This is a genomic window from Amycolatopsis sp. NPDC031561 (genome assembly GCF_055580625.1).
The window spans coordinates 1-111,578 of sequence record NZ_JBVILA010000013.1 but is presented as its reverse complement, the minus strand read 5'-3'; the positions used below and the strand labels follow the sequence as shown (position 1 = coordinate 111,578).

The window sequence follows — 111,578 nt, the reverse complement described above, 5'->3', positions numbered from 1 at the left end:
CGCCGAGTGTCCGGTTGAGATCGGCCGCGGAGTCGAGTTCGTCGTCCTGCACCCGGCGGTACAGATGGCGCACGACGGAAGAGGCCTGCGCGGCCAGCAAGTACGGCGGTTCCGCCGAGACGGGGTCCATACCCGGTGAATACCCGGAACCGGTATCGGGAAAACAGGTTTACCGGGGACCGCCGGTGGCTATCCCGCGTTCGTGACCGGTGACGAACTCACTTTCGGTATCGAAGAGGAGTTCTTCGTCGTAGACCGCGAAGGACATCTCTCCCTCAGCGGCAACGTCGTCGTCGACTCCGCAGAAGAAGGCCAAGGAGAACTGCAGCACGAACTCACCCTTTCCCAGGTCGAATCCGCGACCGGTATCTGCCGGACGCGCGACGAGGGGTTACACCAGCTGAAAGCCCTCCGTGCCGAACTCTCCGAAGCGGCGGCTCAGCGGGGCTCTCGCCTCCTCGCCTGCGGAAGCCCGCCGATGGCCGAAGCCGAGCTGCCGTCGATCACCCCGAACCCCCGCTACGAGCAGATGGCCAGGCATTTCGGCGCCACCGCACGCGCCACGTCGACCTGCGGCTGCCACGTCCACATCGCGATCCCGGACCGGGAAACGGGTGTCCGGTTGATCAGGCGGATCCGGCCCTGGCTGCCCGCGCTGCTCACGCTCACCGCGAATTCCGCGATCTCGGACGGCATCGACACCGGCTACAGCAGTTGGCGGTATCAGCAATGGTCCAGATGGCCGTCCGCGGGCCCGCCGCCGGAGTTCGCCTCACTCGACCACTACGAGAGCATCGTGGACGCCTGGCTGCGCGCGGGCGCGATCCTCGACCGCGCGATGGTTTATTGGGACGTAAGGCTTTCCGAGGGGCAACCGACGGTCGAGTTCCGGTTCTCCGATGTGGCGTCGACACCGGACGAGGCGGTCCTGCTCGGCATCCTGATCCGGGGGCTGGTCACCACGGTCCTCGACGAGGGCGAGCCTGCCTCCCGGCTGTCCAACGAGGTGCTGCGCGCGCATCTTTGGCGTGCCTCCCGCGAAGGGCTTTCCGGTCAGTGCCCGCATCCGGTCACGGGGGACCTCGCCCCGGCACCGAAGGTCGTCGACGACGTCGTGGCCTTCGCGGCGTCCGCGCTGGAATCGACCGGCGACCTGGACTTCGTCCGCGACGGTTGCGCGCGGCTGTTCGAAAGCGGGAACGGCGCGGACCGGCAACGGAGGCGGTTCGAAGAGCGGAAGAGCCCTGAGGACGTGGTGGACCTGTTCGTCGTCTGACCCGGTTTGGTTGCGGTGACCGGCGCGTCGGCGTCCTTGCTCCGCCGAGGCTGCCCGCGCCGGTCCACCTCGCGGCCGGTGGTCGCACAACCACGCTTCACCGGCCGCTGCCCTCCGGTTACCCGCTCGTCCGGCGTTAAACCTGATCGCGGGGGATCGTTTGGTGCCAGTTCCGGGAGAACGTCCTTCGCTCGCCTTCATAGCCGTCGAGCTGGGCGTCGATCACGAACTCCGTGCGGGTGCAGGAGACCCGCGTGCGAGTCTCGGACCTGGCCTCCCAGTCGCCGCGCGCGAAGGTCATCGACCACGCCGTTTCCGCCACCGGGGAACAGAAGTCGTCGGCCACCCACGAGTACCGCTCGAACACGTTCCTGGTGACGTCGAGATCGATGTCGTCGAACCGGACCTTGCCTTCGTTCTTCACGATCTCGAGCGCGGACCGGTAGTGGATCAGGTCACGGGAGACCGTCCAGCGCTGGTCACCGGGTTCGATCTGGGTCGCGGGCACCGGTTCCGCTCCTTCGGGTTCGCCGAACGGCCGCGCCGGGACCTCGTCCGCCTCCGCCATCGGGCGCACCGGCAGCGTGAGCGTGCTCTGTCCGGTGTGGACGGTCACCATCGCCGGTTCCGGCGGCGGCCAAGCCAGAGGCCAGTACGACGACGAGATCGACAGCCGGATCCGGTGCCCGGCGGGGAAAGCCTGCGCGACGGCGTTGAGCTCGACGCGGACCCGGTACGGCTTGCCCGGTTCCAGCGGCTCGGGAGCGTCGTGCCCGTCCCGGTGGGTCAGGTTCAGCAGGCCGTAGGTCACTCGCGTGGCCCGGCCGTCCGGGGCGACGTCGGACAGCCGGACGGCGACCTGCGCCACCGGCTTGTCCGCGGAGACGTCCAGCTCCACCACCGGCGAGCCGAGGATCTCGCAGGGCTCGGTGAGCTCGTCGGTGTCGAAGACGAGGGAGCCGCCATCCTCTTCTCGCTGGTCGTAGGGCAGGTCGGGCGGCGCGCTGTAGGACGCCCACTTTCCGGCGAACTGGCCGACCGACAGCGGCGACTCGACCGGCAGCGCCTCCACCGGGACCTCCTCGCCGGGGCGGGCGATCCGGTGCCGGGCGAGCCGGTGGGCGGAGGGGTGCACATGCGGCGAAGGCCAGGACGGCTCCCCCACCCAGCGGCCGGGACGGTCCTCGTACGAGGTCGACGGCGGCACGCTGTCCTGCATCCACGTCCGCAGCATCGGCCCGTCCATGACGCCGTTCTCGACGTCCTTCAGCCAGTGGTCCCACCAGCGCACCAGCTCCTGCAGATACCCGATGGCCGGGCCGGGCCGCCCCAGATGCGGGTACTTGTGCGACCACGGCCCGATCAGCCCGCGCCGCGGTACGTCGAGATTGGCCAGCAGGCGGGAAACGGCGTTCGAGTAGCCGTCCGCCCAACCGCTGGACGCGAGCACGGGCACTTGGACGTCGCTGTAGTTCTCGCAGACCGACGCGTGCCGCCAGTAGTCGTCACGACGCTGGTGTCCCAGCCATTCACCGACCCAGAGGCCGCAGTTCTCCAGCCGTTCGTGCCACAGTTCGCGCCATCGCTCCCCCGCCAGCGCGGGATCGGGCGGCAACGTGGCGTAGGCGAACATCGTGGAGGCTTCGGCGACGTTGTCCGAAAGCAGGCAGCCGCCCATGTAGTGCATGTCGTCGGCGTACCGGTCGTCGGTGAACGACGAGATCGCGATCGCGGTCAGGCTCGGCGGTTTGCGCGCGGCCACCTGCAGGGCGGCGAACCCGCCCCACGAGATGCCCATCATCCCGGTCCGTCCCGAGCACCACGGCTGCCCGGCGATCCAGTCCAGGACGTCTTCGGCGTCGAGTTGCTCCCGTTCGAGGTACTCGTCGGCGAGCACGCCCTCCGATTCCCCCGTGCCCCGGATGTCCACCCGCACACAGGCGTAACCGTGCCCCGCGAGATAGGGATGATGCACGGAGTCCCGCACCGAGGTCAGGTCGCGGTGCCGGTACGGGATGTACTCGAGGATCGCCGGAACCGGTTCACCGTCCGAGGCGACCGGCCGCCAGATCCGGGCCGACAGCCGGACGCCGTCGGAGACCGGGATCCAGACGTGGTCTTCCCCGGTGATCTCGTACGGTAGCGAAGCCACCGTCCGCATGGGCTATCCCTCCTCGAAGTCGAACCGCAGCGCTTCGGTGCACCTGCGGTACTTGTTTTCCATCTCCCGCTGGGTCTGCGCCGCGACGAAGATGTGCGCGAGTTCGTAGCTGTAGCTGTCCTGCGCGGGCAGTTCCGAGAGCCGGACCCCCTTCTCCGGCACCACTTCGATCTTCACGCCAGGGATCTCCGCCTCCAGCTCGGCGATCTCGCCCCGGGTGGGCACGCGGGTGACCAGCCCGTCACGGAAACGGCGGTGGTACCACTTGCCCGCGATCCGGTAGTCACCCCGGTTCCGCCGCGCGCCGGGATCCTGCCCGAGCCCCAGCTGGACCATGATCTGGTGGTTCGCCACCCCGTCGACGTACTCGAACAGCTCGGCGTGGGACTGCGAATGCCGCGGATTGATCTCCAGCAGACAGGCCTGCCCGGATTCCGGGTGGCAGAAGAACTCGATGCTGAACGTGGCGTTGTCGAAGCCGATCTGCTCCATCACGCGGACGGAGATCTCCTTCATCCGCTCGACGGCGTCCTCGGGCAGCTGTGACGGGTACTGATGCCTCAGGAAGCAGGTGGAATCGGGATAGTTGACCGAATCGAGGGTCCCGTACACGGTGACATGTCCTTTGTAGACATAGCCTTCGGTCGCGGCCTGCAGCCCGCTGAGTTCTCCCTCCGCGAGACACGCCGCTCCCCCGACGCCCGCCACTTCGGAGGGGAGCTCGATCGTGCCGAGAACGCGGTCGAAGGGCTTGCCGACCCTGTCGACACCCGCCCGGATCTCGGCGACGGCTTTGTCGAACTCGTCCTCGTCGGCGACATGGAAGGCAAGCTCCGACGAGAACGACTTCACCGGCTTGAGCCACATGGGGTAACCGACACCGTCGGGCGGCCGGGGATCTTCGTGATCGAGATCGACGATGCCGAACGACGGCACCTCGTCGATCACCTTCGCCTGTTCGAGCCTGCTCCAGTACTTGTGCTCGCATTTCAGCACCGCCTCGAGCGAAACTCCCGGCAGGCCGTACTTCTCGCACAGCATCGCCACCATCGTCGAAGACGGGAAGTCCCAATAGCTGACTATTGCGTCGATCGGCCCAGTGAACGCGTCCAAATGCGACACGGCCTTTTCCATCAACTCGACGATCGGGATCTCACCGTGCTGGAGTTCTTCGGGTGACAGCAAGGGATGGAAGCGAAACCGCGCGGCACCGGGAATCCGTCTCAGCACGTCCTCGTTGGCGTCGTCGAGACCGATGACGAAAATGTTCTTTTCCTCTGGGGACATGGAGGATGTGGTCATGGGCGAGTGCTACCCGTTCGCGTGATCCGGAAAACCCGGACCGCGCTGGTTTGCCCGCGTTGTCCACCGGGAAACCGGCCATCATGACGGAGTTGCCCGGAACGCGTTCACTGTGGCTCGACACCGCTCCCGCTCCCGATCGCACCGGTACGCCGCTGCCCTCGGAGGTCGATGTCGCCGTCCTCGGCGCCGGTATCGCCGGTCTCACCACGGCGTACCGCCTGGCGAAGGCGGGCCGTTCGGTGCTGGTCCTGGAGGCGGATCGCGTCGCGGCAGGCGTTTCCGGGCACACCACGGCGAAGATCAGCGCCCAGCACGGGCTGAAGTACGCCCTGCTGGCCAAGAGCAAGGGCACCGAAGCCGCCGCGATGTACGCCTACACGCAGACAGCCGCGTTGGGCTGGATCGAGGCCACCACAGCCGAACTCGGCATCGACTGCGGCTTCACCCGAGCCGAAAGCTTCGTCTACACGACCAAGCCCGAAACCGTGGAAAGCCTTGAGCGCGAGGCGGAAGCGGCGGCCGAGGCGGGACTTCCCGCGACCTACGTCACCTCCGTCGACCTGGACGTCGGGGCGCTCGGCGCGGTGAAGTTCGCTTCACAGGCACATTTCCACCCGCGCCGCTGGCTGCTCGGACTGGCCGAGGCGATCGAACGGGCGGGCGGCACGATCGTCGAGGGTGTCCGCGCGGAAGGGGTCGACGAACTCGGTGGTACCAAGGTGCGCACCAGCTCCGGCGACGTGCGGGCGGACGAGGTCGTGGTGGCGACCCACTACCCGGTCTTCGACCGCGGCCTGTACTTCGCCCGGCTCGACCCGGTTCGCGATCTGGTGGTCGCCGGACCGGTCGACGGAAACCGCCTGCCGGAAGGGATGTACCTCGACGCCGACACGCACCACTCCGTGCGGAGTTACCTCAACGACGGCGTCCCCTACGCGGTCGCGGGCGGCGAGCACTACCGCGTCGGCGACTCCGTCGACGTCGAGAGCCGCTACGAACGCCTGGCGGGCTGGGCGGGCGAACACGCCGCCGTGTACCGCGTCACCCACCGGTGGTCCGCCCATGATCTGTCCACTGTGGACTCGGTGCCGTACGTCGGGCGTTATCACCCGGCGAGCCGCCACCTCTGGGTCGCCACCGGCTTCGGACAGTGGGGCATGACGGGCGGGACCGCGGCCGGGCTGTTGCTGGCGGACCTGCTCACCGGGCGCGACAACCCTTCGGCGGGCCTGTACGACCCGAACCGCTACGACCTCCGTTCCGCGATCTCGACCGTGGAAAACAACATCACGGTGGCGAGGTTCCTGGTGGGCGACCACCTCAGCGCGTTGCGCGAGCCCGCGTCCCTCGACGAACTCGCGCCCGGCGAGGCCAAGGTGACCAGGTCCGGCGGCGAACTCGTCGCCGCCTACCGCGATCCGGGCGGCGACCTGCACGCCGTCGGCGCCCATTGCACCCACCTCGGCTGTCTGGTCGCTTTCAACAACGCGGAGCGGACCTGGGACTGCCCCTGCCACGGTTCACGGTTCGGCCTGGACGGGTCGGTGATCCAGGGCCCGGCCGTGCGGGCCCTGCCGGAGAAGCGGGGGCGGCGATGACCGGCATCGGCGTCGAAGAGGAGTTCCTGCTGGTCGACCCGAGAACCGGGGTGAGCTGCCCGCGCGCCGAGGCGGTCCTCGCCCGGCACCGGGTCTGCTGTCCGCTGCCGGACGGCGCGTCGGTGCACCGAGAACTCCGGCCGACACAGATCGAGGCGGTCACCGGCATCTGCGCCACCGCCGACGAACTGTACGAGCACCTGACCGCGGGCCGCCGGACGCTGGCCGAAGCGGCGGCCGGTGAGGACTGCGCCATCATCGCTTCCGGCACTCCACTGCACCCGTCGCCCGAACGGGACCTCGGCCTCGACGACCGATACGGCAAGATCGACGCTCTGTACGCCGGTGTGGTCGAGGCGTACGAGGCCTGCGGCTGCCACGTGCACGTCGACGTGCCCGACCGGGAAACCGCGGTCGCCGTCGTGAACCATCTGGCCGAATGGCTGCCCACGTTGCTGGCCTTGTCGGCGAATTCGCCGTTCGGCGGCGGCCGTGACACCGGGTACGAGAGCTGGCGGATGGTGGAGCAGAGCCGGTTTCCTGGCTCGGGTATCGCGCCGTACTTCACCGACGCCGCCGGGTACGAGGAACAGGTCGGAAAGCTGGTGGACTGCGGGATCCTGGTGGACGAGAACCAGACCTTCTGGCTCGCCAGGCCGTCGTCCCGCTGGCCGACGGTCGAGATCCGGGCGGCCGACACCGCCTCCACTGTGGACGAAGCCGTCCTGCAGGCCTTGCTGACCCGAGGGCTGGTGCGCACCGCGCTCACCGATCTCGACCACGGGGTGGAGGCCGTACCGCTGGATCCGCAGATCGCCGCCGCCGCGGTGTGGTCCGCCGCCCGGCATGGTCTTTCCGGCCCCGCGATCGACCCGGTGACGGAGAAGCCGGTGCCGGCGGGTGACAGGGTCGCCGCGTTGCTCGCGCACGTCGAACCGGCGCTGGAGGACACCGGCGACCTGGCGCTGGTGCGCACGCTTCTCGACCGTCTGGAACGGGAGGGCACCGGTGCCGACCGGCAGCGCCGGGCCGCCGCGGACGGGGACTTGGCGGTGTTGCGGATGCTGACCGAAGAAGCGGTTCCGCTCGCGTAGAGCGGGTACTCCGGGGGCATGACGACGATCGACCGTGAGGTGGCCGCGAGGCTGCCCGAGATCCGCGGCCCGCTCTCCGCCGCCGTAATGGACACCCTGGCAGGCGGTCACCGGGACGACTTCGACCACGACGCGGCGATCGGAGCCGATCCCTTCGGCGAAGATCTGCAGCTCGCGCTGCACGTCTGCTACGAGCTCCACTACCAGGGTTTCGACGGCGTCGACGCCGGCTGGGAGTGGGACCCGCGCCTGCTCGGCTTCCGGTCCGGTTTGGAGCACGCGTTCCTGGACGGCATCCGCGCCGCGGTACCCGGTGGGGACGACGTCGAAGGACTGCTCGACGAGATGCTGGTCGAGCCCGTCGACGGTGAAGGTGTTTCGCACTTCCTGCGTGACAAGGGCGAATGGTGGCATGTCGAGGAGTACTTCGCGCATCGGTCGATCTACCACCTCAAAGAGGCCGATCCCCACGCCTGGGTGATCCCGCGGCTGCGGGGCCGGGCCAAGGCAGCGCTGGTCGCCGTGGAGTTCGATGAGTTCGGTGGCGGGCGGGCCGATCAAGCGCATTCCCGCCTTTTCGCGGATCTGCTGACCGCGGCCGGCCTGTCCGAGGGCTACCTCGCCTACCTCGACCACGTCCCGGCCTGCACGCTCGCGACGGTGAACATGATGTCGCTGTTCGGGTTGCACCGGCGCCTGCGCGGTGCGCTCGTCGGGCATTTCGCCAGTACCGAGATCAGCACCGGCCCTGCCGCCCGGCGGATGGACGAGGCGCTGGGGCGGCTCGGCGCGGCCGGGGAATGCCGGTACTTCTACACCGAGCACATCGAGGCCGACGCGGTGCACGAACAGGTCCTCCGGCATGACGTCGTCGGGGACCTGCTGGCGCGGGAACCGGAACTGGCGGCGGACATCGCGCTGGGTATCCAGGCCACCGAACTGCTGGAGAACCGGCTGACCGAGCACCTGTTGGGTGCCTGGTCGGCCGGGGAGACGTCACTGCTGAGGCCGTTGCTCCCCTTGCCGTGAGCGGCGGCGGTGGCTGGTGTCGCAGAAGGGAAAGCTCTTGCTGCGACGGCAGGCGCACAGCGCGACGAGGAACCGGTCTGAGGTCACCGTCTCGCCGTCGGGCGTGGCGATCTCGACCGGGCCCTCCACCAGTATCGGGCCGCCGGATTCGATCCGGACCCGTCTCCTAGACATGGTTCACCATCGCGGTCATGCTCCGGGCTACCCCGATCAAGGGGCGCCAAACGTCCACAAAGGCCTGCCGCCGGGGCATGGTGTTTCGCGATGTCACCACGGGGTATCCGCCGTCCAGGGGGAACGGAGGCATACCCGATGATCGTCGTGACCTGCCACACCCGCCGATGAAGATCGCGATGGTCTCCGCGCAGGCCAGTCCGCTCGCCGTCCTCGGCGACGGCCCGGTCGGACGACGGCACGTCCACATCGCCGAACTGTCCGCCGCCCTGACCCGTGAAGGGCACGACGTCACCGTGTACACCCGCCGCGAGAGCCGCCGGACCCCGGCGACGTCCGAGACCCCGGACGGCTATCGCGTGGTCCAGGTGCTCGCGGGCCCCGCGAAAAAGCTCCAGGAAGACGATCTCCTTCCGCTGCTGGGAGATTTCACCCGCGTCCTGCACTCCCGATGGGCGAAGGACCGGCCGGACGTGGTGCACGCGCACTTCTGGTCGTCCGGGCTCGCCTCGCTTCTGGCGGCTAAAGACCTCGGTATCCCTGTGGTCCAGACCTTCCACACCCTCGGGACCGGAGACGAAGACCGGACCCGGGTCGAGCGCATGATCGCCAAACAGGCGGGCCAGGTGGTGGCGACCTCGTCCGACGAAGTCCTCTCCCTCACCCGGCTGGGCATGCCCCGGGTGCGGGCCTCGGTCGTCTCCGGTGGCGTCGACCCGGCGAAGTTCACCGTGGACGGCGAAACCGCGCGCCGTACCGCGCGGCACCGGATCGTGAGCGTCGGCGGCCCGGGGGCCGACGTCGTGATCACCGCTCTGGCGGCGCTGCCGGAGACGGAACTCGTCCTCGCCGGAAGTCTCACGGCCGAGGACGCGCGCCGGCTGCGCGAGATCGCCGAGCGTGCCGGGGTGGCGGACCGGATGCGGGCGGTGGGCTGGGTTCCGCGCGCGGATCTGCCCGCTCTCCTGCGTTCCGCCGACATCGTGGTCTGCGCGCCCCGCTCCGATCCGTCCGGTCTCGTACCGCTCGAAGCGATGGCGTGTGGGGTGAGCGTGGTGGCGGCATCGGTCGGCGTGCTCGCCGAAACCGTGATCGACGGCGTCACCGGTTCGCTGGTTTCGCCGGGCAATCCCAAGGAACTCGTCGGCGCACTGCGGCGGCTGCTCTCGGACGCGTCGTCGCGCGAGACCCTCGGCGTCGCCGCACGCGACCGGGTCCAGGCACGGTACTCGTGGGACCGCGTGGCGGTGGATTGCGCGCGAGCCTACGCGTCGGCGGTGCAGGAAGCGCCGACGCGCGTGTGAACCCGCGCGTTACCGGACCGGACCGGTCTTGAACGCCTTCACCATGTCCTGCATCAGCGCGTTGTCGGTCGGCAACGCCCGCAGCGCGGCCACCGCGCGACCCTGCACCGAAGAACACCAGCGCCACCACGAATCGAGGTTCTCCGTCTCTCCCGCCTCGTCGGCGGGGACGAGCGCCGGCCAGCCGAGCGCGTCGGCCTGCGCCGTCAGGGCGCCGCCACCGACGACGGGATCCACCGCCAGCACGGGGACACCCGCTCGCAGGCCCAGCACCAGCCCGTCGAGCCGGGTCGTCACCACGACGTCCAGATGCGACAGGATCGACGCGAACTGGTCCGGCGTCGCACAGCGTTCCCAGTCCGAAAACGCCAGCCCCGGTTCGAGCGGCACCCTCCCGCAATCGATCCCGGAGACCCACTTCGTCACGAACGACCGGACGGCGGTGTGCTCCCGCGCGAGGATCAGGCCCGCCACCAGCACCTCGTCGGTCGGGGAATCGATCGAGAGGTCGGGGGTGGCTATCCCGTGATGGTCACGGGCCAGCACCTGATCGAACCCGGTGACCGCGTCATCGCCGGGATCGGCCACCGAAACCCCGACGGCGATCCGGTGACAGTGCGCGAACCGCCGGTGCACCTCGCACACCTGCCTTCCCCGCACAGCGCCGGAGACGAACACGACATGGCTGTACCTCGCCGGGTCCACCTCCTCGTAGTCCAATCCCTCCAGCCGGTGGGACGGCCCCCAAGCGAGATCATGGGGCACCTCGGCCAGCGAAAGCGCGGCGTCGACCCGCCGCATTCCGAGGACGTCGACCGGAGTCGCCTCGCCGTGACGCAAACTCGCCCATCCGATCACCAAAGCACGCATACCCGAGGCGTACCCGGCTCTGCCCGGTTCACACGGGTTTTCCCGAATCCCTGTCCGGGTAGCCGGTCGGCATGGACAGGAGGACACGATGCCCCAGCCGCTGAAGGCTCTCGCCCTGGTGTGCTCTCTCAAACCGTCGCCCGCCGCTTCGAGCAGCGCGTTGATCGCCCAGCAGGTACTCGACAAAATGGCGGAACGCGGTGTCACCGGTGAACTGGTGCGGGTCGTCGACCACGACGTCAAGCCCGGGGTGGAGGCCGACATGGGAGACGGCGACGCCTGGCCCGAAATCCGCCGCAAGATCAACGCCGCGGACATCCTGCTGATCTCGACGCCGACCTGGGTCGGCCACATGTCCAGTGTGGCCCAGCGTGTCCTGGAGCGGCTCGACGCCGAACTGTCCGAGACGGACGACGAGGGCAGGCCCGCGATGTTCGCCAAGGTCGGGGTCACCGCCGTCGTCGGCAACGAAGACGGCGCCCACAAGATCACCGCGGACCTGTTCCAGGCCCTCAACGACACCGGGTTCACGGTGCCCGCCCAGGGCGGGACCTACTGGAACGGCGAGGCCATGAAGGGCGGCGACTACAACGACCTCGACGAGACTCCGGAAGCGGTCGAATCGACCAACTCGACCCTGGCACGCAACGCCGTCCATCTGGCCAACCTGCTGCGGGAGAACCAGTACCCCGCTTCGTGATCGCTGCGGGACCCGCTTCCCGGATGCTATGAAAGGCCCGTTACTTGCAAAATTTGCAAGTAACGGGCCTTTCATAGCACTTCAGAGACCGTCGGAGTTGTCCCGCACCGAGGATTCGGGCAGCTGTCCCGTGAGCGCGAAATCCACCCGCCGGGCCACGGAGACGACCTGATCGGCGAAGCGCTCGTAGAACCGCGCCAGCAGCGCCACCGAGATCGCGGGTGCGACACCGTCCGTCCATTCCGGACCGGTGACCAGTGTCATCAGCTCCTCGTACAACGCGTCGACACGTTGATCGGTCCTCGCCAAGGAGTGGAACACCTCGGCCGTCGGTCCTTCGATCCCCGTGCCGAGGTCCTCCGCCATCGAGCAAACCAGCCCGGCCATCTCACGGAAGCGTCCGAGAAGGGCCCCTGGCACGGCGAATTCCGGTTCCCGTGCGGCCTGGTCGGCGATGTGCTGGGCGAGGTCGCCCATCCGCTCGAGCCGGTCGGCGCAGTACACCGCCGCGAGCACGGTCCGCAGATCCCCCGCGACCGGCGCCTGCAGGGCGAGCAGCTTCTGCGCGGTCTCCTCGCATTCGGTCCGGGCCGCGTTCAGCTTCGTCTCCACCCCCGCCAGCAGGATGACGGCGGCGCCGTCCCGGTCGAGAAAGACGCGGTTGGCCAGACGCAGTTCCTCGCACGCCATGCCGCACATGCTCGACAGGAGGTCGCCGAGGACGCTCAGCTCGCCTTGGAATCGTTCTCTCATGTCAGTGCCTTCGCGGGTTCGAGGACGTACGTCGCATACGCGGCGCGGATCACCGGCTGGGCGACATTGCGTACCGGTACCCCGCCCGGGCTGACGCCCTGCTCGCTGCCGTAGTGCGCGTGCCCGTGTACCGCGAGCGCCACCTGGGCGTCGTCGATCGGCTCGCACAGCAGGTACGAACCGAGGAACGGGTGGATCTCCGGCGGTTCACCGTGCAGTGTCCCCGGGATCGGAGAGTAGTGCGTCAGCGCGACGGTCACGTCGGGTCCCTCTTGTTCGAGCCCGTCCAGCGCGGTGCGCAGCCGTTTGGCCGCCGCCATGGTGTGCTCGACGAAGTCCTTCATCTCACGTTCGCCGAACCGGCTCGCGCATTTGCCCGCGAACCCGCCGCCGAAGCCCTTCACCCCGGCGACGCCGAGCGTCCCGCCGTCCAGTTTCACCGTGGTGGCCGAACCTTCCAGGACGGTGATCCCGCTTTCCTCCAGCAGTCCGCTGACCGCTTCGGCCTGGTCGGAGTGGTAATCGTGGTTGCCGAGCACCGACACCACGGGGACGTCGAGCCCGGCGAACTCATCGGCTACCACCCGGGCCTCTTCGACGGTGCCGTGCCGGGTGAGGTCACCCGCGAGCAGCAGTACGTCGGCGTGTTCACCGATGTCGTCCAGCACCGGCCGCAGCAGGCCTCGGTTGTCCTCTCCGAGGTGGACGTCTCCGACCGCGGCGACCCGGATCACCGGATCTCCTCGGCGCGCGACGGTGCGCGGACGTCGGCCAGCCGGACGTCGTTGTGCACCAGTTCGGCCGCGATGTGTTCGCAGACGACGGCCTCGAGGTCGGCCTTGCGGTTGGCGCAGGCGACCTCGCCGCTGAGCCGGACCTGGTCGCCGCGCACGGTGACGTGCACGCCGAGCTCGGCGGTCCTCGGGTCTTCCGCCAGCGCCTTGGTCAACCTGGCGACCAGGTATTGGGGTGCTTCCGCGGGCATCGGGAGCTCCTTCCCGTCGATGATGGACAGTGCCGCGAGCAGGTTCAGGAACGACCACGCGTAGGGCGAGTCGGAGGTCTCCTCGGCCACGCGGTGCCAGTCGACCTGCTCGCGGAGGTCACGGGCGATCCGCAGCAGCGGCCCGAAATCGCAACGATGGGGACTGAGCACGAGAACCTTGTCGACGAGCAGATCCGTCCCGTTGAGCACGGGCGCGGCGGTCGCGCCGATCCGCATCAGCGAAGCGCGGTCGAGCATCTCGTCGGTGACCGGGCGGTGGTTGGGCCGGAAGATCAGGTCGACGAGGCAGTCTCCGTCGTAGACCTTGGTGAGCCAGTCCTCCGGCGGGTGCACCCGTCTCAGTCCCGCGAGCTCCAGTGCTTCCGCCGCTTCGGGAATGTCCTCGTGTTTGAGGAAGAGGTCGACGTCGTGGTCGGACGGCGGGCCGCCTCGCGCGTACACGGCGAGGCCGCCCGCGACGGCGAACCGGACCGACGTACCGTCCAAAGTGGTCACCACTCGGGTCAGCGTGTCCAGCAGTTCCTTTTCGTTCACGGTCTCTCCCCCGCCCCCGGGCCCGGGCTCAGCGCGCGCACGGCTGCCGTCCCGACGTTGCCGGTGAGCACGATCCGCTTTCCGCTTCCGGTCATGGATACGGTTACCCCCGTCGCCCCGGCTTAATCCGCGCCGAGCCGCTGGACCAGGCGCCGGGCGGGCAGCGCCATCGCCCCGAGTCCGATCGACGTCGCGACCTCGTCCGTGGGGGTGACGAGCAGATGGTCGATCTCTTCTACCAGCGTGCGGCATCGATCGAGCTTGTCCGGGTCACCCGAACGGGCCACTTCGGCGAGCGCTTCGAGCAGGTCGCCGACCACACCGCGCGCATACTCGCCGGGATGCCGGAACGGCTGTTCGCTCCGGGCGGCTTCACTCACCGCGTCGATCAGCTGGGCGAGCGGTGGCCACAGGGAGATGAGATTCGCCAGCGGCTCTTCACCGGTCTCCCGCCGTCTGCGGAGATTCAGGTACCGGCCCTCCTGGGTCCAGCCGATCGCCTCCTCCGCCTCCGCGGCCAGGCTGCGGACATCGCGCATCCGGTCGTGCAGGACATCGGTCGCCTCGGGCGGCTCGCCGCCGCGGACGAGTGCCGCGGTCTCCTCGAGGACGTCCGCGATCGCCGAGGCCAGCCGTTCCGTCGCCGCACGCAGGCCCTCCCCGTGCAGCGGCGGCAGTATCACCGCGTTCAGCACCGCCCCGATCGCCGCGCCCAGCGCGGTTTCGAGCAGCCTGTCGGCCAGCAGGACGGGTTCGGTCGCGTTGCCGTAGGAGATCAGCAGCATGCCGGTGATCCCGACCCATACCCCCGAGTCACCGAAACCACGCCATGAGCCGATCAGCAACCCGGTGAAGATGACCAGGCCGAGTGCCACCGTCACCGACGGGATGAACTGGCCGGCGCCCGCCGCGAGCAGCACCCCGACGCTGACCGCGCCGACCTGCTGAGCCCACCCGCGCAGGGAGCGGTAAACCGTGGCCTGCACCAGGAAAACTGCCGCGTACGGTGCCAGAAAGGGCTGCGGCAGTTCGAGAACCGAGGTCGCGACGATCCACGCGATCACCGCGGCGGCCGCGGCTTTCGTGGTCTGAATCGGACTTCGTCGTTCCTCACCCGGGACGCGGACGGCACGGCCTGCCCAGGCGAACGGCGACATCAACCGTCGCCGTGCCTCCGTCACCGCCATCGCACCTCCTCGAGTTTCTCGGATCGGGCCAGGACGGCTGTCACAACAGCGCTCAGCCAGGTGTCGTCTCCCCGCCGAGTGCCGCGATGACCTCGCCGCTGTAGTACGACGAGAGCCGGTTGGACGCCAAGAAGACGTACGAAGGCGCGAGGTCGTCGGGGTGGGCGGCCCGCTCGAACGGGACCTGAAGGCCGAACTTCTCGACCTTCTCGGGCGGGAACGTCGAGGGGATCAGCGGTGTCCAGACCGGACCCGGCGCGACGCAGTTGATCCGGACGCCGCGATCGGCCAGTGCCTGGGCCATCGCGTAGGTCCAAGCGTGGACGGCGCCCTTGGTCGCGGAGTAGTCGATGAGTGACTTGTTGCCGCGAAGGCCGTTCACCGAGCCGGTGTTGATGATCGCCGCGCCCTTTTTCAGATGCGGCAAGGCAGCGTCGGTCACCCGGAAGAAGCTGTGGATGTTCACGTCGAAGGTGTGCGTCCACTGCTCGTCGGTGAGCTCCTCCGGGGAGTCGACCGGCCACTGCGTGGCGACGTTGTTGACCAGGATGTCCAGCCCACCGAGTTCGTCCACGGTCCGGACGACGATCTCGCGGCACTGGGCTGCCTCGGCCAAGTCGCCCGGCAGGAGGAGACACTCGCGGCCCTCAGCCCGGACGCGCTCCTCGGTGTACTTCGCGTCCTCGTGCTCATTGAGGTAAGCGATCGCGACGTCGGCGCCTTCCTTCGCGAAGGCGATGGCAACCGCCCTGCCGATCCCGGAGTCGCCACCGGTGATGAGCGCGCGCTTGCCGCGCAGCAGGTCGCGACCCTCGTAGCCCTCCATGGAGTCACGAGGCGGCGGGTCCATCTTCGACGTCACGCCCGGCGGCTCCTGCTGCTGCGGCGGTCGTAACTTGTCAGCCATCGGGGCTCCTTCCGGTCGATGCTTTCCGCACCGACTACCCGGATGAACCTGATCCTGAACATGATCATCACCATGGCGTCGGATTCGAGCCGCGCGGTCCGCTGCCCGAAGCACCGCGCGGCTCGAACGATCACCCTTCGGACGAGCCGCCCGGCAGGGTGCGCACGGCCTCGTGGCGCAGCGATTCGAAGGCGTTCTTCCGCGCCCGGCGGCCCGCCATCGGCACGGCGGCGGCGAGCGGATCCGGTTCCCGTTGCCGCTCCGCGGCGAACGCGCTGACCAAGCGGGACACCGCGTACCGGCCGGCGACGTTGGCACGCTGGAGAAGTCCGGCGTCCACGACGGACTCGAGGAGCTCGTCGGCGGTCTCGATCATGATGCCCATCGCCGCGGCGATGCCGATCGACGTCGTCCAGCCCGCCCCGCTCTGCCCGAAGTGGTGGATGGCCTCGCGTCCGGCGGGTGACAGGTGTTCGTACGCGGAACTGAACCGGTCCCGGACGTTGACGTCACCGACGCTGAGGCTGTCCATGAGCCGTTCGCGATCGGCGAGCTGCCCCGCCGTGTACGCGATCGCCCATTCGGGGCGCGCGGCGATCTTGCGGCCGACGATGTTGACCGCCAGCGGAAGATCCCCGCACAGTTCGGCGATCGTGTCGGTGGCGTCTTGCTCCGCGCGCACCCGGCCCGGTCCGGCGATCCGGCCGATCAGCGCCAGTGATTCCCTACGCGAGAACGTATCCAGCTCGACACGGTTCGTGTCCTCCAGGCCGAGCAGCCGGGCTCGGCTGGTCACCACGACCTGGCTGTGCGGGGCCTGACCCAGCAACGGGCGCACCTGACCCTCGTCGCTCACACCGGCCAGGAGAACGAACAACCTGCGTTCCGCCAGCAAGGACCGGTACAGCCCGATCCGCTGCATCGGGTCGTCGGGCACGAGATGCGCCGGTACGCCGAGCGCGCGCAGGAAGCCGCGCACGATCCCGTTCGCCGACCGGCCGCCGGTTCCGCTGTTGCTCAGATCGGCGTAGAGCTGCCCGTCCGGGAAGTCCGCGGCCACCTCTTCGGCCAGCCGCAAGGCGAAAGCCGTTTTACCCACCCCGATCGGGCCACTCACCAGGAGTGGCACCTTGACCGGGCCGGTCGCCCCGATCATCTCGGCGGCGCCGGCCAAATCCCCTTCTCTGCCGACGAAAGTCCTCGACCCCATGGGAAGCTGGGCCGGACGGGCGAGGTGGATGACCCCGGATGCCAGCACATGTGCGCCATCCGCCGGAATCTCGGCGGGCGCGGGCGCGGCCGGGCGCTCCTCGCGTACCTCGACACCACCACCTGTTTGCCCGGCGACACTCCTCCAGCGTCGTTCCCACGCCGCACGATCTCCGCCGCACGCGGAGACGAACGCCATTGTCACCGCCAGGGTGGGCAGCCGGTGGCCGCTGGCCGCGCTGGACAGTACGGAGGGCGCGAACAGCGCCGTTCTGGCGAGTTCCCGGTAGCTGGGGTTTCCCGCTCGGTTACGTAACACCCGCAGATCATGAGCGAATGCGGCGATCGGACCAGTGGAGCCGTCCAACGGTCGCTCGGGTCTGCCCATGCCTTACTCCTCCCCGGGATGGGGTAACACGATCGCGCTGCGTGACCGCCATCCTTGTGGCCTTCTTGGCCACAACCCTAAAGGACCAATGAACCGCGCAGCAGATACAAATAGGTGACTCAATGTACAAAGTCCAATAGTTGGACGCGGAAATTCACCCCCTTGGTGGCACCGGATAGGGTTCGCCCATGTCTGGCCCCCTGCCCCCTCTCTCAGAACTCCGGCGGGCCGCCGAAGTGTTCAACGGCTTCGCGAATGCCGACACCTCATGGCTCCGGCTCATCAAAGAAACGCGGTCCGCGATCGACCTGTCACAGGCCGCACATCGCGCAATTCTTCTTCGCTGGCTGAACTCGTGGGGATGCCGCATCCGGTACCCACGAGAAGGCGAACCCGCCCCCTTCGACGCCGGGGTCCAGGCCTGGTGGGACACCTGGGGCGCCGCCCTGCCGACCGTCGACCTCGTCCACCTGACGGACGCGGGGGTCGACACGGCCGCGAAGGCGTACGCGGACCTCTCGGGCGTCGTCGTCTCGGCAGGACGGGCGAGGCGCACACTCGGCCCGACCGCCGCGGCCAAGGCCCTGTATGCGTTGCGGCCCAACACGATCATGCCGTGGGACGCCGCGATCGCGGCCGCCCGCCACGGCGACCGCGACGGTGCCGCGTTCGGCAGGCACCTGCGGCTCGGCCGCGAGTGGGCCGCCGCGGTGATCGCGGAGGCGGGAGACGGGATTCCCGCCCTTGTGGGCAGACCTGTGTCCCTGGCGAAGATCCTCGACGAATACCTTTACGTCGCCTTCACCACGGGCGCCAAGGGTGACTGGGGAACAGACAGTGGGGAGTGGTGGAAAAATGGTAACCGGGGATGACGTCAGGAGGATCGCTTCGGAGCTGCCCCGTGCCTATGAGGCACTGGTCCGCGACCGGGTGAAGTTCCGCGTGGGGCGAATCGTGTTCCTTTCGCTGTCACCTGACGAAACCGTGCTGGGATTCGGCTATCCCAAAGAAGAGCGGGAAGCGCTGGTGACAGGTGAGCCGGACAAGTTCATGTTGCCGAATCCGTCCGATATGCGCTATCGGTGGGTTCACGTCCGGCTGTCCGCGATCGATTACGAGGAGTTACGAGAGCTGATCGTCGACGCGTGGCGAATGTGCGTGCCGAAGAAGGTCTGGGCGGAATACCGGGAAAAGAACCCGCACTGAATACCCCACTGGCTTGAGCCGTTCAGCCCCATCGGCTGCCCTTTTCGGTCGCGTGAATCGCCGGAGCGAGAAGCCATCAGAGGGCGCCCCGATAGGCGGCGGCGAGACGCTCCAGCACACCCGGCCCATCCCGCTCCGGCGCCGGAGCGCCGAGATGGACGACCCGCAGTTCGGTCATGAACTCCGCCCATAGTTCCGGCCCGCCCGCGGCGAGCAGTTCGGCCCGCACCCTCAGGCGCTTCGTGGTCGGCCGATGGCTGAGCCCCCACGAACCGAGCTGGGCGAACACGGGTACCAGCTGGATCGACGCCTCGGTCAGGCTGTACGCGGCCCGCTTGCCGGGACCGGCGTCCTCACGGGTCAGCAGGCCCGCCTTGACCAGCCGCTTCAGCCTGTCGGCCAGGATGTTGGAGGCGATCCCCTCTTCGGATCCGGCGAGCAGTTCCCGGAAATAGCGCCGCGTGCCGAACATGATGTCCCGCAGCACGAGCAGGCTCCAGCTGTCGCCGAACGCCTCGATCGCGGCGTTGATCGGACAGCCCGAACGGGCGGGTTCCGCCATTCCTTCACCTCCGGACGAAGTGGTTGCAATCTACCATCACTCCGCCTACGGTGAAGCAACCGATTGCAAAACGCAAGCAGTAGGAGGCGGAATGCTCGAACCACAGACCGCGGGCGGGAAAGTGCTCTGGCACTTCACGATGTCGCTCGACGGCTTCGTCGCGGGACCGGGCCACGGCATGGACTGGATGGCGGGCATCACGTCCCGGCCGACCCTGATCGACGAGTACGCCACGACCACCGGCGCCGTCCTCGGCGGCCGCGACGGCTGGGACGCCTACCCCGACCCGAGCGGTATCTACGGCGGCGCCTGGAAGGGACCACTCTTCGTCCTCACCCACCATCCCGAGGACGCGACTCCCACGGAGGGCGTCACGTTCCTGAACTGCGGCCCGGCCGAAGCGGTCCGGATCGGGCTGGAGGCGGCGAACGGGAAGAACCTCGAAGTGTTCTCTCCGGATATCGGCCGTCAACTGCTGGAACTGCGGCTGATCGACGAGATCGACCTGCACATCGCGCCGGTCCTGCTCGGCGACGGCATCCGGCTGTACGACAATCCCGGCGGGACACCGATTCACTTGCGGGCACTCGGCCAAGAAGACCCGCGCGGCACCATCGATGTCCGGTGCGAGCCGGTCTAGTTCCGGTTCCCGTAGGACTGCTCGCAGGGATACCCGTCGCGATCGGCGTCCCAGCTCAGCGGACGGCCCGCGTTCACCCAGGCGTCGAACGCGTACGCATAGGAGAACCCGTCGGAGAGGAGGCGCTGACACGAGGTGAGACTCGGCGCCACGGGCACCCGCGTGACCGTCACCGGCGGCTCCACCACGACCACCGAAGTGGCGGGCGGTGCGACGGCGGCGGTGGTCGTGGACGGCGGCACGATCTCCCGCACCACGGTGACCGGTGGCGAGCCGGATCCCGCCGTCCCGCAACCACCCAGCACCGCGGCGGCACCCGCCGAAACCAGCAGTGCCGCGACCATTCTGTTCATATCCCTGCCTCCTGATGGAACCGCCGAATCCTCACAAGAGGTGATCGGCGATTTCACCGGCGGCATAACAGGTTTTGCGCGATCGGAGCCGCAAGTCCCCGGAAGTCGGGAGCTTCGGCACCGATCGCACCGGGCCGGAATGCCCTAGCCTTGAATGACGTTCACCATCCACGAGATGCCGAACTTGTCGGTGCAGGCACCGAATTCGTCACCCCACATCTGCTTTTCGAACGGGACCGAAACGGTGCCGTCTGCGGAGAGTTTCTCCCAGTATCCGCGCAATTCCTCCCCGTCATCACCACTGAGGCTGACCGACAGGTTGGTACCCGGCTTGTGCTCCATTCCCGGCGGCGTGTCCGACGCCATGATCGTGTAGCCGCCAGGGGAATCGAGCTGGCTGTGCATGATCTGGTCCTCCACGGGCGAACCCGCCATACCGGACTCGCCGAACGTGTTCAGCGTCAGTTCTCCGCCGAACACCGACTTGTAGAATTCCATCGCCTGCCGGGCATCGCCGGCGAAGCTGATGTAAGGGTTGAGACGGGAAGCCACTGGACACTCCTTCGGGTCGAGTCACGAGCATCCTGACAGACGGCACCGGGCGCGACAATGGCGGAACTACGGCCGGGTGAATTCCTTCACGCGACGAAAATTCAACCCCGTTCACCGAATGCGGTAAGCGATTTCCCCAATGCGCTCCGATAGCGGCCGCGGCTTTGTCGTGAAGGCCTCCTTGCCTACCGTGAGAGTAGGGAAGGAGGCCTTCACGGACAGCGGACTCCTGGACGGGGTGGTCATCACCGCCCGCTGGCTCACCACCGCCCGCCGACCGGCCCACGATAGCTACCGATTGACTTTCGATAGATAACGCGCGAAACTCGATCCATGCTGACAGCGCAGCGGGCGGTCGCGCCCCTCAGAGTGTTCCTCGTGGTGTTGTTCGGGATCCTGGTCCTCTTCCAGACCATGTCCCTGCCCGGCCAGTTCGCGTACATGGCCCGGCATGACCCGGACATGGCGTATCTGCGCTGGCCCGCGACGACCGTCTCCGTCTTCTGGGTGCTCTGCGTCCAGGTCGTGGTCGTCGCCACCTGGCAGCTGCTCACCCTGGTCAAGAAGGACCGGATCTTCACCGAAGCGTCCCTGAGGTGGGTGGACGCCATCGTGTGGGCGATCCTCGCCGGCTGGGTGGTGCTGGCGAGCGTGTTCCTCTACGTCGGCTTCAACGCCGGTGATCCGGCTCTGCCGCTGCTGTTGTTCCTGGCGTTGGTCGGCGTCGCCGTGCTGGGCCTCCTCATGATCGTGCTGCGCACGTTGCTGCGGCAGGCCACCACGCTGCGCTCCGATCTGGAACAGGTGATCTGATGCCGATCGTCGTCCGCATCGACGTCGAGCTGGCCAAGCGCAAGATGAGTGTCGGCGAGTTCGCCGAGCTCGTCGGGCTCACCCCGGCGAACGTGGCGGTGCTGAAGAACGGCCGCGCCAAGGCCGTCCGGTTCAGCACGCTGGAAGCGATGTGCCGGGTCCTCGAATGCCAGCCCGGCGACCTGCTCGAATGGGTGGACGAGGAGCCTTAGCCCACCGACGGCCCCATCCCCAGCGACTGTGGCGTACTGGCATCCGGTGACGGCTGCTGCAACCCGCCGTCCAGCGGCCCGAATTCGGTCATCAATGCCGCGCTCTGGCCAAGGGATGCACATGCGGCGCAGCCCGGCGGCACGCCTGTGCACAGTGGACGCATCGGGGCAGTGGACGCGGCGTGGGCCGACGACTTGCGTCACGAGTTCCGTACGCATCCTCGGTCGCGCAACGCCGCCGCTCGGGGACCATCGTCCCCGGCGACCTTCCCGCCGAGTTCCACGCCGAAACGCGATGTCCGGTCAACCGGTTCGAGGTGATCGAACGCGACGCGATCGTACGGGGTCTTGAGGACGCCGACGGCAACAAGATGCGCGCGGCCCAGCTTCTCGGCATCTCCCGGGCGACGATCTACCGGAAGATCCACGAGTACGGCATCGTCGCGCCGGCGCGGAGCTCTTGACCGCTCACGGCTCGGTTTGACCCGGCGGCGAGCCGGGAAAACGGGAGGATGGCGACCAGGGCACCGGGGGCGGATCCGCCCGGAACAATCGATCTGCGCAGGCTCCGCTCGGCGGCCTCCGGCTGTCGCGGATGCGAGCTTTACCGCGACGCGACCCAGACCGTCTTCGGTGAGGGTCCCCGCGGAGCGGAGTTCATGGTGGTCGGCGAACAGCCCGGCGACCAGGAGGATCGGGCCGGAACTCCGTTCGTCGGACCGGCCGGGAGGCTGCTCGACCGCGCACTCGGCGAAGCGGGCTTCGACCGCGGGAAGATCTACGTCACCAACGCGGTCAAACACTTCAAGTTCAAGCGCGACGAACGCGGCAAGCGGCGCATCCACAAGACGCCGTCGAAGACCGAGATGGTCGCGTGCCGCCCCTGGCTGCGCGCGGAGCTGGCGTCCGTCCGCCCGGACACGCTGATCTTTCTCGGCGCGACAGCGGCGAAGTCAATGCTGGGCGACGATTTCCGCATCACCCGCAGCCGCGGTGAGCGGATCGAGCTACCCGAGTTCGCCATCACGGCGATCGCCACGGTTCACCCGTCCGCAGTGCTGCGCGCACCTGACCGCGACGAGGCGTATCAGGCCTTCGTCGCGGACCTTGTGGTGGCGCGCGGAACCCGCTGAATCAGGCCACTTCGAAGCTGCGGCCGCCATCGTGCAGGCCGAGCATGTCCAGCAGAGTCGCGCAGTCATCGGCGCTCGTCGCCCGCGAAGCCACGGCGAGGGCCGCCTTGCGGCGCATCTCCTCCTGCTGAGGCGAGTCCAGGCCGTCCGACAGCAGGTCGGGTACCGGGTGCAGTCCGAGTTCGTTTCTCATCAATTCCCCCTTGGATGAAGGCCGCCGTGTCACTCAGGTACCCACGATCGCGGGCTTGAACACAGGTGTCCCCGTTCGGGTGCGCAGAGACACGGCCGCCTTACTCCGTCCGTGTGAATCAGCCTCGCAACGCCGGGAGCAGCGTTTCTTCGGCGAAGCGCAGGAAGCCTTCCTGCTGGTCGCCGCCGATCTGGATCAGGGCGAGGTCGGTGAACCCGGCCGCCTCGAACTCGCCTGCCTGCTTCACGATCCGATCGACGTCCGGCCCGCACGGGATGGCCGCGGCGACGTCCTCGGGTTTGACGAACTGGGTGGCCCCGGCGAAACCAGCGGGCCCCGGCAGTTCGGCGTTGACCTTCCAGCCACCGGCGAACCACCGGAACTGCTCGTGCGCCCGTCGGATCGCCGCGTCGCGGTCTTCGCCCCAGGACACCGGCAGCTGGGCGATCTTCCTGCTCGGCGGGCCGGGTTTGACGGCGTCCCACTCCCGGCCCAGTGACTCGTCCGCCTCCACCGCGATCATCGCGTCGGCGATCGGCGCGAACCTGGTGACCGACTGCGACCCGGACACCGCGACGGCGATCGGAACACGCTGCTCAGGAAGGTCCCAGAGCTTCGCCGAGTCCACCCGGAAGTGGTCACCCGCGTAGTTGAAATACCCGCCGTCGAACAGCCCGCCGATGATCTGGATCGCCTCGGCGAGCATCTCGTGACGGACGTTCGCCGGTGGCCAGCCGCGTCCGACGACGTGCTCGTTGAGGTTCTCCCCCGCTCCGAGCCCGAGGGTGAACCGGCCGTCCGAGAGTTCCTGGACGGTCGCCGCCTTCTGCGCCACCACCGCCGGGTGGTAGCGCATGGTCGGGCACGTCACGAAGGTCATCAGTTCGACCCGTTCGGTACTCTGGGTGACCGCGCCCAGCACGCTCCACGCGTACGGCGAATGGCCCTGCTCGTCCAGCCAAGGCGAGTAATGGTCGCTCATCACCTCGAAGTCGAATCCCGCCCGCTCGGCCGCGGCGGCGTACCCCACCAGGTCCTTCGGCCCGGTCTGCTCGGTCATGAGCGTGTAGCCGATGCGCATCGAAGCCTCCTTCGCGTCTGACCTCCGCGTACCCGCCCGCTTCGGCGGTCAACCGGAGGTTTATCCAGCGAAACGATCGGGGTACCTGAGCTGAGGAGAAGGGAGCAGTCATGCCTCAGCAGAGTTGGAGCGGCAAACGCGAACGACAGTACGAGCACATCAAGGACTCGGCGAAGGACCGTGGAGCGAGCACGGACCGGGCGGAGGAGATCGCCGCACGCACGGTGAACAAGAATCGCGCGCAGGCGGGCGAGTCACGCGAGGCGAGCAAGACCTCCACCCAGGACATGTCCCCGCAACGGCGAGGCGGCCTGCGCTCCGGCAATCGGCTGGGCCCGAACGGACCCACCAAGGACCAGCTCTACAACGAAGCGAATAAGCGCGATATCGAGGGCAGGTCGAAGATGTCCAAAAAGGAGCTTCAGCGCGCCCTTGGCCGTTGATCGCCTGTCCCGCGGCGGGTCCCCACCGCGGTTGCCCCACGGCCATGGACGGATAGGTCACGTAATGGATTCACACGCACGGGGCAGCCTCACCCCTGAAACCCGCCATGAACAGGACGGATTTCTCGATCGAGTGGAACTCCGCCTCCCCGCCGAGGCGGAACAGATCCCCCTCGTCCGCACGCTCACCCATGGAGTGGTGGCACGTGCGGACTTCGGCTTGGACGCCATTTCAGACGCGAAGATGGCCGTCGACGAAGCCTGTTCCCAACTGGTCCAGCCCGCAGAACTGGGAGCGACCCTGTGTTGCGTCTTTCACGAGATCCCGGAAGGGATCGCCGTTTCGATCTCCACTCGGACGGCCAAAGCTCATCTCCCGAGCGAAACGACGTTCGGATGGCACGTGCTGACGACCCTGACCCGGTCGGTGGCGGCTCGCTGCGAACCGATTCCCGGCGAAACGGGGAGCACGACGACGATCGACCTCGTCCTCACACCGGGAACGAGCGACGGGTGAACGCCGAGCGCAGGTCGACCGCCCGCCAGGCGGATGACTACGCCCATTGCGAACCCCTCTTCGAAGAGCTGTCCGCCCTTCCGGAGGACTCTCCTCGCCGCCAAGAGGTCCGAGCCCGCCTGGTCACCGAACTGCTTCCGCTCGCCGAGCACATCGCCACCCGGTTCTCCGGCCGGGGCGAGCCCCGCGAGGATCTGGTGCAGGTGGCGCGGATCGGCCTGATCAACGCGGTCGACCGGTTCGATCCCGAACGGGGCCACGACTTCCTCTCCTTCGCCGTCCCCACGGTGATGGGCGAGGTCCGGCGGCACTTCCGGGACACCGGCTGGTCGGTCCGGGTACCGCGGCGGCTCAAGGAACTCCACGTCTCGCTCAGCCAGGGCACGGCCGCGCTGTCCCAGCGCCTCGGCCGAGCGCCGACGCCGACCGAACTCGCCGAATACCTCGGGCTCGAGGTCAACGAAGTGCGTGAAGGGCTGCTCGCCGGTCAGGCGTATCAGACGTTGTCGGTCGACAAGCCGGTTCACGACGATGCCACCGAGGCTCTTTCACTCGCCGACACGATCGGCGAGGAGGACCACGAGATGGCCTTGGTGGAGAACCACGAGGCGCTGCAACCGCTGCTGCGGGAACTCCCGAAGCGGGAACGCGCGATCCTCGTGATGCGGTTCTTCGGCGGCTACACCCAGACGCAGATCGCGGAACGGATCGGCATCTCGCAGATGCACGTCTCGCGGCTTCTTTCGCAGACGCTGGAACAGTTGCGAGGGAAGCTCTCGGAGTAGCGCGGTCGTGAGTGGCGATTCGGGTTAGAGCGAAGCGGGTGGCGGTCGCGCAGGTCCCGCTGATGTTCCCAATGGCTCATTTGAGACGCTGAGCGTCTCAAATGAGCCATTGGGAACCCGCCCGAAGCAGTCACGTCGGAACTGGGACACACCCACCCCCTGACACGCGTGAAGGCCCCCTTCCCTCGGCTGAGCCGAGGGAAGGGGGCCTTCACGCGTGTCAGGGGGTGGAAGCTAAGGCGTCGTGTACGGAGCCTGCTGCTCGATCGACGGGCTCGCGGTCGGGTACCGGCCTTCCTGCCCGGGCACCGGCGTCACCGTCGTACCCTGCTGCTCGGGTTCGACGCGCTGCCTGGGGCGGTTGATGACCGCTTCGGCCTCCTGCTCGCCGCGGATCCGCGAAAGCACGCTGAGCGTGATCGCGTGGGCGATGGCCAGGACCAGCAACAGGACACCCAGCCTGCCGACCACACCCGGAAGGTCGCTGCCCCCGATGTCGATCGTCGACAGCAGCGCCAGAACGCCCAGCGTCGCGAGGTGGAACAGCACCGTGACCAGCCAGGTCATGGACGCCCCGGCCGCCGGATCGCCGTAGGAACCTCGCAGGTAGCGCTTACCGCTCTGGTAGATGATCAGGCCGTCGAGCATGACCAGCGCAACCCCGATGACGAGGAAGGCTACGTATGCGTTGGTAGTCATGCCGGGACGCTCCCTTCGTTGTGGACCTCACCCGTGAAATACCCGGTGATCTCCCCCTGGAAAACGCCGTCTTCCAGGGGGAGATCACCGGGTGGGGGTCAGCTGCCGGGACGGTCCACGTCACCGCGCCACGCGCCGGACTCATGGCCGCGGCTCTCGATGAACTCCTTGAACCGCTTCATGTCGCCCTTGACCCGGCGGTCGAGAATGCCGAGCTTGTCGGCGACGTTCTCGACGAAGCCCTCTGGATCGATCTCCATCTGCGCCGTGACCCGGGTCTTGTTGTCGTCCAGGCGGTGGAAGGTGATGACGCCCGCGTGGTCGGGACCGGAGTCCGACGTCCACGCGACGCGCTCGTCGGGATGCTGTTCGGTGATGGTCGCGTCGAATTCCCGGCTCACACCACCGAACTTGGTCACCCAGTGGGTGTGGGTCGCGTCGACCTGGCGGATCTCCTCGACACCTTCCATGAACTGCGGGAAGGACTCGAACTGGGTCCACTGGTTGTACGCGGTCTTGACCGGTACGTCGACGTCGACCATTTCGGTGATCGTGCTCATGCATCCTCCTGCTTTGTTGGGTGCTTTCGAGCCGGCACTCGTCGGCTACCCGGCACCCCGAGGGCCGAAACGCGCCGTGATTGATCGCCCGTACTCCCGGGTACCCGGCGGGCAGAACGCCCCGAGGAGGTGCTCCATGATCGAAAAGACCGAAGACCGGTCGGTCGGCGAATTGCTCTCCGACCTGAGTGACGAGGTCAAACGTCTCGTCCGCGACGAGATGCGGCTCGCCGTCGTCGAATTGCAGGGCAAGGGAAAGCGGATGGGACTCGGCGCCGGGTTGTTCGGCGTCGCCGGGCTGTTCGCGCTGTTCGGCCTGGCCACCCTCATCGCCGCGGTGGTACTGGCGCTCGCCCTCGTCATGCCCGCCTGGCTTGCCGCCGTGGTGACCGGCGCGGCACTCCTGCTGATCGGCGGACTTTCGGCCATCGTCGGCAAGAAGGAGATCGCGAGCGCGACACCGCCGGTGCCGGAAGAGGCCATCGAAGGCGTCCGTAAGGATGTCGACACCGTCAAGCAGGGAGTGCGCTCATGACCGATTTTCCCAAGAACGCGGAAGAAGCCCGCGCCGATCGCGATGTGACGCGCGAGGAGCTCACCGAAACCCTCGACGCCTTGGGCCAGAAGCTCGACGTCAAGACCCGGGTCAACGACAACCTCGACGCCAAGGTCGACCAGGCCAGCGCCAAGATCTCCGAAAAGGTCTCCGAGCCCGCGGCGGACAAGTTCCGTCAGGGCACCGAAATCGTCCGCGCCAACCCCCTGCCGATCTTCGTCGGTGTTTTCGCACTGCTCGTGACGATCCGGCTGATCATGCGAAAGAGGTCTTCCTCGTGAACAAGGTCCTTTACAAGCCACTGAACATGGTCGTGAGCGCCGCGGGCGGTGTGCTCGCCGGGATCGCGTTCAAGCAGATCTGGAAACGCGTGAGCGGCGAGGAAGACGCGCCGAACGCCACGGACCGGGACTTCACCTGGACCCAGGTGCTCGTCGCGGCCGCTGCGCAGGGCGCGATCTTCGGGGCGGTGAAGGCGGCCACCGAACGGGCGGGCGCGATCGGCTACCGCAAGGCGACCGGCGACTGGCCCACCGAGGACTGACGATGCGCGTAGTCATCATCGGAGGCGGGTTCGCCGGTTACAACGCCGCCAAAACCCTGCTCAAGTCGGTCGGCGACGACGCCGAGGTCGTCGTGCTGAACCCGACCGACTACTTCCTCTACCTCCCCCTGCTGCCCGAAGTCGCCGCCGGGATCCTCGAACCGCGGCGGATTTCGGTCTCCATCCCCGGCACCCTGCGGGGCGTGCGCCTCGTGCTCGGCACCGCGACCTCGGTCGACTTCGACGGCCGCCGCGTGCGCTACACCGACCCCGAGGACAGCGAGCGCGAAATCGGCTACGACCGTCTCGTGCTCGCCGCGGGCAGCGTCAACAAGTTGCTGCCGATCCCCGGTGTGCCCGAGTACGCCCATGGCTTCCGAGGTCTGCCCGAGGCGCTCTACCTGCGGGATCACGTCACCCGGCAGATAGAGCTCGCGGCCTCCGCCGGGGATCCGGCCGAACGTGACGCGCGCTGCACGTTCGTCGTGGTCGGTGCCGGCTACACCGGGACCGAAGTCGCCGCGCAAGGTCCGGCGTTCACCGCCGCGCTCGCCGCGCGGCATCCCGAACTGGACGGCCAGAAGATCCGCTGGCTCCTGTTGGACGTGGCCGAACGTGTCCTGCCGGAACTCGACCGCAGGCTCGGCACCACCGCGGACGAGGTGTTGCGGGCGCGCGGCGTCGAGGTGCTGATGAAGACGTCGGTCGACAACGCCGACGCGAAGGGCGTGACGCTGACCTCCGGCGAATCCGTGCCGACCCACACCCTCGTCTGGTGCGTCGGGGTCCGGCCGGATCCGCTGATCGAGGACCTGGGACTGGAGACGGCCACGGGCAGGCTCGTCGTCACCACACAACTCAACGTCCCAGGACGACGCGACGTCTACGCGTGCGGCGACGCGGCCGCCGTCCCGGATCTGACCAGGCCGGGCGAATACACGCCGATGACGGCCCAGCACGCCGAACGGCAGGGCAGACTCGCCGGGCGGAACGTCGCCGCGTCGCTCGGGTACGGCTCGCACGGCACCTACCGGCACCACGATCTCGGCTTCGTCGTCGACCTCGGCGCCCATCAGGCCGCGGCGAATCCCTTGCACATCCCCCTTTCCGGGCTCGCCGCCAAGGCGGTCACGCGGGGATACCACCTGCTGGCCATGCCGGGGAACCGGTTGCGCACCGCCGCCGATTGGGCTTTGGAAGCGGTGACGAAACGACAGACGGTCCAATTAGGACTGGTCCGGTCGGCGGCGGTACCGCTCGACACCGGTTCCCCGGAACTGCCACGTCACTGAAAATCAGGCGCTGACGCCGCCGTCGAGGACGATGTCGTGCCCCACGACGTACGCGGATTCCTCGGAGGCCAGCCACAGCACCGCCGCGGCGATCTCCTCGACCGCGCCGATCCGGCCGAGCGGGATGACCGCGCCGAGCCGTTCGGCGCGGTCGGCCTCGGTCTCACCGGGCCGGAACGACATGCCGGTGTCGCTGGCGCCGGGGCTCACCGCGTTGATCCGGATCCCCTCGGCGATGTGGTCGCGGGCGGCGGTCCGGGTCAGCACGTCGACGGCGGCCTTCGACGCGGCGTAGGCGGCCATTCCGGGGAGGCGGATGTGCGAGCCGATGTTGGACGCCATGTTGACGATGACTCCCCCGCCGCCCGCCCGCATCTGCGCGATCTCGTGCTTCATGGACAGCCAGGTGCCCGTGAGGTTGGTCTGCACGACGGCGTTGAAACCGTCCTCATCGAGGTCCGCGGTCGGCGCGGGGCTGCCGAGAATACCCGCGTTGTTGAACGCGATGTCGAGTTTTCCGTGCCGCCGCACGGTTTCGGTGACGAGATGTTCGACTTCGGTGCCGACACCCACGTCGGCGGCCACCGCGTCGGCCGTACCACCTTCGGCCTCGATCTCCTTCACCGTCTGACGCAGCCTCTCGCCGTCCCGGCCCGAAACGACGACCTGAGCGCCTTCGCGCGCGAAGGCCGCCGCCGTGGCGCGGCCGATCCCGGAACCTCCCCCGGTGACCAGGACGACTTTGCCACTGAATCGCTTCCCCACAGTACCCAACTTTCTGGTCCGATCGTTCTAGTATTAGTGCTGACTGGCGGCTTCGAGGACCGCGATGGCCTGCTTCGCCGTCGCCCGGACGCGGGCCGCGTGATCCAGTCCCTTGCCCAGGACCCGCATCCCCTGCAGGACGGTGAGCAGGAAGCCCGCGAGCGCTTCCGGATCGGCGCCGGCGCCTAGTTCGCCCTGCGCCTTCGCCCGGCTCAACGCCATCCGCAACGCCAGTTCGAGCGCATCCCAGCTGCGCTCGACCACGCGCGCGACCTCGGGATCCTTCGGCAGCATTTCCATCGCGGCGTTGACCACGAAACAGCCTTTGCGCCCAGATTCGTCGAGGATCTCGGCGACATAGCGCTCGATGAGCCGTCGCACGCCGTCGAGGGCGGGCCCCGGTCCGGCGAAGTCCGCGACGAACCGCTCGTTGCCTCGGGCGATGTAGCGGTTCAGCGCTGTCAAGTACAGCTGATGCTTGGTACCGAACGTCGCGTAGAGGCTGGCTTTGCCGATGCCGAGTCCGGCGACGAGATCACTGACCGAGGTGGCCTCGTACCCTTGCCGCCAGAACAGTTCCAGCGCGGCATCGCAGGCCGCGTCGACGTCGAATTCCTTCACCCGGGACACGAGTGAAGCTTAGCCACATCTAGACCGATCGGTCAAGAAAGCTAGTCGGAGTCGTAGGCCGACCGGGCCTTCTCCACCTTCGGCAGGTTCTCCGCCGACCAGTCCGCGAGGGTCGCGAACAGCGGCGCCAGGCTCCGGCCCAGGTCGCTGATCTCGTACTCGACCCGGGGCGGCACCTCCGCGTGATAGGTCCGCGTGAGGAGTCCGTCGCGTTCCAGTTGCCGCAGCCGCTGGGTCAGCACCTTCGGCGTGATCGTCCCGATCCGGCGCTCGAGTTCGACGAATCGCTGCCTGCCGAATTCGTTGAGCGCCCACAGGATCGGTGTCGTCCAGCGGCTGAAGACGAGGTCGACCACCGGGGCGATCGGACAGGCCTGTTCCGGGGTGGTCGAAGCGTCGGCGCGCATGGGGCCACGGTACGCGGTTTGCCGAGTTGTCATGATCGAGACACCCCATCACCCCGCCTATGCGCGTAACGTTCTGTTATGGACTTGACCACCGAAAGGCTCGTCGTCCGCGAGTGGTCCGAGGACGACGCCGAAGCCGCTCTGGCGATTTACGGCACCACTGACGTGACCCGCTGGCTCACCCCGGCGATGGACCGGGTCACCGACGCCGCGGCCATGCGTTCGGTTCTGCAGGCCTGGCAGCAGGCGCAGCCCAATCTCGTGCCCCCGCGCGGAAGATGGGCGGTGCAGCGCAAGGAAGACGGCGCCGTCGTCGGCGGACTGGGCATCCATCTGCTGCCGCCGTACGAAGAGGACCTGGAGATCAGCTGGCAGCTGCATCCGGACGCCTGGGGCGAGGGCTACGCCTCCGAGGCCGCCCGCGCGCTGCTCGGCTGGGCGTTCACCCAGGACACGGACGAGTTCTTCGCCGTCGCGCGGCCGAACAACGTGCGCGCCATCGCGACCGCGAAACGGCTCGGGATGGTCTGGGTCGGGGAAACCGAGAAGTACTACGGGCTTCGCCTGCAGGTGTACCGGATCCGGCACACGGACGTCCTCTAGCGTCGATCGTCCACACGGGACACTTCGCCCGTCGTCGAGACGGCGTGCCCCGCGCCGCGCCCGTCCGCCGTGGCGACGATCCGGCCACGCTCGACGCGGACCGCGGCCTCGGTCTCGTCGCTGACCGCGAGCACCCCCGCCGACGCGGCCAGTGTCCCGGTCACGTCGCACACCACGCGCACGCCCGGCCACGCCCGCTCCGGGAAGGCCTGCCGCAGACCGCCACACAACTCCGCGACGATCAGCCGGGTCAGCGGGACGAGCTCGTCGGGCTCGCTGGTCACGACGGCGACGGTGACGGCGCCGTCGTGGGCCCGGACGGCCTCCTCGGCCGCGGCGAGCCGATGGGTGCCGAGCACGACGACCACGCCGTCGGCGGGCACGAACGGTTCGGCGCGGACGAGGTCCACCACCCCGGGCGGTGACCACGGCCGATCGGCGGCCTGCGCGGCGGGCGCGATCACCGGCGGCGCCCACCAGTCGTTGAAGGCCAGCCCCGCCAGCCGTTCGCCGGCGCTCACGACGTCGAAAGGTTCGACGAGCCCTGGATCGGCGGCCGCCAGCTGGCCCGCCCCGTGCAGCACGGTCAGCACGGTCTCCGCGAGCCGGACACGACGCGCGATCGGCGCGCCCGCCGGGCGTTCCGGCGGGTCGAGCCGCTCCAGCGCGAGCCCGAGCAGCAGCCCGTTGAGCTTGACCAGCTGCGCGAACGGGCGCCGGATCCGCTCGTCCGCGAGCACCTCCGGCATCAGGTCGCGCGCGAGGCCCGCCTGGTCCTCGCCCAGGGGAAACGCCGCCATTCTCGCCCTGGCCAGCGCGCCCAGCGCGTCCTGGAGCGTCTCGCCCGGCACGGCGTGCGGCGCTCCGGCGGAGTGTTCCGCCAGCTCGGCGAGGACGGCGAAGTACAGCGCGCGTTTCCCGGGGAAGTTCGAGTAGACAGCGCCGCGGGTGAGCTCCGCCCGTTCGGCGATGACGTCGATCTTGGCGTCCCGGAAGCCCTGCTCCGCGAACTCGTCGCGCGCGGCGACCAGCACCTTCGCGCGATTGCGCTCCTGCGTCTCCGTCCTGCTCAGCCGGACCATCACTCCCCCGTCGTTGCCTGCGGACCCGGATCAAGATACCTTGAGCATTCAGATGATGAGAACATCTGAATTGAACATCCGAACTGGGAGAGCCTCTTGTCCAACGTTCCCGAGATCCACCTGACCGACCCTGAGGTCCTGCGCGATCCGTTCACCGCGTACAGCCCGGTCCGTGAGCGCTCCCCGATCGCCAAGCTCGTCGCGCCGGGGTTCGAAATGTGGGCGATCCTGCGCCACGAAGAGGCGCGGAAGATGCTGAGCGACCCGCGCTTCGCGCTGAGCCCGGCCAGCTACCAGCGGATGGAGATCCCCGAGCACTGCCGTCCGTACATGCGGAGCATGCAGGAGGTCGAAGGCCCGGAACACCTCCGGCTCCGGCGCCTCGTGGCCCCCGCGTTCACCCCGCGCAAGGCCGCCGCGCTCCGCCCGGGGATCGAGCGGCTCGTGGAAGACCTCCTCGACAGCCTCGCCGGAGAAAAGCGGATCGACCTGGTCACGGCCTTCGCGCGCCCGCTTCCGGTCGACGTTATCTGCGCCTTGGTCGGCATCGCCGAAGCCGACCGCCCGCGCTGGCGCGAGTACGGGACCATGGTCGCGGCGGGCGACGGTCCGGGACTCTCGAAGGCGGTCCCGGCGATCGTCGAGGACTCGATCGCCGCCATCGGGAAACGGAAACTCGAGCCCGCCGAAGACGTCGTCTCGCAGCTGCTCCAGATCCAGGCCGAAGACGGCGACAGGCTCAGCGAAACCGAACTGGTCGCCTTGGTCTGGCAGCTGGTCCTGGGTGGCCAGGTGCCCGGCAACCTCATCGCCAACGCCGTCGAGATCCTGCTCTCCCACCCCGCGCAGCTGGCCGAGCTCCGCGAAGACCCGGCTCTCATGCCCGGCGCGGTCGAGGAACTGATGCGCTGGTGCAGCCCGCAACTGCTGACGGTCCCCCGGATCACCACCACGGACGTCCGGATCGGCGACGTCACGATCCCCGAAGGAGCGCCGGTCACCGTCGCGATCGCCGCGGTGAACCGGGATCCGAGGGCGTTCCCCGAACCGGACGTCTTCGACATCCGGCGCGCGGCGGGGCCTGCCTGGCATCTGGCGTTCGCCCACGGGCCGCATTTCTGTCTCGGCGCCTCACTGGCCAGGGTCCAGACCGAAGTGGCGCTCACCGCACTGCTGCGCCGCTTCCCCGATCTCGCGCTCGCGGACGGCCTGCTGCGGATCCCGGATCCGGGCACCTGGCGGTTGAACGCACTGCCGGTCACGCTGCAGGCGACGGTTGCAAACTGAAACACGTTCTAATAACGTGACCGCCTGTGAGACACGGGATAGTGCTGTTCACCAGTGACCGGGGCATCACCCCGGCGGCCGCCGCGCGGGCGGCCGAGGCCGCGGGCTTCGACGCCTTCCACGTGCCCGAACACACGCACATCCCGGTCAAACGGGAGGCCCCACATCCGCGCACCGGCGACGCGTCGCTGCCCGACGATCGCTACCTGCGCACGCTGGACCCGTGGGTCGCGCTGGCCACGGCGGCGTCGGTGACCACGCGGATCCGGCTCGCGACGGCGGTCGCCCTCCCGGTCGAGAGCGATCCGATCACGCTGGCGAAGACGATCGCCAGCCTCGATCATCTCTCGGCCGGGCGGGTCACCCTCGGCGTCGGCTTCGGCTGGAACGTCGACGAACTCGCCGATCACGGCGTCCCCGGCGGCAAGCGGCGGACGGTCCTGCGCGAGTACCTGGAGGCGATGCGCGCGCTCTGGACGGACGACGAAGCCTCGTACGCGGGTGAGTTCGTCTCGTTCGGCGCGAGCTGGGCGTGGCCGAAACCGGCGCAAGCCCACATCCCGGTGATCGTCGGCGCGGGCGGGACGGAGAAGACGTTCCGCTGGATCGCGAAGTCCGCCGACGGCTGGCTCACCACCCCGGGTGACACGGACATCGAGGACAAGGCGCGGCGGCTGCGCGAGATCTGGCACGAAGAGGGCCGCGCCGGCGAGCCGGAGATCTCGGCGCTCGGCGTCCGCCCGGACCCGAAGAACCTGGCCAAGCTCGAAGCGGCCGGGGTCACCGAGACGATCTTCGGCCTCCCGGACCGGTCCCCCGAGGAGGTCGAAGCCTGGCTTCAGCGCCTCGCCGGGAAACTCGGCCTCAGCGCTGGGAATCGATGAGGTAGCGCCCGTCCTGCTGCACCATGACGAAGGTCGCCTTCTCCGTCATGGTCCCGCCCGCGGCCCTGGTGTAGGTGAGCGTCACCGACACCGTGTTCCCGGATTCGACGATGTTCGACACCGCCACCCCGCGGTAGTCCTTCCAGAAGTTCGAGTAGCGCTCGAAGCTCTGGTTCTTGGTGCGCTTGAAGTTGTCGGTCAGCGTCGCGAACCCGGCCTGGAGATTCCCCGGGATGAGCGAGTAGTACGCCGAAAGCGCCTGGCCGGGCGTCTGCGCCGGAGGTGGCGGGGCCGAAGACGACGTGGCCGGAGGCGGTGACGACGACGGAGGCGCCGAAGAGGACGGCGGCGGTTCGGCGGAGTTCGACGGCGGCGGGGTGACGGCCTGCGACTGCGAGGCCGGCGGCGGTGCCGCGTCCGTCGGGGTGTCCTCGCCGCGCGTGAGCACGACGACCACGGCCGCGGCGATGGCGGCGAGCACCAGGAACCCGGCGAGTACGCCGATCAGCATGCCCTTGCGCGCCTTCGGTGGCGGCTCCTCGGCGACGAGCGTCGTCGGATCCCCCGCCGCCAGGGCCCGCAGCTCCCGCTCGGTCTCGGTCATCGTCGGCCTGCTGTCCGGCCGGACGTCGAGGAGACGGGTCAGCAGCGGCGTCAGGATGCCGGACTTGACCGGCGGGGTGATCTCCCCGCTCGACGCGCGGTACAGCAACGCGATCGGGTTCTCCGCCGTGCCGTAGGGCGTGCCGCCTTCGAGCGCGGTGTACAGCGTCGCGCCGAGCGAGAACACGTCGGAAGCGGAAGTGGCGTCCTCACCTCGGGCGACCTCGGGCGCCAGGAACGCCGGCGTCCCGGAGATCTCGCCGGTCGCGGTGAGCTGGACGTCGCCCATCGCCCGTGAGATCCCGAAGTCGGTGATCTTGACGGTGTCGTCTTCGCCGAGCAGGACGTTGCCGGGCTTGATGTCGCGGTGCACGATGCCCGCCCGGTGCGCGGCCGCCAGCGCCGAGCACAACTGGATGGCGAGGCGGATGACGTCGTCGACCTCCATCGGCCCTTCGCGCAGTTTGTCCGCGAGGCTGATCGAGGGGAGGTACTCCATGATGATCCACGGGCGGTCCTGCTCGTCGATCACGCCGAAGACGGTGATGGCGTGCGGATGCACCAGCCGGGCGGCGATCCGGGCCTCGCGCAGCGCTCGGTTCTTGGCCTCGTCGGCCTTCTGCTCCCCTTGTCCGTGCGGCAGAAGGAGTTCCTTGACCGCGACCGTGCGCTCCAGGTTGTCGTCGCGCGCCCGCCACACGGTGCCCATCGAGCCACCGCCGACGGGCTCGATGAGATCGAACCGATCGGCGAGGCGGCGGATCTCCTCCATTATCGACGTCCCCCTGGAGCTGTGGTGTTCGCGCGAACCTTGCCAGCATGCCAGGAACGCGCCGGGACGCAGGACCCGGCACGGTCGTTTCCGGCGCGGTGTCGGTCACGTCGGGGGCTGGGCCGTTCAGCGGAACCCCGCCCCATCGGCTGCCCGAAAGTTCGTATCCCGGACGGCTGAGGACGCACTTTACTTCTCCGATGTGGCCTGATCTCGAGAAAGGGCGGCGATGCGAGAACCCCTTGGCGGACGCGGAGTGCTCGAAGGCGCGTTCGCGTTGCTCGAAGCGCTCAACGAGCACGGCGGGCAGGCCGGGCTGACCCAGCTCGTGCGGGCCACCGGGCTCCCGAAGACCACCGTGCACCGGCTCCTCGAACAACTGGCCGACCTCGGCGCGGTCGAGCGGGCGGATCGCAGCTACCGGATCGGCTCGCGGGTGTTCCGGCTCGGCCGGTTCTGGCAGCCCGAACTGCGGGACCTGGCCAAGGAGTGGCTGCCGGTGCTTTCGGCGCGGATGCGCGTCAGCCTCGTGCTCGTGGTCCCGAGGGAGGGCCGCGCACTGGTCGCGGCGGGGGCCGTCCTGCCCGCCGACGACGTCCCCGTGTGGCCGGGCAGCCCGCTGCCGCCCGGGACCGCCGCCGGACGGCTCCTCGCCGCCCACCACGCCGCACTCGCGGAACCGGACGCCGACGCGCTGGAGATCCGGGCGACCGGGTACGCGGCCGAGTCGGAGACCATCACGGCCGGGCTCGGCTGTGCCGCCGTCGGCATCAGGACTCCGGACGGCCGGGTCGGCGCGGCGCTCGCCGCCGTCCTGCCCGCCCGGCGCGACCCGCTTTCGGCGGTCGCCGGACTGGCGCGCACCGCGCGTTCCTTCAGTGCCGCGCTCGCCGAGTACTCGCAGCCGAACCGGGCCGGGTGAGGTGGTCGTGAGTGGGGATTCGGGCTCTGGTGGTCCCGTATTTGCCTACCCACTGGATTCTCATATCGTCTTGGTGAGCTTGTAGCGCTTGTTCTGGATGCCGATGTGGGCGAGCGGGGAAGATTTGAGACGTTCAACGTCCCGAATCTTCCCCGCTCGACCGTGTCATCGCGGACACTCCACCTTCGCCCAGGTCACGCGTAGGTAAGCAAATACGCGCTCTAACCCGAATCCCCACTCACGACAGCGCCGCCACTCAGCAACGCGAGACTGCGCTCGGCCTCCGCGACGGCGGAGCCGCGCTCGACGTGACCGTCGATCACGAGCGTGGCCAGCCCGTGCAGCAGGCACCACAACGTGACGGCGAAGCCGCCCGGATCGCTCCGCTCCCCCACTCGCCCGGCCAGCACCGCGCACGTCTCCCGGTGCGCCTCGGCGAGTTCCGGATGCGCAGCGCGGTCGCCGATCCCGGCCCCCGCCATCAACCGGTACAACGCGGGATTCTCCAGCGCGAAGCCGAGATAGGAATGTCCGAGCGCGGTCACCGTCCCGGCACCGCAGCCCCGCAGGGCGGCCTGCAATTCGGCGTGCCCTTCCAGCGCGACGGCCACCAGCAGCGCGTCTTTGTCGCGGAAATGGCGATACGGCGCCGCGGTGGACGCGCCCACCTTCGCGACCGCGCCGCGCAGGCTCACCCCCTCGGGACCCCGCTCGACGAGGACCTCCCGCGCGGCCATGACGAGCGCACGACGAAGGTCCCCATGGTGATAGGAACGCTTGATGACCATGGCGGACCCCCCAGCCCTTGATGCCACGCGAACGTCTCACCTTAGCGGAGGGGGAGCCGAAGGACGCCATACCCGCGTCTGACGCGGTGAAGGGCCCCTTCACCGCGTGACATGCGGTGAAGGGCCCCTTCAGCTCACGGGTGATCGGCGAGATCGTTCGCCGCGACGTATCCGAACGTCATCGCCGGGCCGATCGTCGACCCGGCTCCCGCGTAGCTGGGGCCCATCACCGCCGCGCTGGCGTTCCCGGCGGCGTACAGGCCGGAGATGACCGAACCGTCCGCCCGCAGCACCCGCGCCCGCGCGTCGGTGCGCATCCCACCCTTGGTGCCGAGGTCGCCCGGCACGATCTTGAACGCGTAGAACGGCGGTTCCCAGAGCGGGGCGAGGCACGAGTTCGGCAGGACGTACGGGTCGGTGTAGTAGTGGTCGTAGGCGCTGGCGCCCCGCCGGAAGTCACTGTCCACACCGGACAGTGCCTGGCCGTTGAACCGGTTCACCGTGGCGCGCAAGGCCTTCGGCGGAACACCGATCGCGCTGCCGAGCGCCTCCACGGTCCACGCCTTCTTGACCGCGCCCGCCGAGTACCACTCGTCGGGAAGTGGCAGCAGCGGCGCGACGTCGCGGAAGAGATACCGGTTGCGGTAATGCTGGTCGACGACCAGCCACGCCGGGATGGTCGGCGAAGTCGGGTTCCGGTCGTACATCGTGTGCACGACGTCGCTGTACGGCGCCGCTTCGTTGACGAACCGTTTGCCCGCCGCGTCCACCATCAGCCCGCCGGGCAGGGTCCGCTCGGCGAGGCAGAAGTACGGCTCGCCCGGCAGCGGGATCGCCGGACCCCACCAGGCGTCGTCCATCAGGTCCAGTGCCGCGCCTGCCCGTTTTCCGGCCAGGATCCCGTCTCCGGTGTTCGACCGGGCGCCGACCGTCCACTGTGTACCGATCGGCTGGCGCTGGTATTCCGCCCGCATGGCGGCGTTGTGCTCGAACCCGCCGGAGCCGACGATGACACCGCGCCGGGCCTTGACGACGCCGCCCGCGACGGTCACTCCGGTGACCTTCCCGTTCTCGATGACGAGATCGGTCAACGGCGTGTTCAGCAGGACCGGAACACCGGCGCGCTGCAGCCCGGCCCGCAGTCCCGCGGCCAGCGATTGGCCCATGGTGAGCGGCTTCTGCCCGGCGAGTGCGGCCGCCGTGCCACGGGCGAGGCAGGCGGCGGCCACCGCGGCGCCCTTCGGGTTGACCGCGGCCAGCGCGAGCCATTTGTAGTCGGCGCTGAAGACGACCATTGCCGCGGGCGTGGCGAGATAGGGCGGGTTCAGGTTGGCCAGTTCGGCACCGAGGATGTTCCCGTCGAGCTGGTCCGGTTCGATCGAGCGGCCGTCCGGCATCCCGCCGGGCAGTTCCGGGTAGTAGTCGCTGTAGCCCTCCATCCACCGGAACCGCAGCGGGCTGTTGGCCATCACGAACGAGAGCATCGCCGGGCCGTTGGCGAGGAACGCCTGCTGCCGCGAGGCGGGGATCGACGGGCCGACCACGGCGGCCAGGTACCGCGCGGCCTGTTCCGGGGTGTCGCGGACGCCGGCCGCGGCCAGCACCGCGTTGCACGGAATCCAGATCCCCGCCCCCGAGCGGGCCGCCGAACCGCCGAACTTCGCCGCCTTCTCCAGCACGACGCAGCTGAGCCCGCGTTTGGCCGCCGTCAGCGCGGCGGTCATCCCCGCCGCGCCCGCGCCGACCACGACGACGTCGTACTCGCCGATCACCGCGGCGCTCGCCGTGGCCGTCCCGGCGAACGGCAGGCCCGAAGCGAGCGCGAGTCCGGCGCTGCCGCGCAGAACCTGGCGCCGGGAAAGTCGGGGGTCGGGCTTCATGGGGCCTCCTCGCGTGGCGATCGAGCGAGGTCATGTTCTCCAGCCGGAGGCAAAAGTGAAACAAGTTCTACCCGCTTGGAGCAGGCGCGGCCGTCCGCGCTCGGCCGGTCACCTCAACCGGCGCGGGCATTCGGGCCAACTCCTCACCCCAGAGCGCGGACCAGGTCCAGCGCGCGGCCGAGGGTGGCGAGCCGGTCGGCGACCGTCTCCCCCGCCGGGTACAGCCGGACCGTCTCGACCCCGGCGTCACGCCAGACGCGCAGCCGCTCCGCCACCATCGGTTCGGTGCCGATCAGCGTCGTGCCGAGCACCATCTCGTCGGTCACCAGCGCGGCGGCGCCTTCCCGGTCGCCCGCCTGCCAGCACTCGCGCACCGCCGCCGCGACCTCGACCCAGCCCTGCCTGCTGTAGGCGTTGTTGTAGAAGTTCGTCTTCGCCGAACCCATCCCGCCGAGGCTGAACGCCAGTTCGGCCTTGCGTCCCGCGACCATCCCTCGCAACTCGTCCTCGTCGCGGGCGAAGGCGACCTCGGCGCCTTGGCAGACCTCCAGGTCCGCCCGCGTCCGGCCAGCCTTCGCGAGGCCTGCGTCGAGATGCGAGAAGTAGGCCTGCGCCCCTTCCGGGACGAAACTGGTGCCCAGCCAGCCGTCCGCGATCTCGCCGGTCAGCTCCAGCAACTTCGGCGAGAGCGTCGCCAGATGGATCGGGATGTCCGGATTCGGCGTCGTCGACAGCCGCATCGGCCTGGTCTCACCCGGCAGCGGGATCTCGAACTCCTTGCCGGAGTGCGAGATCTTCTCCCCCGCGAACGCCTGACGGATGATCGCGACAGTCTCCCGCATCCGCGTCAGCGGCCGGGCGAACGAAACGCCGTGGAGGCCCTCGATCACCTGCGGCCCCGAGGCGCCGAGCCCGAGGGCGAACCGGCCGCCGGACAGCATCGAGAGGGTCAGCGCGGCCTGCGCGATCGCGACCGGGCTCCGCGTGCCGAGCTGGATGATCCCGGAGCCGAGCCGGATCCGCTCGGTCCGCGCGGCGAGATACCCGAGCACCGACGGCGCGTCCGAACCCCAGGCTTCGGCGACCCAGCAGTCGTCGAGACCGAGCTTCTCCGCCTCCAGCACGAAATCCAGCGTCTCCCGCCAGCCGCGCGAAGCCTCGACCGTGGTCGCCGTCCGCATCACGCGCGCGCCGCCTCGGCCCGCTCCTTGATCGCGGCGAGGGTCCCGGTCATCGCGGTCTCGAATTCACGAAGCCGGACGAAGACGATCTTCTCCTCCTTGTCCGGCATCTGGTCGATGGCCAGCGACAGGCCGGACCTCCCCGGCCCCAGCTGCATCCACTGCCGGAGCTTCGTCCCGCCGTTCTCGGGCTCCAGCGTGAAGCGCCACAGCGCCGTCGGCGTCTCGGGGTCGTGCACCGCCCAGGTGAACACGCGCGGCTCGTCGCATTCGACGACGTGCGACGTCGTCTCCCATTCGCCGAGCGCGTCGTGTCTGCTGCGGCCGACGAACCGCCTGCCGACCGCGGCGTCGCCGTCCGCGCCGTCGCACCATTCGACCGCTTGGAGTTCCCCGCTCATCTCCGGCATCAGCCGGACGTCGGACACGATCGACCAGACCCGCTCCGGGCCGGCGTCGACCCAGGCCTCGACCTCGACCGTCGGTTTGTCGGCGTACTTGGCGCCCGTCCACTCCATCGTGGTCGCCCTCCCGTGCTCGTGACCTCGATAGTTGCGTAGATGGACTTACCTTGTCAAACCCTCCTGCGCGGCGAAGCGACGCACCACGTCAGGGCGGTTCGCGAGCTTCGGCGGGTAGCCGGACCCGAGCCGTGCCCGCGTGTTCTCGGCGGTGAGCGGCCCGGCGCAGTGCGCGCAGACGACCTCCGCGTGCGTGTCGTGCCCGCAGGTGTCGTGGTGGAGGGTGATCGGCGGCCCGCTTTCCTCGGCGAGCCAGCGGTCGCCCCAGCGCGACATCGCGGCGAGCACGCCGTAGAAATCCGCGCCCTTCTCGGTCAGCACGTAGTCGTAACGGACCGGGTCGGCCTGGTAGGCACGCTTCTCCAGCAACCCCTCGCCGACCAGGCGGCGCAGCCGGTCGGCGAGGGTGTTCCGCGCGATGCCGAGTTCCTGCTGGAACTCGTCGAACCTGCGGATTCCGTAGAACGCCTCCCGCAGGACCAGCGGCGTCCACCAGTCGCCGAGCAGGTCCATGGTGCGCGCGATCGAGCACGGCCATTGCGCGAACGAAGTCCGTTTCATGTCCGCGAGCCTACGCCCGGTGAAATTGATCCGGTCATTCCTCCACCTATTCCCCGGCGCTCAGGCGCTGGCGCGAAATGTTGCGATCCGGTCAAGGAGATCCCGCGCATTAATATCGCCGACCCGCTTCCGCACGCATTCCGACAGCGGCCGCAAACGGTCCCGCGTCCGCGCGGAACGGATTCCGCCCGCGATCTCCATCGCGGACAGGCCGACCTCGGCCGCGCGATCGAGGTCGCCTTCCAAGGCGTGGTCGACGGCGAGCCAGATCATCGTCAGCGACCGGCTGCGGACCATGTCCGGGCCGTAGCCCTCGATGGCCTCGGTGAGCGCGGGGATGGCCTCCCGGCTGTGGCGGACGTCGACGAGCCTGGCGAGTTCGGTGCGCACGGTGCCGATCATCGCGGCCAGGTCGTTGGCCGTGAAGAAGGCGGACCACGACGGGGCGGCGTCACCGAAGGAACTGGCGAACTGTTCCGGGGCAAGGGAGAGCTTGTCCAGCGCCTGGCGGACGTCACCGAGGAGCGCGTAGGCCCATGCCTCGTTCGCCGAAAGGATCGCCTGCGAAAGCGGTCTTCCCGCCCGGCGTGCGGCGAGCTGCCCCTGACCGAACTGTTCGAGCGCCTCCGCCGGAGAGCGGTGATGCAGGTACATCCGGCCGAGCCGGTAGTGGATGTTGGCGGCGAGGTCGTCGTTGCCCGCCTCCGCCGCCAGCTCGAGCGCGCGGCGGAAGTGCCGTTCCGCCCTGATCGGACGGCCGGAGTCGAATTCGGTCCAGCCCTGCAGATTGTGCAGATCCGCGACCACGCCCGCCAGCCGCCGGGCCTGCGCCTCGGACATCATTCCCCGTCGCAGAGCGGCTCCGTAGGGCTCCAGCACCCGCAGCAGTTCCCGGCAGGACCCGCCGCCTTCCCGGTAGTCGCGCGCCCGGAGCGCGGCGATGACGCCCTCCAGCCGATCGATGTCGGCCTGCCCGATCCGCATCGGGAGCCGGTCATTCACGGCGGCGCCCCGGGACGCGCGGCACCGCCGGTTCGGTACCGGCGCCGGACCCGGACGGGGTCAGAACGCGTCCCGGAACAGGTCGCCGCCGTGGCCCGTAAACCGTGTCACTCCGCGCGGGCTCTTCTCTTGGAATGGCGATGGTGATTCGCACACCCATTGTCAGTCCCTCCCGATCCGCAACGATCCAGCTCGCCGAGGTCCAGGACAGATCCACGCCGGTCTTCGCGAAATACTCGAACGACGCAAGGTGATGCTAACCGCGAGAATTATCGATTCACTCCGCCGAATGGTTGGCTATTTTCATTCACCGGAATATGCACGTGCGGAATCTCTTTCTTTTGCACGAATGATCGCATTCCCCGCTTGCTCACCGCACGTGCACGGTCGGAACCGTCCGTGAGCACATGAGACACAGCTCTCAGCCGAACGTGTGAAAGTTGTCGACTCGGGTCACGAAAAGGCTTCACATTGCGTTATCAATAGCTGAAGATCAACAGCAACCGAACGTAAGGGGCTGAAGCGTTGGACAAGGAAAACGACCTCATCCGGGGGACGATCGTCTTCGGCCTGCGCACTTTCGGTGCGGACCCCCTCCCCGTCAACGCTGACCTCGAGTACGACCCCGAAGATCCCTACGCCGTCGTGGTGGCCTACCACTCGGGCGGCGGGACGGTCCGCTGGATGTTCGGCCGTGACCTGCTCGCGGACGGCCTCCTCACTCCATCGGGTGAGGGCGACGTGATCATCAGCCCGGCCGACGACACCTCGATCGTGATCTTCGCCCTCAGCGCACCCGACGGCTGCGCGGTCCTCGAAGCGCAGGCGCAGGAACTGGCCGAGTTCCTCGACCGCACCTACGACGTCGTGCCCGCCGGTTCCGAGCCGGAGTGGTTCGACTTCGACCAGGAGATCGGCAAGCTCGTCACCGAGTCCTGAGGCCCGGACCGCAACCAGAGGACTAAACGCGCCGGTACCGGGCGCCAGGATGGTCGTCACGCAGCCGCACCTGGCCGGGTTCGTAGATGCTCTCCCGCAGGGTGTGGCCCTCGTAGTCCTCCCACACCAGCCCTCGCCGCCGCAGCTCCGGCACCACGAGGTCGATGAAGTCGGCGAAGGTGCCCGGCGTCGTCGCGTAGGCGACGTTGAAGCCGTCGACGTCGGCCTCGTCGATCCACCGCTCGAGTTCGTCGGCCACGGTCGCGGGCGAGCCGACGATCACCGGGCCGAGTCCGCCGATGCCGAGGAACTTCCCGATCTCCTCCGGCGTCCAGGTCCGCGTCGGATCGGCCTTGGAGAAGTTCTCCACCACCGACTGGATCGCCTCGCTGTGCACGTGTTCGAGGATTTCGGTCGGCGAATAGCCGGAAAGGTCGATGCCGGTCCAGCCGCCGAACAGGGTGAGCGCCCCTTCGTAACTCGCCCTGCCGAGGTAGTCGCGGAACTTCTCCTGCGCGGCCTCGTCGGTCTCGGCGACGATCGGGGTCACCAGCGCGAAGAACTTGACGCTCTCCGGATCCCGGCCGAAGTCCGCGGCCTGCCGGCGGACGTCGGCCACGTTCCGGCCGACGACGTCGGTCGAATGGCCCATGATGAACACAGCTTCGGCGTGTTTGGCCGCGAAGGAGCGCCCCTTGGTCGACGTCCCGGCCTGATAGAGCACCGGTGTCCGCTGTGGCGACGGCTCGGCGAGGAACACTCCGGGAACCGAGTAGTACTCCCCCTTGTGTTCGATGGGGTGGACCTTGTCCGGATCGGCGTACCGGCCGGTGGACTTGTCCGCGAGCACGGCGTCGTCCTCCCAGGAGGATTCCCACAGTTTGTAGGTGACCTCGAGGAACTCCTCGCCGATGTCGTACCGGTTGTCATGGGTGATCTGCTGGTCGAGACCGAGGTTCACCGCGGCGCTGTCCAAATAGGACGTCACGATGTTCCAGGCGACCCGGCCCTTGGTCAGATGGTCGAGAGTGGTGAACTTGCGCGCCAGGGCATACGGCTGTTCGTAGGTGAGGGAAACCGTGACGCCGAACCCGAGGTGCTTCGTGACCGCGGCCATCGCCGAAACCGACAGCAGCGGATCGTTCACCGGGACCTGCGTGCCCGTGCCCACCGCGGGATCCCGCGAATCGCGATAGACGTCGTAGACCCCGAGGACGTCGGCGAGGAAAAGGCCGTCGAATTTACCGCGCTCCAGCAGTTTCGCCAGTTCGGTCCAGTATTCGAGATCCTTGTACCGATGGGCCTGATCGTCGGGATGGGTCCACACACCGGGGGCGAGATGGCCCGTGACGGCCATGTCGAAAGCGTTGAGACGAATTCGTTTCGCGGGCATGGACGAAAGGAAACCCAGCGGCGGCCGGACCGGTCAACGAGGTCTCACCAGCCGGGAGCCGGGTGGCGGCACCGCCCGCGCGATGCCGCCACCCGGGCCGGTCAGCCGAGTTCGCGGAGACCCGGGACGACCTGCTCGGAGAACGAGCGCAGGAAACGCTCCTGGTCGTGGCCGGGGCCGTGGAAGACGAGGTGGTTGAAGCCCGCTTCGACGTACGGCTTGATCTGCTCGACGGCGTCGGCCGGGTCGGAGGTGACGATCCAGCGCTTCGCGACCTGCTCGATCGGCAGCGCGTCCGCGGCCTTCTCCATTTCGGCCGGGTCCTCGATGCCCGCCTTCTGCTCCGGCGTCAGCGAGAGCGGCGCCCAGAACCGGGTGTTCTCCAGCGCCTGCGCCGGATCCGGGTCGTAGGACAGCTTGATCTCGATCATCTTGTCGATGTCGCCGGTGCTCCGGCCGACCTGCTCCGCGCCTTCCGCGACCGCGGGCAGCAGCTTGTCGGTGTAGAGGTCCATCCCCTTGCCGCTGGTGCAGATGAAACCGTCGCCCTGCTTGCCGACGTACTTCGCCATCACCGGACCGCCCGCCGCGATGTAGATCGGCACGCCGCCCTCGGGACGGTCGTACACGGTGGCGTCGGTGGTCTGGTAGTACTCGCCCTCGAACGTGACGCGCTCTTCGGACCACAGTTTGCGCATCAGCTCGATCGCCTCGCGCAGCCGCGCGAACCGCTCCTTGAACGCGGGCCACTCGATCCGCGCGACCGCGACCTCGTTGAGCGCCTCGCCGCTGCCGACGCCGAGCAGCACCCGGCCGGGGTACAGGCTGCCGAGGGTGCCGAACGCCTGCGCCACCACGGCCGGGTTGTAGCGGAAGGTCGCCGTCAGCACGCTGGTGCCGAGAACCACCCGCTCGGTGCGCTCGCCGACCGCCGCCATCCACGCGAACGAGAACGGCGCGTGCCCGCCCTGGTGCCGCCAGGGCTGGAAATGGTCGCTGACCATCACGCTGTCCAGCCCGACCTGTTCGGCGAGCACGGAGTACTCGACGAGATCGCGCGGGCCGAACTGCTCGGCCGACGCCTTGTAACCGATCTTCAGTGCCATCCGGGGTCACCACCTGGGCTCTTGGGTTGTTCCGCTTTTCACCTTGGCACAGAGTCGATCGGCTCCGCCCATGGATCGGCTTCGCCGCTGTGTCGGGAACGCCACTCGGCCGGCGGGAATGCGGGCGCACCGCAACCAGAGGACTACTTGCGGAACGTGGAAAGGCCCCGTGCCCACCCTCGCCTTCCGGGACCGGCACGTGGTGATGAGCTGTGCCGTTTGCGCCGTCACCTGTGCGTCGTGCTGGGCGGAGTTGTGATCGGGGATTCGAACCCCACGCTGCCCGCCACGTGCCAGGAGGTGGGCCGGTGTACCGCCGGCCCTCGGCTTGTGCCCGCTTCCCGGAGGGCTACCTGCTTTCCACGTTCAGTCGAGGAGGTCGGTCTCCCAGTTGGTGCGCTGGATCTCGACGTCGACCACCCGGATCTCGCCGGCGACCCTGTCCGCACGGGACCGCAGCTCCGCGACCGGAAACGCGGAGAGATACCGGAGTTCCGAGCGGAGCTGACGGCCGTAGCCGCCGTGGTTGCGACCCGCCGCGGCGTCGGCGGCCGCGGTGAGGACGCCGTGCCTGAGCCGGAGGACGTCGCGGTGCGCGATCGCGTCGGTGATCGTGCCTTCCCCGAGCGGGGTCGCGGCATTGGTCCGGTTGATCCGCTGGATCAGCGATTCCAGTTCGCCCAGTGCGGTTTCGACGTCGACGAGCAGGTCTGCCGCGTTCTCCGCGGGCTCCTCGCCTTCTTGGTGGCGCGCGTTGTCGACGATCCGGGAGCGCAGCGCCTCCACCTTCTTCGTCGCGTCGGCGCGCAGTGCGAGCGCTTCGGCCAGTTTGATCCGGGACATGCCGGGAAGTATCACGAAGATCGCCGACCGAAGCACCTGATTTTCAGCCCGCCAGGGAATGCTTCCGGTAGTCCTCACCGGGCTCGGTGTACTCGAGCCCGTTCTCGTCCATGGCGTTGAAAACGGTGAAGCGCCCGCCCGGGAACACGAAGCCGAGCGCTACCATGCTCCCGGCCACACCCCTGTACAGGGATTCGAGCAGTTCGACGTCCTGGAGCACCTGACCCTCCAAAGAGGACAGTTCGGGGTAGATGTCCTGCCGCCACCGGAGCGGACTCGGTTCGGCCGGATCGCCCCAGTTCCATTCCGCCTTGCCGTACGGATCGATCGTGTTCCAGGTGAGGGAAACCTCGTCGAACTTCCAGTGCGTGATCTCCAGCCGCTCGTCCCCGAAGTCCAGCACGACCGGCGCGTCCTGGAGCCATTCGCCGTATTCGACGTACCAGGTCAGGTGGACGTGCTGGAGCCGCTTGCCCACCAGTGCGCGCAACCGGTCCCCGTGTGCCCTCCGGATCTCCTTGAGTCCGGAGAGCCACACGGGTTCGTAACCCTCGATGTCGAAGAAAGCCATCCGGCGAGTATGCCGGTGATCAGCAGGAACTCGGCACCGGTTTCCCGGCGAGCCGATCGTTGACGTAGGCCAGCGCGCCGGGTGCGCCCTGGACCGCGACGGTGACGTGCTCGCCGACGGGGATCCGGTCGTACTTGATCTTCACGCCCGCCGCGCAGTACTTCGCGACCAGCTTGTCGACCGGCGGGATCGGCGTCAGTTCATCGAAGATCCCTTGGTAGAAGTACGTCGGAGAACCCGGTTCGTGCCCGCCCATGACGTTCTCGGCGATCACCTGTTTCACCGCCGGGACGTCGAGCAGTTCCGGCACGGTCACGTAATCGGCCATGCGACGGAACGCCTGCCCGACACTGAACTGGTTGATGCACTGCTTCCCGACCTCGGCGAACGCCGCCTTGCCGCGCGCGTTGAGCAGGGTGGCGAGGTCGATCTCCGGATACGCCCTGCTGAGTCCGACGGCCGCTCCGATGTAGACACCCGACAGCGGCCCGCCGTCGATCTGCCGCGCGATGTAGCCCATGTCGGCCGGGACCCCGCCCGCCGCGACACCGGCGAACTTCAGTTCCGGCGCGTACGACGGCTGGATCTCGTTGGCCCACTGGCTCGCCAGCGCACCACCGGAATAGCCCATCAACGCGGTCGGCGTGGCCGCCCCGTTCAGTCGCGCGGGCGCGAACCGTTGTGCCGCACGGATTCCGTCGAGGACGCCGTGCGCGGTGTTGAGCCCGGCCGTCCATTGTGAATCGGGTCCCTGGTAGTCCGCGGTGACGACGGTGTGCCCGGCGGCGAGCAGCGGCACCATCAGTGCGAGTTCCTCGGCGGGCAGGGCCAGTCCGGTGCGGAGCACGTACGACGGCGCGCAATCGGTGGTGAGACCGTCCTGTGCGGTCTGGTACGAGACGAGTTTGCGCGGCCCCGGCGGCGGGACGAGCGGCTGCAGGACGGTCGCGACGTCGGCGATCGGCCTGCCCCGGGTGTCGGTGGACTTGTACTTGACCTGCCAGGCCCGGATCGGGAGCGGCAGGGCGAGCGCCCGGACGGTGACCGGCCGGGAGTCGAGCACGGTGCCTGGCGCGACGTCGGGGAACGGCGACGGCTGGGCGTAGAAGGGATCGTTCCGGGGATTCTGCGGGAAATCGGCGGCACGGACGGGTGGTGCGGCGACCACCAGGGTGGCGAGGGCGACGAAGGCTGCGGCCAGGACGGCCATGGCGCGGCGCACGTCGACGGTGACTGCGAACACGGGACCTCCAACTCAATACCGAATGGTATCGAGTTGTCTGCCTACCATATGAGCCAGATCACAGTCAATGTTCAGAACCCGAGTTCAGCGGGTTGTACCCTCCGGATCCATGGCCGCTTCCCGTCCTCCCCGCACCCGCCCGAGCCGGGCCGAAACCCGGCGGCGCGTGCTCGACGCGGCGACCGCCGTGTTCGCCCGTCAAGGCATCGCGGGGACGTCGCTCAACGACATCGCGGCCGAAGCCGGGCTCACCAAGGGCGCCGTGTACTCCAATTTCAGTGGCCGCGACGATCTGGTGCTGACCATCATGGAAGAGCACATCGTCGACCGGATGGGCGCCGCCACCGCGGTTTTCGACGAGATCGCCGATCTGGAAGAGGCGACGGCCGAGGCGGGTGCCCGGTTGCTGAGCGGGATCGGCACCGACGCCACCTGGCATCGGCTGCTGCTGGAGTACTGGGGCCTGGCGATGCGGGATCCGGCGATCCACGCGGGTTTCGCGGAACGCCGGGCCCGGCTGCGGGAGGCCATCACCCGCGCGATCCGCAAGGCCGCCGGAGCACACTCGGTGGAACTGCCGATCCCGGCCGAACAACTCGCGGTGGTGATCCTCGCGCTGTCGAACGGCCTCGCCGTCGAACGCGGAGTAGACGCCGACGCGGTCCCCGAAACGCTCTTCACCGACGTCCTGCGACTCTTGATCACGCCTCGCCCTACCTGATCGGCGATTCTCGCTTTTCCGTGGCACCGTGGTTTCATGCGAACCCGGATGCTCGCCGTCACCGTCGACTGCCGCGAGGCCGAAGCGCTGGCCGCGTTTTGGAAGGAAGCGCTGGGTTATCCCGAAACCTCCCGGTGGACGGACGGTCACGGGGTGACCTACGTCGAGCTGAAGGGGCCGGACGTCCCGAGTCTGCTCTTCCAGCCGGTGCCCGAGGAGAAGTCGGGCAAGAACCGGCTGCACCTCGACCTCGCCTCCAACGAACTAGAGCAACGCGAAGAGGTCGCCAGGCTCGTTTCACTCGGCGCCAAGGTCGTCGACGACCCCGAGTCGGATCCCTGGGTCGTCATGGCCGATCCGGAAGGCAACGAGTTCTGCGTGCTGCCCCGGCACTGAGACGCTTCGATCGGGGTGGTCGTGAGTGGCGTTTCGGGTCAGGGCCAAGGATGTCTTGGTCACCTATCCGGCTTCTGGCTGCGGTCGTTCACGGGGCCGGGCCGTGAAGGGCCCCTTGCCTACCTTGACAGTAGCGATGGAGGCCTTCACTACCTTCGTGATCGCCACGATCGCCACTTTCGCCCCACCCGCACCAGCAGCCACAGCGGCTCGCGTGAAGGCCCCCTTCCCTCGGCTCAGCCGAGGAAACGCGACCTTCACACCTTCCCCAACTACATGAAGGGCGCCATCACGTACTTCAAGTGCGCAGGACAGCCCGGAACGCGTCGGCCCGGGTGGTCGTGAGTGAGGATTCGGGTTATTGAGCGGCGAGGCAAAGGTGGCGTGTTCGCGGGAGGGGCCGGCGACGGGATGAAAGCGTCCTTCGCCGCGTCCGATGCCGAGCGGCCGTGTCGCGAAAGCCACTTTCGGGACTTCTGATGTCGCGAAAGTGGCTTTCGCGACGTCCCGGGAGGCTGGTGCGGCCCTCACGGTGGCGTTGTGGCTGAACCCAAGGTGATCAGAGACGGATCACGCGTGATCGCCGCTCGATCACCCGTGAACGCCCCTCCCGCCCGAACACGGCACTTTTGACCTTCCCCCAATAACCCGAGACGCCACTCACGACCCCCGGTACCGAAGCGTCTCAGGCGGCCGCGTCTTCGGACCGGATCGCGGGCTCGGAGTGCAGCCCCAGCATCTCCAGCAGCATCCGGCAGTCCGTCGCGTCCCGGGCGTTCGCGACGACCGCCTCGGTCGCCTTGCGCAGCACCGCCGCGCGCACGGCGGTCGCCCCGCCGTCGACCAGTTCCGCGGCCGGGCGCAGTTCCTCGAACAGGTTCCCCATGACCCACCTCCACCTTCCCCTCAGTGATACCCGATCCCGGCTGAGATGTCCGCCTGTCTTCGTGCGGTCCTGGCCGCGTCTCCCTAGACTGGCGCCACTCGAACGAGCGGACGGAGCGGGAACTGACCACCGAGTTGCACGGGGAGATCGTGATCTTGACCCCGGTCACCGAAGCCCACGTCCCGGACCTGCGGCGGATCCGCGGCACGGCCGAGGTCAGGGCGCGCTGGGGTTCGGTCGAGGACTCCCCCACCTGGCCGTTCGACGATCCGACGACGGCCTGCTTCACCGTCCTGGAGGACGGAGCCGTCCGGGGCTTCGTCCAGTACGGCGAGGAAGAGGACCCCATGTACCGGCACGCGTCGGTCGACCTCTTCCTCGACCCGGCGGCGCACGGCCGGGGGCTGGGCACGGACACCGTCCGCGCGATGGCCCGCCACCTGGTGCACGATCGCGGACATCACCGGCTGGTGATCGATCCGGCCGTGGACAACGAGGCCGCGATCCGCTGCTACAAGGCCGTCGGCTTCCGGGAGGTCGGGGTGATGCGCCACTACGAACGCGACACCGTCGGCGACGGCTGGCACGACGGGCTGCTGATGGACTTGCTCGCCGAAGACCTCACGTAGCGCGTCAGCGCGACTCCGAGCAGCACCACCGCCATCCCGGCGAGTACCCGTGGGCCGAGTTCCTCCCCGAGCACGATCGCGCCCAGCGCCACCGAAACGACCGGAAGCAGGTAGCCCACGGTCGCCGCGGAGGTCGCGCCTTCGTCCTCGATGAGCCGGTAGTTGAGGTAGAAGGTGATGCCGGTGCCGAAGATCCCGAGGACGACGACGGCGATCAGCGCGGTCACGTTCAGCGGCCCGGACGGCGCCGCGTCGAACGGCAGCGCGAGCGCGCTCAGCACGGTGGCGGTCAGCAGCTGGGCGGCGGAGATCGCGATCGGACCGCCCTGGCCGACGAGTTTCCGTCCCATGTAAGCGAAAGCGATGGCATAGCTGACTCCGGCGCCGAGCAGGGCCAGCGTCCCCCAGCCGAGCAGGCCGCTCTTCTGCCATGGCGCGAAGATCAGCAGGATGCCGGCGAACCCGAGGACCAGCCCGCCCACCCGGATCACGGTGATCCGGCGTTCGGTGCCGATCCCGATGCCGATCAGCAGCGACCACAACGGAGTCGTCGCGTTCATGACCCCGGCGATACCGGAGTCCACGGTCAGTTCACCGATGCTGAACAACGCGAACGGCAAGGCGTTGCAGAAGAAGGCCGCGACGAGGAGCCTGCCCCAGATCCGGCGGTCACGCGGGAGACGTTGCCCGGCCCAACGGCTCAGGACGAGAAGGACCGCCGCGCCGAGCGCGCAGCGGATGACGGTGACCTGAACGGGCGGCAGCCCGGTCAGCGCAAGCTTGATCCACAGGAACCCCGATCCCCACAACAGGGCGAGAACGCCCATCCGGACCAGGGTTCCTGGCGCGCCGATGCTCACTTTGATCCTTTCGCCGGGCCGCTCGATACCTCTCCAAGCTGCCTCGGACGACTCATCAGGACAAGTGAAAAGATCTACACCGACGTTAAGCGGTCCTACATGTTCCGAAAGGTCACGGTCGTGGCCGCCGCGCGAGGCGGCCACGACCCGCTGCCAAGGAGATCAGTACTCGCCCGGTTGCTCGCAAGGCGGAACAAGGGCCTGCTCACATTTCGCGGTCGCGCATGATCCACCTCCCTTTCGACTGGCGCACCGGTGGGGAACGGGCGCGTTCTCGCACAGTTTGGGGGCTGTCTTCGCACGTCGGCACACCCGGTGGCCGTGTTGTGACCCTTGTAATGGGAAGGTTGTCGCACGCGGAGCCATTCCGCCCAGCGGCGGATCGGCAGATGGCCCTGCCCGCCGTCGCGCCGTTGTGGCACGATCTGCCGCGGAGCAGGGAGAAAGGTGCTTCTGGTGACCGAGAATTCCGGCTCGGCCAGACCCGGGGAGACCGGGAAAGCACGCGCGGAACCGAAGCCGGTTTCGACGGCCGCACTGGCTTTCGGGCGCGCACTGCGGCAGCGGCGGCAGGCCAAAGGACTGGCACTGCGCGAACTCCAGAAACTCGCCTATGTCGACAAAAGTCTCATCAGCCGGGCCGAACGCGGCCTCACCCCGCCGAGTGCGGAATTCGCCGAAGCCTGCGATCGCGCGCTGGAGGCGGGCGGGACGCTGATCGTGCTCGCCGAAGCCGCCCGCGCGGAACCGTATGTCCACCTTCCCTCGCCACCGGCCCATTTTGTCGGCCGGGAAGAACACTTCGCCCTGCTCGACGAGAAAGTGCTCGGCGGACCGGCCAAAGTGGTCTTCGTGGCCGGACCGCCCGGGGTCGGGAAGACCGCACTGGTATTGAAATGGGCGAACCGGCGGCAGGAAGAGTTCGACAGCGTTCTCTGGTCGGATCTGCGCGGCTACGCGGCCGGCTCCCCCGCGCAACCCGCCGACATCCTCGACGACCTTCTCCGGTGCGTCGGCGTCCGCCCCGACCGCGTTCCCGCCGAAGAGCATATGCGACTCGCGCTCCTGCGTGGCCTGCTGCGCGGTCAGCGCACGCTCGTCGTGCTGGACAACGCCCTCGATTCGCATCAGGTGCGGCCGGTGCTGCCCGGCACCCCGGACACCACCGTGCTGATCACCAGCAGGCGACGGCTCTCCGGACTGGTCGTCGGCAGCGGCGCGGTCCAGGTTTCCTTGGAGCCACTGGAAGATCTCGAAGCGACCCGGCTCATGGCGGACCTCATCGGCGACGAACGCGCGGCGGGCGATCCCGAAGGCGTCGGCAGGCTCGTCCAGTTGTGCGCGGCGCTGCCGCTGGCGGTGAACATCGCCGCCGAGCGGGTCGCCACGCATCCCCATCAGAGTGTCGGCGAACTCGCCCGCGAGCTCGTCGCCGAGGGCAGGCGGCTGGAACTGCTCGCCGTCGACGACGACGCCGTCGGGGTCCGGGCCGCCTTCAGCTGGTCCTACCGAGCGCTCGAGGCCGACACCGCCCGCATGTTCCGGCTGATCGGCCTCCACCCCGGCCCGCGCTTCACCGCGGGCGCGGCGGCCGCGCTCGCCGGGCTGCCCGAACACGACGCGCGACGGCTCGTCGACAAGCTCGTGCAGGCGCATCTCGTCCAGCAGGTCGGCGCCCGGTACTACCGGTTCCACGACCTGCTCCGCGTCTACGCCGCCGAAGAGGCTGCCGCCGTGCAATGGCACGACGAGCGGCAGGCGGCGGTTTCCCGGCTCACCCACTGGTATCTCCACGCGGCCAACGCCGCGAGCTGGACGCTGACGCCCGCCCGCGACCACCACATCGACCTCGGTCCCGCCCCCGAAGGTGTCGAGCCGCTCCGGTTCGCCACCTTCGACGAGGCCTACATCTGGTGCGCGTCGGAGATGCCGAGCATCACCGGTGTCGCGCGGCTGGCACTGGATTACGGGCTGTACGAGATCGGCTGGCGGCTGCCGGTGGAGTTGTTCGACTACCACCTGCTCGGCAGGCCGTGGCAGACGTGGATCTCAAGCCACGACGTGGCGATCGAGTCCGCGAAGGCGGGCGGCGACCTCGGCGGGCTGGCGTGGTCGGCGATCAACCTCGCCGAGGCGCACCGTCGTCGCGGCGACCTCGACCGCGCGCACGAACTGTTCGGCCAGGCCGTCGAGATCTCCGGCGAGATCGGCGAGAACCCGAGCCTGGGCTGGGCGCTGGTCGGGCTCGGCAACATCGCGCACGAGCGGGAGGACTACGCCGAAGCCGTGCGGCTCGTCGAGCAGAGCGTGGAGGTGAACACGCGGATCGGATATCAGCTCGGCGAAGCGACCGCGCGGGTCCACCTCGGCCGCGCCTACCGCGATCTCGGCGAACGCGATCTGGCGCTCGAACACGGCCTTCGCGCGTTCGACACCTACGCGAAGGACGCCGACCAGCACGGCATGGGTTTCGCGCTGGTGCCGCTCGCGCGGACTTGCCGCCGGTTCGGCGATCCGGAGCACGCGCTCGAATACTGCGAGCAGGCGCTGACCGCGTACCGGAACTGCGGCGATGTCTGGGGCCAGGCCGACGCGCTCGACGAACGCGGCTGCGCGCTGGCCGCCCAAGGTCACCGAGAAGAGGCCATGACGGTCTGGCGCGACGCGCTCCAGCTCGTCATGGATCTCGACGACCGCAAGGCGAGCGTGCTCCGCGGCAGGCTCGAAGGCAGCGCCTAAAGCTTTACCGGGAGGTTGTGCAGGCCGCGGGTGATCGCGCTCGGCCACCACACGAGCCTGTCTTCGGGCACGGTCAGCGTCATCGACGGCGCTCGGTCGAACAACGTCTCCAGGGCCGCGGACGCCTGCATCCGCGCGAGCGCGGCGCCGATGCAGATATGCGGGCCGACCCCGAAGGCCAGATGCCGCACCGGCCGCTCACCCGGGCGGAACGCGAGCGGTTCGGGGTGGACTTCGGGGTCGCGATTGGCCGCCAGCAACGACAAGAGGATCGGGTCGCCCGCCTCCATTCGCTGCCCGGCGAGTTCCATCGGTTCGGTGACGAAGCGCCAGCTGGTGTTCTGCAGCGGGGTGTCTCGGCGCAGGACCTCCTCGATGACGAGGGTCAGATGCGAACCGTCGGCGCGGGCGCGGGCGGCTTCCTCCGGATGCGTGATGAGGGTCAGCGCGGTGGACGCGATGAGACTGATCGTCGTCTCGTGCCCGGCGATCAGCGACAGGAAGGCCGTCGCCGCGACCTCTTCGTCGGTGAGCTTCCCCTCGGCCTCCTGCGCGAGCAGGTCGCTGATCAGATCCGCCCCCGGTTCGGCCCGTTTCCGGGCGACGACGTCGGCGAGCAGTTTGTCCAGATCGTCGGTCGCCTTGAGCATCGACGCCATGTCGGTGACATCGCCGGCGGCGACCACCAGCGCGGGCGGGCGGACCTCGTCCAGCAGGGTGTCCGGGATGCCGATCAGTTCACAGATCGACCGGATTCCCAGTGGGTAGGCGAAATCCTCGACGAGATCGCCTTCGCCGCGATCGAGGATCGGGTCGAGCAGTTCGTTCGCCAGCTGATGCGTCCGGTCGCGCATGTGCTGGAGCCGCCGCGGGCCGAACGCGCCGGCGCAGGCCTTGCGCAGCCGCGCGTGTTCCTCGCCCTCGAAGTTGTTCATATGCCCGATGAGGGTCGGCCGATGGTCTGCGGGCAGGCCGAGATTGGCCTTGCGCCAGTGGTCCGCGGCCACGGACGGGCATTTCGACAAGCGGGGGTCGGCCATCGCGGAAACGACATCCGCGTGCCGGGTCAGCAGCCAGGTCCAGGTGTCGCCGGGTAACGGAAGCCGGAACGCCGGGGCGTTCGCACGAAGCCATTCGTAAGCGGGCGAAGGATCCCTGTCGAATTCCGGTCCGAACATCACAGGAACCGCGGCGGCGTCGTATGCGGCGTCAGGCATACGAGCCACCCTGCCAGCTTGTGGCGGTACCGCGTCCGGCGAACGCAGGCATTGGCCTGTCTCACGCGATCGTCAACGCGGTCCCCCTGTCACCCCCTTGCGGTTACCCAGCAAGATCGAAGCGGGTGCGGTGCGTAACGGATGGAGGTGACCCTCGTCAGCGAGTTGGGCAAACAGGTCTCCGAGCGGCCGGCCGGTTCGCTCCGGGGTTTCGCCGACACCGTCGGCCTCGCCTCCGCCCGCGTCTGGCGGCTGCGTGGTCGTGCCTGGAACACCCTGCGGCATCCGGCGGGGTGGGAACTGTGGCGCCTTCCGCCCGCGGCGGTCTTCTGGATGCTCGGCACCGAGATCGCGGTCGCGATCTGGGCCCTCCACAACGCCTTCAAGGTCACTGTCACGACCACGGACCTCGTCCGCTTCGGCGTGATCGCGGGTTGCGCCCTCTGGTATCTCCTCCAGACGCAGCATCCCGAGGAACAGCGCCGTGCCGACGACCGGCGCGGCGAGCACATCGACCAGACCGCCGTCTGGCTGGGCAGCGCGGCCGTCCTGCTGCCGCCCACCCTCTCGCTCACGCTGTTGCTGATGGTGCGCGTGCAGCGCTACTCCATCGCGCACAAGGCGATGACGACGTTCCTCTTCACCACCGCCGCGCACGCCGCGTCCATCCTCGGCGTGCACACGCTCACCGAACTGACGTCACTGCACACCTGGCTCGAATCGGGCATGCTCCCGCAGGGCACGGGCGACATCGCGCTCGCCGCCGTCGCGCTGGTGGGCGCCGCGCTCTGGTACTTCGCGTCGCAAACGCTCCTGATCAGCATCGCGCGCGGTCTGGCCTGGGGCGGCTGGCGGCGGCAAAAGCTGATCGGCAGCTGGGCGGACAACGCGGACTTCGTCTACGCGCTGCAACTCGCCGCGTGCACCACGATCCTCGGCGCGGTCAACATCGCGCTGGTACCGCTGGTGATGATCGGGGTCGCCCTGCGCTCGACCCGGCTCTCGCAGGCGCTGGCGGACACCATCGCGCGCAGCCAGCGCGACCGGAAGACCGGGCTGCTGACCGAGGACTCCTTCCACGCGCCGGCCGCCTTGCGCCTGCTCGAAGACCAGACCGACCGTCGGCCGACCGCGTTCCTGATGCTGGATCTCGACCACTTCAAGCAGTGGAACGACAAGTACGGGCATTCCGGCGGCGACATCGTGCTCGGTTGCGTCAGCGCGGTGCTCCGGCAGAACACGCGGTCGCGCGACGTCGTCGGGCGGTGGGGTGGCGAGGAGTTCGCCGTGCTGCTGCCGGACACCACCCGTGAGGAGGCCGTGCGGGTCGCGGAGCGGATCCGGGAGGCAGTCGCGAAGACCGCCATCACCGGGCTGACGGAACTCGCCAGCGGCCACGCCACCAACGAACCCCGCGCGGTCGGGCCGATCCACGGGTGCACCGTGTCGATCGGCGTCGGGCTCTCTCCTGAGCACTCGACGGACTACGGCGAACTCTTCCGCGCGGCGGACTCGGCGATGTACCAAGCGAAGCGGGGCGGACGGAACCGGGTGGTCCTGGCACCTTCCCTGACCGCGGATCCTCCTGCGCCCCGGGCTCCGACGTCGCCGTTGAGCCGGGGACTCACGTCCTGAGCTGAAGCACCGATGTCACGTATGAGACGGAAAACGTCCCATACGTGACATTCGGGGGCACCTCGGAACCCGCGTCAGCGGCGGGTCACGAGGCGAGTCTCGAGCAGGTCGTCGACCACGCGGGTCTCGACACCGGCCCGCCGTTCGAACGCGGACCCGCGCAACGGCCACAGCGCGACCAGCACGACCCCGACCGCGGCCAGCGCGGCCAGCACCAGCGCGGCGACGAACTGGGCGGCACCTTCGGTCGCCGTGTGCAGTACCGCGAACCCGATCAGCACGATCACGGTCGGCAGTACCGCGGCCAGCGCCACCAGGGCGGCGGGCGTGCGGCGCAGGTCCCGGCGCCGGGTGGTCAGCCAGGCGGCGAGGAGGCAGGCGAACGACGCTCCCAGCAGGCAGGCGCCCGCCGTGTCGCTCAGCCGGTGCCAGCCCAGCGCGATGGTCGACGACGCGACCCAGGCCACGGCGACGCCGCCGATCCCGATGATCGCCGGGCGGAATCGTTGGGGCAGAACGAAAGCGAAGGCCATCAGGATCGCCATGGCGGCGCTGACGTGTCCGCTCGGGAAACTGTTGTGCCCGGGTCCGTAACCACCGTCGGGCAGTTCGGGGCGTTCGAGGACGTACAGCTTGAGCAGCTGCGCGGCGATGAGCGGGAGCACGAGGACGCTCAGCGCGGGGACGAGAAGACCCGGTTTGCGCCGGATGAGCGCCAGGCCGATCAGCACGATGGCGGCGGCTCCGATCACGAGCACCATGTCCTGCTCCCGCAGCGGCCCCGCCCAGTCCATTGTGGACCACTGGCCGGACTGCGCGCTGCGGACGACGCCGTTCTCGGCCAGCTGGCCTGCCGACGTGTGCACGAACAGCACGTAGGTCACGATGAACGCGGTGGCCAGTCCCAGTCCGGTGGCGAGCTGGAACACGGCCCTGGACAGGGTGCGCCTGGTCTCCGCGTGCCGTCCCGGCAGCGGGCGGTGGGCGGGGGTCGGCTTCGCTTCGTGGGTGAGTACGGCCATGTGTCCCACTCTCCCCACGCCGTTTCGCCGTGAGGTCCGCACAATGTCATGGTTCTGCTACAAGATCGAGCCGAGTCGCACACGCGCGGCGATATCCGAATAATGGCGGCGTGGCAAGTGTCCTTTTGATCGAAGACGACGCGTCGGTCCGGGAGGGTCTGGAACTCGCGCTGCGCCGTCAGGCGCACACCGTCCACACCGCCGAGAGCGGTGAGCTCGGGCTGGAGAAACTGCGGGTCTACCAGCCCGACATCGTCGTGCTGGACCTGATGCTGCCCGGGATCGACGGCTTCGAGACCTGTCGCCGGATCCGCTCGGCGGGCGAGGTGCCGATCATCATGCTCACCGCCCGCAGCGACGACTTCGACATCGTCGCCGGGCTGGAGGCGGGCGCCGACGACTACGTGACCAAGCCGATCGAACCCCGGGTGCTCGACGCCCGGATCCGGGCGGTGCTGCGGCGCGCGGTGAGCGAGAAGCCCGCGAGCGAGGAGGACCCGGCCGAAGAACGGCACGGCCGCCTGGTCATCGACCGGGCCGGGCTGGTGGTCACGAAAAACGGTGAGCCGGTCTCGCTCACCCCGACGGAGCTGAAACTGCTGCTGGAACTGTCGCGCACGCCGGGGCAGGTCTACAGCCGCCAGCAGATCCTCTCCGCCGTCTGGGATCACGACTACCTCGGCGACTCCAGGCTGGTCGACGCCTGTGTCCAGCGGTTGCGTGCGAAGATCGAAGACGTGCCCGCGAAACCCGACCACGTCCAGACCGTCCGGGGCTTCGGGTACCGGTTCGGCCGTTCATGAGGCTGCTCTCCGGACTGCGACCGCGCCTCATCCTCGCCTTCGCGGCGATGACGATCATCGGGGCGGCGGCCGCGGCGGGGGCCAGCTACGTGTCGGCCCGCAACGCCATCCTCGAAGCGGTCCAGGACGCGGCGATGAACCAGCTGAAGGACAGGGTCAGCGCCTACGGCCGCCCGCTGTCCACTCCACCGACCCAGGAACAGCTCAACGACTTCGCGGGCAGCCTGCGGTTGACCGCCGTCGCGGTCTACCGGGACATGCGGTCGGTCAACGGCCCGGATCTGACCATCTTCTCGCCCGAACTGCGGCAGACCGTCGCAGCCGACACCCGGATCCAGTTCCAGCGGCTGGACCGCAACGCCAATCCCCAGCTCCTGGTCGGCATGCCCGTGCTGGCGCGGCAGCCGAACGGGGCGATGGGGGCCAGCGGCGTCGAGGTGTACTCGCTCACCTCGCTCGTCCAGCAGCAGCAAGCCATCGAGGAACTCGCGAAAAAAGCCTGGCAGATGGCCGCGCTCGCGTTGCCGCTGGCCGCCGCGCTGGCCCTGCTCGCGGCGAGGCAGGTGCTACGGCCGGTCCGGGCGCTCAACACCGCCGCCGCCCAGCTCGGTGAGGGAAGGCTCGACGTCCGGCTGCCCGCCAAGGGGTCCGACGAACTGGCCGAACTGGTCACGACCTTCAACAACACGGCCGCCGAGCTGGAACGCACGGTCGGCGAGCTGCGGGCCATGGAGGCCGACGCGCGCCGGTTCGTGGCCGACGTCTCGCACGAACTCCGCACCCCGCTCGCGGCGATGAACGCGGTCACCGACGTGCTGGACGAGGACGCCGAAACGCTGCCGCCGGACACGGCCGTCGCGGCACGGCTGGTCTCGGGCGAAACCCGCAGGCTGACCCGGCTCGTCCAGGACCTGGTCGAGATCTCCCGGTTCGACGCGGGCCGCGCCGAACTCGTGCTCGACGAATGGGATCTCGCGACGGCGATCCGCGACAGCCTCGACGCCCGGGGCTGGCGGGACGGCGAAGACCTGGTCACCGACCTGCCCGAGGGCGTCACCGCACGGGTCGACCGGCGGCGGCTCGACCTGATCGTCGCCAACCTCGTCGGCAACGCGTTCCGGCACGGCTCCGCCCCGGTCGAGGTCCACCTGCGCGCCGACGACGACGGCGTCACCGTGGAGGTCGACGACCACGGTCCGGGCATCGACCCCGAGATCCTGCCGCATGTGTTCGACCGGTTCACCAAGGCGGACAGCGCCCGCGCCCGGTCCGAAGGCAGCGGGCTGGGCCTGGCGATCGCGCTGGAGAACGCCCGGCTGCACGGCGGTGACATCACGGCGGCCAACATCGGGACCGGCGCCCGGTTCGTCCTGCGCCTGCCGAACCGAGCCGAAAGGACGGCCTGATGAGGAAGACCCTGCTTGCCGTCCTCTCCGCGACGGCGCTGGTGGCGGCCTGCGGCGTCCAGCCCACCGGTGTCGTCCCGGCCGGACCGGGGCCGTCGATCCGCGCCGCCGAGGGGACGTCCGTCATGGGCGGGGTGACGCTGTACTTCGTCTCCGACGGCCGGGTCATCCCGGTGACACGGCCGTCCGAAGGGTTCCTCTCCCCCGAGGGCGCGATCACGTTGCTGATGAAGGGACCGACGGAACGGGAAGCCGCGCAGGGGCTCACCACGTTCGTTCCCCCCGAGGTGGGCCGGGTCGAGGTGTACTCGGGCGAACCGGGAACCATGCTGCTGCCGTACACCACGCGAAAGCTGTCGAGCCAAGCCCTCAACCAGCTGGTTTGTACCGCGACGGCGGCCTCGGCGTCGACGGGGCGGGCTCCGGTCGGTCCGGGGATGAACGTGACCTCGCCGGCCGGGGAAATGTACTACCAAGCCTGCAAATCCGGCTGAACCGATCACTCACAGTGCTCATATAAAAGCACTTCTTGTGTCTGTACGGACGTGAGCCCTGTTCGGTTCAACGATCAAGGTAACTGTGGGCGAGCACACTCGGGCGTGACATTGCCGTGTCCATTTCGTAATGTTGCCCGGAGCTCGCGGCCCCCGACGCGAGCTCCCGTCCCCGAATTGGTGAGTGATCAGAGAAATGGCCGGCAGACATCGCAAGACCAAAGCCCCGAAGTGGAAGCTCCCCGCGGGTATCGCGGCAGCGGTCGCCACGGCGCTCCCGGCGTCGATGTGGCTGACCACCGCGGGTTCCCCCGACGTCGAAGCGGCCAGTGCCGCGCTCGCGTTGCAGGCTCCCCCGGTCTCCAGCGTGACTCCCCCGCCGTCGACCAGCAGCACCCCGCCCTCCAGCTCGACCACCCCGCCCCCGTCGACCACCGCGGCTCCCCCGAAGCCGACGACGTCGACCAAGGCCCCCGCACCGGTGAAGAAGACCGTGCCCGCCGCGACGGCTTCGTGTTCGACCAGCCTCGCCGGCACCAAGCCGCACGTCGCCCAGGTCGGCAACCACGTCAAGGCGAAGTTCGGCGTCAAGACCGTCGGCGGCGTCGCAGGCCGTGCGAACGCCAGCGACCACCCTTCCGGCCTCGCGCTGGACTTCATGGTGGACACCGCCACCGGTAACGCCATCGCCGACTACATCCTGGCGAACCAGAAGGACTTCGGCGTCAGCTACGTCATCTGGCGTCAGCGCTACAACGACGGCAGCGGCTGGGACACCATGGAGGACCGCGGCGGCGCGACCGCCAACCACATGGACCACGTCCACGTGTCGTTCTCCAAGAGCGCCAAGGTCAGCGTCAGCTGCTAACGATGTCGAGCGGACCGCTCGCCGGGCTGGATCACGGGTCGTCCCATGACCTCTTCCACTCCTTTGACGGCGAGCCGGTCCGCTCGCTCGTTCTCCGGATGCCCGGCGTGGCCCTTGACCCAATGCCATTCGACGTCGTGCTGTGAAGCGGCCTCGTCGAGACGGCGCCACAGATCGGCGTTCTTGACCGGCGTCTTGGCCGAGGTCATCCAGCCGTTGTTCTTCCAGTTCCGCACCCAGCTGGTGATGCCGTTCCGGACGTACGTGCTGTCGGTGTAGAGGTTCACCGTGACCCGGCGCTTGAGGCTTTCGAGCGCCTCGATGGGCGCCATCAGCTCCATCCGGTTGTTCGTGGTCGGCCCGGCGTCCCCGCCGTAGATCTCCTTCTCGACGTCGCCGTACCGCAGCACCGCTCCCCAGCCGCCGGGGCCGGGATTCCCGCTGCACGCGCCATCGGTGTAGATCTCGACTGATGATTCCGCCACCGGGACACCCTAGCGACGGGTTCAGTCCGGCAGCAGTGGCACCCACGGCTCCTCTACCTGCCCGAGGTGCACCGCCCGGGTGATGGACTTCGAACCGAAGCGGTCCCGGACGGTGTCGAGCGTCGAATCGAGCGCGTCCCTCGGCTTCGCCTCGAACGGCAACGCCAGCTGGATCGCGTCGTCCTTCGACAGATTCGTGAGCGCGAGACCGATCAGCGTGAGCCCGCGTTCGTCGATCAGTGGTCTCGCCGCCGCGAGCAGGCCGCGTGCCGCCGCGACGACCGCGCCGGTCTGTTCGGTCGCCTCCAGCAGGGTGTGCGAACGCGTCGCCTTGGTGAAATCGGCGAACCGCATCCGCAGCACGACGGTCCGGCACACCCGGTGCGCCGCGCGCAGCCGCCGGGCGAGGCGATCCGCCAGGGTCAGCAGCGTCGCGTCGAGCTCGGCGGGTGTGCGCGGCCTGCTGCCGAGCGCGCGCTGCGCCCCGATCGACCGGCGACGGCGGCCTGTCCGCACCCGCCGCGGGTCGTCGTTGTGGGACAGGGCGTGCAGGTGGGTGCCGACGCCCCGGCCGAGCATCCGGACGAGTTCCTTCTCCCCGAACCCTTCCATCTGCCCGACCGTCGTCACGCCGCGCTCGCGGAGCTTCTGGGCGGTCACCTTGCCCACGCCCCACAGCCGCTCGACCGGCAGCGGGTGCAGGAACTCCAGTTCCCCGTCGTGCGGCACGACGAGCAGGCCGTCGGGTTTCGCGACGCCGCTGGCCACCTTCGCGAGGAACTTCGTCCTGGCCACGCCGACGGTGATCGGGAGGCCGACCTGCTCCAGGACGTCCTTCCGCAGCTTCGCGGCGATGCGGCTCGGTGTGCCCGCGATCTTCAACAGCCCGCCGACGTCGAGGAAGGCCTCGTCGATCGAGATGCCCTCCACCAGCGGTGTCGTGTTGTCGAAGACCTCGAAGACCGCCTTGCTCGCCTCCGAGTACGCGCGCATCCGGGGCGGGACCACGATCGCGTCCGGGCACAGTCGCCGCGCCTGGCCGCCGCCCATCGCCGTGCGGACGCCGTACGCCTTGGCCTCGTAACTGGCCGCCAGGACGACGCCACCACCGACGATGACCGGCCGCCCGCGCAGGCGAGGGTCGTCACGCTGCTCGACCGACGCGTAGAACGCGTCCAGGTCGGCGTGCAGGATGGGACCCTCGGTCGTCATAGAACATATGTTCGCATCGATCGGCCCAAGGACCAAGCTCTTGGTGAGCGCCCGCCCGCGAAACACCAGACGGCGATGACCGGATCGCAGATCGCGCAGCCGAACGAGGAGTCGTCCAGGAACGGGATGATCGGGGCGCCCTTGAGGTGGTGCACGACATCCCAGGCGGTGTGCAGCAGCCAGGCGACGCCGATGAACGTCCAGGACTCGAGGCCGCGGTACGCCACATAGGACAGGACGGCGGTGAACGCGAACTCCCAGATCCCCAGACCGCCGCCGCTCAGGTACGCGGCTCCGGCGCCCGCCACCATGATCGCGTTGAAGCGGCGTCGATGCGGTTCATGGATGAGCGACATCAACACGACGTAGACGAGGCCGACGAGAACCGGCGCGATGATCATCATGGTTCGACGCTAGAACCGCGCCGCACCCGCTCCCAGTGGCGTGAACGACGCCTTCCGACGGGATCTCGCCACACGCGCGCTAGCGTGCGGTCATGCACACCGTCGCCGTGCTCGCGCTGGACCAGGTGATCCCGTTCGATCTGTCGACGCCCATCGAGGTCTTCACCAGGACCCGGCTGGCGGACGGGAGCGCGGGTTACCGGCTGCTCGTCTGCGCCGAACATCCGGACGTCGACGCCGGGCATTTCACCTTGCGCGCGCCGTGGGGGCTCGAGGCGCTGCGTGAGGCCGACACGATCATCGTGCCCGGCACCGCCGAACCGGACCGGCCGTTGCCGAAAGCCGTCCACGACGCGCTCACCTCGGCCGCCGCGAGGGGCACGCGGATCGCCTCGATCTGTTCCGGCACTTTCATCCTCGCCGCAGCGGGGCTGCTCGACGGCCTCCGCGCCACCACCCATTGGATCGCTGCCGACCTGCTCGCTGAGACTTACCCGGACGTCGAGGTCGACCCGGACGTGCTCTACGTCGACAACGGGCAGATCTTGACGTCGGCGGGTGCCGCCGCGGGGCTGGATCTGTGCCTGCACCTGATCCGCCGCGACCACGGCTCGGCGATCGCGGCCGACGCCGCCCGCCTTTCGGTGATGGCGCTGGAACGCGAGGGCGGCCAGGCGCAGTTCATCGCGTTGCGGCATCCTCCGGCTCCTCGCGGCACGGCACTGGAACCCACTTTGCTGTGGATGCAGGAAAATCTGGCGTGCGACCTCAGTTTGGCCGACATCGCCGCGCACGCGGGGATGAGCACGCGCACCCTGATCCGGCATTTCCGCGAACAGACCGGGACGACCCCGTTGCAGTGGTTGCACCGGGCTCGTGTCCGGCAGGCGCAGCACCTGCTGGAGACCACCCAGGACGCCGTCGAACGGATCGGCGCCGAAGTCGGTTTCGGTTCGCCCACCTCGTTCCGCGAGCGGTTCAAGCGCACGACCGGCGTCAGTCCGGTCAGTTACCGACGTGCTTTCCGTTGAGGGCGGGGTCTCCGGTCACGCGGCCAGGAGGGCGGTGTCCGAGGCCCGGACCCGGGCCTGTTCGGCGAACCGCCTCCGGGCGGCGACGACTCTGAGCCATCGTTCGGAGCGCTCCGCGTCCAGATCGGAGGTGGCGCGGGCGAGTACCTCGGCGGCGTGCGCGGCGGAATCGATCTCCGTGGCGGCGCCCAGGTAGTCACCGGCCTCGATCAGCTTGTAGGCGTGGCGCATCTCGGTCTGCGCGGTCGAATAGATGGCGTAGGCGGCCAGGTTGTTCGCCAGCGGCCCCAGTGAATGCGACATCGGATTCTCCGTTCCTTCTCTTACTGACACGTCGAACGGGTACCCCGCGGTTCGACACGGCCGCGGATATTTTTCGAACTTCTTCGGGGCTTGCGCAAAGTGGCCGCTTCACGACAGCCTGAAGCGCATGCCAGCCCGGGCGGCGTCGTTCCGCAGCGTGTTCGCGGTCGCCGGGTTCCGCCGGATCTGGCTCGCGCATCTGCTCTCGGTCGCCGGCGATCAACTGGCCAGGGTCGCCCTCACGGTGCTGGTGTTCGACCGGACGTCGTCGGCGGGCTGGGCTTCGGCGGCGTACGCGCTGACGTTCGTGCCCGATCTCCTCGGCGGAGCGCTCGGTGGCATCGCGGACCGGTTCTCGCGGCGCACCGTGATGGTGGTGACCGACGTCGGCCGCGCGGTCCTGATCGCGCTGATGGCCGTCCCCGGCCTGCCGCTGCCCGCCGCGGCCGCGCTGTTGTTCCTCGTGCAGCTCATGGCGGGCCCGTTCCACGCGGCGCGCCAGGCGCTGCTGCCGGATCTGCTCGACCCGGACCGGCTGGTCGTCGGCCAGGCCGTCATCTCGTCCACTTATCAGGCCGGACTGGTGGTGGGCTTCGGCGCGGGCGCCGCCGTCGTCACCGGCCTCGGCGTACCCGGTGCGCTGCTCATCGACGCGGGGACTTTCGCCCTGTCTGCGCTCATGCTCCGCTTCGGCATCGAGCGGTACCCGCCCTCGGCACCACGCCACCACCGGCGCCCGTCGCTGATCGCGGGCTGCCGTCTGGTCGCCCGCGACCGCGAACTGCGGTGGCTGCTGCTCATCGCCTGCTGCTGCGGTTTCTACGTCGTACCCGAGGGCCTCGCCGTCCCGGTCGCCGCCGAACTGGGCGGCACGGGCGCGCTGCCGTGGCTGCTGGCCGCGAACCCGGTCGGCTCGGTGCTCGGCGGGATCCTGCTGAGCCGGATCCCGAGGGAACGGCAGGTCCGGGTGCTGGGTGCGCTCGCGGTGGCGAGCAGCCTGGTGCTGATCCCCACCGCCTGGGCGCCGGGCCTGGTCACGATCGTCGTGCTGTGGACGATCTCGGGCGTGTTCTCCGCGCACGACATGATCACCCAGACGCAGTACAGCCTCGCCGCGCCGCCGGACCAGCGAGGTCAGGTGATCGGGGTCGCGATCGCGGCGTTGCGGGCGGCACAGGCGGCGGGTATCGCGGCCGCCGGGCTCATGGCGCAGGTCGTCGCGCCGACCACCGTGATCACCGTTGCGGCTGTCGCGGGCGTGGTGGTCGCCTGCGTCGCCGGGGCGGGCTGGTCACGGGCGGTGTCGTCCCACCAGGGGGATCCGGTGGATCCGGTCGGCGGGACGACACCCGTGGGTGAGCACGGTCCCTGATCACGTCCAGTTGTTGTCACGCCGAGTGGTCCAGTTGTTGTCCCGCATGCCGTTCACCTCCCTCGAAATTGCGATCTATCCGGCAAAACGTTCACCAGTTGTTGTCCTGCATCGGTGCACCTCCTTCGTTTTGGTTGGGCTGTCCGGGGGAATTCCCGGCCGCGCTTCTTATCGTCCGGACAACGAAGGTCCTCGCCGTCCCGGTTCGATTACGGTGTAGATCACCGACGGAAGAGGGTGCGTGAACGGACGACTAGGCGGCGCGCGACGGCGGCTCAAGGCCTGGCACCTGTGGAGCCTGCCGCGGCCTGTGCGTTCCTACGTCCTGGTCGTGAATCTCATCGCAGTCCTCTCGACCGCCGCCACGGCCCGGTTGATCCCGGTCACCGGCACCGACCTGGTCCGGTTCGGCGTGCTGACCCTGTGCGCGGCCATCGCGATCGAGGGCACCCGGCAGATCGAACGCCAACGGGAGTACGACAGGGCCCCGTCGGTCGCCTACGTCGACACCAAGGCGGTCTGGAGCGTCGCCGCCGTCATCGCGCTGCCGCCGGTGCTCGCCGCCGCGATGGTCGTGGTGACCTACACCATCGCATGGCTGCGGATCTGGCCACACCAACGGCCGGTTCTCCCCCATCGGTGGATCTTTTCCGCCGCGACGGTGCTCTGCGGCACGCAGGCCGCCGTCGTCGTCCTCAGCCTCGGCATGCGCCACTACCCCGGCTCGCCCGACTCCGGGCTGCTCGCCGGGCTGGGCGACCTCGCCGTCATCATCGTGGCCGCGGCCCTGCGCTGGGCGATCAACACCGTGCTGGTGATGATCGCGATCGCGCTGTCTTCGCCGCCGAAGTCGATCGGCGAACTGTTCTCCGGCTTCGGTGACCAGATCCTCGAAGCGGGCGCGCTCGGCCTCGGCCTGGTGACGGCCGTCGTCCTCGTCCAGGCCAACCCGCTGGTCCTGGTCGGGGTCGTCATCGCGCTGGTCGCACTGCATCGCGGACTGCTGCTGACCCAGTACCGGCGCGACGCGCACACCGACGCCACCACCGGACTCGTCACGAAACGCCGCTGGCGTCAGCTGGCCGAAGAGCTCCTCGGCCGGACACGCGCCGGGCGCAAACTCGGCGTGCTGTTCCTCGACCTCGACAACTTCAAGACGATCAACGACACCTACGGTCACCCCAACGGCGACCTCGTCCTGCGCGCCGTCGGTGACGCGCTGCGCGCCGAGATCCGCGAGCAGGACGTCTGCGGGCGGTGGGGCGGCGAGGAGTTCGCGATCGTCATCCCGGACGTCCACAGCGAGGAGAACCTGCGCCAGGTGGCCGAACGGATCCGGCACCAGGTGGCGGTGGTCTCGGTCGCGCTGCCCGATCGCGACACGGTGCTGACCGATCTGACCGTGTCGATCGGCGGAGCGCTGTACCCGGCGGCCAACATCAGCAGCGTCGACGACCTCCTCGTGGCCACCGACACCGCGCTCTACCGCGCGAAACAAGGTGGCCGCAACAGGGTCGAACTGGCTCAGCCGACGCAGTAAGGTCGCCTCCTCTGGGGAGGCGCCGTGAAGCGATTCGCTTGGGGTCCGGTCGGTCTGGTCGTCGCCGCGCAGGTGGTGGTGCTGACCCTGTTGTCGGGAAGATACGGCTTCCACCGGGACGAGTTGTACTTCCTCGCCGCCGGAAAGCGGCTTGCCTGGGGCTATACCGATCAACCGCCGCTGACGCCCTTGCTCGCGAGGATCTCCACCGATCTCTTCGGCGAGACCCCTTCCGGCCTGCGCGTGGCCGCGACCTTGTGCGCGGCCGCGACGGTGGTCACCCTGGCCCTGGTCGCCCGGGAATTCGGCGGCGGACGCGGCCCGCAGGTCCTCACCGCCGCGATCACGGCGCTGGCGGCGTTCGTCGTGGTCGACGGGCACATGCTGTCGACGGCCACCGTCGACATGCTGGTCTGGAGCGCGCTGGGCCTGGTCTTCCTGTGTCTTTTCCGCACCGGCGACGGACGGTGGTGGCTCGCGATCGGCGCCGTCACCGGGATCGGGATGGAGAGCAAGTGGCTCGTCCTGCTGATGATCGCCTCGATCGGCCTCGCGGTACTCGCCGTCGGCCCGCGGACGGAACTCGGCAGTGGCTGGCTCCCCGTCGGGATCCTCCTCGCGCTGGCGCTGGCCGCACCCGGGTTCGTCTGGCAAATGGCCCACGATCTCCCGATGCTGAGCGTGGCTCACGGGATCAGCGTGGACGACGGCGCGGAGAACCGGATCCTGTTCGTGCCGATGCAACTGCTCTATCTTTCCCCTGTCGTCGTGCCGGTCTGGATCGCCGGCGCGCTCCGGCTCTGGCGTGATCCCGAACTGCGCTGGGCACGTTCCTTCGCCGTGGCCTATCCGGTGTTGTGCGTGCTTTTGTTGCTGCTGGGCGGAAAACCGTACTACTCGGCGCCGTTCCTGCTGCTGCTCGCGGCAGCGGGCGCGGAACCCTGCCTGCGCTGGCTCGACCGGACCTGGCGCCGCGTAGTGGCCGTCTCCCTGGCCGTCCTGGGTGCGACCGGGTCGCTCCTGGTCGGGCTACCGCTGCTGCCGGTCTCGGCGCTGGGGCCGATTTTGGCGGTGAACAAAGAACAAGGCGAGCAGGCGGGCTGGCCCGAGCTGGCCACGACGGTCAGCCGGGTCTGGTCGGAAATCCCCGCGGAGCGACGTTCGATTTCGGTGATCTTCACGCGGAATTACGGGCAGGCAGGCGCTTTGCAGTACTACGGCCTTCCCTCGGTGTACTCGGGACATATGTCCTATGCGGATTGGGGGCCGCCGCCGAACAGCTCCTTCGGCCCGGTCGTCGTGGTGGGCCAGTATCGTCCGGAGTGGTTCGCCGGATGTCGTGAAAGGGCGGTTCACGACAACGGTCTCGGGGTGGACAATGAGGAGCAAGGAGTGAAGATTTCCTTGTGTACCGGGCCTTCTCGGCAGTGGTCTTCGTTGTGGACCGAGCTGCGCCGCTTCTACTGATCCAAAAGTGTCGGTGGCTGGTTGTAGGTTCGTCGGGTGGCTACTGCTGAAGCCTTTATGGCTCCCCTGAAGGAAATTCCCGATCCTCGCACGTTGGGTGATGAGGAGTGTGTGGCGTTGGCGCGAGCCGTGTCGGCTGATATCGCTCGGTTGGAGGCGGTGCGGTTCCGGGCGATCGCGCAGTTGTCTCGGCATCGGGATGGTGCGCGGAGTGTGGTGCAGGAGGTCGCTTTCGCTCTGTCTGTTGTGGATGGTCATGCGGGTGCGATGGTCGCCGCGGCGGAGGCGTTGACCAGTCGCCTGCCCCGAACCTTGGGGTTGATGGAGCTAGGGAAGGTGAGTGGTTTCGGGGCGATGAAGGTCGCGGCGGCGACGGCGTGGCTATCCGACGAGAACGCGCTCGCCGCCGATGCTCTGCTGGAAGATCGGTTGCCGGGGAAGAATTCGGATCAGATTCGGAAGGCTGCGGGCCATGCGGCGATCACGGTGGATCGTGACGGTGCTGCTCGGCGGGCGGAGCGGCACCGTGAAGGGCGCCGTCTCACCGTAAGGCAGGGTGAGACGGGGGTAGCGTCGATCGAGGTCGAGGACGGTCCGGTGGAGAAGGTGACCGCCGCGTATGTGCGGATCGACCGGGAGGCACGGGCACTCAAGACCGGAGACGAAACCCGCACTCTGGACCAACTCCGTGCGGATGTGGCGCTCGATTTGCTGTTGGGTGGTCAGGGTGGCAAGGCCGAACGGGCGGAAGTGTTCCTCTATATGGATTTGTTCACGTATCTGGGGGTGAAGGATGATCCGGCGGAGCTGGCGGGGCATGGGCACATTCCCGCCACGTTGGCGCGGGAGATCGCGGCTGGGTCGGAGACGGTGCTGCGCAGGATCATCACTGATCCGTTGTCCGGGCAGGTGCTGGATTTGGGTCGGGATCGGTACCGGCCGTCGGCGGGCCAGGGCGAGTTCGTCCGGGTGCGCGATCGTGAATGCCGAAGACCGGGATGCCACCGTCCCGCGCAGGCCTGCGATCTCGACCACTCAGTGCCGTGGCAGTTCGGCGGGCATACCAACGCCGCTGATCTGATCGACCTGTGTCGTCGTGATCACCGGTTGAAGGATGAACCTGGTTGGGTCTACCGGCTTGCTTCTGATGGCACTTTGACGATCACCACGCCTACCGGGCAGTCCTATGACAGTGCTCCGCCACCGCTGCACGAACCCCGCCCGGCCGAGGAGCCGCCGCCATTCTGAGCCGTTGCCGAAAATCGGCCACGGCTCCTGCAGGACCAGACTTCACGACCGTTGCCGTCGCCACGTCACGGCAACTCCGCACCTCCAGCGGAGAGCGGCCACCGTTGCCGAGAATCGGCCACCGCTGCACGGCAACCCCGCACATCGAGCCCGGAGCCCTCCCCGTCCTGAGCCGTTACCGGAAAACGGCGACTGCCCGATCGCGGCCGCTGGCCTCCACGCCGAGCCCCGACGACAGCGACCGTGATCACTACGCCGATCCGTTCGTTGCGACCACGGCTGCCGAACCGACCTCGTCTCGCGCGATTGCCGTAAAACGGCTACGGCCCCGACACGAGATCGATCGCGATCAGCAAACCCAGGACCGCCTGCCACCGGCCGTTACCGAGAAACGGCCACCTGTCCCCTTTTGTCCAGCCAGTGTCACGGCACGACAGCCCGGCACCCGAAGTCCGAAGGCGGCAACGCCCCCTCCGCCCGCGACCTACCCGCCAACCCCGATGAAACCGGCGTGAACACCTGGTGACACCCGTCCGACCCGGCTACCCACTCCAGCCCCCGATTGTCCACTTCATGACGTCATTCGCCCCCTCGACTAGGTGTTCCAGGACACTTTTTGGCGGGTTCCTACAAGCCCCGGCCCTCGGCATGCGTCACCGACGACATTCTCGTACCGGCCGGTAAGAGGCAGGCTGTAGGCAGATAGAGGGGACTGTCCCGCGCGTGATCCGGCGGGATGTCACCTGGTGTGCTGTGTACTTGGGAGGCTCAGTCGGTGTTCAGTCGTGTCGCCATCGTCAACCGCGGAGAAGCCGCGATGCGGCTCATCCACGCCGTCCGCGAGCTGTCGGCGGAGACCGGACAGCGGATCGAGACCGTCGCTCTCTACACGGATTCGGACCGGTCGGCGACGTTCGTGCGGGAAGCCGACCTCAGTCACAACCTGGGTCCCGCGTCGGCGCGTCCGTATCTGGACTTCGCCGTGCTGGAGCGGGCGCTGACCGAGACCGGGGCCGACGCGGCCTGGGTCGGTTGGGGCTTCGTGGCCGAGGATCCGGCCTTCGCCGAGCTGTGTGAGCGGCTGGGCATCACCTTCATCGGCCCGAGCGCGGACGCGATGCGCCAGCTCGGCGACAAGATCGGCGCGAAGCTGATCGCCGAAGAGGTCGGCGTGCCCGTGGCGCCGTGGAGCCGCGGCGCCGTCGCGGACCTCGACGCGGCCATCAAGGCGGCCGAGGAGATCGGCTATCCGCTGATGCTCAAGGCGACCGCAGGCGGCGGCGGGCGCGGTATCCGCGTCATCACCTCCGCGGACGAGCTCGAGGACGCCTACGAGCGCACCAGCATGGAGGCCGAGCGGGCCTTCGGCAGCGGCGTCGTGTTCCTGGAGCGCCTGGTCACCGGCGCCCGGCACGTCGAGGTCCAGGTCATCGCCGACGGCCAAGGCACCGCGTGGGCGCTCGGCGTCCGCGACTGTTCGGTGCAGCGCCGCAACCAGAAGATCATCGAGGAATCCTCTTCCCCGGTGCTGAGCCCCGAGCAGGCCGACGAGCTCAAGCGGTCCGCCGAGCGGCTCGCGCTCGCTGTCGACTACCGCGGCGCCGGCACGGTCGAGTTCCTCTATCACCCCGGCGACAAGCTGTTCGCCTTCCTCGAGGTCAACACCCGCCTGCAGGTCGAGCACCCGATCACCGAGCTGACCACCGGCATGGACCTGGTCAAGGCCCAGTTGCACGTCGCTTCCGGCGGCAAGCTCGAAGGCCCCCAGCCCGCCGAGTTCGGTCACGCCGTCGAGGCACGGCTCAACGCCGAAGACCCGGATCGCGACTTCGCACCGTCGCCCGGCCGCATCGCGCGCCTGGACCTGCCCGCCGGACCCGGCATCCGCGTCGACACCGGGGTCAGCGAAGGCGACACGATCCCGGCCGACTTCGACTCGATGATCGCGAAGATCATCGCCTACGGCCGCGACCGCGACGAGGCGCTCGGCCGCCTGCGCCGCGCGATGGCGCAGACCACGGTCATCATCGAGGGCGGCGCGACCAACAAGAGTTTCGTCCTCGACCTGCTCGACCAGCCCGAGGTGATCGACGGCAGCGCCGACACCGGCTGGATCGACCGGGTCCGCGGCGAAGGCAAGCTGGTCACCCACCGTCATTCGGCGATCGCCCTCGCGGCCGCCGCGATCGAGGCCTACGAGGACGAGGAAGCCGTTGAGCGTCAACGGCTTCTCTCCACCGCGCACGGTGGCCGCCCGCAGGTTCAGCACGAGAGCGGCCGCCCGCTCGACCTGAAGCTGCGCGGCGCCGCGTACCGCGTGAGCGTGGCCAGGATCGGCCACCGCCGGTTCCGCGTCGGCGTCTCCGCGGGCGGCGACATCCACCCCGCCGACGTCGAGGTCGACCGGTTCGACGAGCACACCGGCCAGATCACCGTCAACGGCACCCGCTTCCGCCTGGTCACCGGCACGCACGGGCCGATCCACCTGGTCGAGGTCGACGGCGTCACCCACCGCATCAGCCGTGACGAGGGCGGCGTCGTCCGCTCCCCCGCCCCCGCGCTCGTCGTCGCGACGCCGCTCGAGGTCGGCGCGGAGGTCGAGGCCGGCGCACCCGTGCTGGTGCTGGAAAGCATGAAGATGGAGACGGTGCTTCGCGCGCCGTTCCGCGCGAAGCTGCGCGAGTGCGTCGTCTCGGTCGGCAGTCAGGTCGAGACCGGCGCCCCCCTGCTGCGGCTCGAACCGCTGGCGGAGGAGGGCGAAGAGGTCGCCGAGGACGTGGGCAGCGTCGAGATCGAGCTGCCCGTGGAACCGGACGGCGCTTCGACGGCGCAGCGGATCACGCGGGGACAGCAGGATCTGCGCAGCCTCCTGCTCGGCTTCGATGTCGACCCGCACGACGACCGCCGCACGCTCAGCGCGTACCTGGCCGCCCGTGCCGAACTCGAGGCCAACGGCGACCGCCCGCTCGAGGGCGAGGTCGAATTGCTGACCGTCTTCGCCGACCTGTCCGAACTGATCCGCAACAAGCCGGCGCGAGAAGAGGCCAAGACGGACACCCGGGTGCACAGCGCCCGCGAGTTCTTCCACACCTACCTGCAGAGCCTCGACGTCGAACGCGCCGGGCTGTCGGAGTCGTTCCAGAACAAGCTCAAGAAGGTACTGGCGCACTACGGCATCAAGGACCTGGAGCGGACGCCGGAGCTGGAGGAGGCGGTCTTCCGTATCTTCCTCGCCCAGCAGCGGACCGCTTCGGACGTCACGGTCGTCACCGCGCTGCTGCGGCAGTGGCTCACCGAGGCGCAGCCGTTCGAGGCGATGCGCGAACCGGCGGGCAAGGCGCTGGAGCAGCTCATCGCCGCGACCCAGCTCCGCTTCCCGGTGGTCAGCGACCTCGCGCGCAGCGTGGTGTTCCGCTGGTTCGCCCAGCCGCTGCTCCGCCGCACCCGCGCCGAGGTGTACAGCGAGGTCCGCAAGCATCTGCGTCACCTCGACCAGCACCCGGATTCGCCGGACCGCGCCGAGCGGATCGCGAGCATGCTGGCCAGCGCGCAACCGCTGGTGCGCCTGCTCGGACAGCGGATCGGGCGTCCCGGCACCGACCACACCCCGCTGCTCGAAGTGCTGAGCCGCCGCTACTACGGCAACCGCGCGCTCACCGGTGTCCAGCAGGTCACCGTCGGCGGCTGCACCTTCGTCACCGGTGACTACACCGACGAGGACGAGCGGTTCCACATGGCCACCACCGCCGTCGACCGCGCCGGGCTGCCCGGCGCGATCAAGGCGGTCGCCGATCTCGCCGCCGGGCTGCCCGCCGACACCGACGTCGAGGCGGATCTCTACCTGACCTGGGACGACGAGTCTGCCGACGACGACGCGATGGCCGCGGGGCTGCGCGAGATCCTCACGGCCGAGCCGCTGCCGAGCCGGATCCGGCGCATCACCACCACGGTCGCCGGGCACAGCGGCGCGGTGATGCACCACCACTTCACCTTCCGCCCGTCCTCCACCGGCTTCAGCGAGGAAAGGCTGATCCGCGGCCTCCACCCGCTGATCGCCCAGCGGATGCAGCTGCAGCGGCTGGCGAACTTCGACCTGACGCGGCTGCCGTCCGGCGACGAGGACGTGTACCTGTTCAAGTGCGTCGCGCCGATGAACCCGTCGGACCAGCGGTTGGTCGCGCTCGCCCAGGTCCGTGACCTGACCCCGTTGCGGGACAACGACGGCAAGCTGCTGGCCCTGCCCGCGGTCGAAGGCACGCTCGCGGGCTGCCTCGACGCGATCCGCGAGGTGCAGGCGAAGCTTCCGCCGAAGAAGCGCTTCGACACCAACCGGATCATGCTGTACGTGTGGCCGACCAGTGAACTCACCGGCGAGGAGCTGAACACGGTCGCGCAGCGCGTGCAGCCGTCGACGGCGGGCGCGGGTCTCGAAGAGGTCCAGTTCCTCGGCAGGCAGCGCGATCGCGCGACCGGCGAGGTCGGCGAGGTCGCCGTGCGGATCGGCTACGACGTCAGCGGCGGCGTGCAGATGTCGCTGTCCGAGCCCACGACCGAGCCGATCCTCCCGCTCGACGACTACCGCCAGAACGTCCTGCGGGCCCGCCGCCGCGACACGGTGTACCCGTACGAGCTGACCAAGATGCTCGGTTCGTTCACCGAGTACGACATGGACACAGAGTCTGATTCGCCCTCGGCGGGAACGAGTACCTCGGGCGTGAACACCCTCGTTCCGGTCGACCGGAAGAAGGGCCGCAACACGGCGGCGATCGTCGCCGGCGTGGTCACCACGCCGACCGAACGTCACCCGGAGGGCGTCAAGCGCGTCGTGCTGCTGGGCGACCCGACCAAGGCGCTCGGCGCGCTCTCGGAGCCGGAGTGCTCGCGGGTGATCGCGGCACTGGACCTCGCCGAGCGGCTGAGGGTTCCGCTGGAGTGGTACGCGCTCTCGGCGGGCGCCCGGATCTCGATGGAGTCCGGCACCGAGAACATGGACTGGGTCGCGGCCGCGCTCAAGCGGATCGTGCACTTCACCCAGGACGGCGGCGAGATCAACATCGTCGTGGCCGGGATCAACGTCGGCGCCCAGCCGTACTGGAACGCCGAAGCGACGATGCTCATGCACACCAAGGGAATCCTGGTGATGACGCCGGATTCCGCGATGGTGCTGACCGGCAAGCAGTCGCTCGACTTCTCCGGTGGCGTCTCGGCCGAGGACAACTTCGGCATCGGTGGCTACGACCGCGTCATGGGCCCGAACGGCCAGGCGCAGTACTGGGCGCCGAACCTCGCCGCGGCCCGCGACGTGCTGATGTCGCACTACGACCACACCTACGTGGCGCCGGACGAGACCGGCCCGCGCAAGGCGGTCACGAACGACCCGATCGAGCGGGACATCTCGCCGTTCCCGCACGCGGCCGTCGACAGCGACTTCACCACGGTCGGCCAGATCTTCTCGCGGGAAGCCAACCCGGACCGCAAGAAGCCGTTCGACATCCGCACCGTGATGCGCGCGCTGTCGGACCAGGACCACCCGGTGTTGGAGCGCTGGCCGGGCATGGCCGACGCCGAGACCGCGGCCGTGCAGGACGTGCACCTCGGCGGGCGGCCGGTGTGCCTGCTCGGCATCGAGTCGCGTTCGGTGCCGCGCCGCGGCTTCCCTCCCACCGACGGCCCGGACACCTACACCGCGGGCACGCTGTTCCCCCGTTCGTCGAAGAAGGCGGCCCGGGCGATCAACGCGGCCAGCGGCAACCGGCCGCTGGTGGTGCTGGCGAACCTGTCCGGCTTCGACGGTTCGCCGGAGTCGATGCGGAAACTGCAGCTGGAGTACGGCGCGGAGATCGGCAGGGCGATCGTCAACTTCGAAGGCCCGATCGTGTTCACCGTGATCTCGCGGTACCACGGCGGCGCGTTCGTGGTCTTCTCGAAGGCGCTGAACCCGAACATGACCGTGCTGGCGCTGGAAGGCTCGTTCGCTTCCGTGCTCGGCGGCGCGCCCGCCGCGGCGGTCGTGTTCGCCGGTGAGGTCAACGCGCGGACCGCGGCGGATCAGCGGGTGCGGTCGCTGTCGGAGAAGCTCAGCGGCGCGACCGGCGCCGAACGCGCCGCGCTGACCGCGGAACTCGCCGAGGTCCGGTCTTCGGTGCGAGCCGAGAAGCTGGGCGCGGTCGCGTCCGAGTTCGACGGCGTGCACAGCATCGAACGCGCGGTGAAGGTCGGCTCGGTGGACGCGATCATCAGCGCGGCCGAGATGCGGCCGCGCATCATCGAGGCGATCGAGCAGGGCCTGGCGAAGCAGTAACTCCCGCTCCCTCAAGTGCTATGAAAGGCCCGTTACTTGCAAATTTTGCAAGTAACGGGCCTTTCATAGCGTCTCTGGGCTTAAGGATCAGCGGGCGGGTCGGGCGGCGGCTCCCCGAAGTCCTCCGGCGCGATCTTGTCCAAAGCCGCCCGGAACTCCTCGACCTCCCGTTCCTGCTCGACCGGATCCGAGGGCACCGACGGCAGTTCCGCGTCGGGCCCGGACCCCACGATCTCGACCCGTACCGAAGCGACCTCCAGTACCGAGTCCGCCACCTTGATCACCACCCCGGCGCGCAGGCCGATCGCGACCGCGTCGCTCGGCCGGGCCGAGACGCGGATACCGGAATCGAGTACCAGGTCGGCGAAGAAGATGCCGTCCCGCAGCGCGGTGACCTCGACCCCGGTGACCCGGTGCCCGAAGGACTCGACCACCTTGCCGATCAGTTCGATCGTCCCTGGACGGGGCAGCCGGATCTTCTCCTGCGCGAGCGCCACCGCGCTCGCCTCGGGGTTGCCGATCGTGATCGCCAGCCAGCGGCGTTCGCCCTCCCGCTCCCGCAGCAGCATCACCGGTGCCGTTTCCGGAGCCAGTACTGCCATCCCCTCGACGTCCATCGGGATCATGCGCGGTACCTCATTCCCTCGGTCGGCCAAAAGGCGAACAAGGCCGGGGTCGCGTACGGCAGCGCCAAGCCCTTGGCGGCGCGGGGCGATGTCTTCACTGTGGTCACGACGACTCCCAGCACGAGGACACACCTTCGGAAAGCTGGTACCCCTCCAGGAGAGTCCCTACACGCCCGCTTTTCAAGAGCTAGAGGAGTAGAGCCTCCAGGTGGTCGGCGGCCGTCGCGGCGCCGCCCGCCTCCCGGAACGAGGCGCCCACCTTCTCGGCGGCCGAACGGTACGCCGGATCGTCCAGCACCCTGGTCACGGCGGTCGCGATCCGTTCGGGTTTCGGGCGCCCGAACCGCACCCGGACGCCCGCCCCCGCGTCGACGACCTGTCCGGCGACGATCGGCTGGTCGTCCCGGATCGGCGCGACCACCAGCGGCACCCCGTGCCACAGGCTTTCACAGACGGTGTTGTGCCCGCCGTGGCAGACGACGGCGTCCACACGCGCCAGCAGCGCCATCTGGGGCACCCACGGCACCACGAGCACCGTGTCCCCCGTACGCCCTACGGCACCACCGGGATCGGCGATGACGGTCCGGATCCCGCCGACCCGGGAAAGTCCCCGGGCGGCCGCGGCGAGGAAGTCCCCGGCGGCGTCGGCGTTCGCGGTCCCGAGGGTGACGAACACCGTCGGCACCGACGGGTCGAGCCGGTCCCACGGGAAGTCGCCGGTGGCCGCGCGGCCACCGATCGACGGCCCGACCAGCCGGACCCGCTTCGGCAGCGTGGCCGGGCCCAGCAGTTCCCGGGTGGTGAAGGCGAGTACGCCGTGCGGGGACATCCTGGGGTCGGCCGGGCCGCCGTCGATCCGCGTGCGCAGGCCGCCGAGGAGGTCGTCGAGCCAGGCCGCCACCTTCGGCATCCCGGCCAGGGGGTCGACGAGCTCCGCGGACGTCGTCGCGGAGGTGACCCACGGCAGGCCGAGCCCGTCGGCGACGAGACCGCCCGCGATGGCCTGCTGGTCGGCGAGCACCACCTGCGGGCGGAACCGGCCGATCGCGGCGCGGACGCCGGGCGCCATCGCCTCGGCCAGCGGGATCAGGAACTCCTCCCACAGGAACCGGAACGCCGCCGGCCCTTTGAGGTTCGCGTCGCGTTCGGGCAGGCCGCGCGGGACGGCGCAGGGGAACACCTCGGCACCGTCGCCCGCGAGCGATCGGATGACCTCGGGCTGCCCCGCCCAGGCGACCTGGTGACCGCGCGCGGACAGCGCGGCGGCCACCCCCACCGCCGGGTTCACGTGCCCGGTCAGCGGCGGCGTGACGAAGAGGAATCTGCCCACCTACTCGGCCCTCACCGTTTCGCGCGTGTGCTCCCGGACCCAGCCCAGGATCAGCTCCGACGTCTCCTCCGTGCGCTCGACGAGCACCGAATGTCCCTGATCCGGCAGCACGACCGTGAGACAGGTGCCGAGGTTCGCCTCGAGGTCGGGGACCTGCGCCGCGAGCCCGGACAGGTCGCCGAACAGCGCGAACACCGGGCAGCGCACCGCCGCGAGGTCGTCGTCGATGGTCCGGCTCAGCGGGATGTCTTCGGCCAGCGTGGTGGCCGCCAGGATCTTGTACGCCGCTTTGGACAACCGGGCGGTGTGCGCGCCGTGGTTCTCCGCGATCCAGCCGATCACCTCGTCGTGCGCGAGCCGGTTCTCGGCGTCGGCCAGCCCTTCGGCCATATGCCCGAGCCAGGCCCGCACCGGTGGTTCCGCCTCGATGGCGATGACGCTCGCGACGCGTTCGGGGTGTGCAGCCGCGAGCCCGAAGGCGACCGAGCCGCCGAACGAGTTGCCGACCACGTGTACCGGCCGGTCGATCCCGAGCGCGGTGAGCAGGCCGTCGAGGTCGCCGACGAAGTCCTCCAGCCGGTAACCGGTGGCGGGCCGCGTGGTGCGCCCGTGCCCGCGAAGGTCGTACATGACGACGTCGATCCCCTGCTCGGCGAAGGTATGCCCGAGGGTGAAGTAGTAGCTCGCCAGGCTGTCGGTGAGGAGGCCGTGGACGAACACCACGACCGGCGCTTCGTCGTCCGAGGGCCCGAGGCGCTGGACGTGGACGTCGAGCGCGCCGACCTTGACCTTCGCCATGCTCAAGCCTCCCCGGTCAGGGACGCGACCACGTGGTCGACCAGTTCGCCCACGGTCAGCGCGATGATCTCGTCCAGTTCGCGGTCCGCGATGAACTCGGCGAAGTTGACCTTGTCGCCGTAGTGGTCCCGCAGCCTGCCGGACAGCGTGACGAGGTCGATGCTCTCCAGTTCGAGGTCGTCGTGGAACTTCGTGTCCCGGCCGATCTCCGCGTCGTCCAGCCCGTATTCCTCGAGCAGTTCACGCAGCATCACGGCGATGTCGGCCAAGACCCTCTCGGCAGGCACGGTTTCAGTGGTCATCTTCGTTCTCCGTCCAAGCCACGACGTAGTCCTTCGCCGGGGTGGCGATCGTGGTGTGCCACACCGGATACCGGGTACCGCCCACCTCCACGGTGAGCCGCCCGCCGTCCGCGCCGACGACGGCGAAAGCGCGCGGGTCACCGCGCAGGCCGGTGCGGAGCCGTTTCGCGACGGCCTCCTTCGCGGCCCAGAACCTGGTGAACCACAAGGCTTCTGGCGCGCGCAGCAGCGCTCGTTCCGCCTCACCGAGCGCGGCGTCGAGCGTGCTCTCGGTCCGGTCTTCCACGGCCTCGACGTCGATCCCGCACGGCCCAGAGCGCGCGATGGCGACACCGAGCGCGTCCCGATGGGCGATCGAGACGGTGAGGCCCGGCAGCTCGCGGCCGTAGGCGCCCGAGACGACCGGCGCTCCGGAGTGATCGTTCCCGACCCGGAGTTCGGCGGGGAAGATGTCGCCTTCGCCGTCCCGCCAGAGCATCCGTCGCACGGCGTCCTTCGCCGCGATCCGGCCGAGCAGCCACGCCCGTTTGCCGCGTGGCTGCTGGCCGGCGTAGTCCTTCCGTTCCGCACCGGCCAGCACGTTGCGCATGATCAGGTCCCGCGTCGCCAGATCCGGCCACTGCTCGCGGACCAGCGCCCAGCCGCCGGGCCGGTCTTCCGACAGCGTGGCGCGCTCCGGCCGCCGGTCCATCGCGCGGATCGCGGGGTTGCTGTCGAACCGGCGATCGCGCCAGCCCTCGACCTCCGCCCAGACCCGGCCGCCGCGGATGAGCTGGACGTCCGCTTCGAGTTCCGCGTCGGTGACCGAGACGATGCGAACGACGCAGTCGAGCCACTCCCCCGGCACGGGATGTTCGCCGTAGAACCGGATCCGCCGCATCCCCACCGGGAACACCGTGGTGCGGCTGGGAAGCCTCGACATGATCCAGTACCCGAGCAGCTGACCGGCGTTGTCCAGGAGAGCCCCCGGCGCCTCCGGGGTCCGCAGGGTTCCGCGCACGTGCCGCTCCCCCACCGCGACCAGTTCCTCGACACCCTGGAACTTCGGGCCGTGGAACATCCAGCGATCGGTGTAGAGCTGTTCGGCGCGCAGGTCCGGCTTCCGTTCGTCCTCGGCGGGGAACGTCCACGGCGCGGGCGGATCGGCGGGGAATCCGTCGTCCAGCTCGATGACGGCCCGCGAGTACTCGCCCAAGGACACGCTGACCCGGGACCGGCTTTGGGGCACCACGGTCACCGGCACGTCCAGCGCGGGGATCGCGGCGATCCATTGGTTCAGCCGGACGTCCTCCAGCGCGACCGCGCGCTTGCCCAGCGCCGCCTGTTCGGCGAAGTCCATCAGGTGCCCGATCACCGTCGTGGCGGGGACGACCGGCCACGAGTCGGCGGGATCCGCCCCCGGCGGCTGCTTGAAGAAGCAGTGGTCGAGCAGATACGGCATCGTCTCGACGGAGATCCGGAGTTCGGTGCGCAACGGCCGGATCCGGGGCGCCGGTCTGGCGGCGAACAGTTCCGCCGCCAGACCGGCGGTGTCGGCCAGCAGCCCGGAGAACTCGGCTGCCAGCGGGTTCCGCTCCCCGATCCTGTCCAAAGTGGACGTCTTGGCCGCGCCGGGCCGGAAGCCGCGCCGGACGCTCTCGTCGAGTGAGACCAGCGCGCCCCCGAGGTCGAGGCGGATCGCCCGGCCGCGTTTTCCGCCGCCTTGGCCGGGCAGGACTTCGAACGCCGGATCGGCACCGTCGGCCCACAGCGCGGTGGCGACCCGCAGCAGTTGCGGAAGGCCGGACCGGTGCGCGGAATGCGCGGCGACGACGAGGTGTTCGCGGTCGTGCAGGGTGTTCCCGATCAGCGAACCGAGCTGACCGGCGCCTGTCTGCACGAACGCGCGGAACCCGGCCGCGTACATGTTCTCGACGAGACCGCGGAACCGCACCGGTTCCAGCAGATGCCGGACGAACAGCTCGCGGACCTCCCCGGCCGCCGCCGGATAGGGCCTTCCCGTCGTGGCCGACCAGACCGGGAGTTGCGCCGGATACAGGGTGTAGCGCTCGGCCGCCTCACGGATCGGGCCGAGATAGGGCGCGAGCATCGGGGTGTGGAACCCGGACCGGAACGGCAAGACCTGGGAGATCACTCCCTCGGCACGGAAGCCGCGCACGAGGCCATCGACGGCCTCCGAGGGGCCGCAGATCATCGCCTGGTTGGGCGCGTTGTCGTGGGAAAGGACCACTTCGGACTGTCCTTTGAGGACTTCGGAGACCGCGGGCGCGCCCGTGCCGATCACCGCGAAGGCCAGTCCCGGCACCTTGAGCGCGTCCGGGTCGAAGCCTGCCAGGAACGCGTCGACCTCGTCTCCGGCGTGGATCCCGGCGACGGCCATGGCGGTCCACTCCCCCAGGCTGTGCCCGGCGAGCGCGTCCGGGGTCACGCGCAGCCCGCGTAGCGCCGTGTCGACGAGCCTGCCCAGCTGGAACACGCCCTTGCCGTGCCTGCCGACGTCGCCGACGAGGGCGTCCGGTGATTCCCAGGGCACGCCGAAATGCCGCGCGAGGTCGTCGGCGTTGGCGTCGAATTCGTTCTCCAGGCCGGGGAAGACGAACGCGAGTTTGCCGCGGCCCGCGCCGAGCAGCGGTCGCGGGACGAACCAGAGGTCGTTGCGGCCGCGCCACGGTCTGCCCTTCGCGACCACCTTCCTGGCCAGGGTGAGCCGCTTGGGCGTCGGGTCGACGAGGCCGAGCCGGAACCGGCCGCGGCCGGGGTCGCCGCTGTTCAAGAGGTCGTCCCGCTCCAGCAGGCAGCCCATCTCGGCGATCGTCGGCGCGGACAGCCGCAGGACCCGTTCGGGTTCGCGGACCTCGACCGCCGCCCGCGTCGCGGCCTGTTCCAGGACGACGTGGGCGTTGATCCCGCCGAAACCGAAGGCGTTGACCCCGGCCCGCCGCACCGGCCGCCGGTGGTCGGTCTTCCATGCCTTCGCGGTACCGAGCGTCTCGAACCGGGTCGCGGCCAGCGCCGGATGCGGCCGCTCGCAGTGCAGTGTCGGCGGGAGAACACCGTGGTACACGGCCAACGCGGCCTTGACCAGCCCGGCGACGCCCGCCGCGGGCATGGTGTGCCCGATCATCGACTTGACCGAACCGAGCACCGCCGTCGGCTCGTCGGCCTGCCCGAAGACCTCCGCGATCGTCGCCAGTTCGGCGGCGTCGCCCGCGGGCGTGGCGGTCCCGTGCGCTTCCAGGAGCCCGATCGTGGCGGGATCGACTCCCGCCACGGTCCAGGCCTGCCGGACAGCGCGGACCTGACCGGCGGAGTCCGGATTGGACAGTCCGGCGGTCCGGCCGTCACTGGCCACGCCGGTACCGGTGACGACGGCGTAGACCCGGTCACCGTCCCGTTCGGCGTCCGCGAGCCGCTTCAGCACCACGACGCCGGTGCCCTCACCGATCAGCACCCCGTCCGCGTCCTGGTGGAACGGCCGGATCCGCTGGCTCCGGGACAACGCGCCGAGCTGGGAGAACACACTCCAGAAGGTGATGTCGTGGCAATGGTGCACGCCACCGGCGAGCACCACGTCGCAGCGCCCGGTCGCCAGTTCGCGCACGGCGTGGTCGACGGCGACGAGCGAAGAGGCGCAGGCTGCGTCCACCGTGTACGCGGGTCCGCGCAGGTCGAGCCGGTTCGCCAAGCGGGAGGCGGCGAGGTTGGGCACGAGCCCGATCGCGGCGTCAGGAGCTTCGGGGCCGAGCCGGTCGGTGAAGGCCCGGCGCAGTTCCTCCAGCCGCTCGCCGCCCAGTTCGGGCATCAGTTCACCGAGGGTGCGAACGACCTGGGTGGCCGTCCGGACCCGCTGGTCGAGCCGCACCAGGCCGGGGGTGAGATAACCGCCGCGGCCGAGGATGACCCCCGTCCGCTGCCGGTCGGCGGGCAACCAGTGCTCGCCACCGGCGTCGGCGAGGGCCTGTGCGGCCACTCGCAGCGCGATCAGCTGGTCGGGTTCGGTGCCCGGGATCGACGACGGCATCACGCCGAGGCCGGTGACGTCCACTTCGGCCAGTTCACCGACGAAACCACCGCGGCGGCAATAGATCCGATCCGCCCGCGGTTCCGCGTCAGGCTGGTAGAAGGCGGGATCCCAGCGGTCCGTGGGTACCTCGGTGATCGCGTCGATCCCGCCGACGATGTTGCGCCAGTAGGTCTCGAGATCCGGGGCGCCGGGGAACAGCACCGACATCCCGACGATCGCGATCGGCGGTGTTTCGGCCACCGGTCACCACCCCGACGCGGTGTAGGTGACGGCCGTGAGGTCCTCGTCGCCCCACGCCAGTTCGCGCAGCAGGCTCAGCGTGCCTTCTTCGGGGTCGATCAGTTCGATCCCGCGCCGGGCGTAGTCCCGCATCAGTTCCGGGGTGACCATCCCGTTGTTGACCCCGGTCGGCGCCCACGGTCCCCAGTGGACGGTGAGCCCGCGGCGTCCGTACACGGTGGCCCACCGGTGTCCGAGCGCCTCCAGCGCGTCGTTCGCGGCCGCGTAGTCGGACTGCCCCCGGTTGCCCAGCGTCGCGGCGACGCTGCCGAACAGGACGGCGAACTTCGGGGCCTCCGGCAGCTCGCCCGCCGCCGCGAGCAGGGTGCTCGCCCCTTCGACCTTGGTGCCGAAGACGCGGTTGAACGACGCCGGATCCTTGTCCGCGATCAGCTTGTCCTCGATGACGCCCGCCGCGTAGACGATGCCGTCGATCCGGCCGTGCTCGGCGTGGATCTCCTTGACCGCGCGATGCACGGCCTCCGCGTCGAGCATGTCCACCGAGTGGTAGCGCACCGGGCTGCCGAGGGCGCCGATCCGCCGCAGCGTGCCGCGGACCTCCCGTTCGGCCTCGATGATCCGGATGGTCCGCTCGATCTCGGCCGGTTTGGCCAGCCCGCTCCCGATCAGGGCCGCGCGCAGTTCAGCCGTCGTCTTCGCCGTGGCGATGTCCGGTTCCTCGCCCTCGATGGGCACGGCCGTGCGGCCGAACAGCTCGATCCGGCATCGCGACGCCGAAGCGAGCGTGGTGGCCAGCCTGGCGGTGATGCCCTTCGCCCCGCCGACGAGGAGCACGACCGAATCCCGGTCCAGGCCGAGCGCTTCGGCTTCGGCGGTCCCGTCGCCCGCCGGACCGGCCCCCGTGCTGCCGAGCAGGCCGAGACCTTCTTCGGTCATCCTCAACCCGCGGCGCGCGCCGTCACGGCGGAAGACGACCGGTTCCCAATCCCCGGTGGACAGCTCCGCGAGCAGGGTCTCGACCTGTTCATCCACAGTGGATTCCGGGTGCTGCTCGACCACGCGGGCGACTGTGTCCGGGTACTCCCTGGCCACCGTGCGGAAGAAGCCCCGGGCGCCGTCGACGGGACCGTTCGCGATGAGCCAGCGCGGCCCGCGCGCCAGAACGGCCTGGTACAGCGGGAAATCGTCCGGGAAGGACGGTGACAGGTGGAACACCCCGTCCGCGCCGTGCTCCGGCACTCCGTGGACCAGTTCGGTTTCCGCACCGTATCCGGTGAGCCGGGCGACGAGCATCTCCGCGACCTGGCCTTCGCCGACGACGGCGAAGCGGAGCCCGGCGAGTTCCTCGTCGGCGGGGACGGCGTCGGCGAGGTCGAACTCCCGCATCAGATAGCGCTTCGGCGCCACCACGACGGCATCGGTCTCGACGGCGGGCGGGGCGGCTTCGGTGCCGCCGCCGGTGATCAGGTCCGCGAGGGCGGCCGCGGTCCTGGCCTTGGCCAGTTCCTCGGGATCACCGCCGGTGAGGCCCAGCCGGGTCGCCAGCTCGCCGGCGATCTCGGCGCGTTTGATCGAGTCGACGCTCAGGTCGGCTTCCAGGTCCAGATCGGGCTCGATCATGTCGACCGGATAGCCGGTCCGCTCCCCGATCACCTCGACGACGACGTCGAACACCGAACGTTCGGGAGCGATCCCGGCGCGAACGGGCTCGGGTACCGGCTCGGGCGACGTGGCGAGAGCGGGGAGGGCAGGGAGGGCGGCGGGTGCGGCCGGGCGGACGCCGGGGTCCGTGCCGAAATAGCCGAGCAGGACGTCCCGTTGCGCGGCGATCATCTCACGACTGGTGCGGAGGAACTCCGAGATGAGCGCCTCACCGCCGTCGGTGCCGGGCCGGGATGTCAAGATCGCCTCCGTGGGGATTCGCTGGGCTGGATGCAGTGCCGCGGCGGGGATCCGGCCGTCGGCGGTGCGGACGAGCTGTCCGTCGACGGTCCAGCCCGCCTTCTTCGGCGGCCGCGCGGACAGCGCGTCCGTGCACGCGCGCCCGGTGAACAGCCTGCCGGTGCGGACGTCCACGCCCGCGACCGCCAGCCTGGCCAGGGCGGCGAGGAAACCGGGGATCCCGGTGCGGCGGCCGCTCTCGAAGGTGACCGTCCGATGTGGACGGCCGTCGAGAACGGCGGCGGCGAGCCGGGTGAGGACGGATCCGGGACCCGCTTCGACGAACGTCCGGGCGCCCGCCTCGTACATGGCCTCGATCTGGTCCGCGAACCGCACCGGCGCGCCGATCTGCGCGGCCAGTTCGGCGCGAATCCCGTCCGGCGACGACGGGTAGGTGCCTGCCGTCCGGTTGGCCCATACCGGGATCTCCGGTCCGGTGACCGGGACGGTGTCGAGCACGCGGGCGAACTCCGTCTCCGCCGGGGCGACCAGTGGGCTGTGGAACGCGCAGGCGACCGGGAGCGTCTTGACCCCGGCCCCGCGATCCCGCAACCGTTCCACGGCAACGCCGACGGCGGTGGTCGGGCCGGAGATCACCGTCTGCTTCGGCGAATTCCGGTTGGCGAGGACGACGGTTTCCTCGAGGCCCTCGGCGACGAGCGCGGCGGTGACGTCGTCGGCGCTCGCGGCGACGGCCGCCATCGTTCCCGGATCGCCGCCGCCGGTCGCACCGAGGATCGCCTCCGCCCGCGCCCGGCTGCACGCGAGCAGGGACACCGAACTCAGCGCGCCCGCGGCGGTCAGCGCGACCAGTTCGCCGTAACTGTGGCCCGCGACCATCGAGGGCCGTACCCCGGCCCTCCCCAGCAGATGGTGCGCGGCGAGGCCCACGATCCCGAGCGCGGGTTGCGCGGCCCGGGTGTCGGTCAGCCGGGCGAGCTGGGCCTCGCGTTCGGCCTCGTCGAACGCGGCGGGCGGGAACAGGGCGTCGACCGTGCTCCCCGCGCGTGCGAGGTAGCGCCGCAGTTCGGGGAACGCGACGAACAGGTCCGCGAACATCCCGGGTCGCTGGCTGCCCTGGCCGGGGAAGAGGAACGCGATCTCGCCCGCCGGTTCGCCGTCGGCGGCGAAGATCCCCGCGTTCTCGTCCCGATCCCCCGCGATGGCCCGGCGGAGCAAGGCAGCCAGTTCGTCCACAGTGGACGCGAGGACGGCGAACCTCGTACGGCCACCCCGTCCTTCCGCCCGGCGAGAGGCGGCCAGCGCCAGATCACGCAGGTGCCAGCCCTCGCCGGTGGCGGCGAGCAGATCCTGTGCGGCCTTGATCGCGGTCGCCTCGTCCTTGCCCGCGAACAGGAAGAGTTCCGCGGGCCATTCGTCGAGGGTCTTCGCGGGCGGGACGGCGCCTTCGTGGGCGGTGAGGACCACGTGGAAGTTGGTGCCGCCGAAGCCGAAGGCGCTCACCCCTGCGATGCGCTCGTCCTCGGCCCACGGCCGCGCTTCGGTGTGGAACGCGAACGGGCTGCTCACCGGATCCCACGCGGGATTCGGCCGCTCCAGTTGCAGCGTCGGCGGTTTGACACCGGTGTGCAGCGCGAGGCTCGCCTTGATCAGCCCGGCCAGCCCGGCGGCGCATTTCGTGTGGCCGATCTGGGATTTCACCGAACCGAGCGCGCACCGGCCGGGTTCGGCGCCCGCCTCGGTGAAGACCTGGGTGAGGGTGCCGAGTTCGGTGCGGTCGCCGACGACGGTGCCGGTGCCGTGCGCTTCGACGAGCCCGACGCGCGACGGCGAGATCCCGGCGTTGCGATACGCCCTGGTCAGCGCGTTGTGCTGGCCCTCGGGCCGGGGCGCGGTGAGCCCGAGCGCCCGGCCGTCGCTGGCGCTGCCGACACCCTTGATGACGGCGTAGACCCGATCGCCGTCGCGTTCGGCGTCCGCGAGCCGCTTCAGGACGACGCATCCGACGCCCTCGCCCAGCGCGATCCCGTCGGCGCCGCCGTCGAAGGTGGCCGAGCGGCCGGACGGGGAGAGCGCGTGCACCGAGGAGAACAGCAGGTAGTCGTTGATGCCGTTGTGCAGGTCGGCGCCACCGCACAGGACGAGGTCGCTGGTACCGGCGACGAGTTCCTTGCAGGCGGCGTCGACGGCGGTCAGCGACGACGCGCACGCCGCGTCGACCGTGTAGTTCGCGCCGCCGAGGTCGAGCCGGTTCGCGATCCGGCCCGCGATGACGTTGGCGAGTACGCCGGGGAACGAGTCCTCGGTGAGGCGCGGCAGCTGGCGGTCGAGTTCGGCCGGGAGTTCGCCGAGGTAGGACGGGAGTACGGTCCGCAGGGTCATCGCGTTGGACAGGTCACTCCCGGCCTCCGCGCCGAAGATCACCGACGTGCGGGACCGGTCGAAGGCACGTTCGGCGTAACCGGCGTCGGCGAGCGCCCGCCTCGACACTTCCAGTGCCAGCAGCTGGACGGGTTCGATACTCGCGAGCGACGCGGGCGGGATGCCGTGGTCGAGCGGGTCGAACGGGATCTCCGGCAGGAAGCCGCCCCAACGCGACGGCGTCTTCTCGCCGTCGCCACCGGGCGCGTAGTAGAGCGACGGATCCCAGCGCTGGGCCGGGACCTCGGTGACCGCGTCCACTCCGGACAGGATGTTCGCCCAGAACGACGGGAGATCGCCTGCCTGCGGGAACACGCAGGCCATCCCCACGATGGCGATGTCGAGCGGTTCCGGGGCGGGCTCGTCGTCCCGCTCGCCGAGCAGTTCGGCCGCGCGGGCTTCGAGGAACGCCAGCGCCCCGGGACCGACGGCCTCGTGCAACCGGGCGATCGTGGTGACCTCGGAGCGGAGGACCGCGACGTCGCCCGCCATGAACATGCCCTCGGCGAGCTGCCGGTCTTCGGCGACCGGGCTCAGCGCGTCTCCGATCCGCTCGATTCCCTTGCTGGCCAGGCGAAGCCGTCCGACGTTGAGCTTCTCAAGCCGCTCCCACGCCGCACGGTCCGGCACTGCCCGGTCCTTCAACTCGCGTTTGAGCTCCGCGTACTCGGTCGTGAAGGCCGAACGTACACACCGCGTCGCGTGGCCCGGAGCGGTCTCCAGCAGCTCGGTACGCGTGGCTTCGACGACCTGGCGCTGGAACAACGGCAGGACGGCGCCCGCGCGGACGGCCTCTTCGGTGAACAGGTACGCCGTGCCCATCAGGAGGCCGACGGTCGCGCCGAGCCGGGTCAGCGGCGCCGCGGCCGCGGCGACCATCGCGGCCGACCGCTCGTCGTGCACTCCACCCGCGAAGTACACCTCGATCTCGCCCGCGTACTCGAGAAGCACGCCGATCTGGGCTTCCCACAACGGAAAACTGGCCCTCGGGCCGACGTGCCCGCCGCATTCGGCACCTTCGAAGACGAATTTGCGCGCCCCCGCTTCGAGGAACTGGCGCAGCAGTCCCGGTGACGGGACGTGCAGGAACGTCGAGATACCGGCGTCTTCCAGCACCTTCGCCTGCGCCGGGCGGCCTCCGGCGATGATCGCGTGACTCGGCCGGACCTCGCGGATCACCTCCAGTTGCGCGGCACGGACCTCGTCGGCGGCGAACCCGAGGACGCCGACGCCCCAGGGCGCGTCACCCAGCGTCGCCTTGGTCTTTTCGAGCATCTCGCGAGTCTGCGCGGGCCCGGACAACGCCAGCGCCAGGAACGGCAGCGCTCCCCCGGCGGCGACGGCTCCGGCGAATTCGGGCTGATCGCTGACCCGCGTCATCGGCCCCTGCGCGAGTGGCAGGACACCGCCGGAAGCGGTGAGGCCACCGGTGATCGACGCGTGGACGGCCCGGATCGCGGCCGGGAGCGTTCCCCAGGTGTCGCGGAAACGCTGGGGCAGGAACGCGTCCTGCCCCACTTCCAGGTCCGGACGTCGGCGGAGAGCACGTCTTCCGCCGTCCACAATGGTCTCGGAACCATCGAGACTTTCCAGGGCCATCGTGACGTCCGACGGGAGTTCCGCTTCGGGGAGCAGCGCGAACCCGGTGTCGAGCACGACACCGGCGGCGCCACCGGCGACCGCGGCGGCCGCCGTATGCACGCCTATCCCGCCGTACGCCCAGATCGGGACGCCGATCGCCGGGTCGGCCAGCAACTGCTGCAGGAAGACGAAGGTGCCGAGTTCGCCGATCCGCCCGCCCGCCTCGTGACCTCGGGCGACGAGACCGTCCGCTCCGGCGGCGACGGCTCGTACGGCTTCGTCCCGGCTGGTGACTTCGGCGAGTACCCGCCGGTCACCGAAGTCCACAGTAGACAGTGGGATGCCCGCGGCGAGCAGAACCGTGTGCGCCGCCTCAGGAAGCTCCGCCGGTCCCGCGACGCGGACACCGAAACCGGTTTCGAGCCAGGTCTCCGCCAAGTCCAGTTCTTCGCGCGCGGCCCGGTTTCCGCTGGTCAGGTCCAGGACGCCGAGCGCACCAGCACGCGTCGCCGCAGCGGCGAACCGCGCGGAGGGCACACCGAAGGGATGCACCGCGATGAGCAGATCCGCCGCACCGGTCGACGTCGAGGCAGCGTCGGAGCCACGAATCGACTTACCCACGGGAAGCCTCCGAGCACACGGAAGAGTGATTTGGTTACCGGGCGTACTTAAACGCAGGCGGGCCTTCACGTCAATACTCGACAGTAGGGTTTCCGGTCACAGGAACCGGATGGCGGTACGCCGACCTGCGAAACGCGAGGATCGTCGCGAAAAATTAGCGTTCCGGATACAGGGCGGACATCCATGACGCGCGGTTTTCCCGCAGTAGCAGGGAAGAACCGTCAACGACCAGGTGTCCCAACACCCGATACGCCATCCGGCCTGTTACCCGGAGTTCACCATTCCGCTTTAGCCGGTACCACCGGAAATGGTGGTCCACCGCCATTCCGGGGAATTGCCGACGATTCGCCCTATCGTCGGTATCACCCCGGCGGCGCTTTCGGTATCACGCGCGATTAACGGACCGTTCACGGATAAACGTGAAAGGACTCAGCGGGATTTCGCATTCCGCACCGCGATGGCCAGCAGCGCGGCGGCCGGACCGGCCAGCCGCCGCCCGGCGGGCCACACCGCCCGCAGTTCCCGGCCGAAGTCGACACCCTCGACGGCGACCGGGACGAGCCTGCTGTCGGCGACGTCCCGGACGATGGCGAGTTCACTGATCACCGCCGGACCGGCGCCCGCGATCACCGCGTTGCAGACCGCGGAGGCGGAACCCAGTTCCAGCAACGGTTTCGCCGGACCGACACCGGCCTTGCGCAGCGCGGTGTCCACGGTCTCCCTGGTCCCGGAACCCGGTTCGCGGACCACGAGTGGCGTGATCGCCAGCTCGGCCGCGGTCACGGGCCGGCGCTTGCGGGCCCACGGATGGCTTCCGGGTACGACGAGGACCAGGTGATCGGTGGCCACCCGCTTCGACGCAAGGCCGGGCAACGAGCCGGGCGACTCGACGAACCCGAGGTCGACCTTGCCCTCCCGCGCCAGTTCGGCGGCCTGATCGGAATTGGTGACCTCCAGACCGAGGTACAGTCCGGGGTTCCCGCGTTTGAGCTCGCCGATCCAGCCCGGCACCAGATACTCGGCCAGCGTCATGCTCGCGGCGACCCGCAGTTGCGCCTCGTGCTGGGTGCGCAGGGCTTCGGCGCCGTCGAGGAGGCCGTCGAGTTCGGACAGCACACGACGAGCCCAGCCCGCGATGACCTGGCCGTCGGGAGTCAGCGCGGAACCCCGCCGCGTCCGGTCGACCAGCACCAGTCCGAGCCGTCGCTCGACTGTGGACAGTCGTTTGCTCGCCGACGGCTGCGCGATCCCGAGCCTGGTCGCGGCCTGCCCGATGCTGCCGAGTTCGTCCACGAGGACCAGCAGGCGCAGGGAGTCCAGATCGGGTGTGGTCATAGCCCAAGTCTATGACCTACCCCTGGTAGTCCCGGCTACCGAGGCCACCCCGGCCGGGCGAGGCTCGAACCATGAGCAAGACGCACGTGAGACCGACGAGGCCCTACTTGACCGCGCTGACCATCACCGGCGCCGGAGTGGCCGCCGCGTACCTGGTCGGCACCGCGGTCCCGGTCGTCAGCGCGCTCACCATCGCCGTCGTGCTCGGCATCCTCACCGGCTCGCTGCCGTCGTTGTCGGACGAGACCCGGAAAGCGATCTCCGGAGTCACCAAGAAGCTGCTTCGCGCCGGTGTCGTGCTGCTGGGCCTGCAGCTTTCGCTCCCGTCGGTCCTCGCGCTGGGCCCCGGCACCCTGCTCGCCGTCGTGCTCACGGTCGGCATCACGTTCCTCGGCACGATCGGCCTCGGCAGGCTCCTCGGGGTGCCGCGGGGCCTGGCGATGCTGGTCGCGACCGGGTTCTCGATCTGCGGGGCGTCCGCCATCGCCGCGATGGAAGGCGTCGTCAAACGGGAGGACTCCGACGTCGCGACCGCGGTCGCGCTGGTCACCTTCTACGGCGGGCTCGCCATCGCGGCCGTCCCGCTGCTCGGCGGCTGGCTGCGCCTCGACGCGGTCCGGATCGGCGAATGGGCCGGGCTCAGCGTGCACGAGGTCGCGCAGGTCGTCGCCGCGGCCACCCCCGCGGGCGGTGCCGCCATCGCGGTCGCCATCGTGATCAAGCTCAGCCGGGTGGTCCTGCTGGCCCCGATGGTCGCGGCGGTCGGCGTGGCCGAACGCCACCGTCCCGCCGACGGGAAGCGGCCGCCGCTGGTCCCGCTGTTCGTCCTCGGTTTCCTGGCGATGGCCGCCGTGCGCAGCACCGGGATCGTGCCGGGTTTCGCGCTCGACGTCGCCAAGGTCGCCTGCACGCTGCTGCTGGCCGGGGCGCTGTTCGGGCTCGGCTGCGCGGTGCGGATCGGCACGCTCGTCCGCACCGGGGGCCGCGCCCTGGTGCTCGGCCTGCTCTCCACCCTGCTGGTCGGGACCACCGCGCTGGTCACGCTGACCGTGCTCGGCTGAGGACGGCCACGGCGAGCAGCGCGACCACCCCGCCGGCGACCATCACGGCCGGGACGGAGACCGAGTCGACGACGATCCCGCCGAGGAGCGCGCCCGCCGAGAGGGTCGCCTGGAACGACGAGGTGAACAGCACCGACGCCGCTTCGGGCGCCCGCGGTGCCGCCCTCGCGAACCACGTTCCCGAGCAGACCGGGACCGCGCCGTAGGCGAAGCCCCAGACGACCAGCAGGGCGAGCGCGGACCCTTTCGAGTCGCCGAGGAACGGCAACGCGAGTGTCGCGAGACCGATCAAGCCCGCGGCGGCGAGAAAGGTGAGCCGCAGATCGTGGGCGATCGCCGCGCCCGCGACGAAGTTGCCCGCGATCCCGGCGGTGCCGTAGACGAGCAGGAAGACGGTGATCAGCTCCGGGCTCACCTGCGTCACCTGGCGCAGGAGCGGCGTGACGTAGGTGTAGGTCCCGAAGTGGGCGAGCACGACCAGCACCGTGACGAGCAGCCCGAGCCGGGTCGCCCGGCCGCGGGTCAGTTCGCGCAGGACGTCGAGCCGGGTCGTGCCCACGGGCGGCAACGGAGGCAGTGTGAGGGCCAGTGCGGCGAGGACGCCGAACGTGAAGACGGCCATCACGGCGAAGGCCGCCCGCCAGCCGAAGAGTTCGCCGACGAACGTCCCCGCCGGAACTCCCAGAACGGAGCCGAGCGGCACGGCGGAGAAGATCACCGCGGTCGCCGTACCCGCGCGTGCGGGACCGACGAGCCGCGCGGCGAGCCCGGAACCGATCGCCCAGAACGCACCGATCACCAGTCCGACCAGTACTCGCGAGACGAGCACCGCCCAGTAGGCCGGCGCGGTGGCCGCGAGGACGTCGGCGAGGGCCAGCACCACCATCAGCGCGCACAGCAGGGCGCGCCGGTCGATCCGGCCCGCGGCGACGGTGACGGCCGGTGCGGCGAGCGCGGCGAGGAATCCGGGCAGGGTCATGGTCAGGCCCGCCGTCCCCGGCGTGATCCGGAAGTCCTCGCCGATCGGGGTCAGGAGGCCGATCGGCAGGATCTCCGTGGTGACGAGGGAGAAGATCCCCAGCGTCACCGCGAGGACGGCGAGCCATCCCTTCAGCGGGGTCCGGGCGGTGGTGTCGAGGGTCGGGGCGATCATGTGCCCCAGCCCATCACCGCGCGGACACCGCGGTCTGGCGGAATCGCGACGTGGCCGTGGAGCTAACTCCGGGACCGCTGGGTCACCACGATGCAGGCGACCACGATCAACGCCGTCACCGGCGCGGCCGCGGGAAGGTGCTCACCGAGCAGCAGGACCGCCCAGATCAGCGTCAGCAGCGGCTGGGCCAGCTGCAACTGGCTCGCCCGCGTGACACCGATCTCGGCCATTCCGCGGTACCAGACGAAGAACCCGCCGAACTGCGAGATGAGCGCGACGTACAGCAAGCCGACGATCGCCTCGCCGCCGAGGTGCAGCGGTTCGGTCGCCGCGCCGAAGACGGTGAGCGCGGCGGTGACCGGCAGCGCGAGGACGAGCGCCCAGGCGATCACCTGCCAGCCCGGCATCTCCCTGGCCAGCCTGCCGCCTTCGGCGTATCCGAACGCGCACAGCAGAAGCGCGGCGAACAGGAACAGGTCCGCTGTGGACAGTCCGCCGCCGCTCTGGCTCACGGTGAACACGACCACCGCGAGCGCGCCCACCGCGGCGGCGAGCCAGAACCGGCGGGACGGCCGGTGCCCGGTCAGCCTCGACGAGACGACGGCGGTGGCCAGCGGCAGCATCCCGATCACCACCGCGGAATGCGCCGTCGACGAGGTCTGCAGGGCGAGCGTGGTCAGGGTGGGGAACCCGAGGACGCAGCCGATCGCGACCACGGCCAGGCCTCGCCACTGCTCGCGCTTCGGCAACGGGACCCGGAACGCGCGGAGGATGGCGGCGGCGACCAGCGCGGCCAGCACGCAGCGCGCGCCGGTGGCGGTCCACGGGCCGAAGCCCTTGAGCGCCCAGACGGTGGCGGGGAACGTGAAGGAGAAGGCGAAGACACCCAGCGCCGCCAGCACGGTCCCGGAGCGGACCGCTACTGTCCGGTCCGCGATAGCGCTATCATCCAGTCTCATGTCCGATGGTAGCAGTGTCACCAGCCTGGTCACCCAGCTGCGGTCCGAGCTTGAGCGCTATCCGATCGAAGGAAAGCTCCCGTCCAGCCGCGAACTCGTCCGGCAGCTGAAGGTGAGCCCGGTGACGGTGTCGCGCGCCATCGCCGCGCTGGCCGCGGAAGGCCTGGTGACCAGCCGTCCCGGCGCCGGCGTCTTCCGCGCCCCGCCGCCACGCGAGGTCGCGGTGACCGGCGACGTCTCGTGGCAGGAGGTGGCGCTGAGCTCACAGACCGGGATCCGCGCGATCGACGCGACCGGAGTGCTCGCCGCGCTGAGCGACCCGCCGTCGGGCGTCATCGATCTCAACGGCGGCTACACGCATCCGAGTCTCCATCCGGAACGCGAACTCGCGACGGCGTCGGCCCGCGCCGGACGCCGTCCTGGCGCGTGGACCCGGCCGCCGATCTGCGGCCTGCCCGAACTGCGGGCCTGGTTCGCCCGCGACATCGGCAGCCCGGTGAACGTCGAGAACGTGCTGGTCACCGCGGGTGGGCAGAGCGCACTGACCACGGCGTTGCGCGCGCTCGGCGCCCCCGGCGCGCCGATACTGGTGGAATCGCCGACGTACCCGGGGATGCTGGCCATCGCGAGGGCTTCGGGCCTGCGGCCGGTACCGGTGCCGATCGACCGCGACGGCGTCCGGCCCGAACTGCTCGCCGACGCCTTCCGCGACACCGGCGCCCGCCTGTTCGTCTGCCAGCCCGCCTTCCAGAACCCGACCGGCGCGGTGCTGTGCGCCGAACGCCGGGCCGAGGTCCTGCGGATCGCCCGTGACGCGGGCGCTTTCGTCATCGAGGACGACTTCGCGCGCCTGATGGCGCACCCCGGCAGCCCCGCTCCCCCGCCGCCGCTGGTGGCCGACGATCCCGACGGTGTCGTGGTGCACATCCGGTCGCTCACGAAACCGGCGTCACCGAGCCTGCGGATCAGCGCGCTGGCCGCCCGCGGCCCGGCACTGGAACGGCTGCGCGGACTCCACGCCGTCGAGAGCTTCTTCGTCCCGCGGCCGCTACAGGAAACCGCCCTCGAGCTGGTGAGTTCCCCCGCGTGGACACGCCATCTGCGGACCCTCGCCGTCGCGCTGCGCGAACGCCGTGACATCGCAGTCTCGGCACTTCGGGAGTTCCTGCCCTCCTGGCGCGCCGTCCCGGTCCCGACCGGTGGATATCACCTGTGGCAGCCTCTGCCCGGTTTCGCCGACGAAGTCGCTTTGACCAGCGCCGCTTTCCGCGCCGGAGTAGCGGTCACGCCCGGCAGGCTCTACTTCGCGGCCGAGGCGCCGGGGCCCTATCTGCGCCTGAGCTACGTCAGCACCGCGACCGGCGCGCAGGTACGGGACGGGATCCAACGCCTTTCCCAGGCATACCAAGAGATCGAGGGTTAGCCCTGCCCGAGCGGCAGGTGGCCCGTGCTCGTACCATCGCGCACGGAGGCGAAGAACAGGCATGACACAGCCGGCGGCGGAGCCGCACGATTCACCCGGCAGGCTCTGGGAACTGCTCGACGACGGCCAGCGCAAGGCGTTGCGCGCCGAGGCCGAGCTGCGTCGGTACCCCGCCGGGACGGTGATCATCCGCGAGGGCGACCGGTCGGACTGGGTGCTGATCCTGATGACCGGGCGGGTCAAGATCACGTCGGTGTCCACCGGCGGCTACGACGCCGTGCTCGCCGTCCGCGATCCGGGCGACATCATCGGCGAGATGGCGTCGATGGACGGCAGCCTGCGCTCGGCGACGGCGATCGCCGTCGAACCGGTCACCGGGCTGTGGCTGTCCTCGCGGGCGTTCAACTCCGTGCTCCGCGAACACGCCGGCATCTCCGTCGTCCTGCTCCGGATCATCACCTCCCGCCTGCGCTACGCCAACTCTCGCCGTACCGAATTCGGCGACAGCACCGCCGCCGAACGCATCGCCGCGATCCTGGTCGATCTCGCCGAGCGGTACGGCGTCCCCGTCCCCGACGGCACCCTGATCGCGCTGCGGATCAGCCAGCAGGATCTCGCGGGACTCGCGTCCGCGTCGCGGGAGGCCGTCGCGCGGACGCTGCGGACCCTGCGCACCGACGGACTGCTCAGCACCGGGCGCCAGCGGCTGGTCATCCGGAGCCTGAAGGACCTCAGGCAGCTCGCACCCGACGATCGCTGAGCCGCCACGGCAGGCCGAAATGCCGCTCCACCCGCGCTCCGGTGGCGGAGAACAGTTTCCGCACGCGCGGCTCGTTCTCCGGGTCGAAGTCCGGCGTGGTCCCGATCAGGTCGCCGAGCTCGCGGCTGAGCCTGGCCGCGGCGCTCCCCGGCACCAGCAGCACCCGCACCGGCGCGAGGCTGCGCACGGCCGGTGGCGGCGCGATGAGGTCGATCCGGGCCCGGATGAGGCCGGTGAGCCTCGCCAGCCAGAGGAAGGCGCCCGCCGCCGCCCAGACCACCAGCTCCGCGAGGATGACCGGGGACAGGATCAGCGCCAGCCCGGCCGCCTGCGCGACGGCGAATCCCAGCATCAGCCAGTTCTCGAAGCCAGGGCGTTTCCCTGCGGCGGGCCTGCCGCGGAGCCGGGTGAACGACACTTCCCGGTAGCTCTCGCTCTCGGTGACGATGGCGAGCGGGCGGATCCGGCGCAGCCAGGGCGCGAACCGGTGCACGATCAGCCACTCGCCGCCGTCGGTATCGGTCACCCGCATCGCATTCCCCCTCACCGGTGACCGGATCCTGACACAGATCGCACGCCGTCATGCGGCGATTCCCGCAGTCCGGCGGCGGAGCAGGGTGCGGTGCTTCTCCACTCGCACGTCGAAACGGTCGAGTACTTCACGCACCGCGGGGTCACCCGGATCGAACATGATCCGGTCGCGGAACAGGGCGCGCAGTTCGGTGGTCAACGGGTCGGCGAGATCGCGGTGGACCTTGAGGATCGCCAGCGAGACAAGGCCGGTCCGGTCTTTGTTCCAACCGGCGACGTCGACCCGCTCCGGCGCCTTCCGGAACCACCGGACGGCCTGTGCGACGGATCCCGCGATGCCTTGACCCAGCATCTCCAGCAGCCGAACCGGCACCAGCAACAGCCCGAAGAGCAGATAGAACGGGATCTCGACGAGCGCTTCCAGGAAGACCAGCACGCCGAGCAGTCCGACGGCCGCCTTGTTCACGGGCCTGTCCTCGGGGTCGTCGTTGGGCAGGTCCTTCAGATACAGCGTCCAGTCCGCGGTGATCTTGTAGTGCCGGTAGCCACCTTTGAGGAACGCGAACGGCTGAACCCACCGGCGCCACGGCGCGAAACGGCGAATGATCTCCCACTGACGCCCCTCGAGATCGATCACCTTCATGCGGCCCTCCCCTTCCGATGTCGCGCCGTGGCCGGCTGAAGGAACTTTGACAGGGAACGGCCTCTCGTTCTGCGTCACCTGACACAGAACGCGAAACCGGGTTGTACGCGCCTTGTACGACCGGGAAGGACTCTGATGTCCCGTCACCCGGAACACGATCCAGGACGGAGCATTCCCGTGAAGATCTCTCGCGTCGCACAGGGCCTTTTCGTGGCCCTCGTCGCCATCGCGGCGGTCGGCGCCTCCCCCGCCGCGCCGGCCGCGACCGCCGCCGTGGGAAACACAGTGGTGTACAAAGAGAAAACAGAAGGTTACGACTGTTTCAGAATCCCCGCCGTCGTCAAGGCGAACAACGGCGAACTGCTCGCGTTCGCCGAAGGGCGCAAGGGCGGCGCCAGCTTCTGCAACGACCGCGGCGACATCGATCTCGTCGTGAAACGCTCGGCCGACAACGGGAAGAGCTGGAGCGCCTCGAAGGTCGTCATCGAAGGTTTCGGTGACACCAAAGGAAACCCGACGCCGATCGTGATCCCCTCCACCGGGCGGATCGTGCTGCTCTCGGTGATGGAATGCGCCAAGAACCCCGACTGCAACCGGATTCCGCGCGTCTCGATCAGCGACGACCACGGCAAGACCTGGGCCGCGCCCAAGGTGCTCACCACGCAACTCGGGTTCGCCACCGCGCCGGAGTGGCTCGCGACCGGCCCGTCACACGGCATCGTGCTGACGCGCGGCGCGCACGCCGGCCGGATCGTCGCCGGGATGAGCTACACCACCGGCGGCAAGAACAGCGGTGCGCTCATCTACAGCGATGACCAGGGCGTCACCTGGAAGCGCGGCGCCACCGACAGCCCGGCGGCGACCTTGAACCCGCAGGAGATCAGCGTCACCGAACTGCTCGACGGCCGGGTCTACGCCGCGGCGCGCAACCAGGCCAACAACGGTGACAAGTGCTTGAGCGGTGGAGCGAAGAACCGCGCGTACGCCCTCAGTTCCGATGGCGGGGCGAGCTTCTCGACGAAGTTCACCTTCGAGGAGGACTTGATCACCCCGGTCGTGCAGGCCTCGACCGCGCGGATGACCGCGACCGACAAGGCGGGCAAGTACAACCGGATCCTGTTCGCCGCACCGTCGGTCTGCGACCGCCGCAAGGAACTCGTCGTGCGCTCGTCGTTCGACGAAGGCGCGAACTGGCAGGGCAACTCCGCCGGAACACTGGTGTGGAGCGGCGACGCCGCGTACTCCGACATGGTCCAGCTGTCGTCGGGTTCGGTCGGCGTGCTGTACGAAGCGGGCCCGGCGGGGAACGCCAACGAGACCATCCGCTTCTCGACCGTCACCGAGGCGACGCTCGGCGCCCCGGCGTGCGGCAGCGGATACGGCGTGATCGACTCGGCGCCGCTCGGGACGGCGGGCACGGTTTACCTGTCCTACAACGCTTCCAACGGACAGAACTGCGTCAGCACGATGAAGAGCGCGTCCGCGGGCACCGCGACCGCGACGTCGGCCTACCTCGAGGTCCAGGGGTCGGCCCGGCTCACCGACTCCGGGTCGTTCTCGTGGTTCGCCGGTCCGGTCCGGGCGGCCGCGGCGGACAAATGCGTGAAGTGGGGCGGTTCCGCGGGCGGGACGAAGTACGACAGCCCTTCGGAACACTGCGGCTGAACATGGGTCTCGTGAGTGGTAAGGACGGTTCTAACCGTCCTTACCACTCACGACTTCGGCGGGCGCAACCGTGGGGAAAGCTTGCTGAGCGCCAACTTCTCCAACTGTTCCGAAATGTCCACGAGCCCGGCGTCGAACCGGTCCAGGTCCACGCCCCGGCCGGACAGATCGTCGCGGACGTGCTTCTCGACCTTCGCCCAGTCGTTCCGGTACTGGGTGGCGAGTTCCTTCCACGGCACGCCTGCCAACTCGACGGCGAGGCCGCTGTCGTAGGTCAGCACGCCGCGTACCATCAAGTACGCGATACCCGGATATCCGAGGTATCCCTGCCAGTAGGACCCGTTGTCGTTGGCCGTGATCGAGCCCGCGGCCGGATCGTGGCGGACGTCGTACGTCTTCGCCTTGTCCGACGACGCGACACGCGCCGTGTCACCGTCGATCTCGACCCGCCCGTCGGCCACCGCGCCGAGCGCCTCGTAGATCTTGATGACCGGGGAAGGCTTCCAGTCCGCGGCCACTCAGCCCTCTAGCCGTTCGAGCAGGACGACGTCGACCGTGTCACCCTCTCCCTTGCCGATCGCCTTGCGCACGTCGGCCTTCACCGGGAGTTTGTGGGTGCCGTCGCCGAGTGCCATGAACGAACTCCGGAACGGATGTCCGTCGATGGTGCCGCGCACCTTCACCAGCCCTTTGGTGCCGAAGTACTCGGCGGAGCCGGGCATGATCACGTACGTCCAGCCGCCCTTTTCCGGGCTCTTGAGCAGCTTCGCGGTGAACTTTTTGTCCATGGAAACACCCTACAACAGGACACTTATCAAACTGTGCTGTCAAAGGGTGACGCGAATACGCACGCGCCGGCCGACATCGCGTGCCCAGGCCCGGATCGACGGCCAGTCGCGGAAGTCTCCGGCCCACGGGCCCATCGCCATGATCTTCCAGAACAGGCCGCTTGCGGTGGCCGGCGTGAGCTTGCCGCCGAAGGTGGCCGTGCGCTCGGCGTCGATCCGCGCGGCCAGCAGGGCGACCCCCGCGGGCAGGCTGACCCGTTTGCCCGCGGCGAGCGGGCCGCAGGGCCCGCTGTGGAACAGCCAGACCGGGCGGTTCCGGAGCGCTTCCTCGTGCTCGGTGAGCAGGCGCACCGCCTCCGGCCGCCATCGCCGGTGGTGCAGCGCGCTCCCCAGGATCACCGCGCCGTACGGTTCGACGTCCTCGACCTCGGCGGCGTCCAGCAGATCGGCCGTCAGACCGCTTTCGCGCAGCTCGGCGACGATCACCTCGGCGATCTCCCTTGTCCCGCCGGACCGGCCGGCATGGGCGACGAGCACTGCGGTCATGCCTCCATTGTCCGCGCGGCCGCAACCCGTGACACCGCCCGGCTCATCGACACGCCGCATTCGGCTCACCTCTTCACCCGACGGGGCGTTACCCGGGAGGCAGGAAGGCCGGCCTCGCGGCCGGGTCGGGTTCGTCGTAGTAGCGGTGGAACACCGCGGTCTGCCCGCCGGACAGCGGCGGGACGATCCAGCTCCACTCCGCCTGACAACGGCGGCCCGCACGCTCTTCCTTGGCGATATGCGTGAGGAACCGCCGCGATTCGGAGTGATGGTCGGCGACGGTCACGCCCGCCGCGTCGAAGGAGTGCTGGACGGCCAGCGTCAGTTCGACCAGCGTGCGGTCACGCCACAGGGTGCGCTCCGACGCCGTCGACAGGCCCATCAGATCCGCGATCACCGGCAGCAGGTCGTAGCGGTCGGTGTCGGCCAGGTTGCGCGCGCCGACCTCGGTGGCGAGGTACCAGCCGTTGAACGGCGCCGCGGGGTAGGTGATCCCGCCGATGACCAGCCGCATGTTGCTGATCGCCGGTACCGCGTGCCAGCGCAGCCCGAGCCCGGCGAACCAGCGGTGGTCGGGATGCGACAGCGGGACCTCCAGCACGGCGTCCGACGGCAGCCGGAACAGGCGCCGCTCCCCCGGCTCGGACTCGATGAGCAGCGGGAGGACGTCGAACGAGCCTTTGCGCTCGGGCGGACGCCACCCGTGCTCCCGGACGGTCTCGGTGAAGTCGGCGTGGCGCGGATCGCCCAGCACCGAGCCGTCGCTGAGCCGATAGCCCGCGTAACGGATGAGCTGGTCGTTGTGGATCTTCGGACCGGGGCCGGCGGGGCCGTCCGGCGCGAACACGGTGATGGTCGACCGGACCCGGCCGCCCCGGGTCGCCTCGCGCAAATGGGTGACGCATTCGTCGGCGATGGCGGCTGCGCCCACGACGTCACGGCGGTCCCGCACCTTCAGCCCTTGCCAGTACAGCCTGCCGATACAGCGAGCGGAATTCCGCCATGCCACCCGGGCGCCGAACTCCAGTTCGTCGGTGGTGTGCCGGTACGTGCCGGTCTCGTCGAGCTCGGCGCGGACCCTGTCCAGCCGTTCGCGCAGCCGCGTCTCCCCGGCCTCCGTCTCGGCGTGGAAGAGCCGGAGGAACTCCTCCGCCTCGGCCAGGTCCACGCTCCGTCCCCGCGGCCTCACCTCCGGAGGCAAGCGGGGGATATCCGTCACCCGCATGGAGGCCGTCGATACTTCGACCTCCCACTCTCCGAATTCGACGCCGGCACCGGTGGCGGGAACGATCACCATTTCCTCCTGCACTCGGAAATGCCCGGAGGATCACGTCTGAGCGGCGAGACGGCCGGGTCCGGACCAGACGAAAGACGATACCCCACACAAAGACGAGTCCGATCCACCAAATGGCAGAGACTCCACCCGGGACGACATTTACGCAGGTAGAAAGCTTGATGACGACAACATTTGGAATTGAGTGCGACTTCGCGGGATATTCACGAAATGGGATCGGCGAGAAATGATCACACGCCACAAGATCACCTTATGATCGTTCTATCAGAAGATATTCTTCACTCTTTCGAGCGTATTCTTTCACGGAACCTTCTCCTCTTTCCCAGTCCCGGTGTATTGACCCGTGCCCGCCGTCGCTAGAGTGCGGTGATCTCCGGCGGAAAGGAAGGCTCGTGGTGGACAGGCGGATTCCGGTCATCCTGGTCGCGGGCTTCCTCGGCTCCGGGAAGACCACCCTGCTCAACCACCTGCTGGCGAACCGCCAGGGCGCGCGGATCGGTGTCGTGGTCAACGACTTCGGCAGTATCGCGGTCGACGCGATGGCCGTCTCCGGCCAGGTCGACACCATGATGTCGTTCGGAAACGGCTGCCTGTGCTGCGCCGTCGACGCGAGCGGTCTCGACGCCATGCTCGCCAAGCTGTCCGAGGCCGAGGCGGGCATCGACGTCATCGTGATCGAAGCCAGCGGCCTCGCCGAACCGCGTGACCTCATCCGCCTGATGATCGCCAGCGAGAACCCCGCCATCGCCTACGGCGGGCTGGTCGAACTCGTCGACGCGGCCGAGTTCGAGGCGACCAGGAAGCGGCACCCGGAACTGGACGAGCACCTCGGGTTCGCCGACCTCGTCGTGCTCAACAAGACTGACCGCGCCGACGAGGACGCCCTGGTCAAGCTGCGCGGCACGATCGACGAGATCGCGCCCGGCACCCCGGTGATCGCGACCGCCCACGGCCGGATCGATCCCACGCTGTTCTTCGACGCCCGGCCGCGCGACCGGGCCGGGCAGATGTCGTTCGACGACCTTCGCGAGGAGGAGCACGACCACGAGCACCACTTCCACACCGCGTACGACAGCGTCGCCTTCACCGCCGAGCGCCCGCTGGACCCGCGACGGCTGATGGACTTCCTCGAACGGCGCCCCGGCGGCCTCTACCGGATCAAGGGTTTCCTCGACTTCGGCCCGAACGGCCCGCGGTCCCGGTTCGGGCTGCACACGGTGGGCTCGTTCATCCAGATGGAGCGATCGGCGTGGCCGTCCGGCGGTCCGCGGCGGAGCGAACTGGTGCTGATCGGCTCCGGAATCGACACCGAGGCCGTCACCGCGCGTCTCGAGGAATGCGTCTCGGACGATCCTGGCGTCGTGGACGAGCGGGGCATGCTGCGCGTCCTGCGGTTCATTCAGGATTGACAAGACTGACACGCCGGAAAGCCGCGAAATACCGGGAATCGCGGCGCGTCTGCTTGACACTGTTTTCCGGAAGGAATCTCGAGCTGGACCACCTGTATCGGGAGGACAGTTCCATGACGAACACCGCCGGACGCTGGTACCTGGTCGGCGCGCTGCCGGAGGATTCTCCCGCCGCGCACCTGATGACCCGCTCCGAAGACCTTCGCTACCGGCGTTCCGCCTGCGGGGACAAGGAATCCCGGATGTGGACGCCGGTGGACCTCACCACCACCGACGTCGCGCCGTGCCCGCGATGCGCCGCGACACTGCCGGGCCACCGCTCCACCCGCAAGGCCGAACCCGCCGCGAACACCCAACTCGCCTTCGACCTGCCACTCTGACCGCGTTTCGTCCTCTAGTTGCGGTACTTGCGCCGCGCAACTACCGCAACTAGAGGACTAATTGCTCTCTTTCTTGGCCCTGCTGGGCGCGACCCGAGGCGGCTCGTTCGGCATCTTCGGGTAGACCGGCGGCCAAGGCGCGTCCATGAGCCCGTTCTCCATGTCCTTTTCGGACATTTCCAGCAGCGGCGCGATCGACTGCGGTTTTGTTTCCGCCCAAGGGTCCCCGCGTTCGGCGAACCGAGCGGGCACGGTGGACAGCGTGAGCTTGTCCGGCTCGACGGTCTCCAGTTCGTCCCAGCCGATCGGTGTCGAAACCTGCCCGCCGACCCGCGGCCGCACGCACCACGCGCCGAACACCGTCTTGTGCGGCGCGTTCTGGTTGAAGTCGACGAACACCCGGGAGCCGCGTTCTTCCTTCCACCACTGCGCGGTCATCTCCTCCGGATGGCGGCGTTCCAGTTCGCGAGCGAGCGCGACGGCGGCCGCGCGGACCTGGTACGCGTCCCACTTCGGCTCCAGCGGCACGTACAAGTGCAGTCCGCGCGAGCCGGACGTCTTCAGCTGCGCGGTGATGCCGAGCTCTTCGAGCAACGCCTTCGTCAGGACCGCGCCGTGCCGTAGCTCCGGGAAACCGATCCCGGGCGACGGGTCGAGGTCGACGCGCAGCTGGTCGCTGATGTCCGGCGCGTCGGCCCGGTTGGGCCAGACGTGGAACCCGAGGCAGCCCTGGTTCACCGCCCAGATGACGTGCGCGAGGTCTTTCGCCACGAGCGCGTCCGACGTGGTGCCGTTCGGAGTGGACACCACCGTCGTGGTCAGCCAGTCCGGCGCGTTCTTCGGGACCCGCTTCTGGAACCACGACTTCCCGCCCGCGCCGTCGGGATAGCGCTCCAGCAGCAAGGGCCGTCCGCCGAGCTGCGCCAGCAGCGGCACCGAAACCGCGCGGTAGTACTCGACGAGGTCCGATTTGGTCTCGCCGTTCTCCGGGAAGTAGACCTTGCCGGGATTGGAGACCGTGAACTCGACGCCGTCGAGGTCCAGCGTGACCGGTTCCGACTTCATGTTTCCCCCAGCTCGGTGAACAACGTGGCCAGCTCGGCGGGCGGGACCTCTTCGAGTTGCGCGTACGTGCAGGACGCCGGCTCGCGGTCGGGACGGAAGCGCACGAGCCTGCCGCCGTGGCGGAACCGCGTGGCCTCGACGTGCTCGTAGCGGACCTCGGCGACCCATTCGATCCGGACCGGCTCCCAGCTCAAGTCCTTCCCCGGCGCCCACCGGCTGCCGGCGCCGGGCATCCGCCCGCCGGCCTCCTCGTGGGCCTCGGCCCAGTCGCGCCAGGGGTGGCTCTCCAGCGCGCCTTCCCGCAACGGCGCGAGTTCGTCCACCAGCTCACGACGCCTCGCGGCGGTGAAACTGCTGGCCACCCCAACGTGCTGCAGGACGCCTTCGTCGTTGTAGAGCCCGAGCAGCAGCGAACCGACGCCGACCCCGTCCTTGTGCCACCGGAACCCGGCGACGACGCAGTCCGCGGTGCGCTGATGCTTGACCTTCCACATCACCCGCTTGTCCTGTTCGTACGGTGCGTCGGCGGGTTTGGCCATCACCCCGTCGAAACCCGCGCCTTCGAAGCGGGTGAACCAGTCCTGGGCGACGTCGGGATCCTCGGACAGCGGGGTGAGGTGCACCCGGGCGAACTTCGTGTCGACGACGCTTTCGAGCAGCTTCCGCCGCTCCGCGAACGGCTCCGGCGTCAGATCCCGGTCTTCGAGGGCGAGCAGGTCGAACACCACGAAACTCGCCGGCGTCTCGGCGGCCAGTTTGTTCACCCGGGACGCCGCCGGGTGCAGGCGCAGCTGGAGCGCCTCGAAATCGAGCCCGCCCTCGGTGACCAGCACGATCTCGCCGTCGACGACGCAGCGCTCGGGCAGCGCCTCCTTGAGCAGGCCGACCAGCTCGGGGAAGTACCTCGTCAGTGGCCTGTCGTTGCGCGAGCCCAGGACGACCTCGTCACCGTCGCGGAAGACCACGCAGCGGAAGCCGTCCCACTTCGGCTCGTACAGCAGCCCCGGAGTGCGCGGCAGTTCGTGCACGGCCTTGGCCAACATCGGCTTCACGGGCGGCATCACGGGCAGTTCCACGAGGTGATCCTAGGCCGGGCCACCGACAAAAGCGCGACGTCAGAGCTCCGCCAGCAACAATCCGCTGCGCGGTTTCGGCGTGAAATAGGTGGCCTTCCTCGGCATCCGCGATCCGGCCGCGTGCACGGCGAGCACCTCCGCGTACGGGACCGGGGCCAGCAGCAACACCGCGTCCGCGTCTTCGGGCACCGGGGCGCCCGGCAGCAGTGGCCGCACGTTCGGCCCTTCCGGATCGACGCCGAGCGCCCCGCGGAGCAGCTCCTGCTCGACCAAGGCGTGGTCGAGGCCCGCCTTGCCGAGCACGACCCGGAACGCCGACGCTCCCGCCAGCACGGTCACCTCACCGGCTTCGGCGGGCGGCTCCGGACTGCCGGGATGCACGTCGAACCCCGCCTCGGCCCATCGCCGAACCAGCGTGCCCGCGTCGAGGCCGGTGCCGGTGAGCACCCGGTGGATGGGCCCGATCCGCAGTCCCGGTCCCCCGGTGACCAGCGCCAGCAGCGCGCCGCGCCCCGACTCCGCGGCGGCCGCGACGCGGTGGTTGCCGTCCGCGACCAGGAGATCCATCTCGTCCAGGGCCGCCAGCAGCTCGGACTGGCCGTCGCCGGGACCGATGAGCCACAGCTGGTGTTTGCGGCCCGCGCCATCCACTGTGGACAGTGTGGGCACCTGCCCCCGGCAGGCCCGTTCGATCAGCGCGGTCAGCTCGCGGCCACCGGTCGCGGGGACCAGCATGGCGGCGCTCGTGGCGACCCCGAGTCCGGCGAGCATCGCGGCACGCTCCGCGACGACGTCCGGATAGACGTCCTCGGTGTGCCGGACCCGTGTCACCCCGTCGTCCCGGACCGCCGCGGGGTCGACCAGGCACAGCACGCCCAGCGCGACCCCGTCCGGCCCGTCGATGCGGTACGGCGCGACGACGGCGTCGACCGGCCGGTAGTGCCGCTCCCGGATCCGCTCGAACGTCGCTCTGGCCTGCGGAAGCGCCGCCTCGATCGAGAAGCCGCCCGCCAGCGCGGCCGGGGTCCTGGCCGGATGCTGGACCGCCAGCAGGGTGTCGCCTCGCGCCTCCGCGAGGGCGGCGACGACCCGGTTCGGGTCGGCGAACTCGTCGACGTCGGGCCCCGGGACGGTGTCGCGGACAACCCAGCCATGGTCGATCGGGCGGATCCAGGTGCTCATCCGACCCATTTTGCGGGATACCTCACGGAGAAAATCGGTCCCATGACCGGGTGTCTCCGTGGAATGCTTACCCATGCGAAGCAGTTGACGCCCTTCATGAGCCCGAGGAGACCGCCACAGATGACCACCCCGGCCCCGGTCACCGCGAAGGAAGGGGTCGGTTTCCGCTCCGCACGCGGCCCCGTCCTGATCGCCGTGATGCTGTGTTCCGGCCTGATCGCCCTGGACTCGACCATCATCGCGACGGCGGTTCCGTCGGTGGTCGCGGACTTGGGCGGGTTCTCGCAGTTCCCGTGGCTGTTCTCGATCTACCTGCTGACCCAGGCGGTCACCGTGCCGCTGTACGGCAAGTTCGCCGACGTGCTCGGCAGGCGGCCGGTGATGTTCTTCGGGATCGCGGCGTTCCTGCTGGGCTCGGTGCTCTGCGGCGCGGCCTGGAGCATGCCGGTGCTGATCGCCGCCCGCGCGGTGCAGGGCATCGGCGCCGGTGCCATCCAGCCGATCGCGCTGACCATGGTCGGCGACATGTACACCGTGGAGGAACGCGCCAGGGTGCAGGGCTATCTCGCCAGCGTATGGGCCATCTCGTCGGTGATCGGCCCGACACTGGGCGGCGTGTTCGCCGAGTACCTCGACTGGCGCTGGATCTTCTTCATCAACCTGCCACTCGGCGCGCTGGCGGCGTGGATGCTGCACCGGAACTTCCGCGAGCGCGTCGAACGCCGCTCGCACCGCATCGACTACCTCGGCGCCACGCTGCTCACCCTCGGCTGCTCGCTGCTGATCCTCGGCCTGCTGGAGGGCGGGGTCGCCTGGGGCTGGGCGTCCGCGCCGAGCCTGGCGATCTTCGCCGCCTCTGTGGTGCTGCTGGTGTCGTTCGTGTTCGTGGAACGCAAGGCCGAAGAACCGGTCCTGCCGCTGTGGATCTTCACCAAACGGACGCTGATCGGCGGGAACCTGGTCGCCGTCGTCGTCGGCATGCTGCTGATGGGCCTCACCTCGTACCTGCCGACCTTCTCGCAGGGTGTGCTCGGCACCGGCGCGCTCGTCGCCGGATTCGCGCTGGCGGCGCTGACCGTCGGCTGGCCGATCTCGGCGTCGCTGGCGGGCCGGGTCTACATGCGGATCGGGTTCCGGGACACCGCGCTGATCGGCAGCGGGATCGTCATCGCGGGCGCGGCGCTCACGGTGTTCCTGGCGGCGGGTTCGTCGATCTGGCTGGCGGCCGCGGCCGCGTTCGTCCTCGGGATCGGGCTGGGCCTGGCGTCGAGCCCGACGCTGATCGCCGTGCAGTCCACCATCGGCTGGGAACGCCGCGGCGTCGTCACCGCGACCAACATGTTCAGCCGCTCGCTGGGCAGCGCGGTCGGCGTGGCGATGTTCGGCGCGATCGCGAACGCCACCCTCGCGAACCGCTTCGCGAACCCGCCCGCCGGGGTCGTCGGCCTGCCGTCGGGCGTCGACGCGACCAGCGTCGTCCTGGAGGGCCACGGCCCCGACACCCCGACGACGGCGTTCGTGCGCGGCGCCCTCGCGGACGCCACGCACCACGTCTTCCTGGCGATGCTGGTGGTCGCCGTGCTCAGCGTCGGCGCGCTGCTGCTGATGCCGCGGCGGACCGAAGAGCTGAAGTTCGACTAGGTCGCGGATGGGGTGACGGTGGCGCGTCGGTCGAGTTGGTCGTGAGTGGGGTTTTTGGGTGGGAACCCAAAAAACACCCCCAAGGAACCGGTCCAGGTGTTTGTCACCGAGGTTCCCAAAGTCCCCCTCCAGGAACCCCAAACCCTACAAAGGGGGCTCAAGGC

The 111,578-nt window shown here is 69.3% G+C and carries 106 protein-coding genes and 1 pseudogene (1 of these 107 running past the window's edge); 47 read left to right on the top strand and 60 right to left on the bottom strand.

Annotated elements, in window-relative coordinates:
* Positions 1-130 carry the 5' end (the start) of a hypothetical protein gene (locus ACZ5IK_RS24895; protein WP_101607028.1) on the bottom strand. Its footprint begins 245 nt before the window's first position, so only the first 130 of its 375 coding nucleotides appear in the window; its start codon is at positions 128-130; its stop codon lies off the left edge, out of view.
* Between the two features lie 72 nt (positions 131-202).
* Between ACZ5IK_RS24895 and ACZ5IK_RS24890 the strand changes: the two genes are divergently transcribed.
* Complete coding sequence (locus ACZ5IK_RS24890; RefSeq protein WP_465489855.1) at positions 203-1,276, top strand: carboxylate-amine ligase; 1,074 nt, start codon at positions 203-205, stop codon at positions 1,274-1,276.
* A gap of 136 nt (positions 1,277-1,412) precedes the next feature.
* On the opposite strand, the gene ACZ5IK_RS24885 is transcribed toward ACZ5IK_RS24890, so the two are convergent.
* A complete protein-coding gene (locus ACZ5IK_RS24885) occupies positions 1,413-3,437 on the bottom strand; it encodes a CocE/NonD family hydrolase (protein ID WP_465489854.1) in 2,025 nt (674 codons plus the stop codon).
* A 3-nt stretch (positions 3,438-3,440) separates the two neighbouring features.
* Positions 3,441-4,739 (bottom strand): ATP-grasp domain-containing protein, encoded by a 1,299-nt coding sequence (locus ACZ5IK_RS24880; RefSeq protein WP_465489853.1) that lies wholly within the window; start codon positions 4,737-4,739, stop codon positions 3,441-3,443.
* Positions 4,740-4,822: 83 nt separating this feature from the next.
* Here ACZ5IK_RS24880 and ACZ5IK_RS24875 point away from each other — a divergent pair, with 83 nt between their 5' ends.
* From ACZ5IK_RS24875 to ACZ5IK_RS24865, 3 genes are read left to right on the top strand one after another with little or no spacing between them, the layout of a single operon-like run.
* A complete protein-coding gene (locus ACZ5IK_RS24875; RefSeq protein WP_465489852.1) occupies positions 4,823-6,340 on the top strand; it encodes an FAD-dependent oxidoreductase in 1,518 nt (505 codons plus the stop codon).
* A complete protein-coding gene (locus ACZ5IK_RS24870; RefSeq protein ID WP_465489851.1) occupies positions 6,337-7,434 on the top strand; it encodes a carboxylate-amine ligase in 1,098 nt (365 codons plus the stop codon). The genes ACZ5IK_RS24875 and ACZ5IK_RS24870 overlap by 4 nt, the downstream gene beginning before the upstream one ends.
* 18 nt (positions 7,435-7,452) lie before the next feature.
* Positions 7,453-8,463, top strand: coding sequence for an iron-containing redox enzyme family protein (locus ACZ5IK_RS24865; protein WP_465489850.1), 1,011 nt, complete (start codon positions 7,453-7,455; stop codon positions 8,461-8,463).
* Here ACZ5IK_RS24865 and ACZ5IK_RS24860 read toward each other — a convergent pair.
* Entirely contained in the window at positions 8,431-8,637 is a 207-nt protein-coding gene (locus tag ACZ5IK_RS24860; RefSeq protein WP_465489849.1) for a CDGSH iron-sulfur domain-containing protein, read from the bottom strand. The two genes, ACZ5IK_RS24865 and ACZ5IK_RS24860, sit on opposite strands and share 33 nt — an antisense overlap.
* A gap of 167 nt (positions 8,638-8,804) precedes the next feature.
* Between ACZ5IK_RS24860 and ACZ5IK_RS24855 the strand changes: the two genes are divergently transcribed.
* Positions 8,805-9,941 (top strand): glycosyltransferase, encoded by a 1,137-nt coding sequence (locus ACZ5IK_RS24855; protein ID WP_465489848.1) that lies wholly within the window; start codon positions 8,805-8,807, stop codon positions 9,939-9,941.
* Positions 9,942-9,950: 9 nt separating this feature from the next.
* Here the strand turns inward: ACZ5IK_RS24855 and ACZ5IK_RS24850 are convergent, their stop codons facing one another.
* Positions 9,951-10,811: a glycosyltransferase family protein gene (locus tag ACZ5IK_RS24850; protein ID WP_465489847.1), complete on the bottom strand. Its 861-nt coding sequence runs from the start codon at positions 10,809-10,811 to the stop codon at positions 9,951-9,953.
* A gap of 88 nt (positions 10,812-10,899) precedes the next feature.
* Here ACZ5IK_RS24850 and ACZ5IK_RS24845 point away from each other — a divergent pair, with 88 nt between their 5' ends.
* Positions 10,900-11,511: a flavodoxin family protein gene (locus tag ACZ5IK_RS24845; RefSeq protein ID WP_465489846.1), complete on the top strand. Its 612-nt coding sequence runs from the start codon at positions 10,900-10,902 to the stop codon at positions 11,509-11,511.
* A gap of 81 nt (positions 11,512-11,592) precedes the next feature.
* Here the strand turns inward: ACZ5IK_RS24845 and ACZ5IK_RS24840 are convergent, their stop codons facing one another.
* The 6 genes from ACZ5IK_RS24840 to ACZ5IK_RS24815 all read right to left on the bottom strand — a co-directional run bounded on the left by ACZ5IK_RS24840 (position 11,593) and on the right by ACZ5IK_RS24815 (position 17,495).
* On the bottom strand, positions 11,593-12,264 hold the full coding sequence (locus tag ACZ5IK_RS24840) for a phosphate signaling complex PhoU family protein (RefSeq protein WP_465489845.1): 672 nt from the start codon (positions 12,262-12,264) through the stop codon (positions 11,593-11,595).
* A complete protein-coding gene (locus ACZ5IK_RS24835; RefSeq protein ID WP_465489844.1) occupies positions 12,261-12,998 on the bottom strand; it encodes a metallophosphoesterase family protein in 738 nt (245 codons plus the stop codon). Before ACZ5IK_RS24835 ends, ACZ5IK_RS24840 begins: the two co-directional genes overlap by 4 nt.
* Positions 12,995-13,804 (bottom strand): nucleotidyltransferase family protein, encoded by an 810-nt coding sequence (locus tag ACZ5IK_RS24830; protein WP_465489843.1) that lies wholly within the window; start codon positions 13,802-13,804, stop codon positions 12,995-12,997. The genes ACZ5IK_RS24835 and ACZ5IK_RS24830 overlap by 4 nt, the downstream gene beginning before the upstream one ends.
* Positions 13,805-13,926: 122 nt before the next feature.
* Complete coding sequence (locus ACZ5IK_RS24825) at positions 13,927-14,991, bottom strand: FUSC family protein (RefSeq protein WP_465489842.1); 1,065 nt, start codon at positions 14,989-14,991, stop codon at positions 13,927-13,929.
* Between the two features lie 52 nt (positions 14,992-15,043).
* The gene (locus ACZ5IK_RS24820; protein ID WP_465489841.1) at positions 15,044-15,898 is read right to left on the bottom strand and encodes an SDR family oxidoreductase; all 855 of its coding nucleotides are present in this window, start codon (positions 15,896-15,898) and stop codon (positions 15,044-15,046) included.
* A gap of 130 nt (positions 15,899-16,028) precedes the next feature.
* Positions 16,029-17,495 (bottom strand): NB-ARC domain-containing protein, encoded by a 1,467-nt coding sequence (locus ACZ5IK_RS24815; RefSeq protein ID WP_465489840.1) that lies wholly within the window; start codon positions 17,493-17,495, stop codon positions 16,029-16,031.
* A 188-nt stretch (positions 17,496-17,683) separates the two neighbouring features.
* Between ACZ5IK_RS24815 and ACZ5IK_RS24810 the strand changes: the two genes are divergently transcribed.
* Positions 17,684-18,367 (top strand): hypothetical protein, encoded by a 684-nt coding sequence (locus ACZ5IK_RS24810; RefSeq protein ID WP_465489839.1) that lies wholly within the window; start codon positions 17,684-17,686, stop codon positions 18,365-18,367.
* Complete coding sequence (locus ACZ5IK_RS24805) at positions 18,351-18,701, top strand: MmcQ/YjbR family DNA-binding protein (RefSeq protein ID WP_465489940.1); 351 nt, start codon at positions 18,351-18,353, stop codon at positions 18,699-18,701. Before ACZ5IK_RS24810 ends, ACZ5IK_RS24805 begins: the two co-directional genes overlap by 17 nt.
* 76 nt (positions 18,702-18,777) lie before the next feature.
* On the opposite strand, the gene ACZ5IK_RS24800 is transcribed toward ACZ5IK_RS24805, so the two are convergent.
* On the bottom strand, positions 18,778-19,263 hold the full coding sequence (locus ACZ5IK_RS24800; protein ID WP_465489838.1) for a winged helix-turn-helix transcriptional regulator: 486 nt from the start codon (positions 19,261-19,263) through the stop codon (positions 18,778-18,780).
* Between the two features lie 91 nt (positions 19,264-19,354).
* On the opposite strand from ACZ5IK_RS24800, the gene ACZ5IK_RS24795 reads away from it, so the two are divergent.
* A complete protein-coding gene (locus tag ACZ5IK_RS24795) occupies positions 19,355-19,903 on the top strand; it encodes a dihydrofolate reductase family protein (protein ID WP_410662474.1) in 549 nt (182 codons plus the stop codon).
* Here ACZ5IK_RS24795 and ACZ5IK_RS24790 read toward each other — a convergent pair.
* Complete coding sequence (locus ACZ5IK_RS24790; protein ID WP_465489837.1) at positions 19,900-20,256, bottom strand: hypothetical protein; 357 nt, start codon at positions 20,254-20,256, stop codon at positions 19,900-19,902. The genes ACZ5IK_RS24795 and ACZ5IK_RS24790 overlap by 4 nt on opposite strands.
* A 144-nt stretch (positions 20,257-20,400) precedes the next feature.
* Entirely contained in the window at positions 20,401-20,808 is a 408-nt protein-coding gene (locus tag ACZ5IK_RS24785; protein ID WP_101607012.1) for a VOC family protein, read from the bottom strand.
* Between the two features lie 333 nt (positions 20,809-21,141).
* On the opposite strand from ACZ5IK_RS24785, the gene ACZ5IK_RS24780 reads away from it, so the two are divergent.
* From ACZ5IK_RS24780 to ACZ5IK_RS24765, 4 genes and pseudogenes are all read left to right on the top strand, one after another.
* Positions 21,142-21,621, top strand: coding sequence for a DUF2975 domain-containing protein (locus tag ACZ5IK_RS24780; RefSeq protein WP_465489836.1), 480 nt, complete (start codon positions 21,142-21,144; stop codon positions 21,619-21,621).
* On the top strand, positions 21,621-21,833 hold the full coding sequence (locus ACZ5IK_RS24775) for a helix-turn-helix domain-containing protein (RefSeq protein ID WP_101607010.1): 213 nt from the start codon (positions 21,621-21,623) through the stop codon (positions 21,831-21,833). The genes ACZ5IK_RS24780 and ACZ5IK_RS24775 overlap by 1 nt, the downstream gene beginning before the upstream one ends.
* A gap of 224 nt (positions 21,834-22,057) precedes the next feature.
* Positions 22,058-22,297 (top strand): annotated as a pseudogene (locus ACZ5IK_RS24770) (helix-turn-helix domain-containing protein); the annotation flags it as partial.
* A gap of 48 nt (positions 22,298-22,345) precedes the next feature.
* A complete protein-coding gene (locus ACZ5IK_RS24765; protein WP_465489835.1) occupies positions 22,346-22,966 on the top strand; it encodes a UdgX family uracil-DNA binding protein in 621 nt (206 codons plus the stop codon).
* A 1-nt stretch (position 22,967) separates the two neighbouring features.
* Here the strand turns inward: ACZ5IK_RS24765 and ACZ5IK_RS24760 are convergent, their stop codons facing one another.
* Together ACZ5IK_RS24760 and ACZ5IK_RS24755 are read right to left on the bottom strand one after the other, a co-directional pair.
* The gene (locus ACZ5IK_RS24760; RefSeq protein ID WP_465489834.1) at positions 22,968-23,159 is read right to left on the bottom strand and encodes a hypothetical protein; all 192 of its coding nucleotides are present in this window, start codon (positions 23,157-23,159) and stop codon (positions 22,968-22,970) included.
* Between the two features lie 118 nt (positions 23,160-23,277).
* Positions 23,278-24,240 (bottom strand): TIGR03557 family F420-dependent LLM class oxidoreductase, encoded by a 963-nt coding sequence (locus tag ACZ5IK_RS24755; protein WP_465489833.1) that lies wholly within the window; start codon positions 24,238-24,240, stop codon positions 23,278-23,280.
* Between the two features lie 110 nt (positions 24,241-24,350).
* Between ACZ5IK_RS24755 and ACZ5IK_RS24750 the strand changes: the two genes are divergently transcribed.
* The 3 genes from ACZ5IK_RS24750 to ACZ5IK_RS24740 all read left to right on the top strand — a co-directional run bounded on the left by ACZ5IK_RS24750 (position 24,351) and on the right by ACZ5IK_RS24740 (position 25,985).
* Entirely contained in the window at positions 24,351-24,683 is a 333-nt protein-coding gene (locus ACZ5IK_RS24750) for a plasmid stabilization protein (RefSeq protein WP_465489832.1), read from the top strand.
* A 64-nt stretch (positions 24,684-24,747) separates the two neighbouring features.
* Positions 24,748-25,200 (top strand): ATP-binding protein, encoded by a 453-nt coding sequence (locus tag ACZ5IK_RS24745; protein WP_465489831.1) that lies wholly within the window; start codon positions 24,748-24,750, stop codon positions 25,198-25,200.
* A complete protein-coding gene (locus tag ACZ5IK_RS24740; protein ID WP_101606996.1) occupies positions 25,197-25,985 on the top strand; it encodes a SigB/SigF/SigG family RNA polymerase sigma factor in 789 nt (262 codons plus the stop codon). Before ACZ5IK_RS24745 ends, ACZ5IK_RS24740 begins: the two co-directional genes overlap by 4 nt.
* 234 nt (positions 25,986-26,219) lie before the next feature.
* On the opposite strand, the gene ACZ5IK_RS24735 is transcribed toward ACZ5IK_RS24740, so the two are convergent.
* Together ACZ5IK_RS24735 and ACZ5IK_RS24730 are read right to left on the bottom strand one after the other, a co-directional pair.
* Positions 26,220-26,684, bottom strand: a complete 465-nt coding sequence (locus ACZ5IK_RS24735) for a hypothetical protein (protein ID WP_465489830.1) — start codon at positions 26,682-26,684, stop codon at positions 26,220-26,222.
* Positions 26,685-26,782: 98 nt separating this feature from the next.
* Positions 26,783-27,244 (bottom strand): SRPBCC family protein, encoded by a 462-nt coding sequence (locus tag ACZ5IK_RS24730; protein WP_465489829.1) that lies wholly within the window; start codon positions 27,242-27,244, stop codon positions 26,783-26,785.
* A 136-nt stretch (positions 27,245-27,380) separates the two neighbouring features.
* Between ACZ5IK_RS24730 and ACZ5IK_RS24725 the strand changes: the two genes are divergently transcribed.
* Genes ACZ5IK_RS24725 through ACZ5IK_RS24710 form a run of 4 tightly spaced genes read left to right on the top strand, consistent with a single transcriptional unit; the run spans position 27,381 to position 29,636 of the window.
* Positions 27,381-27,779: a phage holin family protein gene (locus tag ACZ5IK_RS24725; RefSeq protein ID WP_410598163.1), complete on the top strand. Its 399-nt coding sequence runs from the start codon at positions 27,381-27,383 to the stop codon at positions 27,777-27,779.
* Positions 27,776-28,081 (top strand): DUF3618 domain-containing protein, encoded by a 306-nt coding sequence (locus ACZ5IK_RS24720; RefSeq protein ID WP_465489828.1) that lies wholly within the window; start codon positions 27,776-27,778, stop codon positions 28,079-28,081. The genes ACZ5IK_RS24725 and ACZ5IK_RS24720 overlap by 4 nt, the downstream gene beginning before the upstream one ends.
* A complete protein-coding gene (locus ACZ5IK_RS24715; RefSeq protein WP_101606991.1) occupies positions 28,078-28,344 on the top strand; it encodes a DUF4235 domain-containing protein in 267 nt (88 codons plus the stop codon). Before ACZ5IK_RS24720 ends, ACZ5IK_RS24715 begins: the two co-directional genes overlap by 4 nt.
* Positions 28,345-28,346: 2 nt before the next feature.
* Complete coding sequence (locus ACZ5IK_RS24710) at positions 28,347-29,636, top strand: NAD(P)/FAD-dependent oxidoreductase (protein ID WP_465489827.1); 1,290 nt, start codon at positions 28,347-28,349, stop codon at positions 29,634-29,636.
* A gap of 3 nt (positions 29,637-29,639) precedes the next feature.
* Here ACZ5IK_RS24710 and ACZ5IK_RS24705 read toward each other — a convergent pair whose 3' ends face one another.
* From ACZ5IK_RS24705 to ACZ5IK_RS24695, 3 genes are read right to left on the bottom strand one after another with little or no spacing between them, the layout of a single operon-like run.
* On the bottom strand, positions 29,640-30,401 hold the full coding sequence (locus ACZ5IK_RS24705) for a glucose 1-dehydrogenase (RefSeq protein ID WP_465489826.1): 762 nt from the start codon (positions 30,399-30,401) through the stop codon (positions 29,640-29,642).
* 33 nt (positions 30,402-30,434) lie between these two features.
* On the bottom strand, positions 30,435-31,031 hold the full coding sequence (locus ACZ5IK_RS24700) for a TetR/AcrR family transcriptional regulator (protein WP_465489825.1): 597 nt from the start codon (positions 31,029-31,031) through the stop codon (positions 30,435-30,437).
* Between the two features lie 41 nt (positions 31,032-31,072).
* Positions 31,073-31,438 carry a winged helix-turn-helix transcriptional regulator gene (locus ACZ5IK_RS24695; protein WP_410598158.1) on the bottom strand — a complete coding sequence of 122 codons (366 nt, stop codon included), beginning with the start codon at positions 31,436-31,438 and terminating at the stop codon, positions 31,073-31,075.
* Positions 31,439-31,516: 78 nt separating this feature from the next.
* On the opposite strand from ACZ5IK_RS24695, the gene ACZ5IK_RS24690 reads away from it, so the two are divergent.
* Entirely contained in the window at positions 31,517-32,041 is a 525-nt protein-coding gene (locus ACZ5IK_RS24690; protein WP_101606986.1) for a GNAT family N-acetyltransferase, read from the top strand.
* Here ACZ5IK_RS24690 and ACZ5IK_RS24685 read toward each other — a convergent pair.
* On the bottom strand, positions 32,038-33,123 hold the full coding sequence (locus ACZ5IK_RS24685) for a TetR family transcriptional regulator (protein ID WP_465489824.1): 1,086 nt from the start codon (positions 33,121-33,123) through the stop codon (positions 32,038-32,040). The two genes, ACZ5IK_RS24690 and ACZ5IK_RS24685, sit on opposite strands and share 4 nt — an antisense overlap.
* 96 nt (positions 33,124-33,219) lie before the next feature.
* On the opposite strand from ACZ5IK_RS24685, the gene ACZ5IK_RS24680 reads away from it, so the two are divergent.
* Positions 33,220-34,410: a cytochrome P450 family protein gene (locus tag ACZ5IK_RS24680; protein ID WP_465489823.1), complete on the top strand. Its 1,191-nt coding sequence runs from the start codon at positions 33,220-33,222 to the stop codon at positions 34,408-34,410.
* 26 nt (positions 34,411-34,436) lie between these two features.
* Positions 34,437-35,294: an LLM class F420-dependent oxidoreductase gene (locus ACZ5IK_RS24675; protein ID WP_465489822.1), complete on the top strand. Its 858-nt coding sequence runs from the start codon at positions 34,437-34,439 to the stop codon at positions 35,292-35,294.
* On the opposite strand, the gene ACZ5IK_RS24670 is transcribed toward ACZ5IK_RS24675, so the two are convergent.
* On the bottom strand, positions 35,275-36,669 hold the full coding sequence (locus ACZ5IK_RS24670; protein WP_465489821.1) for a serine/threonine-protein kinase: 1,395 nt from the start codon (positions 36,667-36,669) through the stop codon (positions 35,275-35,277). The genes ACZ5IK_RS24675 and ACZ5IK_RS24670 overlap by 20 nt on opposite strands.
* Before the next feature lie 229 nt (positions 36,670-36,898).
* Here ACZ5IK_RS24670 and ACZ5IK_RS24665 point away from each other — a divergent pair, with 229 nt between their 5' ends.
* Complete coding sequence (locus tag ACZ5IK_RS24665) at positions 36,899-37,591, top strand: IclR family transcriptional regulator (RefSeq protein ID WP_465489820.1); 693 nt, start codon at positions 36,899-36,901, stop codon at positions 37,589-37,591.
* 221 nt (positions 37,592-37,812) lie between these two features.
* On the opposite strand, the gene ACZ5IK_RS24660 is transcribed toward ACZ5IK_RS24665, so the two are convergent.
* The 6 genes from ACZ5IK_RS24660 to ACZ5IK_RS24635 form a co-directional block, all read right to left on the bottom strand.
* A complete protein-coding gene (locus ACZ5IK_RS24660; protein ID WP_465489819.1) occupies positions 37,813-38,379 on the bottom strand; it encodes a TetR/AcrR family transcriptional regulator in 567 nt (188 codons plus the stop codon).
* 134 nt (positions 38,380-38,513) lie between these two features.
* Positions 38,514-40,259 (bottom strand): 3-oxosteroid 1-dehydrogenase, encoded by a 1,746-nt coding sequence (gene kstD / locus ACZ5IK_RS24655; protein WP_465489818.1) that lies wholly within the window; start codon positions 40,257-40,259, stop codon positions 38,514-38,516.
* Between the two features lie 143 nt (positions 40,260-40,402).
* Positions 40,403-41,440, bottom strand: a complete 1,038-nt coding sequence (locus ACZ5IK_RS24650) for an LLM class flavin-dependent oxidoreductase (RefSeq protein ID WP_465489817.1) — start codon at positions 41,438-41,440, stop codon at positions 40,403-40,405.
* Positions 41,440-41,958, bottom strand: coding sequence for an SRPBCC family protein (locus ACZ5IK_RS24645; RefSeq protein ID WP_465489816.1), 519 nt, complete (start codon positions 41,956-41,958; stop codon positions 41,440-41,442). The genes ACZ5IK_RS24650 and ACZ5IK_RS24645 overlap by 1 nt, the downstream gene beginning before the upstream one ends.
* Positions 41,959-42,006: 48 nt before the next feature.
* Complete coding sequence (locus tag ACZ5IK_RS24640) at positions 42,007-42,522, bottom strand: winged helix-turn-helix transcriptional regulator (RefSeq protein ID WP_410598148.1); 516 nt, start codon at positions 42,520-42,522, stop codon at positions 42,007-42,009.
* A gap of 60 nt (positions 42,523-42,582) precedes the next feature.
* A complete protein-coding gene (locus tag ACZ5IK_RS24635) occupies positions 42,583-43,506 on the bottom strand; it encodes a hypothetical protein (RefSeq protein WP_465489939.1) in 924 nt (307 codons plus the stop codon).
* 543 nt (positions 43,507-44,049) lie between these two features.
* Here ACZ5IK_RS24635 and ACZ5IK_RS24630 point away from each other — a divergent pair.
* Positions 44,050-44,463 carry an SsgA family sporulation/cell division regulator gene (locus ACZ5IK_RS24630; RefSeq protein WP_101606974.1) on the top strand — a complete coding sequence of 138 codons (414 nt, stop codon included), beginning with the start codon at positions 44,050-44,052 and terminating at the stop codon, positions 44,461-44,463.
* A gap of 22 nt (positions 44,464-44,485) precedes the next feature.
* Here the strand turns inward: ACZ5IK_RS24630 and ACZ5IK_RS24625 are convergent, their stop codons facing one another.
* From ACZ5IK_RS24625 to ACZ5IK_RS24605, 5 genes are all read right to left on the bottom strand, one after another.
* Positions 44,486-45,856, bottom strand: coding sequence for an LLM class flavin-dependent oxidoreductase (locus ACZ5IK_RS24625; RefSeq protein WP_465489815.1), 1,371 nt, complete (start codon positions 45,854-45,856; stop codon positions 44,486-44,488).
* A 101-nt stretch (positions 45,857-45,957) separates the two neighbouring features.
* Entirely contained in the window at positions 45,958-46,962 is a 1,005-nt protein-coding gene (gene fgd, locus ACZ5IK_RS24620) for a glucose-6-phosphate dehydrogenase (coenzyme-F420) (protein ID WP_410598144.1), read from the bottom strand.
* A 366-nt stretch (positions 46,963-47,328) separates the two neighbouring features.
* Positions 47,329-47,805, bottom strand: a complete 477-nt coding sequence (locus ACZ5IK_RS24615) for a DIP1984 family protein (RefSeq protein ID WP_465489814.1) — start codon at positions 47,803-47,805, stop codon at positions 47,329-47,331.
* A 43-nt stretch (positions 47,806-47,848) separates the two neighbouring features.
* Entirely contained in the window at positions 47,849-48,376 is a 528-nt protein-coding gene (locus tag ACZ5IK_RS24610; protein WP_465489813.1) for a hypothetical protein, read from the bottom strand.
* A 19-nt stretch (positions 48,377-48,395) separates the two neighbouring features.
* A complete protein-coding gene (locus ACZ5IK_RS24605) occupies positions 48,396-49,619 on the bottom strand; it encodes a lipase family protein (RefSeq protein WP_410598141.1) in 1,224 nt (407 codons plus the stop codon).
* Between the two features lie 109 nt (positions 49,620-49,728).
* Between ACZ5IK_RS24605 and ACZ5IK_RS24600 the strand changes: the two genes are divergently transcribed.
* Positions 49,729-50,340 carry a TetR/AcrR family transcriptional regulator gene (locus tag ACZ5IK_RS24600; RefSeq protein ID WP_465489812.1) on the top strand — a complete coding sequence of 204 codons (612 nt, stop codon included), beginning with the start codon at positions 49,729-49,731 and terminating at the stop codon, positions 50,338-50,340.
* A 36-nt stretch (positions 50,341-50,376) separates the two neighbouring features.
* Positions 50,377-50,736, top strand: a complete 360-nt coding sequence (locus tag ACZ5IK_RS24595) for a VOC family protein (RefSeq protein ID WP_465489811.1) — start codon at positions 50,377-50,379, stop codon at positions 50,734-50,736.
* A 685-nt stretch (positions 50,737-51,421) separates the two neighbouring features.
* Here ACZ5IK_RS24595 and ACZ5IK_RS24590 read toward each other — a convergent pair.
* Positions 51,422-51,622, bottom strand: a complete 201-nt coding sequence (locus tag ACZ5IK_RS24590; protein ID WP_465489810.1) for a hypothetical protein — start codon at positions 51,620-51,622, stop codon at positions 51,422-51,424.
* Positions 51,623-51,771: 149 nt separating this feature from the next.
* Here ACZ5IK_RS24590 and ACZ5IK_RS24585 point away from each other — a divergent pair, with 149 nt between their 5' ends.
* Positions 51,772-52,251 (top strand): GNAT family N-acetyltransferase, encoded by a 480-nt coding sequence (locus ACZ5IK_RS24585; RefSeq protein WP_465489809.1) that lies wholly within the window; start codon positions 51,772-51,774, stop codon positions 52,249-52,251.
* Here the strand turns inward: ACZ5IK_RS24585 and ACZ5IK_RS24580 are convergent.
* Positions 52,176-53,111, bottom strand: coding sequence for a DMT family transporter (locus tag ACZ5IK_RS24580; RefSeq protein ID WP_465489808.1), 936 nt, complete (start codon positions 53,109-53,111; stop codon positions 52,176-52,178). The two genes, ACZ5IK_RS24585 and ACZ5IK_RS24580, sit on opposite strands and share 76 nt — an antisense overlap.
* 456 nt (positions 53,112-53,567) lie before the next feature.
* On the opposite strand from ACZ5IK_RS24580, the gene ACZ5IK_RS24575 reads away from it, so the two are divergent.
* A complete protein-coding gene (locus tag ACZ5IK_RS24575) occupies positions 53,568-55,850 on the top strand; it encodes a tetratricopeptide repeat protein (RefSeq protein WP_465489807.1) in 2,283 nt (760 codons plus the stop codon).
* Here ACZ5IK_RS24575 and ACZ5IK_RS24570 read toward each other — a convergent pair.
* The gene (locus tag ACZ5IK_RS24570) at positions 55,847-57,067 is read right to left on the bottom strand and encodes a cytochrome P450 family protein (RefSeq protein WP_465489806.1); all 1,221 of its coding nucleotides are present in this window, start codon (positions 57,065-57,067) and stop codon (positions 55,847-55,849) included. The genes ACZ5IK_RS24575 and ACZ5IK_RS24570 overlap by 4 nt on opposite strands.
* Before the next feature lie 141 nt (positions 57,068-57,208).
* Here ACZ5IK_RS24570 and ACZ5IK_RS24565 point away from each other — a divergent pair, with 141 nt between their 5' ends.
* A complete protein-coding gene (locus ACZ5IK_RS24565; protein WP_465489805.1) occupies positions 57,209-58,702 on the top strand; it encodes a GGDEF domain-containing protein in 1,494 nt (497 codons plus the stop codon).
* Positions 58,703-58,776: 74 nt separating this feature from the next.
* Here ACZ5IK_RS24565 and ACZ5IK_RS24560 read toward each other — a convergent pair whose 3' ends face one another.
* On the bottom strand, positions 58,777-59,724 hold the full coding sequence (locus ACZ5IK_RS24560; RefSeq protein WP_465489804.1) for a phosphatase PAP2 family protein: 948 nt from the start codon (positions 59,722-59,724) through the stop codon (positions 58,777-58,779).
* A 110-nt stretch (positions 59,725-59,834) separates the two neighbouring features.
* On the opposite strand from ACZ5IK_RS24560, the gene ACZ5IK_RS24555 reads away from it, so the two are divergent.
* From ACZ5IK_RS24555 to ACZ5IK_RS24540, 4 genes are all read left to right on the top strand, one after another.
* The gene (locus ACZ5IK_RS24555; protein WP_410598132.1) at positions 59,835-60,527 is read left to right on the top strand and encodes a response regulator; all 693 of its coding nucleotides are present in this window, start codon (positions 59,835-59,837) and stop codon (positions 60,525-60,527) included.
* Entirely contained in the window at positions 60,524-61,933 is a 1,410-nt protein-coding gene (locus tag ACZ5IK_RS24550; protein WP_465489803.1) for an ATP-binding protein, read from the top strand. The genes ACZ5IK_RS24555 and ACZ5IK_RS24550 overlap by 4 nt, the downstream gene beginning before the upstream one ends.
* Positions 61,933-62,427, top strand: coding sequence for a GerMN domain-containing protein (locus ACZ5IK_RS24545; protein WP_465489802.1), 495 nt, complete (start codon positions 61,933-61,935; stop codon positions 62,425-62,427). Before ACZ5IK_RS24550 ends, ACZ5IK_RS24545 begins: the two co-directional genes overlap by 1 nt.
* A 196-nt stretch (positions 62,428-62,623) precedes the next feature.
* Positions 62,624-63,295, top strand: coding sequence for a VldE C-terminal domain-containing protein (locus ACZ5IK_RS24540; protein WP_465489801.1), 672 nt, complete (start codon positions 62,624-62,626; stop codon positions 63,293-63,295).
* Here the strand turns inward: ACZ5IK_RS24540 and rnhA are convergent.
* From rnhA to ACZ5IK_RS24525, 3 genes are read right to left on the bottom strand one after another with little or no spacing between them, the layout of a single operon-like run.
* Entirely contained in the window at positions 63,292-63,780 is a 489-nt protein-coding gene (gene rnhA / locus ACZ5IK_RS24535; protein WP_465489800.1) for a ribonuclease HI, read from the bottom strand. The genes ACZ5IK_RS24540 and rnhA overlap by 4 nt on opposite strands.
* 21 nt (positions 63,781-63,801) lie before the next feature.
* The gene (gene dinB, locus ACZ5IK_RS24530; protein ID WP_465489799.1) at positions 63,802-64,992 is read right to left on the bottom strand and encodes a DNA polymerase IV; all 1,191 of its coding nucleotides are present in this window, start codon (positions 64,990-64,992) and stop codon (positions 63,802-63,804) included.
* Positions 64,989-65,396 (bottom strand): DUF6010 family protein, encoded by a 408-nt coding sequence (locus tag ACZ5IK_RS24525; RefSeq protein WP_465489798.1) that lies wholly within the window; start codon positions 65,394-65,396, stop codon positions 64,989-64,991. The genes dinB and ACZ5IK_RS24525 overlap by 4 nt, the downstream gene beginning before the upstream one ends.
* A 92-nt stretch (positions 65,397-65,488) precedes the next feature.
* Here ACZ5IK_RS24525 and ACZ5IK_RS24520 point away from each other — a divergent pair, with 92 nt between their 5' ends.
* Positions 65,489-66,427: a GlxA family transcriptional regulator gene (locus ACZ5IK_RS24520; RefSeq protein ID WP_465489797.1), complete on the top strand. Its 939-nt coding sequence runs from the start codon at positions 65,489-65,491 to the stop codon at positions 66,425-66,427.
* A 15-nt stretch (positions 66,428-66,442) separates the two neighbouring features.
* Here the strand turns inward: ACZ5IK_RS24520 and ACZ5IK_RS24515 are convergent, their stop codons facing one another.
* Positions 66,443-66,730 carry a hypothetical protein gene (locus ACZ5IK_RS24515; RefSeq protein ID WP_465489796.1) on the bottom strand — a complete coding sequence of 96 codons (288 nt, stop codon included), beginning with the start codon at positions 66,728-66,730 and terminating at the stop codon, positions 66,443-66,445.
* 127 nt (positions 66,731-66,857) lie between these two features.
* On the opposite strand from ACZ5IK_RS24515, the gene ACZ5IK_RS24510 reads away from it, so the two are divergent.
* From ACZ5IK_RS24510 to ACZ5IK_RS24490, 5 genes are all read left to right on the top strand, one after another.
* Positions 66,858-68,102, top strand: coding sequence for an MFS transporter (locus ACZ5IK_RS24510; RefSeq protein ID WP_465489795.1), 1,245 nt, complete (start codon positions 66,858-66,860; stop codon positions 68,100-68,102).
* Positions 68,103-68,343: 241 nt separating this feature from the next.
* Entirely contained in the window at positions 68,344-69,642 is a 1,299-nt protein-coding gene (locus ACZ5IK_RS24505) for a GGDEF domain-containing protein (protein WP_369862443.1), read from the top strand.
* A gap of 24 nt (positions 69,643-69,666) precedes the next feature.
* Complete coding sequence (locus ACZ5IK_RS24500; RefSeq protein WP_465489794.1) at positions 69,667-71,109, top strand: glycosyltransferase family 39 protein; 1,443 nt, start codon at positions 69,667-69,669, stop codon at positions 71,107-71,109.
* A gap of 57 nt (positions 71,110-71,166) precedes the next feature.
* Complete coding sequence (locus ACZ5IK_RS24495) at positions 71,167-72,357, top strand: HNH endonuclease signature motif containing protein (RefSeq protein ID WP_465489938.1); 1,191 nt, start codon at positions 71,167-71,169, stop codon at positions 72,355-72,357.
* Between the two features lie 775 nt (positions 72,358-73,132).
* Positions 73,133-78,658 (top strand): ATP-binding protein, encoded by a 5,526-nt coding sequence (locus ACZ5IK_RS24490; RefSeq protein WP_465489793.1) that lies wholly within the window; start codon positions 73,133-73,135, stop codon positions 78,656-78,658.
* An 80-nt stretch (positions 78,659-78,738) separates the two neighbouring features.
* Here ACZ5IK_RS24490 and ACZ5IK_RS24485 read toward each other — a convergent pair whose 3' ends face one another.
* From ACZ5IK_RS24485 to ACZ5IK_RS24455, 7 genes are all read right to left on the bottom strand, one after another.
* Complete coding sequence (locus ACZ5IK_RS24485) at positions 78,739-79,284, bottom strand: bifunctional nuclease family protein (protein ID WP_465489792.1); 546 nt, start codon at positions 79,282-79,284, stop codon at positions 78,739-78,741.
* Positions 79,285-79,471: 187 nt separating this feature from the next.
* Positions 79,472-80,614, bottom strand: coding sequence for a glycosyltransferase (locus tag ACZ5IK_RS24480; RefSeq protein WP_465489791.1), 1,143 nt, complete (start codon positions 80,612-80,614; stop codon positions 79,472-79,474).
* Positions 80,615-81,412, bottom strand: coding sequence for an alpha/beta fold hydrolase (locus ACZ5IK_RS24475; protein ID WP_465489790.1), 798 nt, complete (start codon positions 81,410-81,412; stop codon positions 80,615-80,617).
* Between the two features lie 2 nt (positions 81,413-81,414).
* Complete coding sequence (locus ACZ5IK_RS24470; protein ID WP_465489789.1) at positions 81,415-81,714, bottom strand: acyl carrier protein; 300 nt, start codon at positions 81,712-81,714, stop codon at positions 81,415-81,417.
* Positions 81,704-85,978: a beta-ketoacyl synthase N-terminal-like domain-containing protein gene (locus tag ACZ5IK_RS24465; RefSeq protein ID WP_465489788.1), complete on the bottom strand. Its 4,275-nt coding sequence runs from the start codon at positions 85,976-85,978 to the stop codon at positions 81,704-81,706. The genes ACZ5IK_RS24470 and ACZ5IK_RS24465 overlap by 11 nt, the downstream gene beginning before the upstream one ends.
* A gap of 3 nt (positions 85,979-85,981) precedes the next feature.
* Positions 85,982-92,503, bottom strand: coding sequence for an SDR family oxidoreductase (locus ACZ5IK_RS24460; protein ID WP_465489787.1), 6,522 nt, complete (start codon positions 92,501-92,503; stop codon positions 85,982-85,984).
* A gap of 429 nt (positions 92,504-92,932) precedes the next feature.
* On the bottom strand, positions 92,933-93,838 hold the full coding sequence (locus ACZ5IK_RS24455; protein WP_465489786.1) for a LysR family transcriptional regulator: 906 nt from the start codon (positions 93,836-93,838) through the stop codon (positions 92,933-92,935).
* Between the two features lie 71 nt (positions 93,839-93,909).
* Between ACZ5IK_RS24455 and ACZ5IK_RS24450 the strand changes: the two genes are divergently transcribed.
* Entirely contained in the window at positions 93,910-94,899 is a 990-nt protein-coding gene (locus tag ACZ5IK_RS24450; protein ID WP_465489785.1) for a YeiH family protein, read from the top strand.
* Here ACZ5IK_RS24450 and ACZ5IK_RS24445 read toward each other — a convergent pair.
* Positions 94,877-96,052: an MFS transporter gene (locus ACZ5IK_RS24445; RefSeq protein ID WP_465489784.1), complete on the bottom strand. Its 1,176-nt coding sequence runs from the start codon at positions 96,050-96,052 to the stop codon at positions 94,877-94,879. The two genes, ACZ5IK_RS24450 and ACZ5IK_RS24445, sit on opposite strands and share 23 nt — an antisense overlap.
* Before the next feature lie 62 nt (positions 96,053-96,114).
* Positions 96,115-97,011 carry a DMT family transporter gene (locus ACZ5IK_RS24440; protein WP_465489783.1) on the bottom strand — a complete coding sequence of 299 codons (897 nt, stop codon included), beginning with the start codon at positions 97,009-97,011 and terminating at the stop codon, positions 96,115-96,117.
* Here ACZ5IK_RS24440 and ACZ5IK_RS24435 point away from each other — a divergent pair.
* Positions 97,010-98,434, top strand: a complete 1,425-nt coding sequence (locus tag ACZ5IK_RS24435) for an aminotransferase-like domain-containing protein (RefSeq protein WP_465489782.1) — start codon at positions 97,010-97,012, stop codon at positions 98,432-98,434. The genes ACZ5IK_RS24440 and ACZ5IK_RS24435 overlap by 2 nt on opposite strands.
* A 61-nt stretch (positions 98,435-98,495) precedes the next feature.
* On the top strand, positions 98,496-99,194 hold the full coding sequence (locus tag ACZ5IK_RS24430; RefSeq protein ID WP_465489781.1) for a Crp/Fnr family transcriptional regulator: 699 nt from the start codon (positions 98,496-98,498) through the stop codon (positions 99,192-99,194).
* Here ACZ5IK_RS24430 and ACZ5IK_RS24425 read toward each other — a convergent pair.
* Positions 99,166-99,726: a hypothetical protein gene (locus ACZ5IK_RS24425; protein WP_465489780.1), complete on the bottom strand. Its 561-nt coding sequence runs from the start codon at positions 99,724-99,726 to the stop codon at positions 99,166-99,168. The two genes, ACZ5IK_RS24430 and ACZ5IK_RS24425, sit on opposite strands and share 29 nt — an antisense overlap.
* 48 nt (positions 99,727-99,774) lie before the next feature.
* Entirely contained in the window at positions 99,775-100,368 is a 594-nt protein-coding gene (locus tag ACZ5IK_RS24420; protein WP_465489779.1) for a hypothetical protein, read from the bottom strand.
* 177 nt (positions 100,369-100,545) lie between these two features.
* On the opposite strand from ACZ5IK_RS24420, the gene ACZ5IK_RS24415 reads away from it, so the two are divergent.
* The gene (locus ACZ5IK_RS24415; protein ID WP_465489778.1) at positions 100,546-102,033 is read left to right on the top strand and encodes a sialidase family protein; all 1,488 of its coding nucleotides are present in this window, start codon (positions 100,546-100,548) and stop codon (positions 102,031-102,033) included.
* Between the two features lie 47 nt (positions 102,034-102,080).
* Here the strand turns inward: ACZ5IK_RS24415 and ACZ5IK_RS24410 are convergent, their stop codons facing one another.
* From ACZ5IK_RS24410 to ACZ5IK_RS24395, 4 genes are all read right to left on the bottom strand, one after another.
* Entirely contained in the window at positions 102,081-102,551 is a 471-nt protein-coding gene (locus ACZ5IK_RS24410) for a hypothetical protein (protein WP_465489777.1), read from the bottom strand.
* Complete coding sequence (locus tag ACZ5IK_RS24405) at positions 102,552-102,821, bottom strand: DUF1905 domain-containing protein (protein ID WP_101606931.1); 270 nt, start codon at positions 102,819-102,821, stop codon at positions 102,552-102,554.
* Between the two features lie 39 nt (positions 102,822-102,860).
* Entirely contained in the window at positions 102,861-103,367 is a 507-nt protein-coding gene (locus ACZ5IK_RS24400; RefSeq protein ID WP_168214289.1) for a flavodoxin domain-containing protein, read from the bottom strand.
* An 88-nt stretch (positions 103,368-103,455) separates the two neighbouring features.
* Positions 103,456-104,664 (bottom strand): nitric oxide synthase oxygenase, encoded by a 1,209-nt coding sequence (locus ACZ5IK_RS24395; RefSeq protein ID WP_465489776.1) that lies wholly within the window; start codon positions 104,662-104,664, stop codon positions 103,456-103,458.
* Between the two features lie 389 nt (positions 104,665-105,053).
* Between ACZ5IK_RS24395 and ACZ5IK_RS24390 the strand changes: the two genes are divergently transcribed.
* Both ACZ5IK_RS24390 and ACZ5IK_RS24385 read left to right on the top strand, forming a co-directional pair.
* A complete protein-coding gene (locus ACZ5IK_RS24390; protein WP_465489775.1) occupies positions 105,054-106,070 on the top strand; it encodes a CobW family GTP-binding protein in 1,017 nt (338 codons plus the stop codon).
* A 113-nt stretch (positions 106,071-106,183) separates the two neighbouring features.
* On the top strand, positions 106,184-106,450 hold the full coding sequence (locus ACZ5IK_RS24385) for a hypothetical protein (RefSeq protein ID WP_101613101.1): 267 nt from the start codon (positions 106,184-106,186) through the stop codon (positions 106,448-106,450).
* A 57-nt stretch (positions 106,451-106,507) separates the two neighbouring features.
* Here ACZ5IK_RS24385 and ligD read toward each other — a convergent pair whose 3' ends face one another.
* The 3 genes from ligD to ACZ5IK_RS24370 are packed head-to-tail and all read right to left on the bottom strand — an operon-like array spanning position 106,508 to position 109,782.
* Positions 106,508-107,515: a non-homologous end-joining DNA ligase gene (gene ligD / locus ACZ5IK_RS24380; protein WP_465489774.1), complete on the bottom strand. Its 1,008-nt coding sequence runs from the start codon at positions 107,513-107,515 to the stop codon at positions 106,508-106,510.
* On the bottom strand, positions 107,512-108,591 hold the full coding sequence (locus ACZ5IK_RS24375; protein ID WP_465489773.1) for an ATP-dependent DNA ligase: 1,080 nt from the start codon (positions 108,589-108,591) through the stop codon (positions 107,512-107,514). Before ACZ5IK_RS24375 ends, ligD begins: the two co-directional genes overlap by 4 nt.
* 39 nt (positions 108,592-108,630) lie before the next feature.
* On the bottom strand, positions 108,631-109,782 hold the full coding sequence (locus tag ACZ5IK_RS24370) for a DUF1015 family protein (RefSeq protein ID WP_465489772.1): 1,152 nt from the start codon (positions 109,780-109,782) through the stop codon (positions 108,631-108,633).
* Between the two features lie 111 nt (positions 109,783-109,893).
* On the opposite strand from ACZ5IK_RS24370, the gene ACZ5IK_RS24365 reads away from it, so the two are divergent.
* A complete protein-coding gene (locus ACZ5IK_RS24365) occupies positions 109,894-111,414 on the top strand; it encodes an MDR family MFS transporter (protein WP_465489771.1) in 1,521 nt (506 codons plus the stop codon).
* The last annotated feature ends 164 nt before the right edge of the window (positions 111,415-111,578 follow it).

Bases quoted from the DNA above. Each gene is read 5' to 3' on its own strand.
- ACZ5IK_RS24885 (WP_465489854.1), bottom strand. From the start codon at position 3,437: ATGCGGACGGTGGCTTCGCTACCGTACGAGATCACCGGGGAAGACCAC.
- ACZ5IK_RS24880 (WP_465489853.1), bottom strand. From the start codon at position 4,739: ATGACCACATCCTCCATGTCCCCAGAGGAAAAGAACATTTTCGTCATC.
- ACZ5IK_RS24875 (WP_465489852.1), top strand. From the start codon at position 4,823: ATGACGGAGTTGCCCGGAACGCGTTCACTGTGGCTCGACACCGCTCCC.
- ACZ5IK_RS24870 (WP_465489851.1), top strand. From the start codon at position 6,337: ATGACCGGCATCGGCGTCGAAGAGGAGTTCCTGCTGGTCGACCCGAGA.
- ACZ5IK_RS24865 (WP_465489850.1), top strand. From the start codon at position 7,453: ATGACGACGATCGACCGTGAGGTGGCCGCGAGGCTGCCCGAGATCCGC.
- ACZ5IK_RS24860 (WP_465489849.1), bottom strand. From the start codon at position 8,637: ATGTCTAGGAGACGGGTCCGGATCGAATCCGGCGGCCCGATACTGGTG.
- ACZ5IK_RS24855 (WP_465489848.1), top strand. From the start codon at position 8,805: ATGAAGATCGCGATGGTCTCCGCGCAGGCCAGTCCGCTCGCCGTCCTC.
- ACZ5IK_RS24850 (WP_465489847.1), bottom strand. From the start codon at position 10,811: ATGCGTGCTTTGGTGATCGGATGGGCGAGTTTGCGTCACGGCGAGGCG.
- ACZ5IK_RS24845 (WP_465489846.1), top strand. From the start codon at position 10,900: ATGCCCCAGCCGCTGAAGGCTCTCGCCCTGGTGTGCTCTCTCAAACCG.
- ACZ5IK_RS24840 (WP_465489845.1), bottom strand. From the start codon at position 12,264: ATGAGAGAACGATTCCAAGGCGAGCTGAGCGTCCTCGGCGACCTCCTG.
- ACZ5IK_RS24825 (WP_465489842.1), bottom strand. From the start codon at position 14,991: ATGGCGGTGACGGAGGCACGGCGACGGTTGATGTCGCCGTTCGCCTGG.
- ACZ5IK_RS24820 (WP_465489841.1), bottom strand. From the start codon at position 15,898: ATGGCTGACAAGTTACGACCGCCGCAGCAGCAGGAGCCGCCGGGCGTG.
- ACZ5IK_RS24815 (WP_465489840.1), bottom strand. From the start codon at position 17,495: ATGGGCAGACCCGAGCGACCGTTGGACGGCTCCACTGGTCCGATCGCC.
- ACZ5IK_RS24810 (WP_465489839.1), top strand. From the start codon at position 17,684: ATGTCTGGCCCCCTGCCCCCTCTCTCAGAACTCCGGCGGGCCGCCGAA.
- ACZ5IK_RS24805 (WP_465489940.1), top strand. From the start codon at position 18,351: ATGGTAACCGGGGATGACGTCAGGAGGATCGCTTCGGAGCTGCCCCGT.
- ACZ5IK_RS24800 (WP_465489838.1), bottom strand. From the start codon at position 19,263: ATGGCGGAACCCGCCCGTTCGGGCTGTCCGATCAACGCCGCGATCGAG.
- ACZ5IK_RS24795 (WP_410662474.1), top strand. From the start codon at position 19,355: ATGCTCGAACCACAGACCGCGGGCGGGAAAGTGCTCTGGCACTTCACG.
- ACZ5IK_RS24790 (WP_465489837.1), bottom strand. From the start codon at position 20,256: ATGAACAGAATGGTCGCGGCACTGCTGGTTTCGGCGGGTGCCGCCGCG.
- ACZ5IK_RS24780 (WP_465489836.1), top strand. From the start codon at position 21,142: ATGCTGACAGCGCAGCGGGCGGTCGCGCCCCTCAGAGTGTTCCTCGTG.
- ACZ5IK_RS24775 (WP_101607010.1), top strand. From the start codon at position 21,621: ATGCCGATCGTCGTCCGCATCGACGTCGAGCTGGCCAAGCGCAAGATG.
- ACZ5IK_RS24765 (WP_465489835.1), top strand. From the start codon at position 22,346: ATGGCGACCAGGGCACCGGGGGCGGATCCGCCCGGAACAATCGATCTG.
- ACZ5IK_RS24760 (WP_465489834.1), bottom strand. From the start codon at position 23,159: ATGAGAAACGAACTCGGACTGCACCCGGTACCCGACCTGCTGTCGGAC.
- ACZ5IK_RS24755 (WP_465489833.1), bottom strand. From the start codon at position 24,240: ATGCGCATCGGCTACACGCTCATGACCGAGCAGACCGGGCCGAAGGAC.
- ACZ5IK_RS24750 (WP_465489832.1), top strand. From the start codon at position 24,351: ATGCCTCAGCAGAGTTGGAGCGGCAAACGCGAACGACAGTACGAGCAC.
- ACZ5IK_RS24745 (WP_465489831.1), top strand. From the start codon at position 24,748: ATGGATTCACACGCACGGGGCAGCCTCACCCCTGAAACCCGCCATGAA.
- ACZ5IK_RS24735 (WP_465489830.1), bottom strand. From the start codon at position 26,684: ATGACTACCAACGCATACGTAGCCTTCCTCGTCATCGGGGTTGCGCTG.
- ACZ5IK_RS24730 (WP_465489829.1), bottom strand. From the start codon at position 27,244: ATGAGCACGATCACCGAAATGGTCGACGTCGACGTACCGGTCAAGACC.
- ACZ5IK_RS24725 (WP_410598163.1), top strand. From the start codon at position 27,381: ATGATCGAAAAGACCGAAGACCGGTCGGTCGGCGAATTGCTCTCCGAC.
- ACZ5IK_RS24720 (WP_465489828.1), top strand. From the start codon at position 27,776: ATGACCGATTTTCCCAAGAACGCGGAAGAAGCCCGCGCCGATCGCGAT.
- ACZ5IK_RS24710 (WP_465489827.1), top strand. From the start codon at position 28,347: ATGCGCGTAGTCATCATCGGAGGCGGGTTCGCCGGTTACAACGCCGCC.
- ACZ5IK_RS24695 (WP_410598158.1), bottom strand. From the start codon at position 31,438: ATGCGCGCCGACGCTTCGACCACCCCGGAACAGGCCTGTCCGATCGCC.
- ACZ5IK_RS24690 (WP_101606986.1), top strand. From the start codon at position 31,517: ATGGACTTGACCACCGAAAGGCTCGTCGTCCGCGAGTGGTCCGAGGAC.
- ACZ5IK_RS24685 (WP_465489824.1), bottom strand. From the start codon at position 33,123: ATGGTCCGGCTGAGCAGGACGGAGACGCAGGAGCGCAATCGCGCGAAG.
- ACZ5IK_RS24670 (WP_465489821.1), bottom strand. From the start codon at position 36,669: ATGGAGGAGATCCGCCGCCTCGCCGATCGGTTCGATCTCATCGAGCCC.
- ACZ5IK_RS24665 (WP_465489820.1), top strand. From the start codon at position 36,899: ATGCGAGAACCCCTTGGCGGACGCGGAGTGCTCGAAGGCGCGTTCGCG.
- ACZ5IK_RS24660 (WP_465489819.1), bottom strand. From the start codon at position 38,379: ATGGTCATCAAGCGTTCCTATCACCATGGGGACCTTCGTCGTGCGCTC.
- kstD (WP_465489818.1), bottom strand. From the start codon at position 40,259: ATGAAGCCCGACCCCCGACTTTCCCGGCGCCAGGTTCTGCGCGGCAGC.
- ACZ5IK_RS24650 (WP_465489817.1), bottom strand. From the start codon at position 41,440: ATGCGGACGGCGACCACGGTCGAGGCTTCGCGCGGCTGGCGGGAGACG.
- ACZ5IK_RS24645 (WP_465489816.1), bottom strand. From the start codon at position 41,958: ATGGAGTGGACGGGCGCCAAGTACGCCGACAAACCGACGGTCGAGGTC.
- ACZ5IK_RS24640 (WP_410598148.1), bottom strand. From the start codon at position 42,522: ATGAAACGGACTTCGTTCGCGCAATGGCCGTGCTCGATCGCGCGCACC.
- ACZ5IK_RS24635 (WP_465489939.1), bottom strand. From the start codon at position 43,506: ATGCGGATCGGGCAGGCCGACATCGATCGGCTGGAGGGCGTCATCGCC.
- ACZ5IK_RS24625 (WP_465489815.1), bottom strand. From the start codon at position 45,856: ATGCCCGCGAAACGAATTCGTCTCAACGCTTTCGACATGGCCGTCACG.
- fgd (WP_410598144.1), bottom strand. From the start codon at position 46,962: ATGGCACTGAAGATCGGTTACAAGGCGTCGGCCGAGCAGTTCGGCCCG.
- ACZ5IK_RS24615 (WP_465489814.1), bottom strand. From the start codon at position 47,805: ATGTCCCGGATCAAACTGGCCGAAGCGCTCGCACTGCGCGCCGACGCG.
- ACZ5IK_RS24610 (WP_465489813.1), bottom strand. From the start codon at position 48,376: ATGGCTTTCTTCGACATCGAGGGTTACGAACCCGTGTGGCTCTCCGGA.
- ACZ5IK_RS24600 (WP_465489812.1), top strand. From the start codon at position 49,729: ATGGCCGCTTCCCGTCCTCCCCGCACCCGCCCGAGCCGGGCCGAAACC.
- ACZ5IK_RS24595 (WP_465489811.1), top strand. From the start codon at position 50,377: ATGCGAACCCGGATGCTCGCCGTCACCGTCGACTGCCGCGAGGCCGAA.
- ACZ5IK_RS24590 (WP_465489810.1), bottom strand. From the start codon at position 51,622: ATGGGGAACCTGTTCGAGGAACTGCGCCCGGCCGCGGAACTGGTCGAC.
- ACZ5IK_RS24570 (WP_465489806.1), bottom strand. From the start codon at position 57,067: ATGCCTGACGCCGCATACGACGCCGCCGCGGTTCCTGTGATGTTCGGA.
- ACZ5IK_RS24565 (WP_465489805.1), top strand. From the start codon at position 57,209: ATGGAGGTGACCCTCGTCAGCGAGTTGGGCAAACAGGTCTCCGAGCGG.
- ACZ5IK_RS24560 (WP_465489804.1), bottom strand. From the start codon at position 59,724: ATGGCCGTACTCACCCACGAAGCGAAGCCGACCCCCGCCCACCGCCCG.
- ACZ5IK_RS24550 (WP_465489803.1), top strand. From the start codon at position 60,524: ATGAGGCTGCTCTCCGGACTGCGACCGCGCCTCATCCTCGCCTTCGCG.
- ACZ5IK_RS24545 (WP_465489802.1), top strand. From the start codon at position 61,933: ATGAGGAAGACCCTGCTTGCCGTCCTCTCCGCGACGGCGCTGGTGGCG.
- ACZ5IK_RS24540 (WP_465489801.1), top strand. From the start codon at position 62,624: ATGGCCGGCAGACATCGCAAGACCAAAGCCCCGAAGTGGAAGCTCCCC.
- dinB (WP_465489799.1), bottom strand. From the start codon at position 64,992: ATGACGACCGAGGGTCCCATCCTGCACGCCGACCTGGACGCGTTCTAC.
- ACZ5IK_RS24525 (WP_465489798.1), bottom strand. From the start codon at position 65,396: ATGATGATCATCGCGCCGGTTCTCGTCGGCCTCGTCTACGTCGTGTTG.
- ACZ5IK_RS24520 (WP_465489797.1), top strand. From the start codon at position 65,489: ATGCACACCGTCGCCGTGCTCGCGCTGGACCAGGTGATCCCGTTCGAT.
- ACZ5IK_RS24515 (WP_465489796.1), bottom strand. From the start codon at position 66,730: ATGTCGCATTCACTGGGGCCGCTGGCGAACAACCTGGCCGCCTACGCC.
- ACZ5IK_RS24510 (WP_465489795.1), top strand. From the start codon at position 66,858: ATGCCAGCCCGGGCGGCGTCGTTCCGCAGCGTGTTCGCGGTCGCCGGG.
- ACZ5IK_RS24495 (WP_465489938.1), top strand. From the start codon at position 71,167: ATGGCTCCCCTGAAGGAAATTCCCGATCCTCGCACGTTGGGTGATGAG.
- ACZ5IK_RS24485 (WP_465489792.1), bottom strand. From the start codon at position 79,284: ATGATCCCGATGGACGTCGAGGGGATGGCAGTACTGGCTCCGGAAACG.
- ACZ5IK_RS24475 (WP_465489790.1), bottom strand. From the start codon at position 81,412: ATGGCGAAGGTCAAGGTCGGCGCGCTCGACGTCCACGTCCAGCGCCTC.
- ACZ5IK_RS24470 (WP_465489789.1), bottom strand. From the start codon at position 81,714: ATGACCACTGAAACCGTGCCTGCCGAGAGGGTCTTGGCCGACATCGCC.
- ACZ5IK_RS24455 (WP_465489786.1), bottom strand. From the start codon at position 93,838: ATGACCACACCCGATCTGGACTCCCTGCGCCTGCTGGTCCTCGTGGAC.
- ACZ5IK_RS24450 (WP_465489785.1), top strand. From the start codon at position 93,910: ATGAGCAAGACGCACGTGAGACCGACGAGGCCCTACTTGACCGCGCTG.
- ACZ5IK_RS24445 (WP_465489784.1), bottom strand. From the start codon at position 96,052: ATGATCGCCCCGACCCTCGACACCACCGCCCGGACCCCGCTGAAGGGA.
- ACZ5IK_RS24435 (WP_465489782.1), top strand. From the start codon at position 97,010: ATGTCCGATGGTAGCAGTGTCACCAGCCTGGTCACCCAGCTGCGGTCC.
- ACZ5IK_RS24440 (WP_465489783.1), bottom strand. From the start codon at position 97,011: ATGAGACTGGATGATAGCGCTATCGCGGACCGGACAGTAGCGGTCCGC.
- ACZ5IK_RS24430 (WP_465489781.1), top strand. From the start codon at position 98,496: ATGACACAGCCGGCGGCGGAGCCGCACGATTCACCCGGCAGGCTCTGG.
- ACZ5IK_RS24425 (WP_465489780.1), bottom strand. From the start codon at position 99,726: ATGCGGGTGACCGATACCGACGGCGGCGAGTGGCTGATCGTGCACCGG.
- ACZ5IK_RS24420 (WP_465489779.1), bottom strand. From the start codon at position 100,368: ATGAAGGTGATCGATCTCGAGGGGCGTCAGTGGGAGATCATTCGCCGT.
- ACZ5IK_RS24405 (WP_101606931.1), bottom strand. From the start codon at position 102,821: ATGGACAAAAAGTTCACCGCGAAGCTGCTCAAGAGCCCGGAAAAGGGC.
- ACZ5IK_RS24400 (WP_168214289.1), bottom strand. From the start codon at position 103,367: ATGACCGCAGTGCTCGTCGCCCATGCCGGCCGGTCCGGCGGGACAAGG.
- ACZ5IK_RS24395 (WP_465489776.1), bottom strand. From the start codon at position 104,664: ATGGTGATCGTTCCCGCCACCGGTGCCGGCGTCGAATTCGGAGAGTGG.
- ACZ5IK_RS24385 (WP_101613101.1), top strand. From the start codon at position 106,184: ATGACGAACACCGCCGGACGCTGGTACCTGGTCGGCGCGCTGCCGGAG.
- ligD (WP_465489774.1), bottom strand. From the start codon at position 107,515: ATGAAGTCGGAACCGGTCACGCTGGACCTCGACGGCGTCGAGTTCACG.
- ACZ5IK_RS24370 (WP_465489772.1), bottom strand. From the start codon at position 109,782: ATGGGTCGGATGAGCACCTGGATCCGCCCGATCGACCATGGCTGGGTT.
- ACZ5IK_RS24365 (WP_465489771.1), top strand. From the start codon at position 109,894: ATGACCACCCCGGCCCCGGTCACCGCGAAGGAAGGGGTCGGTTTCCGC.